General features: G+C 64.7%; 94 protein-coding genes, 4 tRNA genes and 1 other RNA gene (1 of these 99 running past the window's edge). 47 read left to right on the top strand and 52 right to left on the bottom strand.

The window, feature by feature from the left end:
• The 5 genes from ACSYDW_RS14225 to ACSYDW_RS14245 all read right to left on the bottom strand — a co-directional run.
• Positions 1-8, bottom strand: the beginning of a protein-coding gene (locus tag ACSYDW_RS14225; protein ID WP_438339387.1) for a Pls/PosA family non-ribosomal peptide synthetase. 3,094 nt of this gene lie to the left of the window's left edge; only the first 8 of its 3,102 coding nucleotides appear in the window; its start codon is at positions 6-8; its stop codon lies beyond the left edge, outside the window.
• 52 nt (positions 9-60) lie between these two features.
• Entirely contained in the window at positions 61-276 is a 216-nt protein-coding gene (locus ACSYDW_RS14230; protein ID WP_438339388.1) for a hypothetical protein, read from the bottom strand.
• A gap of 828 nt (positions 277-1,104) precedes the next feature.
• Complete coding sequence (gene lplAB, locus ACSYDW_RS14235; protein WP_438339389.1) at positions 1,105-2,172, bottom strand: lipoate-protein ligase LplAB; 1,068 nt, start codon at positions 2,170-2,172, stop codon at positions 1,105-1,107.
• 58 nt (positions 2,173-2,230) lie between these two features.
• Positions 2,231-3,418: a heparan-alpha-glucosaminide N-acetyltransferase domain-containing protein gene (locus ACSYDW_RS14240; RefSeq protein WP_438339390.1), complete on the bottom strand. Its 1,188-nt coding sequence runs from the start codon at positions 3,416-3,418 to the stop codon at positions 2,231-2,233.
• Positions 3,419-4,322: 904 nt separating this feature from the next.
• Entirely contained in the window at positions 4,323-4,580 is a 258-nt protein-coding gene (locus tag ACSYDW_RS14245) for a type B 50S ribosomal protein L31 (RefSeq protein WP_209996756.1), read from the bottom strand.
• 305 nt (positions 4,581-4,885) lie between these two features.
• Between ACSYDW_RS14245 and ACSYDW_RS14250 the strand changes: the two genes are divergently transcribed.
• Positions 4,886-5,737: a DNA/RNA non-specific endonuclease gene (locus ACSYDW_RS14250; RefSeq protein WP_438339391.1), complete on the top strand. Its 852-nt coding sequence runs from the start codon at positions 4,886-4,888 to the stop codon at positions 5,735-5,737.
• A 13-nt stretch (positions 5,738-5,750) separates the two neighbouring features.
• On the opposite strand, the gene ACSYDW_RS14255 is transcribed toward ACSYDW_RS14250, so the two are convergent.
• The 3 genes from ACSYDW_RS14255 to ACSYDW_RS14265 are packed head-to-tail and all read right to left on the bottom strand — an operon-like array spanning position 5,751 to position 8,212.
• Positions 5,751-6,608: a TrmH family RNA methyltransferase gene (locus ACSYDW_RS14255; protein WP_438339392.1), complete on the bottom strand. Its 858-nt coding sequence runs from the start codon at positions 6,606-6,608 to the stop codon at positions 5,751-5,753.
• On the bottom strand, positions 6,609-7,412 hold the full coding sequence (locus tag ACSYDW_RS14260) for a sulfite exporter TauE/SafE family protein (RefSeq protein ID WP_438339393.1): 804 nt from the start codon (positions 7,410-7,412) through the stop codon (positions 6,609-6,611).
• Between the two features lie 14 nt (positions 7,413-7,426).
• Positions 7,427-8,212, bottom strand: a complete 786-nt coding sequence (locus tag ACSYDW_RS14265) for an ABC transporter ATP-binding protein (protein WP_438339394.1) — start codon at positions 8,210-8,212, stop codon at positions 7,427-7,429.
• A 118-nt stretch (positions 8,213-8,330) separates the two neighbouring features.
• On the opposite strand from ACSYDW_RS14265, the gene serB reads away from it, so the two are divergent.
• The 3 genes from serB to ACSYDW_RS14280 all read left to right on the top strand — a co-directional run bounded on the left by serB (position 8,331) and on the right by ACSYDW_RS14280 (position 12,324).
• Positions 8,331-9,239 (top strand): phosphoserine phosphatase SerB, encoded by a 909-nt coding sequence (serB, locus tag ACSYDW_RS14270; RefSeq protein ID WP_438339395.1) that lies wholly within the window; start codon positions 8,331-8,333, stop codon positions 9,237-9,239.
• A 158-nt stretch (positions 9,240-9,397) separates the two neighbouring features.
• Positions 9,398-11,092 carry a VanW family protein gene (locus tag ACSYDW_RS14275; protein ID WP_438339396.1) on the top strand — a complete coding sequence of 565 codons (1,695 nt, stop codon included), beginning with the start codon at positions 9,398-9,400 and terminating at the stop codon, positions 11,090-11,092.
• A 170-nt stretch (positions 11,093-11,262) separates the two neighbouring features.
• The gene (locus tag ACSYDW_RS14280) at positions 11,263-12,324 is read left to right on the top strand and encodes an FUSC family protein (protein ID WP_438339397.1); all 1,062 of its coding nucleotides are present in this window, start codon (positions 11,263-11,265) and stop codon (positions 12,322-12,324) included.
• 249 nt (positions 12,325-12,573) lie between these two features.
• Here ACSYDW_RS14280 and ACSYDW_RS14285 read toward each other — a convergent pair whose 3' ends face one another.
• The 3 genes from ACSYDW_RS14285 to ACSYDW_RS14295 form a co-directional block, all read right to left on the bottom strand.
• Complete coding sequence (locus ACSYDW_RS14285) at positions 12,574-13,320, bottom strand: SDR family oxidoreductase (protein WP_438339398.1); 747 nt, start codon at positions 13,318-13,320, stop codon at positions 12,574-12,576.
• Positions 13,321-13,501: 181 nt separating this feature from the next.
• Positions 13,502-13,966, bottom strand: a complete 465-nt coding sequence (locus tag ACSYDW_RS14290) for a GatB/YqeY domain-containing protein (protein ID WP_438339399.1) — start codon at positions 13,964-13,966, stop codon at positions 13,502-13,504.
• A 912-nt stretch (positions 13,967-14,878) separates the two neighbouring features.
• Positions 14,879-15,604, bottom strand: a complete 726-nt coding sequence (locus ACSYDW_RS14295; RefSeq protein WP_438339400.1) for a beta-ketoacyl-ACP reductase — start codon at positions 15,602-15,604, stop codon at positions 14,879-14,881.
• 206 nt (positions 15,605-15,810) lie between these two features.
• On the opposite strand from ACSYDW_RS14295, the gene ACSYDW_RS14300 reads away from it, so the two are divergent.
• The 4 genes from ACSYDW_RS14300 to ACSYDW_RS14315 all read left to right on the top strand — a co-directional run bounded on the left by ACSYDW_RS14300 (position 15,811) and on the right by ACSYDW_RS14315 (position 18,058).
• A complete protein-coding gene (locus tag ACSYDW_RS14300; protein ID WP_438339401.1) occupies positions 15,811-16,353 on the top strand; it encodes a DUF3099 domain-containing protein in 543 nt (180 codons plus the stop codon).
• Positions 16,350-16,640, top strand: coding sequence for an acetone carboxylase (locus tag ACSYDW_RS14305; RefSeq protein WP_438339402.1), 291 nt, complete (start codon positions 16,350-16,352; stop codon positions 16,638-16,640). The genes ACSYDW_RS14300 and ACSYDW_RS14305 overlap by 4 nt, the downstream gene beginning before the upstream one ends.
• A gap of 5 nt (positions 16,641-16,645) precedes the next feature.
• On the top strand, positions 16,646-17,605 hold the full coding sequence (locus ACSYDW_RS14310; protein WP_438339403.1) for an SURF1 family cytochrome oxidase biogenesis protein: 960 nt from the start codon (positions 16,646-16,648) through the stop codon (positions 17,603-17,605).
• 189 nt (positions 17,606-17,794) lie between these two features.
• On the top strand, positions 17,795-18,058 hold the full coding sequence (locus ACSYDW_RS14315) for a hypothetical protein (protein ID WP_438339404.1): 264 nt from the start codon (positions 17,795-17,797) through the stop codon (positions 18,056-18,058).
• Positions 18,059-18,170: 112 nt separating this feature from the next.
• Here the strand turns inward: ACSYDW_RS14315 and ACSYDW_RS14320 are convergent, their stop codons facing one another.
• From ACSYDW_RS14320 to ACSYDW_RS14335, 4 genes are all read right to left on the bottom strand, one after another.
• Positions 18,171-19,772 (bottom strand): ABC-F family ATP-binding cassette domain-containing protein, encoded by a 1,602-nt coding sequence (locus ACSYDW_RS14320; RefSeq protein ID WP_438339405.1) that lies wholly within the window; start codon positions 19,770-19,772, stop codon positions 18,171-18,173.
• Between the two features lie 112 nt (positions 19,773-19,884).
• Complete coding sequence (locus tag ACSYDW_RS14325) at positions 19,885-21,039, bottom strand: GTP pyrophosphokinase (protein WP_438339406.1); 1,155 nt, start codon at positions 21,037-21,039, stop codon at positions 19,885-19,887.
• Positions 21,040-21,278: 239 nt separating this feature from the next.
• On the bottom strand, positions 21,279-22,103 hold the full coding sequence (locus ACSYDW_RS14330; protein WP_438339407.1) for a DUF2637 domain-containing protein: 825 nt from the start codon (positions 22,101-22,103) through the stop codon (positions 21,279-21,281).
• Positions 22,104-22,298: 195 nt separating this feature from the next.
• Complete coding sequence (locus tag ACSYDW_RS14335; RefSeq protein WP_438339408.1) at positions 22,299-23,471, bottom strand: VanZ family protein; 1,173 nt, start codon at positions 23,469-23,471, stop codon at positions 22,299-22,301.
• A 285-nt stretch (positions 23,472-23,756) separates the two neighbouring features.
• Here ACSYDW_RS14335 and ACSYDW_RS14340 point away from each other — a divergent pair, with 285 nt between their 5' ends.
• The 5 genes from ACSYDW_RS14340 to ACSYDW_RS14360 all read left to right on the top strand — a co-directional run bounded on the left by ACSYDW_RS14340 (position 23,757) and on the right by ACSYDW_RS14360 (position 28,604).
• Entirely contained in the window at positions 23,757-24,389 is a 633-nt protein-coding gene (locus ACSYDW_RS14340; protein WP_438339409.1) for a uracil-DNA glycosylase family protein, read from the top strand.
• Positions 24,390-24,461: 72 nt separating this feature from the next.
• Positions 24,462-25,928: a DUF2079 domain-containing protein gene (locus ACSYDW_RS14345; RefSeq protein ID WP_438339410.1), complete on the top strand. Its 1,467-nt coding sequence runs from the start codon at positions 24,462-24,464 to the stop codon at positions 25,926-25,928.
• 120 nt (positions 25,929-26,048) lie between these two features.
• Entirely contained in the window at positions 26,049-26,672 is a 624-nt protein-coding gene (locus ACSYDW_RS14350; RefSeq protein WP_438339411.1) for a GNAT family N-acetyltransferase, read from the top strand.
• An 83-nt stretch (positions 26,673-26,755) separates the two neighbouring features.
• Complete coding sequence (locus ACSYDW_RS14355; RefSeq protein WP_438339412.1) at positions 26,756-28,054, top strand: LssY C-terminal domain-containing protein; 1,299 nt, start codon at positions 26,756-26,758, stop codon at positions 28,052-28,054.
• A gap of 55 nt (positions 28,055-28,109) precedes the next feature.
• Positions 28,110-28,604 carry a DUF3995 domain-containing protein gene (locus ACSYDW_RS14360; protein ID WP_438339413.1) on the top strand — a complete coding sequence of 165 codons (495 nt, stop codon included), beginning with the start codon at positions 28,110-28,112 and terminating at the stop codon, positions 28,602-28,604.
• Positions 28,605-28,765: 161 nt separating this feature from the next.
• On the opposite strand, the gene ACSYDW_RS14365 is transcribed toward ACSYDW_RS14360, so the two are convergent.
• From ACSYDW_RS14365 to mptB (ACSYDW_RS14375), 3 genes are all read right to left on the bottom strand, one after another.
• Positions 28,766-30,091, bottom strand: coding sequence for a glycosyltransferase family 87 protein (locus ACSYDW_RS14365; protein WP_438339482.1), 1,326 nt, complete (start codon positions 30,089-30,091; stop codon positions 28,766-28,768).
• Positions 30,091-31,746, bottom strand: coding sequence for a polyprenol phosphomannose-dependent alpha 1,6 mannosyltransferase MptB (gene mptB, locus ACSYDW_RS14370; protein WP_438339414.1), 1,656 nt, complete (start codon positions 31,744-31,746; stop codon positions 30,091-30,093). Before mptB (ACSYDW_RS14370) ends, ACSYDW_RS14365 begins: the two co-directional genes overlap by 1 nt.
• A 71-nt stretch (positions 31,747-31,817) precedes the next feature.
• Entirely contained in the window at positions 31,818-33,605 is a 1,788-nt protein-coding gene (gene mptB / locus ACSYDW_RS14375; RefSeq protein ID WP_438339415.1) for a polyprenol phosphomannose-dependent alpha 1,6 mannosyltransferase MptB, read from the bottom strand.
• Between the two features lie 378 nt (positions 33,606-33,983).
• Here mptB (ACSYDW_RS14375) and ACSYDW_RS14380 point away from each other — a divergent pair, with 378 nt between their 5' ends.
• The 6 genes from ACSYDW_RS14380 to ACSYDW_RS14405 all read left to right on the top strand — a co-directional run bounded on the left by ACSYDW_RS14380 (position 33,984) and on the right by ACSYDW_RS14405 (position 38,175).
• The gene (locus ACSYDW_RS14380; RefSeq protein WP_438339416.1) at positions 33,984-34,190 is read left to right on the top strand and encodes a hypothetical protein; all 207 of its coding nucleotides are present in this window, start codon (positions 33,984-33,986) and stop codon (positions 34,188-34,190) included.
• Between the two features lie 236 nt (positions 34,191-34,426).
• Positions 34,427-35,044 carry an oligoribonuclease gene (orn, locus tag ACSYDW_RS14385; protein WP_438339417.1) on the top strand — a complete coding sequence of 206 codons (618 nt, stop codon included), beginning with the start codon at positions 34,427-34,429 and terminating at the stop codon, positions 35,042-35,044.
• A gap of 140 nt (positions 35,045-35,184) precedes the next feature.
• Positions 35,185-35,260, top strand: a tRNA-His gene (locus ACSYDW_RS14390).
• Between the two features lie 136 nt (positions 35,261-35,396).
• On the top strand, positions 35,397-36,557 hold the full coding sequence (locus tag ACSYDW_RS14395; RefSeq protein WP_438339418.1) for an acyl-CoA dehydrogenase family protein: 1,161 nt from the start codon (positions 35,397-35,399) through the stop codon (positions 36,555-36,557).
• 95 nt (positions 36,558-36,652) lie between these two features.
• Entirely contained in the window at positions 36,653-37,225 is a 573-nt protein-coding gene (gene def, locus ACSYDW_RS14400; protein ID WP_438339419.1) for a peptide deformylase, read from the top strand.
• Positions 37,226-37,341: 116 nt separating this feature from the next.
• Complete coding sequence (locus ACSYDW_RS14405; protein WP_438339420.1) at positions 37,342-38,175, top strand: acyltransferase domain-containing protein; 834 nt, start codon at positions 37,342-37,344, stop codon at positions 38,173-38,175.
• Positions 38,176-38,200: 25 nt separating this feature from the next.
• Here the strand turns inward: ACSYDW_RS14405 and ACSYDW_RS14410 are convergent, their stop codons facing one another.
• From ACSYDW_RS14410 to rnpB, 4 genes are all read right to left on the bottom strand, one after another.
• A complete protein-coding gene (locus tag ACSYDW_RS14410) occupies positions 38,201-38,719 on the bottom strand; it encodes a hypothetical protein (RefSeq protein ID WP_438339421.1) in 519 nt (172 codons plus the stop codon).
• Between the two features lie 109 nt (positions 38,720-38,828).
• Complete coding sequence (locus ACSYDW_RS14415; RefSeq protein WP_438339422.1) at positions 38,829-40,289, bottom strand: glyceraldehyde-3-phosphate dehydrogenase; 1,461 nt, start codon at positions 40,287-40,289, stop codon at positions 38,829-38,831.
• 370 nt (positions 40,290-40,659) lie between these two features.
• On the bottom strand, positions 40,660-40,980 hold the full coding sequence (locus ACSYDW_RS14420) for a hypothetical protein (protein ID WP_438339423.1): 321 nt from the start codon (positions 40,978-40,980) through the stop codon (positions 40,660-40,662).
• A 64-nt stretch (positions 40,981-41,044) separates the two neighbouring features.
• Positions 41,045-41,410: RNase P RNA component class A (gene rnpB / locus ACSYDW_RS14425), an RNA gene on the bottom strand.
• A gap of 125 nt (positions 41,411-41,535) precedes the next feature.
• On the opposite strand from rnpB, the gene ACSYDW_RS14430 reads away from it, so the two are divergent.
• Positions 41,536-42,321 carry a YaaA family protein gene (locus ACSYDW_RS14430; RefSeq protein ID WP_438339424.1) on the top strand — a complete coding sequence of 262 codons (786 nt, stop codon included), beginning with the start codon at positions 41,536-41,538 and terminating at the stop codon, positions 42,319-42,321.
• Between the two features lie 97 nt (positions 42,322-42,418).
• Here the strand turns inward: ACSYDW_RS14430 and ACSYDW_RS14435 are convergent, their stop codons facing one another.
• The 4 genes from ACSYDW_RS14435 to ACSYDW_RS14450 form a co-directional block, all read right to left on the bottom strand.
• Entirely contained in the window at positions 42,419-42,901 is a 483-nt protein-coding gene (locus tag ACSYDW_RS14435) for a VOC family protein (RefSeq protein ID WP_438339425.1), read from the bottom strand.
• Complete coding sequence (locus ACSYDW_RS14440; protein ID WP_438339426.1) at positions 42,898-43,638, bottom strand: zinc ribbon domain-containing protein; 741 nt, start codon at positions 43,636-43,638, stop codon at positions 42,898-42,900. The genes ACSYDW_RS14435 and ACSYDW_RS14440 overlap by 4 nt, the downstream gene beginning before the upstream one ends.
• Positions 43,639-43,797: 159 nt before the next feature.
• Entirely contained in the window at positions 43,798-45,534 is a 1,737-nt protein-coding gene (locus tag ACSYDW_RS14445) for an HNH endonuclease signature motif containing protein (protein ID WP_438339427.1), read from the bottom strand.
• 108 nt (positions 45,535-45,642) lie between these two features.
• Positions 45,643-46,749, bottom strand: coding sequence for a Nif3-like dinuclear metal center hexameric protein (locus ACSYDW_RS14450; RefSeq protein WP_438339428.1), 1,107 nt, complete (start codon positions 46,747-46,749; stop codon positions 45,643-45,645).
• A gap of 174 nt (positions 46,750-46,923) precedes the next feature.
• Here ACSYDW_RS14450 and msrA point away from each other — a divergent pair, with 174 nt between their 5' ends.
• The 3 genes from msrA to epsC all read left to right on the top strand — a co-directional run bounded on the left by msrA (position 46,924) and on the right by epsC (position 49,169).
• Positions 46,924-47,466 carry a peptide-methionine (S)-S-oxide reductase MsrA gene (msrA, locus tag ACSYDW_RS14455; RefSeq protein WP_438339483.1) on the top strand — a complete coding sequence of 181 codons (543 nt, stop codon included), beginning with the start codon at positions 46,924-46,926 and terminating at the stop codon, positions 47,464-47,466.
• Between the two features lie 93 nt (positions 47,467-47,559).
• Positions 47,560-48,495, top strand: coding sequence for a cysteine synthase A (gene cysK / locus ACSYDW_RS14460; RefSeq protein ID WP_438339484.1), 936 nt, complete (start codon positions 47,560-47,562; stop codon positions 48,493-48,495).
• 89 nt (positions 48,496-48,584) lie between these two features.
• Positions 48,585-49,169: a serine O-acetyltransferase EpsC gene (epsC, locus tag ACSYDW_RS14465; RefSeq protein WP_438339429.1), complete on the top strand. Its 585-nt coding sequence runs from the start codon at positions 48,585-48,587 to the stop codon at positions 49,167-49,169.
• A gap of 250 nt (positions 49,170-49,419) precedes the next feature.
• On the opposite strand, the gene ACSYDW_RS14470 is transcribed toward epsC, so the two are convergent.
• Positions 49,420-50,523, bottom strand: a complete 1,104-nt coding sequence (locus ACSYDW_RS14470) for an ATP-binding protein (protein WP_438339430.1) — start codon at positions 50,521-50,523, stop codon at positions 49,420-49,422.
• A gap of 672 nt (positions 50,524-51,195) precedes the next feature.
• Between ACSYDW_RS14470 and ACSYDW_RS14475 the strand changes: the two genes are divergently transcribed.
• The 5 genes from ACSYDW_RS14475 (at position 51,196) to ACSYDW_RS14495 (ending at position 55,341) form a co-directional block, all read left to right on the top strand.
• Positions 51,196-51,459 carry a helix-turn-helix transcriptional regulator gene (locus ACSYDW_RS14475; RefSeq protein ID WP_438339431.1) on the top strand — a complete coding sequence of 88 codons (264 nt, stop codon included), beginning with the start codon at positions 51,196-51,198 and terminating at the stop codon, positions 51,457-51,459.
• Positions 51,459-52,697 carry a tyrosine-type recombinase/integrase gene (locus tag ACSYDW_RS14480; protein ID WP_438339432.1) on the top strand — a complete coding sequence of 413 codons (1,239 nt, stop codon included), beginning with the start codon at positions 51,459-51,461 and terminating at the stop codon, positions 52,695-52,697. The genes ACSYDW_RS14475 and ACSYDW_RS14480 overlap by 1 nt, the downstream gene beginning before the upstream one ends.
• A 139-nt stretch (positions 52,698-52,836) precedes the next feature.
• Positions 52,837-53,115: a helix-turn-helix domain-containing protein gene (locus tag ACSYDW_RS14485; RefSeq protein ID WP_438339433.1), complete on the top strand. Its 279-nt coding sequence runs from the start codon at positions 52,837-52,839 to the stop codon at positions 53,113-53,115.
• Between the two features lie 669 nt (positions 53,116-53,784).
• Positions 53,785-54,684: a GNAT family N-acetyltransferase gene (locus ACSYDW_RS14490; protein ID WP_438339434.1), complete on the top strand. Its 900-nt coding sequence runs from the start codon at positions 53,785-53,787 to the stop codon at positions 54,682-54,684.
• 117 nt (positions 54,685-54,801) lie between these two features.
• Positions 54,802-55,341, top strand: coding sequence for a Bax inhibitor-1/YccA family membrane protein (locus tag ACSYDW_RS14495; RefSeq protein WP_438339435.1), 540 nt, complete (start codon positions 54,802-54,804; stop codon positions 55,339-55,341).
• 295 nt (positions 55,342-55,636) lie between these two features.
• On the opposite strand, the gene ACSYDW_RS14500 is transcribed toward ACSYDW_RS14495, so the two are convergent.
• The 4 genes from ACSYDW_RS14500 to ACSYDW_RS14515 form a co-directional block, all read right to left on the bottom strand.
• On the bottom strand, positions 55,637-56,524 hold the full coding sequence (locus ACSYDW_RS14500) for a GIY-YIG nuclease family protein (protein WP_438339436.1): 888 nt from the start codon (positions 56,522-56,524) through the stop codon (positions 55,637-55,639).
• Positions 56,514-57,224, bottom strand: a complete 711-nt coding sequence (locus ACSYDW_RS14505) for an 8-oxoguanine DNA glycosylase OGG fold protein (protein WP_438339437.1) — start codon at positions 57,222-57,224, stop codon at positions 56,514-56,516. The genes ACSYDW_RS14500 and ACSYDW_RS14505 overlap by 11 nt, the downstream gene beginning before the upstream one ends.
• A gap of 641 nt (positions 57,225-57,865) precedes the next feature.
• Positions 57,866-58,630 (bottom strand): phospholipase D-like domain-containing protein, encoded by a 765-nt coding sequence (locus ACSYDW_RS14510; RefSeq protein ID WP_438339438.1) that lies wholly within the window; start codon positions 58,628-58,630, stop codon positions 57,866-57,868.
• A 44-nt stretch (positions 58,631-58,674) separates the two neighbouring features.
• Positions 58,675-59,025 carry a hypothetical protein gene (locus ACSYDW_RS14515; RefSeq protein ID WP_438339439.1) on the bottom strand — a complete coding sequence of 117 codons (351 nt, stop codon included), beginning with the start codon at positions 59,023-59,025 and terminating at the stop codon, positions 58,675-58,677.
• A gap of 12 nt (positions 59,026-59,037) precedes the next feature.
• Here ACSYDW_RS14515 and ACSYDW_RS14520 point away from each other — a divergent pair, with 12 nt between their 5' ends.
• Positions 59,038-59,415, top strand: a complete 378-nt coding sequence (locus ACSYDW_RS14520) for a hypothetical protein (protein ID WP_438339440.1) — start codon at positions 59,038-59,040, stop codon at positions 59,413-59,415.
• 1,859 nt (positions 59,416-61,274) lie between these two features.
• Positions 61,275-61,952: a DUF4352 domain-containing protein gene (locus ACSYDW_RS14525; protein ID WP_438339441.1), complete on the top strand. Its 678-nt coding sequence runs from the start codon at positions 61,275-61,277 to the stop codon at positions 61,950-61,952.
• 78 nt (positions 61,953-62,030) lie between these two features.
• On the opposite strand, the gene ACSYDW_RS14530 is transcribed toward ACSYDW_RS14525, so the two are convergent.
• Positions 62,031-63,131 carry a hypothetical protein gene (locus ACSYDW_RS14530; protein WP_438339442.1) on the bottom strand — a complete coding sequence of 367 codons (1,101 nt, stop codon included), beginning with the start codon at positions 63,129-63,131 and terminating at the stop codon, positions 62,031-62,033.
• Between the two features lie 397 nt (positions 63,132-63,528).
• Positions 63,529-64,203: a DUF1800 family protein gene (locus ACSYDW_RS14535; protein ID WP_438339443.1), complete on the bottom strand. Its 675-nt coding sequence runs from the start codon at positions 64,201-64,203 to the stop codon at positions 63,529-63,531.
• Between the two features lie 98 nt (positions 64,204-64,301).
• Between ACSYDW_RS14535 and ACSYDW_RS14540 the strand changes: the two genes are divergently transcribed.
• Together ACSYDW_RS14540 and ACSYDW_RS14545 are read left to right on the top strand one after the other, a co-directional pair.
• Entirely contained in the window at positions 64,302-64,745 is a 444-nt protein-coding gene (locus ACSYDW_RS14540; protein ID WP_438339444.1) for a hypothetical protein, read from the top strand.
• Between the two features lie 1,114 nt (positions 64,746-65,859).
• Positions 65,860-67,041, top strand: coding sequence for a HipA domain-containing protein (locus tag ACSYDW_RS14545; RefSeq protein WP_438339445.1), 1,182 nt, complete (start codon positions 65,860-65,862; stop codon positions 67,039-67,041).
• Here the strand turns inward: ACSYDW_RS14545 and ACSYDW_RS14550 are convergent.
• Together ACSYDW_RS14550 and ACSYDW_RS14555 are read right to left on the bottom strand one after the other, a co-directional pair.
• Positions 67,038-67,622, bottom strand: a complete 585-nt coding sequence (locus tag ACSYDW_RS14550) for a hypothetical protein (protein WP_438339446.1) — start codon at positions 67,620-67,622, stop codon at positions 67,038-67,040. The two genes, ACSYDW_RS14545 and ACSYDW_RS14550, sit on opposite strands and share 4 nt — an antisense overlap.
• Before the next feature lie 15 nt (positions 67,623-67,637).
• A complete protein-coding gene (locus ACSYDW_RS14555; RefSeq protein ID WP_438339447.1) occupies positions 67,638-68,102 on the bottom strand; it encodes a helix-turn-helix domain-containing protein in 465 nt (154 codons plus the stop codon).
• Positions 68,103-68,452: 350 nt separating this feature from the next.
• Between ACSYDW_RS14555 and ACSYDW_RS14560 the strand changes: the two genes are divergently transcribed.
• The 9 genes from ACSYDW_RS14560 (at position 68,453) to ACSYDW_RS14600 (ending at position 76,172) form a co-directional block, all read left to right on the top strand.
• Complete coding sequence (locus ACSYDW_RS14560; RefSeq protein ID WP_438339448.1) at positions 68,453-69,181, top strand: helix-turn-helix domain-containing protein; 729 nt, start codon at positions 68,453-68,455, stop codon at positions 69,179-69,181.
• Positions 69,182-69,741: 560 nt separating this feature from the next.
• Positions 69,742-70,122 (top strand): hypothetical protein, encoded by a 381-nt coding sequence (locus ACSYDW_RS14565; protein WP_438339449.1) that lies wholly within the window; start codon positions 69,742-69,744, stop codon positions 70,120-70,122.
• 326 nt (positions 70,123-70,448) lie between these two features.
• Positions 70,449-70,592 (top strand): hypothetical protein, encoded by a 144-nt coding sequence (locus ACSYDW_RS14570; protein ID WP_438339450.1) that lies wholly within the window; start codon positions 70,449-70,451, stop codon positions 70,590-70,592.
• Positions 70,593-70,823: 231 nt separating this feature from the next.
• A complete protein-coding gene (locus tag ACSYDW_RS14575) occupies positions 70,824-71,234 on the top strand; it encodes a hypothetical protein (protein WP_438339451.1) in 411 nt (136 codons plus the stop codon).
• 328 nt (positions 71,235-71,562) lie between these two features.
• Positions 71,563-72,282, top strand: a complete 720-nt coding sequence (locus ACSYDW_RS14580; protein WP_438339452.1) for a GIY-YIG nuclease family protein — start codon at positions 71,563-71,565, stop codon at positions 72,280-72,282.
• An 85-nt stretch (positions 72,283-72,367) separates the two neighbouring features.
• Complete coding sequence (locus tag ACSYDW_RS14585; protein WP_438339453.1) at positions 72,368-73,189, top strand: PH domain-containing protein; 822 nt, start codon at positions 72,368-72,370, stop codon at positions 73,187-73,189.
• A gap of 1,273 nt (positions 73,190-74,462) precedes the next feature.
• Positions 74,463-74,873 (top strand): hypothetical protein, encoded by a 411-nt coding sequence (locus ACSYDW_RS14590; protein WP_438339454.1) that lies wholly within the window; start codon positions 74,463-74,465, stop codon positions 74,871-74,873.
• 119 nt (positions 74,874-74,992) lie between these two features.
• Entirely contained in the window at positions 74,993-75,754 is a 762-nt protein-coding gene (locus ACSYDW_RS14595; RefSeq protein ID WP_438339455.1) for a hypothetical protein, read from the top strand.
• A 40-nt stretch (positions 75,755-75,794) separates the two neighbouring features.
• Complete coding sequence (locus ACSYDW_RS14600; RefSeq protein ID WP_438339456.1) at positions 75,795-76,172, top strand: hypothetical protein; 378 nt, start codon at positions 75,795-75,797, stop codon at positions 76,170-76,172.
• Between the two features lie 715 nt (positions 76,173-76,887).
• Here ACSYDW_RS14600 and ACSYDW_RS14605 read toward each other — a convergent pair.
• Both ACSYDW_RS14605 and ACSYDW_RS14610 read right to left on the bottom strand, forming a co-directional pair.
• Complete coding sequence (locus ACSYDW_RS14605; protein ID WP_438339457.1) at positions 76,888-77,490, bottom strand: hypothetical protein; 603 nt, start codon at positions 77,488-77,490, stop codon at positions 76,888-76,890.
• A 286-nt stretch (positions 77,491-77,776) separates the two neighbouring features.
• Positions 77,777-78,016 carry a hypothetical protein gene (locus ACSYDW_RS14610; RefSeq protein ID WP_438339458.1) on the bottom strand — a complete coding sequence of 80 codons (240 nt, stop codon included), beginning with the start codon at positions 78,014-78,016 and terminating at the stop codon, positions 77,777-77,779.
• A 196-nt stretch (positions 78,017-78,212) separates the two neighbouring features.
• On the opposite strand from ACSYDW_RS14610, the gene ACSYDW_RS14615 reads away from it, so the two are divergent.
• Together ACSYDW_RS14615 and ACSYDW_RS14620 are read left to right on the top strand one after the other, a co-directional pair.
• Positions 78,213-78,950: a hypothetical protein gene (locus ACSYDW_RS14615; protein WP_438339459.1), complete on the top strand. Its 738-nt coding sequence runs from the start codon at positions 78,213-78,215 to the stop codon at positions 78,948-78,950.
• A 19-nt stretch (positions 78,951-78,969) separates the two neighbouring features.
• Positions 78,970-79,233, top strand: a complete 264-nt coding sequence (locus tag ACSYDW_RS14620; RefSeq protein ID WP_438339460.1) for a hypothetical protein — start codon at positions 78,970-78,972, stop codon at positions 79,231-79,233.
• A gap of 40 nt (positions 79,234-79,273) precedes the next feature.
• Here ACSYDW_RS14620 and ACSYDW_RS14625 read toward each other — a convergent pair whose 3' ends face one another.
• Together ACSYDW_RS14625 and ACSYDW_RS14630 are read right to left on the bottom strand one after the other, a co-directional pair.
• The gene (locus tag ACSYDW_RS14625; protein WP_438339461.1) at positions 79,274-80,188 is read right to left on the bottom strand and encodes an AcrVA2 family anti-CRISPR protein; all 915 of its coding nucleotides are present in this window, start codon (positions 80,186-80,188) and stop codon (positions 79,274-79,276) included.
• Positions 80,189-80,582: 394 nt separating this feature from the next.
• Positions 80,583-82,967 (bottom strand): AAA family ATPase, encoded by a 2,385-nt coding sequence (locus tag ACSYDW_RS14630; RefSeq protein WP_438339462.1) that lies wholly within the window; start codon positions 82,965-82,967, stop codon positions 80,583-80,585.
• 926 nt (positions 82,968-83,893) lie between these two features.
• On the opposite strand from ACSYDW_RS14630, the gene ACSYDW_RS14635 reads away from it, so the two are divergent.
• The gene (locus ACSYDW_RS14635) at positions 83,894-88,420 is read left to right on the top strand and encodes an ExeM/NucH family extracellular endonuclease (RefSeq protein ID WP_438339463.1); all 4,527 of its coding nucleotides are present in this window, start codon (positions 83,894-83,896) and stop codon (positions 88,418-88,420) included.
• A gap of 448 nt (positions 88,421-88,868) precedes the next feature.
• Positions 88,869-89,015 carry a hypothetical protein gene (locus ACSYDW_RS14640; protein WP_438339464.1) on the top strand — a complete coding sequence of 49 codons (147 nt, stop codon included), beginning with the start codon at positions 88,869-88,871 and terminating at the stop codon, positions 89,013-89,015.
• Between the two features lie 67 nt (positions 89,016-89,082).
• Here ACSYDW_RS14640 and gnd read toward each other — a convergent pair whose 3' ends face one another.
• Positions 89,083-90,522 carry an NADP-dependent phosphogluconate dehydrogenase gene (gene gnd / locus ACSYDW_RS14645; RefSeq protein ID WP_438339465.1) on the bottom strand — a complete coding sequence of 480 codons (1,440 nt, stop codon included), beginning with the start codon at positions 90,520-90,522 and terminating at the stop codon, positions 89,083-89,085.
• 213 nt (positions 90,523-90,735) lie between these two features.
• Here gnd and ACSYDW_RS14650 point away from each other — a divergent pair, with 213 nt between their 5' ends.
• Entirely contained in the window at positions 90,736-91,461 is a 726-nt protein-coding gene (locus ACSYDW_RS14650) for a FadR/GntR family transcriptional regulator (RefSeq protein WP_438339466.1), read from the top strand.
• A 142-nt stretch (positions 91,462-91,603) separates the two neighbouring features.
• On the opposite strand, the gene ACSYDW_RS14655 is transcribed toward ACSYDW_RS14650, so the two are convergent.
• The 12 genes from ACSYDW_RS14655 to ACSYDW_RS14710 all read right to left on the bottom strand — a co-directional run bounded on the left by ACSYDW_RS14655 (position 91,604) and on the right by ACSYDW_RS14710 (position 101,845).
• Positions 91,604-92,653, bottom strand: a complete 1,050-nt coding sequence (locus tag ACSYDW_RS14655) for an L-idonate 5-dehydrogenase (protein ID WP_438339467.1) — start codon at positions 92,651-92,653, stop codon at positions 91,604-91,606.
• Positions 92,643-93,416, bottom strand: a complete 774-nt coding sequence (locus tag ACSYDW_RS14660; protein ID WP_438339468.1) for an SDR family oxidoreductase — start codon at positions 93,414-93,416, stop codon at positions 92,643-92,645. Before ACSYDW_RS14660 ends, ACSYDW_RS14655 begins: the two co-directional genes overlap by 11 nt.
• Positions 93,417-93,446: 30 nt before the next feature.
• The gene (locus ACSYDW_RS14665) at positions 93,447-94,853 is read right to left on the bottom strand and encodes a GntP family permease (RefSeq protein WP_438339469.1); all 1,407 of its coding nucleotides are present in this window, start codon (positions 94,851-94,853) and stop codon (positions 93,447-93,449) included.
• A gap of 63 nt (positions 94,854-94,916) precedes the next feature.
• Positions 94,917-95,435: a gluconokinase gene (locus ACSYDW_RS14670; RefSeq protein ID WP_438339470.1), complete on the bottom strand. Its 519-nt coding sequence runs from the start codon at positions 95,433-95,435 to the stop codon at positions 94,917-94,919.
• Between the two features lie 372 nt (positions 95,436-95,807).
• Positions 95,808-95,883 (bottom strand) — tRNA-Val (locus tag ACSYDW_RS14675).
• Positions 95,884-96,157: 274 nt separating this feature from the next.
• Positions 96,158-97,528, bottom strand: a complete 1,371-nt coding sequence (locus ACSYDW_RS14680) for a sensor histidine kinase (RefSeq protein WP_438339471.1) — start codon at positions 97,526-97,528, stop codon at positions 96,158-96,160.
• Positions 97,525-98,151 carry a response regulator gene (locus ACSYDW_RS14685; protein ID WP_438339472.1) on the bottom strand — a complete coding sequence of 209 codons (627 nt, stop codon included), beginning with the start codon at positions 98,149-98,151 and terminating at the stop codon, positions 97,525-97,527. Before ACSYDW_RS14685 ends, ACSYDW_RS14680 begins: the two co-directional genes overlap by 4 nt.
• 187 nt (positions 98,152-98,338) lie before the next feature.
• Positions 98,339-99,367 (bottom strand): AfsR/SARP family transcriptional regulator, encoded by a 1,029-nt coding sequence (locus tag ACSYDW_RS14690; RefSeq protein WP_438339473.1) that lies wholly within the window; start codon positions 99,365-99,367, stop codon positions 98,339-98,341.
• Positions 99,368-100,066: 699 nt separating this feature from the next.
• A tRNA-Val gene (locus tag ACSYDW_RS14695) sits at positions 100,067-100,142 on the bottom strand.
• 641 nt (positions 100,143-100,783) lie between these two features.
• Positions 100,784-100,856: transfer RNA gene (locus ACSYDW_RS14700), tRNA-Val, on the bottom strand.
• A 118-nt stretch (positions 100,857-100,974) separates the two neighbouring features.
• Complete coding sequence (locus tag ACSYDW_RS14705; protein ID WP_438339474.1) at positions 100,975-101,466, bottom strand: redoxin domain-containing protein; 492 nt, start codon at positions 101,464-101,466, stop codon at positions 100,975-100,977.
• Positions 101,467-101,470: 4 nt separating this feature from the next.
• A complete protein-coding gene (locus ACSYDW_RS14710) occupies positions 101,471-101,845 on the bottom strand; it encodes a DUF3052 domain-containing protein (RefSeq protein WP_438339485.1) in 375 nt (124 codons plus the stop codon).
• 372 nt (positions 101,846-102,217) lie between these two features.
• On the opposite strand from ACSYDW_RS14710, the gene ACSYDW_RS14715 reads away from it, so the two are divergent.
• The coding region (locus ACSYDW_RS14715; protein WP_438339475.1) for a pyruvate dehydrogenase E1 component-related protein at positions 102,218-102,423 on the top strand (206 nt) is incomplete at its 3' end.

Raw genomic sequence — 102,423 nt, forward strand, 5'->3', positions numbered from 1 at the left:
TTGTTCATTGTGCGGCCCTCCTTAGCGAGGTATTCGGCACGGAATCCTTCATCGGTACGGCTACCGGAAATTGTGGCCCCGGTAGCGGGCCGGCCCGTGTGCCAGAGCCGTCGGCACGCCCGTATCAGCGAAGGTTTCGGCCCGGATGCCATCGAGCACCCTGGCGACGTGGCAAATGATGTCCAGGTATGGCCGAAGCAGATCGGGCGAGCTTGCCACCGCCGTGACGTCCTGGGCGTCGTGGTCGACGATCCACCCCATGGCACTGTGGACCATTCTCCCGGCGGATTAGTCGCGCAGCAGTCCGCTCGCCGGATTGCACCGCGGATCTTCCGCACACAAAGTGGTACCCGTTGTTGGCCGCGTCCATGCTCGGGGCGACATGAAGGCGACCCGACGACGAGACCCCGAGACTTGAGTTGAGACCAATCGTTTCCTCACAGTCGGCGCATTCAACCATCTCCCGAACGAGCCTGTGCCTGGTAGAACCGACGAAGATGAACCCCTCGGCTTTCGGGTAATGGCTACGGTCCGATTCCCCTTCCAGACCGTCGATTGAACTCGGCGCGTTGCATAGGTGCGGATCCCCAATGATCGACATCGTTTCCCTCGTTCTCCTGCCATGAGCTTGGTCAGGGTCGCCAGGGAACGGCGTATTGGATCAGCGAGCATCTCGTTACTCCACAAGGCCCCATGAAGCTGCACGTTTGAGACTGCCTATACATTGGACCCCGCCAAGTCTCATGTCAAGATGACGCTTGTCGCAGAGTCGTCGAACCAGGCCGCCCAACGCCCAAGTCGTTCCGATTCAGTGGGTCGTTGCCTGTGGCGTGTGAATTCCGCAGCAGCAGCAGGACCCTGTGCACCTGCTGGTGTGCATCCCGCCTTGGGCCAGAACGGGCCAGCTCTGCGGAACGACAACCCTCCCCGCATGGTTCCAACCGCTGTTGCCCGGCACACCCCGGGACCCGTACCCTGGCCCGTGCGGTCGACTGCGCCGCCAGCGGCCCTGCATCAACAAGACGCCGAGCCATGCAATCGGTTTCCCGCCGTTTCCACCACAAAATGGACTTGCAGCATGGGGACTATGGCGGAGAACCGCCGCTACGGAACGCGCGCCGTCCATTCCTCGGTGGCGAACTTCGTTTCGGCCAATTCCTTGGCGGCGGCCAGCGTCCCCTCGTCGAGGGTAGCGGGAACCGCGGCGTACTTCTTGGCGAAGGTCCGCCGCATCACCTCGATGAGATCCAGCCGGCTCATATCCGCCTGACGCTTGAGCGGATCAACGCGCTTCGCCGCGGAGGCAATACCCTTGTCGGAGATTTTCTCGCGGCCGATGCGCAGCACGCTCATCATCTTCTCAGCGTCGATGTCGTAGCTCATGGTCACGTGGTGCAAGACCACGCCACCGGCCAGCCGCTTCTGGGCGGCACCGCCGATCTTTCCGGCGTCAGTCGCGATATCGTTCAGCGGCTTGTAGTGGGCATTGACGCCGATCGAGGCCAACGCTTCCATGACCCAGACATCGAGGAACGGGTAGGAATCGGCGAAGCTCATGCCGTCGACCAACGATCCGGGCAGGTAGAGCGAGTAGGTAATGCAGTTCCCCGCTTCCATGAACATGGCACCGCCGCCGCTGATCCGACGGACCACCTGGATGCCGTGTGCCGCGGCCGCCTCGGCATCGACTTCGTTGCGCAATGACTGGAAGGATCCGATCACCACGCCCGAATCGTCCCAGTCCCAGAACCGCAGGGTCGGGCCGCGAGTTCCCGCCGCGACCTGACGGGCGATGACTTCGTCCAAGGCGACGTTTTGCGCGATAGGGAGCACCGACGGCGCGATGACCTCCCAGCGGTGGTCGGCCCAGGCTGTGGCGTGACCAAGCGCCCGGCGCACCACTCGCGCCACGGCATCGGCGTCGAAACCGAACATCACGGCCCCGGGCCGCAGCCCGTTGGCGACCGCATCGCGGATCACCGAGTGCTCGGCTGCGGCCGGCAAGCCGATGAGTGCAGAATTGAGGTCCTCGAGGGCCTCGTCCGGCTCCAGGAAGAAGTCCCCGTTGATCGAGGCGGCGGTGATGGCGCCTTCGCTGACCTGCAGGTCAGCGACCACCAGCTTGCCGCCGACAACCTTGTATTCACCGTGATGCGTGTAGCCGAGATCCATGGTTTCCATCCTATGTCCACGTGGCACCGTTCCCCGCTTTGCACCCGGCAGCCACCACCTACTGGCTTGCGAAATCGCCACCCCCAGGCTTCGTGGATCCCGGTTGGACTTTCTGGATGGCACCCTGGCGAAGCACCGCATTCCTGACCCGTGTGGACACCGCGGTGACGGCAGCCTCCAGCGGTCCGCGACCCACGAGGTTGTGCCAGAGGACGCCAAAGATCAAAGCGGTTGCCAGCTGCAGCCCGAAGGAAGCGAACGGACGCTCATCCAGGACTCCGGCGGCCACGAACAGCAAGTGACAGGAATAGAGGGTCAGGGTCATGCTGCCGGCCGGAGCCAGCACATCGATGACCTGGTGCAAGAACTTGCTGGACAGAATCAGGACTCCGAGGACGACCATGCCGGTTCCGATGGTGTGCAGAAGTTCCAGCGGCATATGGGAGTACGGCGATGCCGCCACCAGCCAGGACCATGAGTCGTGGTGAACCGGCGGGTCTTCGCCCGCCGCCAGCAGATTCGTGGACGCCTCCGGTGTCAGGTGCAGGACACCAACCATGAGCAGTCCCGAGATCGCCCAGGTCACCGCGGCAAGGCAACCGCCACCGGCCGCCAGCCAGACCGCGATCTTCCGAGAGCTCAGGTCCAGCTTTCCGATGGCCAGGCCGGCACACATATAGGCCATCCAGGGCACCGCCGGGTAGAAACCGGTGAATAGCAGTTGCCCGGCGCTCGTAAGCGGCTCCGAGAACAAAGCGCCGAACGTGAGGTTGTTGTCCTCCGCGGGGGTGGGTATTACCCCGCGCATGGCCTGCAGCAGGACCGGGCCACCAATGGCGAAGACCACCGACAGTACTGCCAGCATCCGCGAAGTCAACCCGAGCAGCGGGACGGCCAGCAGGAACATGACACCGTAATAGGCCAGAATGATCTCCACCGGAGGGGCGGCGTAGGCCAGCGCCATGCCGATCGCCATGATCACCACGGCGCGGGCTGCGACACCGGCCATTGCCGCCTTCAGCCGACGTCCTCGCAGGGGGTGTGATCCGCCGGAACTGAACGCCAGCGAGACCCCGGCCAGCAGGGCGAAGAGCGCAGCTGCCCGCCCTGCAAAGAGAACCCATGTCAACGAGGCGTCGCCATCCGCGTTCTCCTCCGGCAGGACGTGGACGCCGATCATGCCGATCAAGGCCAGGCAGCGTGCCGCATCGACGGCTGTAACGCGTTTTTTTGCAACGGGATTCACCGGCACTTCACCGGTCCCGACACGCGGGGCACTTGCGCCGTCGAACATGGTGGGCCTCTTCGATCCTCCGCCGGCGCGGGAACGACTGCGGAAGGAAAGGAACCCGGTGCCGGAGTTGCTCTCGCCATCGTACTGCCGGGCGGGTCCTGCGGCAACGCTTGCACCGGCTCACGGCAGCGTTCGCGAAGACCTCGAACCGGGGTCGTGAAACGATCCACCGGCCCGGACCGGCAGCGTGCCGCTGACCGGTTCGGCGGGCAGCGAGTGACGCCGGGCGCCCTGGCGAATTTCACCTGCAAGCCCGCCAGTCAGCCGGAGGCCCGGGACGGATCCAGATCGTTCCCATACGTCTTGCCCCCGAATCCGGAGACCTGCACTCAATCCGGCCGGGAATCGTCTCCAGGGCCGGCGCGCCATGGACAATCTGCACGGCGAAGGCCTCAGGGCCAGTCGACCGCTGCCGCCATCGGCAGGAGGTTCTAACTCGCCGGACTGGTCCGGAAGGGCGACGCAGTCCTGTGCGACGTTCACCGCGATCCGCAGGGCGCGAGCCCGTCCATGGGCACCCCGGGCAAACGACGATGCGGGTGAAGCCGCGGCGGGCTAACCCGAAACCGACAATTCCCGAGGCGAACATGCCAAAGGGGCCCGAGAATCCGACCCGCAACGCCTTCCATGCATGAGCACCAGTGCCCGGCGCCGGGCCTGGGAAGTCGCTTCGCGGTCGTCTCATCGAGTCCCCTGGCCTGCCCGTTCTCGTGTTTCGCGGGTGGCCACGGGCGTGAAGCTTCCCGATGTCCGCGATCCCGGCCACTGCATGGGTTCGAATTGGGCGGAAAACGTTGCAAAAAAGCAACGGGGCCTTCCCGAAGGAAGGCCCCGTTGCAGGCGTGAAGGCGAAGAATTACTTCTTGGCGCCGAAGCCCTTGAAGCGGGCGTTGAAGCGCTCGACGCGTCCGGCCGAGTCCATGATGCGCTGCTTGCCCGTGTAGAACGGGTGCGAAGCTGCGGAGATTTCGACGTCGATGACCGGGTAGGTGTTGCCGTCTTCCCACTCGATGGTCTTGTTGCTCTTGGCCGTCGAACGGGTCAGGAACTTCTCGCCCGATGCGAGGTCGTTGAACACCATGGTGTTGTACTGCGGGTGAATATCAGCCTTCATGCTAAAACCTTTGTTCGCGTCACTGGATTTTGCCAGCGACCAAAATTTGCGTCAAACCGGCCCGTGGGGTCACGAAGCCGACATTCCAGTATAGCGGAGCGTTGCATGAATTTTCCACCCGACCAGCCGCAACGGACATGCTCCCGAGTCCTGGCCGGTCGGGGTCGTGGCCGGCGCACGTCTCGGCCCGCGCCGACACCGGGGTACGCTTGGCGCATCAAGTGACGGACGTCATGGTGGCGATCCTGCAGGACGACCATGGAGCACGACACCGCAACGCTATCGCCGGGAAGAGCCCAGTCCCCATGCCCGAATACGCGCACGCACCAGAGAACAAGGCCCAGCGCACCGGATATGCGCCGGGTTTCCTGGGCGCGCCGATTGCGGTTCCTTCCTCGGACCCGGATCTCGAGGACGACCTGGTCCGCTGGGAAGGTGCGACGACGATCCCGTACACGCACTTTTCGCTGGCACTGAGCCGAACACGCCGGTTCGCCCGCTGGGTCGCCTGGAACATCGACGGGGGCGACCTCAAGCTGCTGAGCCGAAGCAACCTCGACTTCGCCAAGGACCCCCGGCTGCCCGCCGACACGCAGGTGGGCAACGAACTCTACGCGGGGAACCGGCTCGACCGCGGACATATCGCCCGGCGCGCGGACCTGCTCTGGGGCGGGCCGGAGGAAGCCGCGCAAGCCAACAGGGATTCGTTCTACTACAGCAACATCACCCCGCAGATGGACGACTTCAACCAGGGCAGCCGGCAGGGGGTGTGGGGCAGGCTGGAAAATGCGCTCTACGAGGATGTCGAGGTAGATCGGCTGCGGGTCAGCGTGTTCGGCGGACCGGTCCTTGGCGCGGACGACCCCACCTACCGGGGCGTCGCGCTGGCCTTGGAGTACTGGAAGGTCCTGGCGTTCCGGGACGGAGGGGTGCTCAAGGCGCGGGCGTTCCTGCTCACCCAGAACCTTGACCGGCTCGAGACGGTGCTTGCCCTTGACGAGTTCCGGGTCTACGAGGCCACCCTGGCGGAGCTCGAGGAGCGCACCCGGTTGCGCTTCCCCCGCATCCTGCACGATGCCGATCCCCTGCCTGCGCGCACGTTCGCGGCGCCCGGGCAGCGCCTGCCACTTGCCGGAACCACGGACATCCGTTGGTGAGAACCGGGCCCGGCTAACGCGAACGCAGTTCCCAGAAGGCGACGGCGGATGCTGCGGCGACGTTCAGCGAGTCGACGCCCGGGCGCATCGGGATCATCACGGTGCGGTCCGCGAACTCCAGCGCCTCGGCGCTCACGCCGGCGCCCTCGGTGCCAAGGATAAGCGCCAGCTTCTCGCTGTGCATCGCGGAGACCTCGTCGATGCCCTGCGAATGCGCGGTGAGCTCCATGGCGGCGATGTCGAAGCCTGCCGCGCGCAGGGCCGCGAGGTCGTCGGGCCAGGATTCCAGGCGCACCCAAGGCACTTGGAACACGGCACCCATGCTCACGCGGATGGAGCGGCGGTAGAGCGGATCGGCGCAGCGCGGTGTGACAAGCACCGCGTCGATACCCAGGGCCGCGGCGGAGCGGAAGATCGCGCCGAGGTTCGTGTGGTCGACGATGTCTTCGAGGATCGCCAGGCGCCGGGCACCGGGCAGCACCGCGTCGAGGGCCAGCGGCTCGGGCCTGTTCATGGCGGCCAGCGCGCCTCGGTGCAGGTGGAATCCGGTGATGGATTCGAGCACCGCGTCCTCGCCGGCGAAGATCGGCACGTCGGGGTGGGCGTCGAACACGTCCGAGAGGGATTCGAGCCACTTGTGCGCCATGAAGAATGAGCGTGGCTTGTGCCCGGCGGCCAGCGCCCGCCGCAGCACCTTGGAACTCTCGGCGATGTAACGCCCGTGCTCGGGGTCGGTGCGCTGGCGCAGGGCGGCGTCGGAAAGCGCCACGTAGTCGGAGACGCGCGGGTCCGCGGCGTCCTCCACCAGGACCAGCCTGTCCCCCAGGCGGGCGCGCAGCGCCGTCGGGTCGGTGGGCGGCTTGTTGCTCATTTACGCTCCCGCGAAAAGTTTGGCGACCATGTTGGCCAGCGCCACCAGGCCGAGGGCGACGATGACGGCGCGCAGCCAGCCCGGGGAGAGCCGCCGCCCCACCCTGGCCCCGATGAATCCGCCGACCAGCGAGCCCGCCGCGATGAGGATGACCACGGGCCAGTGGATGCGTTCGGGCGCGAAGACCAGGTAGGAGAGCGCGGCGACCAGGTTGACCACCAGGGTCAGGATGACCTTGATCGCGTTGGACTGCTGCAGCGAGGCGTGCAGGAAGACCCCCAGCACGCCCATCAGCAGGATGCCCTGCGCGGCGGTGAAGTAGCCGCCGTAGATGCCGATCAGGAACACCAGCAGGTACAGCACCGGGGGGATCCGCGTGCGGTCCGCCTCCCCCGGGTCGACCCCGACGCTTGCGGACTGCCGCCGCTTGGCCCAGGCGGAGAGCCGCGGCTGGAAGATCACCAGCAGCAACGCCACCACGATCAGCACCGGCGCCACGTAGGAGAAGACCGCTTCGGGCAGGTGCAGCAGCAGGTATGCGCCGATCACCCCACCCACCAGCGAGACAGGCATGAGACGCAGCAGCGTGCCTCCCACGCTGGCGGCCTCCCGCCGGTAGCCCCAGGCCCCGGAGAAGCCGCCGGCCACCAGGCCCATGGCGTTTGAGACAACCGCGTTCACCGGGGCGAAGCCCAGGGCCACGAGCACCGGGAAGGTGACGAGGGTGCCCGAGCCGACGATGGTGTTGATCGTCCCGGCCCACAGGCCGGCGACGAAGATGACTGCCTCACGCCAGAACTCCATCGCGGCGCAGCGTCCTAGTGCTTGGCGACGGCCGAGTAGCGGCCGTTCTCGGCACGCAGGGCCAGCGGCACGGCGAAGGCCTCGGAGAGGTTCTCCTCGGTGAGGGTCTCCGTGATCGGGCCGGCCGCGACAACCTTGCCCTCGCGCAACAGCATGGCGTGGGTGAAGCCCGGGGGGACTTCCTCGAGGTGGTGCGTGACAAGCACCATGGCCGGGGCTTCCTCGTCGTTGGCCAGCTCGCTCAGCCGGGCCACCAGGTCTTCGCGGCCGGCCAGGTCGAGCCCGGCCCCCGGCTCGTCGAGCAGCAGCAGTTCCGGGTCGGTCATCAACGCACGGGCGATCTGGACGCGCTTGCGTTCTCCCTCGGAGAGCGTGGCGAACGGCCTGTTGATCATGGTGGACATGCCCCAGTCGTGCAGCAGGCGGAACGCGCGGCGCTCATCCAGCTTTTCGTAGGCCTCGCGCCAGCGTCCGGTCATGCCGTACGACGCGGTAAGCACCACGTTGAGCACCGTCTCGTGCTCCGGGATCTGGTTGGCGAGGGCCGCGGAAGAGAGCCCGATGCGCGGGCGCAGCTCGAAGACGTCGACGGCACCCAGCACCTCGCCCAGCACGCCGGCGACGCCACGCGTGGGGTGCATGCGCGCACCGGCAACCTGCAGCAGCGTGGTCTTGCCGGCGCCGTTGGGGCCGAGCACGACCCAGCGCTCGCCCTCCTTGACCTGCCAGTTGATGTCCGTCAATAAGTCTTTGCGGCCGCGCACAACGCAGACGTCGGCCAGGCCCAGCACTTCATTCATGGGTAAAACACTAGGCCAGCGACCCTGTTTTGACCCAACCGGGGCACGGCCGTTCACGCGGTGCAACATTCGCGGCCCGGTTTTGGGCTGGATACCCGCACGCGGGAGAATGGTGTACATGCATCCCACTGCCTTCATCGTCTTCCATTCCGCAACCCCGCTCCCTGTCGAGCCGGCCCGGCTGCGCTCCACGCTGGCCGCCGCCGGGCACCAGGTGCTCAGCGAAGAGTCGTTCGAGGGTCCCGGGCGCAGCGGCGCCCGCTGGGAGGTGACCGGCAGCGTCCGGCAGTTGCGCGCCCTGGTCAACCCCCTCGACGGAAGCAACGCCCGCTCGGATGACCCGCAGCTGCGCTCCCTGAGCATCTCCGTGGTGCCGTCCGAGCTGGTGCGCGCACCGAAGATGCTGCTGGTCATGGACGTGGACTCCACCCTGATCAAGCAGGAAGTCATCGAGCTTCTCGCCGCATATGCGGGCTGCGAGGCAGAGGTCACCGAGGTCACGGAGGCCGCCATGCGCGGCGAAATCGATTTCGCCCAGTCCCTGCACGCCCGCGTGAAAACCCTGGCCGGGCTGGACGTCTCCGTGATCGAGCAGGTGCATTCGACGGTCCATCTCAGCGACGGCGCCAGCGAACTCATCGCGGCCTTCAAGGCGGCCGGCCACTACGTTGCCGTGGTATCCGGCGGATTCGCCCAGATCCTTGACCCGCTGGCCGCAGAGCTGGGCCTGGACTTCGCCTGCGCCAACGAGCTGGGCATCGAGGACGGCAAACTGACCGGCACCGTCATCGGCCAGGTGGTCGACCGCGCCTACAAAGAGACAAAGTTGCGCGCCTGGGCCGTGGAGCTCGGCATCGACATCGAACACACCATCGCCGTGGGCGACGGGGCCAACGACATGGACATGGTCGGCGCCGCGGGACTCGGCGTGGCGTTCAACGCAAAGCCGGCACTGCGCGATGCCGCAGACGCCAGGATCGACCTTCCGCGCCTCGACGTTGTTGCGAATCTGGTGGGAATCGCATAACGATTTGGCCCGAACGGCGGTTATTTACTCCGGCGATTGGAGTGCACCGGTAGGATTCATTCGGCGGCTGACCACTTTGTTGTGCCTCCGCACCCCGATATGCGGCACCAGGCCGTGCCACCGATGGAAGAGAAACAGACGTTTTGCTCAGTGAAGACATGGACACCGTGAAGCGCGGCAGCCGGCCCAAATCCCGACGCGGATGGTACATCGCCGGGGCCTCCGTCCTCCTGGCCTGCGGGTTGTACGGCGGCGCCGCGGCGTACGCCGGATCCCAGATCCCCGTCAACACCTCGGTGCACGGCATCAACGTGGGTTCGCTCTCCCCGGAGGAGGCCCACAAGGTCCTCGAGGAGCAGCTGAAGCCGATGGCCGCCGAATCCGTCGCCCTGGCCGTCGGGGACAAGACCGCAACCCTCAAGCCTTCCAAGGCGGGCCTGGGCGTCGACATCGATGCCACGCTTGCCGGCCTCACGGGTTTCAACCTGAACCCCGCAACCATCGTCAACCGGCTCACCGGCGCCCAGGCGGTGGAGCCGGTGCTGACCGTCGACGAAGCCAAGCTCCGCGCGTCGCTGGAGAAGATCGCACCGAAGTTCGCCACCGAGACCGCCGAGGGCAAGCTCGCCTTCGAGGGCGCCAAGCCCGTGCTCACCAAACCCGTGACCGGCATCCAGGTCGACGTCGACGCCGCCACCAAGACGGTTGGTGAGGGCTGGTTCGCCCCGGCCACCCCGGTGGAACTGCCCGTCACCAAGCAGGAACCCAAGGTTTCCGCCGAGGCGTTCGAGAAGCTGCTCAAGGAAACCGCCGAGCCGCTGGTCGCGGGCCCGGTCAAGCTGACCGACGGCACCTCCACCGCAAGCCTCACCCCCACCCAGCTGGCCTCCGCCGCGTCCTTCAAGAACGAGGGCGACAAGGTCACCATGTCGCTGGACACCGACAAGCTCATCGAGGCCGCGGCCGAGGGTTCCGACGGTTTCAAGTCCACGGCCAAGGACGCGCAGATCGTGCTCTCCGGCGGCTCGCCGAAGGTGATTCCGTCGCAGACCGGGAAGTCGATCGACCCCGAGGGGCTCACGGAGAAGGTCCTGGCCGCCAGCCAGGAGCCGGAACGCACGGCGAAGGTGGAGCTCGCCACCGTGGAGCCGGAGCTGACCACCGAGAAGGCCAAGGCCCTGGGCGTGAAGCAGGAAATCGTCCACTTCTCCACCCCCTACCCCGCGGCCGACACCGTGCGCACCAAGAACTTGTTGGCCGGTTCGCGCCGGGTGAGCGGCGACGTGGTGATGCCGGGCGAGATCTTCTCCCTGGAGAAGGCCCTGGGCCCTATCACCACGGCCAACGGCTACTACGGTTCCGGCGTCGTGGTCAACGGATTCTCCTCGGAGGCGGTCGGCGGCGGTCTGTCGCAGATCTCCACCCAGTTGTACAACGTCGGCTTCCTGGCCGGCTACGACGACATCACCCACAAGCCGCACAGCCGCTGGTTCGACCGCTACCCGGCCGGCCGGGAGGCAACGCTCTGGGAGGGTCAGGTGGACATGCAGTGGAAGAACAACACCCCCTACGCCGTCCTCATTGAGGCATGGGTCGGCGGGGGCCGCGTCCACACGCGCTTGTGGAGCACCCCGTACTGGACCGTCGGCTCGAAGTCGTCGCCGAAGTACAACTTCACGAACCCGACCACTGAGCACAACTCGGCCGAAAACTGCATTGCCGAAAGTGGTGGCAAGCAGGGCTTCTCCATCAACGTGACCCGCACCCGCAGCTCCGCCGAGAAGACCCTACCGGCCGAGACCAAGTCGTGGACGTACTCGCCGTGGAACAAGGTCGTCTGCGACAACAAGTAGCCGCAGCTCCACGCATCCAACGCGGTTCTCGCGAAGCGTCCCGGTCGGCCCCTTCCCCCGGGGTCGGCCGGGACGTTTTGCGTCAGACCCCCGGGTGGCGAACCATGCGCCCTCGACGTCGTCCGTCATCCGATTCACGCCGGGGACCGGCGGCGATATAAGGTTTTTTGGTGATCGGGACGAGGGCAGGGCAATTGCGCGCGGCAGCCAAGGCGCTCTTCCACGTTCCGCCCGCCAGCGGCGAGCACCGCGGGGCGTTGCGGATGTTCGTGGGCCTTGCGATACCCTCCCTTGTGCTGCTGGTTTCCGGGCACCCCGACCTGGTGATGTATGCGGTTTTCGGCTGCTTCACCGGCATGTACGGACGCGGGGAACCGCACCAGCTGAGGTTGTTCCACCAGCTTTCGGCCGCGGCCTTCCTGTGCGCCTGCGTGGTCGCGGGAATCCTGACCTCCATCGCGGAGATAGGGGTTTGGGGCTTCGTGGCCATCGAAACGCTGGTCGCGGGCATAGGTTCCGTCGTGACCGACCGCATGCACCTGCGCCCGGTGGGCCCATTCTTCGGCATCTTCGCCTTCGGGGCCTGCGCCGCAACCCCGCTGCACACCTCCCTCTGGGTGCCGGCACTCGTCGCAGTACTTTCGGCGGCATGTGCCATCACTGTCGGGTTTGCCGGTTGGTTCAGGGGCCGCGCCTGGGACCCCGGCCAGCGCCGGGCCCCGCGGCCGCACTTGCTGCCGCCGATGCCCGAGCATCTTGTCACGGCCGCGATGTACGTTACTGCCGTTGGGCTCTCCGGCGTGCTTGCCACGGCGCTGGGGTGGGGACACCCCTACTGGGCGATGGCTTCGGCTGCCATTCCGCTGTCGGCGGCCCGGCTCTCCGAGGGCATGGTCCGGGGGTTCCACCGTGTCCTGGGAACTTTCGCGGGCCTCGCCGTAGCGGCTTTGGCTCTCGGCGCCTTTACCCATCCGGTTTTCCTGGTGTTGCTGGTCATTGCGTTCCAGTTCCCAACGGAGTTGTACATCGTCCGCCACTACGGACTGTCGCTGGTGTTCTTTACGCCGCTCATCCTCTCCATGAGCTACCTCGCGAATCCCGGTTCGCTGCGATGGCTCATCCTGGACCGCGCCGCAGAAACAACGATCGGCGCAATCATCGGCATGCTGGTGCTCATTGCCTTCCTGCACCGGCCCCGCGCCAAGCCTGACGTCCCGGCACAACCGGCCTGATTCCCGCGTCCGCAGCCGAACCGCGCCGCCATCGCTCCCGGGTGAACTCATCCCGAAGCCGCAGCGTGAACCGCCGGCGGGCCATGCCGGCGCCTGCTGCACCTCGCGGACGAAGTGCCACATCCGGTCCGGAGCCAGGCTGCTCCCTACGGCCACACGGTGCCCCGGGCACGGCCCGGGAAATGCCCTTAACGTCGTGTGGGTTCCGCCTCCCCTAGGGAAACGGAACCCACACGATCGGCAGTGGCGCTACTTAGCCAGGAAGTCCCCTGCGCCGCCGACGTACTCGGTGTGCCCGGTTGCAACGTCGGAAGTGACCATGGCGGCCACCTCGGCGCCGAACTCCTCCACGGAGTACAGCTTTCCGGCCGCGGCACGGCGTGCCTCGATGGCACCCGGCTCCGCTCGGTCCAGCAGGGTGGCGGTGATGGTGCCTTCGATCATGTCTCCGGATACCACCACGAAAGTGATGCCCTTGGCTTCCAGGGCGGGGATGAATTCACGCAAGGCCAGCTCGCCGGCACGCTTGGAGCGGGCAACCGGTTCGTAGGCATCCATGGTTTCAACCTGGTCGATGAAGTGAGCCTGGTGGCTGGTCACGAAGACCACCCGGGACCCCGGAGCCATCTTTTCGGTTGCTGCCTGCAACATGGCAATCTGTGCATCGCGGTTCAGGCGGAGCGCGTAGTCCTCGCCGAGGCCGGACTCCATGCCACCGGAGGCATTGAGTACGAGGATGTCCAAGGAACCGAAGTTCTCGATGGCGGCATCGACCAACGCTGCAGGGCCCTCCGGCGAGGTCAAGTCGGCCCCGATTGCGACCGCCCGACCGCCTGCCTCGGCGATGGCCCCAACGATCTTGTTGGCGCGCGGGGCCTTCTGGCGGTAGTTGATGACCACGCCGGCACCCTGTGCCGCAAGGATCTTGGCGACTTCGGCGCCGATGCCGCGCGAGGATCCGGTAACAATGGCGCCCTTGGCTGAAAGGTCGGACAATTCTGCTCCTAAGACTGGTGAAGCGGCTTCCAGGCGCGTCGTGCGCAGGGAATTGCCGGGTCACCGAAAGTTTGGGTAGTTCTTACAAAGAAAGATTCTGCTGGTTCAATCCTGCCAGCAGCAAGGCGAACGGCGGCTTGTAGGAAACCTCCAAAGTTGCCGTGTCGCCACGGCCAGGCGATTAGGCCAGTGCGGCCTTGACCATGTCACTGACGGTCTTGCCGTCGAAACGGCCCGCCACCTCGGCGCTGACGATCTTCATGACGGAACCCATCGAACGCATGGACAGCTCGGTGCCATCGGCCCGCAACGACGCCAGCGCCGCATCGATGATGCCCTGTACCGCTGCGGCATCCAGGGGTGCCGGCAGGTACGCCTCGATGACTTCCGCCTCGGCGTTCTCCGCAGCTGCGCGGTCCAATGCACCGGCCTCGGTGTAGGTCTGCGCCGTTTCGCGCCGTCGCGCCGCTTCCTTCTGGAGCAGGGCGGTCACGGCCGCGTCATCGAGCTCCACGGGCGTCTTTCCACCTTTTTCGCGCGTGTTGATTTCGCCAAGCAGGTTCCGGACGGTTGTCAGTTCGACACGGTTGCCAGCCTTCAGGTGGTTCTTCATGTCTTCGCGCAAACGGGTCTTCAGGTTTTCCACGGTTGGTCTTCTTTCGCTGCATTTCCGACAAGTACGCGATGCGGCCGCATCTGTTCCCTGCCGGTCTCCTTCACAGCTTATTGCCTGCGCACGGCGTCCGGGGAACCGGCATCGGGTATTTGTGGGGTTTCACATGGGCGCAAAAGAACGTGATGTCACACGCCGCGTGCTAAGCCGGGGCTCCCCTTGCGGTTTTCGGCGCCGATGTCGTTGCTGTCTTTGGACGTTAGATGTTCGGCTGACTTGTGGCGGGCAAGACCGACTAAGTCAAAAATTGACCTAGATAAATAATGGTTACATAGTTGTTCACATTGGTCAGGACGCCTTGAATGATGCCGCGCGGTGCGAACGTTAGGCCGGCTCGAACCGCTTCGGACATTTCACAGGGAGTTTGTTGCCGGGAATGCGCGCTGGAATTTTGGCCGGAAGTTCTTCGGCGGAGCAGGGCGGTCGTCCTGTCGCGTCTCCCCCAGCGTTGCGCAAGGGGCGCTTCGGCACGCATGCCAGCTTCTCGCAGTGAATGCACCGGGATTGAGCGGATTGCTGCTCCCACCGGCCCGGCTCTGGACACCGGCCATTTTGGTCCCCCTCGACGAACTGGTGGGCGTCAAGGGAGTCCGTAGCAGCGCGCGGGCGCAATATGCGGAAAGCCAGGATCCCTGCATGGGAATGCCTGCGACAGGGCTTCCCTGCAAGGGCCCGGGTTCGGTACTTCCTGAGATTTCCAACAACAAGGAGCAGACCACGGCTTGTGGCCACTGCGCTCATAGGGAGGGTCCACCCTCGAAAGCGAAAGAGTTGACGCGCGGGATCCCGGACAGGTCGCGATTCGGCACGACACATTCCATGCTGGGGGCTTCGAGGGCACAGGCCCCGGAATCCCCCAACAGGGATGTTGATCAAGTGCCGGGGCTAGTGGCCCATTCCCAGGCCGCCGTCGACAGGGATCACGGCGCCGGAAATGTACGCTGCTTCGTTGCTGGCGATCCAACGCACGACGTTTGCGACTTCCTCCGGTTCGGCGAAGCGGTTTGCCGGGATCGAGGCGAGGTAGCTCTTCTGGGTGGCCTCGGGAAGCTCCGCGGTCATGTCGGTGTTGATGAATCCCGGCGCCACCACGTTCGCGGTGATGCCGCGCGAGCCGAGTTCACGTGTCAGCGAGCGGGCGATGCCCACCAGGCCTGCCTTCGAGGCGGCATAGTTGATCTGACCCGGGGAACCGTAGAGGCCAACGACGGAGGAAATCAGCACGACGCGCCCCTTGCGCAGCTTGATCATGCCTTTGGAGGCGCGCTTGATCACACGGAAGGCACCGGTGAGGTTGGTGTCGATGACCGAGGTAAAGTCATCCTCGCTCATGCGCATCAGCAGGGTGTCGCGAGTGACGCCCGCATTGGCGATCAGCACCTCGACCGGACCGTGGGCGGCCTCGACCTCGGTGAAGGCGGCGTCGATGGATGCCGCATCGGTGACGTCGGCCTTCACACCCAGCAGGCCCTCCGGGACCTCGCCGCTGCGGTACGTGATGGCAACCTTGTCGCCGTTGGCCTCGAACGCACGGGCGATGGCCAGGCCGATGCCGCGGTTGCCGCCGGTGACCAGGACGCTGCGGGCGGGAGCGGATGGGATTTCGGACATGGATCCTCCAAAAGACGTAATCAGGGGCTTGTGGTTTCTGCTGGTTCAATCCTAGCCTGCGTCGCATCGATGCCGCCCCGGGGTTTCACGGACTGCGGGGCGACCACGGAAGCAACACGCAGCGGGTTTCCCGGGCCGACGGGTCCCGATTCGTGGAGCACGACAGGTCGGTGAGACAATGGCAAGGACGGATCGACGGAAGAACCATGAGCGAGCCACACCCCACCCACCATCATCACGAGCACGGCCCCCAGGTGCATCGAATCACCGAGGCGCGCGAGTCCCACACCGTGGAACAAAATTCACGCGTGCTCAAGTACACGATCTCCATGTCTGTGCGCATGGTCTGCTTCCTTGCGGCCTTTTTCACCCATGGCTGGATCCAGTGGGTTTGCTTCGCCGGAGCCATCGTCCTGCCCTACGTCGCGGTCGTGATCGCCAACGGCGGCGCGGACCTTACCAAGCGCGAGCCTCCGGCCGAGTACTTCGCCGGTGACGAGCCGCGCTCCATCACCGCCTCCCCCGCGCCCGCAACGGCAACGGACCCGGGCAGCGCACGCTGGACCAGCGAGACCGAGCCGGCGCACTACCCGCAGGACGCCCCCGACACGATCGACGGGTCCTTCCTCGAGGAGCCGGACGACGATGCGGGCACCGCCGCGGATGACCGTGCGAACCGGGGTCCGGGATCAACCGACGAGACTGGTTCCTCCGAATCGGCCCAACCAAGGAACGAGGACGGCACGTGAACCTGCTCGACAGCCTTTCCGGCTCCGGGGTCTCCCCCGAACCCACGGGACGGGCCACGTGTTCCCGCAAGGGGTGCCGCGTCGACGCGACAACCCGGCTGCTGTGGAACAACCCCAAGATCCACACCCCCGAGCGCCGCAAGACCTGGTTGGCCTGCGACGAGCACGCCGACTGGCTGGAGAACTACCTGTCCGAACGCCTGCTGTTCAAGCAACGCCTGCCGCTTGCCCCGGACGCGCAGCACCCCGCGGCATCGCCCGACGGCACCATTTCCAAGGAGAACTAACTAGCGTGTATCGATTCCTGGCCAGCACCCGCTGGATCGGCTGGCTCCTGCTGGTCTGCCTGTTCGCCTCCGCCTTCGCCTTCCTGGGAAATTGGCAGATGGACCGCCGGGAACAGGCGCTGACCGAGATCTCCCACGTGCAGCGCAACTATGACGCGGCACCCATCCCATTCGCCCAGGCCAAGCCGCTCTTCGACCAGCTGCCCGCGGACGCCAAGTGGACCCCCGTGACGCTGCAGGGAAGCTACATCGCCGAGCAGCAGACGATCGTGCGCAACAGGATCTCCGGCTCGCGCCCCGGCTACGAAGTGGTCGTACCCTTCCGCACGACCGAGGGCACCGTCGTCATCGTGAACCGCGGATTCCTGCCGATCGGCAACGACAACGCCGGACAGCCCGACCACATCCCGGCCCCGCCTGCCGGAACGGTGACGGTTCAGGTGCGGCTGAAGGCCAGCGAGCCGAAGCTCGACCGCGGCGCGCCCGAGGGGCAGCTGGCCTCGATCGACCTGCCGGCCTTCGCCCGGAAGCTTGACTACCCGATCGCCACCGGCAGCTACGGCCTGATGTACAAGGAGGACCCGGCACCCGCCGAGTCCCCCGCCCAGCTGCAGCGTCCCGAGGAGGACGAGGGGCCGCACCTTTCCTACTCGTTCCAGTGGTTCGCCTTCGGCGTGCTGGTGTTCATCGGTTTCGGATACGCCGCCAAGCAGCAGGCCCGCATCAACCGCGAGGACAAGGAGGCGGCCGCAGAGGCGGCCCTGCGCGGCGAGGAGCCGGTGCTTCACCAGGCACACCGGATGCGCAAGCGCCCCAAGAAGCTGGTGCGCCGCGACGGCACGCCCACCGACGAGGCACAGGAGGACGCGTACCTCGACGAGCTCGAGCGCCGCGCCGCCGAGCATCAAAGCACCGTGGAGCAGAGCACCGGGCGGCAGGCCCCCGCGGGCAGCGACGCCGACTGAACCGCCACTCCTTGAAGGACACCAAGCGGTCCCGTACCTCCGGATGGATCCCCCGGAGGTGCGGGACCGCTTTCGCGTGCGCACCCGCTCCCGGAACCGCCCCCCGCACCCTTGTCCGGGGGCCCGGCGCTCCGTAGCGTGGAGGGCAGAGGGCCGGCGGAGCACCGGCCCCATCCGAAAGGACACGCCATGCCAACCGTGATAGCCCGCCACGACGTGTTGGACGTGCAGCACTGGCTGGCCTCGCGCCGGCGCGCCGATGCCCTGGGGTCCCTGGGCATCACCAACATCCGCACCTTCGTGGACCCGCTGAACCCGAACCAGGTGGCCCTGGAGATGGACGTGCCGGACATGGACGCGCTGCTGCTGGCCCTGCAGACGGAGCAGTTCGAGGAAGCCATGAAGCAGGACGGCGTGCTGCGCGAAACGCTGGTCCTGCTGGTCGAGGTGTAGCAGCGGCACCCTTCACCATGCCCCGCCACCCGCCGTTAAGCACCAAGGGGCTGCACCGTGGCGGTGCAGCCCCTTGTGCCTCGGCCCGGGTCCCGGGTCCCGGGACCCGGGATCAGGCCAGGGTGACGAGCTCCAGGTAGGAGTCGTTCCACAGGTCCTCGTCGCCGTCCGGCAGCAGCACCACGCGGTCGGGGTTCAGCGCGGAGACCGCGCCCTCGTCGTGGGAAACCATGACCACGGCACCGGTGAAGTTGGCCAGCGCGTTGAGGATCTCGGCGCGGGAGGCCGGGTCCAGGTTGTTGGTGGGCTCGTCGAGCAGCAGCACGTTGGCGCTGGAGGCCACGATGGTGGCCAGCGCCAGGCGCGTCTTCTCGCCGCCGGAGAGCACACCGGCGGGCTTGTCGACGTCGTCCCCGGAGAACATGAACGAGCCCAGGATGCCGCGCACCTCCTTGTCGCCCAGGTGGCTCGGGGCTGCCGAACGCATGTTCTCGAGCACCGAGCGGTCCACGTCCAGGGTGTCGTGCTCCTGCGCGAAGTAGCCGATCTTCAGGCCGTGGCCCGGGACCAGGTCGCCGGTGTCCGGGGTGGACACGCCCGCGAGCATGCGCAGCAGCGTGGTCTTGCCGGCGCCGTTCAGGCCCAGGATGACCACCTTGGAGCCGCGGTCGATCGCCAGCGAGACGTCGGTGAAGATCTCCAGCGAACCGTAGGACTTCGAAAGGCCCTCGGCCATCAGCGGGGTCTTGCCGCAGGGGGCCGGCTCCGGGAAGCGCAGGGCGGCGACGCGGTCCGCGACGCGCACGTCGTCCAGGCCGCTCATCAGGCGGTCGACGCGCTTGAGCATGGACTGCGCGGCGGAGGCGCCGGAGGCACGGGCCTTCATCTTGTTGGCCTGCGCCAGCAGCGTGGTGGCCTTCTTCTCGGTGTTGGCACGCTCGCGCTTGCGGGCCCGCTCGTCGGTCTCGCGCTGCTGCAGGTAGCGCTTCCAGCCGAGGTTGTAGACGTCCATCGTGGCGCGGTTCGCGTCGAGGTGGATGACCTTGTTCACGGTGGCCTCGAGCAGCGAGGTGTCGTGGGAGATCACCAGCAGGCCGCCCTGGTGGTTGGCCAGGAAGCCGCGCAGCCAGGTGATGGAGTCGGCGTCTAGGTGGTTTGTCGGTTCATCGAGCAGCAGCGTCTCGGCGTCCGCGTACAGGATGCGGGCGAGCTCCACGCGGCGGCGCTGGCCGCCGGAAAGGGTGGAGAGCGGCTGGTTGAGCAGTCGCTCGGGCAATGCCAGGTTGTTGGAGATCGCCGCGGCCTCGGATTCGGCGGCGTAGCCGCCACCGGCGATGAACTCCGCCTCGAGGCGGTCGTAGCGGCGCATGGCCTTCGCGGCCACCGCGGGGTCCTCGGAGGCCATTTCCTCCTGGCACTTCTTGAGCTTGCCGACGACGACGTCGAGCCCGCGGGCCGAGAGGATGCGGTCGCGTGCCAGCTGCTCCATGTTGGGGGTGCGCGGGTCCTGCGGCAGGTAGCCGATGGTGCCGCTGGTGGTGACGGAGCCGCCGGCGGGCAGCGATTCGCCGGCCAGCACGCGGGTCATGGTGGTCTTGCCTGCGCCGTTGCGCCCGACGAGGCCGATTTTGTCGCCCTTGTCGATGCGGAACGAGACGCCCTCCATGAGAAGGCGTGCGCCGGCGCGCAGCTCCAAATCGGCAACGGAAATCACGGTGGGCCTTTCGACGGGGGTTTTCGGCGCCCTGCTGGGCAACCTATCCAGTCTACCGGGGTCGGGGCCGGGTTTGTGCGCCGATGCGGCGAAGCTCACGCCCCCGGGCGGCTCATGACTCCTGCGGACGCTCCGCAGCCTCCGCGGGGGGACCAGAATGCGGGGCCGACTTGGGTGCATTCTTGTGCCGGTAGGCGTCCATCTGGGCCAGCCGGCGGCGCAGGGAGTCGGCCCGGTGGGCGTCTCCCCCGCTGGTCGCCTCGATGTGCCCGGAGCCGAAGTGCCAGAGCAGGACGTCGTCGAGCAGGCGGTCCGGGCCCGGGGAATAGCGGTGGTCGAGGGCCGCACGCACCGAGGTGATCACCCCGGGCTGCAGCAGCTCGGCGAACTGCCGGGTGGTGCCCAGGCCGTGGGCGGCGACGAGCTCGGCCGCCCAGCCCCAGTCGTCGTCGGACTTCCTGTCCACGTGGGGCAGCAGCGTGCGCCAGATCAGCTGGATGCGCGCGGCCGAAAGCTCCACGGCGCCCTCGCCCTCGGCGTCCCAGAAGCCGGTGACCGTCTCGAAGCGCTCGTGCAGCTCGGAGAACTGGTCCTCGGCGGCTTCCAGCATGGCCGCCGTGGCGGTGAACTGCCTGTCGATGTGCGGGCTCCAGGCGCGCGGCTCGGCGTTCTTGAAACGGATGTCGTGCTCGATCTCGCTCCACGCGTGGGAGAGGATGGTGCGGATCTGCACCTCGAAGACGAAGTTGCCGGTGATCTTGGTGTCCCCGCCGAGCACCGCCTGGAAGTCGCGCACGACCTCCTCGCCGCGGGTCTTGAGGATCAGGTGGCGGCTGGAATAGCCGTAGGTGCCCGATTCCACCGACCCGATGTCCTTCTCGCGGTCCGAGCGGCAGTCGAAGTCCGAGCGCCGGCGCTTGATCAGGTTTGCCGCGTCGCGGATCTCGTGGGGCAGCTTCACAATCACGCGCACCCCCACCAGGTCGTGGACCTCGCGCAGCGGATTGGGGAACTCGAGGGTCGGGGCGCCGCCCTCCTCCTCGGCCGCGAGCATGCGCGAGGCCTTGTCGCGGAAGGAGTCGACGGTCTTGACCCGGCTGACCACGAAGAGGGGCGCCGTGTCCGTCTCCTCGAAGAGCGCGGAGATGCGCGAGCGCATCGCCTCGGCGACGTGTTCGAGCATGGGGCGGGCCGCGGCGTAGCGTTCGACGCTGGCCGCGACCTCAGCGCGCAATGATTCATCGAGGGTTTCCCAGGGGGTGCCCACACGTGCCTCCTACATCAAGCTGCTCTCGGGGTTCCGCTTCCCACCCTATCAACCGCCGATTTGCCGCGCCGGGATGCGCCGCACGGCACGCGCCGGGAGATTCGTGCGAAGCGCACTGCGAACCCCCGCCGGAAACCGCCGGAAACCGGCCGCACCCGTTGCGGGTACGCAAAACCCCACCGGCCTGCCGCCGGGTGTGCGGCGGAAGAACGGCGGGGTTGGCCCGGGCGGGATGCCGGCTAGTTCTTGCTGTCGATCGACTGGGCGACCTCGTCGTACAACGGGGAGGCGCCGTTCTTCGCCGCGGCCATGGCCTCGACCTTGCCGTTCTTGGCTCCCTGGGCGCCGTTCGCGGAGGCCGGGGCCTGGGCGGCGGGGGCTGCGGAAGGGACCTGGGGCTTGCCGGAGGGGGTTGCGGCCCGGGCCGCTGCCTTGGAGCCCTCCAGCTTGCCCTCGATGCGGGCGCGGGCCACGTCGTCGGCCGCCTTCACCCGGGCGGCCTCCAGGCGCTCGGACTCTGCTGCCTGGGCGTCGGCCATCGCGGCCTGGAAGCCGTCGTCGTAGGCCAGGCCGTACTTCTCCGCCTCCACGGCTTCCTCGTCGTGCTCGGCGACGGCGCGCAGCTTCGCGGCCTCGGCCTTCTTCTGGTACATGTGCACCGTCAGGTGGGTGATGGCCAGCAGCACGACCGGCGGCATCGCCGCCACGAGCGCCGAGACCACCGGGGGGATGTCCGACTGCTGCGCGCTGACCGTGAGGATCGCGTGCACCGAGTTCGCGGCCGTGGAGACGATGGCGCCGAAGAAGAGCAGCGACCACGGGTAGACCATGGCGCGGCGGCTGTGCCCGTTCAGGGCGACGATGGCGACGGTGGAGGCAACGATCATGCCGTCGACGATGATCGGCCAGATCCAGGCCAGGTTCGCGTTGATGCCGGAGCGCCCCGCCAGGTCGGTCAGCGCGTCGAAGGAGAGCACGAACGCGCCCACCGCGATCAGGACCGTTGCGGCAACGGCCGTGCCCAGCACCGCCTTGTGCGGCTCGTTCGGGATCTTCTCAATCATGGTGCTGCTGCCTCAATCGTCTTCGGTGCGTGGTGGTTTCCATGCGGTGCGGGGCTTGCCGTGCGGGGCCCGCCGTGCGGGACCGCCCGGGGGCGCGCCCCGTGGCACGCCAGCGACAATTCTACGTGCCACGTGAGGCTGCCTCTCACCATGTGTCGGCTTCGACGCTCACGGGCACCTGCGGGAAGGGGGCGGCTACCGGGTGTGCAGGCTGTGGCCGCGGGCATCGGGCCCCTGCCCCGGCCCCCGGAGCCCGGCGGGTTCCGCACGCTGGTCGGCAAAGTGCAGGCCGGTGACGCGGGCGGAGAACCCGCGGCCCGAGGCATCGAGCAGGATGCCCAGCAGGCTGGCGACACCCAAGAGGAAGGCCGCGGCGCCCAGCCCGAACCCGGGGCCCGTGTCTCCGGCCAGGTCCGCCAGGCCGGCGGCGAGCGTGAAGCCACCCCCGCCCAGCAGCGTGCGCAGCGCCTGGGAACCGATCGGCGCCGGGCGCCCCGAGGCGTCGGCGGCGAAAATCCAGGTGCACCGCTGGCCGAGCGAGGCGCGGCCCGGGGCCAGCGCCGGGAGGATGACGACGAGCAGCGGCGGCAGCAGGGCCGCGGCAACCGTCAACAGGTTGGTGTCCAGCGGGTCCCCGGCCAGCTCGTTCACCAGCGCGCCGCCGGTGTCCAGGATGAACCCGAGCACACCCACCAGGGCCAGGTCGAAGACCATGCCCAGCAGGCGCCGCGCGCGGGTCACCGGGCGCGGGGCGCGGTATTCCCTGGCCGCGACTTGGTCGCTGGGCCCGGAGATCCAGGCGAACACCGGCAGGTAGGCCAGCAGTGCGCCGATCACCGCGCCGGCGGTGTTGGCGATGACGTCGTCGATGTCCGTGACCCGGTAGGCGCAGTCGTAGAGCCCGAAGACGCCGGTGTACTGGGTGGTCTCGATCAGCACGGAGGCCAGCCCGCCCAGCAGCACCGCGCCGAGGAAGCCGACGCGCGCCCAGCGCACGGCCAGCACGCCCAGCGGCAGGAAGAGCACCACGTTCAGCGCCACCTGCAGCAGCAGCGGATCGTGAAGCACGGCCCCCGGGGACTCCAGCAGCGCGTCCTTGAGCTGCGGCAGGAAGTTCAGCGGGTGCTTCTGCACCCCTCCCATGCCGCGGATGTCGCAGAAGCCCCCGCGCGTCTCGGGCAGGGGCAGCATGGTGTAGCTCATCAGCCCGAAGAGGTAGACGATCACCACCGTGCTTGCAGCACTCCGGCGCCAGGACAGGCGTCCGTGCCGGTGGTACTGCATGGCCAGCAGGAAAACCCCTGCGGCGGCGGTGAAGAGCGCGGCAAAGAGGATGGCGATCCAGCCGGGCCAAAGCATCGTGTTCATTCGGTCAAAACTACCGAACCCTGGCCCGCAGCGGGCATTTTGTGCCGATCATCACCCGGCTGCTCCCGATGCCCCGCGTGCCAAAGACCCGCCGCAGCCGGTATTGTTGATGGTGGATCTTCATCCCGTTCTTCCCGTGGCAGTCCAGCCACCGGATCGCACAAGATCCCACCCCCACCACTTACGTAGCATCGGCGTGTTTGCGACGCGCGGGATCCGTCATCCCGCGTGCCCTCTGCTCCCCCATGCCGCCCGTTCGACCCCCAGCAGGAGAAGCGCACCTCAATGACAGCAATTGCCCCGGACCACGTCGAGAACTCCCTCACGGACAGCCGCTACGAAGAACAGATCGAACCGGTCAACCGCCTGCTGGACGAGACCCGCATGCTGCGGCCCTCCAGCTCCGTGTCCTACGTGGACCCGATGCACAACGTCGAGGAAGCGCGCATCATCTCGCTGTACTCCAACATCGGCGTCGCCAACGAGAGCGGCTTCATCGACGCCGGTTCCCCGGAGGCAGCCACCCGCATGCTGGGCATGCAGTGGCAGCTGGGCCTGCGCCCCGAGTTCCTGCTGCCGTGGAACGTCTCCCCGTGGCACACCCCGGGCGAGCCGAACGGCAAGTTCACCCCGCCGGAGATCACCTCGGGCCTGAAGCCGCTGCTGCGCCTGCTCAAGGTCGTGCCGCGCGCCTCCGTGCTGATCGCCCACGGCACCGAGGCACACCGCCTCTCCGAGCAGCTGCTCAAGACCCAGAACCCGCTGCTGTGGCGCCGCGGCTTCAAGACCTACAAGGTCAAGTCGCTCGACGGCCGCGCCTTCGCCGGCTCCCCGGAACGCCAGCAGGCGCACCTGGAGGAAATCTACGCGGCCTACGCCGACGCCATGGCGCGCACCGGCCTGTCCTCGGCCAAGTAGCCTCGCCCCTCGCGACCCGCCGCGGCACTGCCGCGGCAAACCACGCCCCGACGACTGGATAAACTCGAGGTTATGCCTACCAAGACCCCCGCCGCGATGACCGGCCCGCAGAAACTCCATCTCGGGCTGGCCATGGCCCTGGCGGGGGTCTTGTACGTGGCTCACTCGTTCCTGAAGTTCCGGAACTACGAGTCCCGCGGCTACGACCTGGGCATCTTCGACCAGGCGGTGCGCCAGTACGCCATGTTCAAGGCGCCGATCGTCCCGATCAAGGGCGTCGACTTCAACCTGCTCGGCGACCACTTCCACCCGATCCTGGCGCTGCTGGCGCCGCTGTACTGGATCTGGGACGACCCGCGCATGCTCGGCATCGCCCTGGCGGCCCTGCTGGTCTCCACGGCGATCCCCGTCTACCTCTTCAGCCGCCCGCGCTTCGGGCACCTCGGGGCCCTGCTGACGGCCTCGGCACTGCTGCTGTGGTGGCCCTTCCAGGCGATAGTGAACTGGGAGTTCCACGAGGTGGCGTTCGGCGTGCCGATCATGGCGTGGATCATCTGGGCGTTCGACCGCGGCCGCTACTGGCTGGTCGTCGGGCTCGCCAGCTCGCTGCTGCTGGTGCGCGAGGACATGGGCATCACCATGGTGGCCGTCGGCATCGTGCTGCTCTTCCACAGGCAGTGGGCCAAGGCGGCGCTGACCGCGGCGATCGGCCTGGGCGGCTACGTGGTGGTGACCAGCTACCTGATCCCGCTCTTCTCCCCCGCCGGCACCTTTAGCTACTGGCAGTACACGGCCCTGGGCGCCAGCGCGGGGGCCGCCATCGCCTTCCTGCTCACGCACCCCTTCCAGTCCATCGGCATCCTCTTCAACCACCAGCTCAAGGTGCTGCTCTGGATGCTGAGCTTCCTGCCGCTCGCGCTGCTGCCGCTGGCCTCCCCGTACGTGATCCTCGGCGCCCCGCTGCTGCTCTCCCGGCTCTTCAACGACCGGCTGAACACCTGGGCACCGGTCTACCAGTACGACGCGATCATGGCCCCGATCCTCATCCTCTCCGCCGTCCACGTGCTGGGCAAGCTGATCGAGCGCCGCGGCTGGACGAAGGCCAAGGTCATCGGCCCCGCCTGGCTGCTGGCCTTCGCGCTGGTCGGCACGCTCTTCTTCCACTCGGTCTTCCCGCTGGGCCGCACGCTTACCGGCGCCACCTGGGGCACCAACGAACGTGTCGCCGCCAAGGAACGCGCCGTGGCGATGATTCCCGACGGCGTCTGCGTCGAGGCCGCCGACACGCTCGTCCCGCACCTGACGGACCGCACCTACGTGGGCATGATGGGCGACATCGGCACGGAGCTTTCCAGCTGGATGGTGATCGACTTCAACGAGCAGGAGCTCGGCGGCTGGGACCCGCTGAACCCCCCGCAGGCACTGCGCCGCGCACACGCCCTGGGCTTCGAGCAGGTCGCCCCCATCGACAACGGCATCATGGTGCTGCACCGCGACATCCCGGTGGACCCGGTCTGCACCGACTACCTCAAGCGCTGACCCCGGGTACCGCGGGCATCCCGCACCGAACACGCGCCCCAGGGGCCGCACCGCATCCGCCGGTGCGGCCCCTTCGCGTCCCGCCTGCTTCCGCCGCCATCGTTTGCTAGTCTCGGGCACATGAGAACCACCCCCACCGCAGCGGTCCCGGCACGCGGGACGCTCCTCGACACCGCCGGCTACGGCACGGCACTGCTGCGCGGCGAGCTCGTCCGGCTGCGGGCCCTGGACCCGGGAGACCTCCCCCTGCTTGAGGCGTGGTGGTCCGACCCGGCCACCGCGCTGCTGCAGTCCAACGCCATCCGCCCGCGCCCCGAAGGGTCGGCCGCGGCGCTTTTCAGCGCGTGGAGCGAGAACGCCGACCCGGGCAGCGCCGGCTTCAGCATCGAATCCCTGGCCGACGGCGAGCTGGCGGGCCACCTCACCCTCCACGGGGCGGCACTTCCCGAACGCTGCGCCACGCTGGCCATCATGATCGGGCCGCACGCCACAGGGCGGGGGCTGGGCACCGACGCGGTGAAGGCCGCGGTGCGCTTCGGGTTCGAACAGATGGGCCTGAACCGCATCGAACTGCGCGTGCTGGCGATGAACGCCCGCGCCCTGGCCGCCTACACGAAGGCGGGATTCGTGCGGGAAGGGACACGGCGCGAGGGCACCTACTTTGCCGGCGCGTTCCACGACCAGGTCCTCATGGGGATCCTGCGGCGGGATTGGGAGGAACGGGGCGGGGCCGGGCGGGACTGAACCGAACTGGAGTGAATCGGAGGGGGCCGGACCGCACAGGACGGGCCGGTCGCGCTCGGGACGACTGACGGAAGGGACACGCCATGGGCGGGAAGGCGACAGGGAAATCCACCGACGGCACGCTGGACCACGTCTTCTTCGTTCTGGGCGGCACGGCCACCATCTGGCTCGCCTACCTGCTGGTCGGCGAGAGCTTTACCCTCGGCTGGGGCCAGTTGTGGTTCCCCTTGGTGTTCTGGGCGTTCGTCGCCTACCTGCTGTTGCCACGCCTGCACCGCATCCTCACGCAGATCTACGTCCCGGGATACTTCATCGGCCGTGCCCGAACCAGCGACGGGCTGCTCGGCGACCCCGTGAACCTGGCCTTGCTGGGCACCGAGAGCCAGGTCCATGCGGCAATGCGCGGCGCCGGCTGGACCATGGCCGAACCCGTGGCCTTCGCCAGCGGCCTGCGCATCGCCAAGGCGACGATCCTTCGGCGGAGCTACCCGCAGGCACCGGTCAGCCCCTTGTACCTCTTCGGCCGCCAGCAGGACTTCGCCTACCAGCAGGAAGTGGACAGCAGCCCAGGAAAGCGGCACCACGTGCGCTTCTGGCAGTGCCCCGAGGGCTGGCTGCTGCCCGGCGGCCGCCGGGTGGACTGGCTTGCCGCCGGGACGTACGACCGCAGCGTGGGGTTCTCCCTCTTCACCCTGCAGGTCACCCACAAGATCGAGGCGAACACCGACGTCGAACGCGACCACATCGTCAGCAGCGTGGCCTCGGCCGAACCGGCCGCGGCCGTGACGGTGATCGAGGACTTCTCGACCGGCTACCACTCGCGCAACGGCGGCGGGGACTCGATTTCCACCGACGGCGACCTGCCCGTCATCGACCTCCGGAACCTCCGCACGGCTGCCGGGGCCCCACCGACCGCACCGCTGCGCGGCACCGGCATGCCGGCGCCCACGGTGGTGGGCGCCGCGTTGGTCGTGGCGCGCGCGGCCGTCGCGCTGCTGCTGGTCCCGGTGTTGCTTGCCATCTCCACGGCGCCCGCCGCTCCCACCGTCGACGGGGCGGTGGCCGGCCCGGAGGCCACGCGGACCGCACTGTTCGTCGTGGCCGGGGTGGTGCTGGCGTTCGGGCTGGGGGAACTGCTCCTGGCGTGGGGCATCCTCGCGGGCAGCAGCAGGGCGCGGGTTGCCGCCATGTGGCTGAGCACCGCGTCGATCATCATCCAGGCGGCCGATGTCGCCACGGGCGTCTCGCGGATCACCCTCACCACCGGCCTCGCGGCCCTGGCCTGCGACGTCCTGATCCTGCTGGCCCTCTCAAGCAGCCGCGCCGGAACCTACGCCCGCGGGTCGCGCCGCGGGCGGGCCCGTCCACCGCGGGCCGGGTGACCGGCTCGTGGATCCCGGCCGCCCTGCGTGGCGGGCTGTGGGTAGGCTGGTGCCCATGAACACCGGAACCAGGATCCTTGGCCGCACCCTCGGCACCACCGGGTTGGCGGCCCTTTCGGCCCTGCACGTAGTGTGGGCCGCCGGATCGCCGTGGCCCGCGCGGAGCACCGCCGAACTCGCCGAAGCAGTGTCCGGCCAGGCACTCCCGGGCCGGTCGCTCCCGGGCCACTCGGCGTCCGGCCGGGGCGCCGAGATGCCCTTAGCCGCCGCCACCGCCCTCGTGGCCGCCGGCACCGCCGGCGCGGGACTGCTGGCCTCCGGGGCACTGGGCGACGGCGGCATCCAGCGGATTGCCCTGCGAACCGTTGCTACGGCAATGCTGCTGCGTTCCGCCCTGGGAGGCGGGGCCGCCCTCGCCGCGCTGGGGCTGCCACCGGCCGGCGAGACCTTCCGCCGTCTCGACAACCGCTGGTACAGGCCCTTCGCTGCGGCGCTGGGCGTTTCCCTGTTGCTGGCCTCCGGCGCACCGCGGCGTGCCACCGGGTCCTGAGCGACGGCGGCGGCCCTCCACGCCTGCGGCCCGCACGGGTCCGCTGGCCGGATATGCGCAGGGCGGGAGGGGACCGCGTGGTCCCCTCCCGCCCTCTCAATGTGTGGCCGGCACCGTACCCGGTGCCGGCCCGCCGATTGAAGCGGCCCGGTGCGTCCCGCTCAGGCCTTGGCGCGGTCCTTTCCGCCCAGCACGAACGTGTCCCCGAGCCCCTCGATCGGCCCGGCCAGCGGGTCGTCGGTGCCGTCCGCGCGCACCACGTCGCGCTCCGGGTGGCGGATGTCCCCGATGATCTTCACGCAGATGTAGGTGAGCATGGCCATGTGGGCGGCGATGCCGATCCCGTAGAGGACCTCGATCGTCCAGCTGTCCCCGAAGTACTTCAGGCCGGAGACCCACTTCGCGCTCCAGAGCCAAACGAACACCCAGTGGAAGACCTCGATCGCCTGCCACACCAGGAATTCGCGCCACTTCGGCCTCGCCAGCACGTAGAGCGGGATCAGCCACATGACGAACTGCGGCGAGTAGACCTTGCCCAGCAGCAGGAAGGCGGCAACGATCAGGAAGGCCAGCTGGGCCATGCGCGGGCGGCGCGTGGCGGTCAGTCCCAGCCAGGCGATGCCCAGGCAGGCCAGGCCGAAGAGACCGTTGGAGATCAGCGACATCGTCGACCCGTCCATGCCCGTCCACACGAACGCCAGCCACATCGAGGAGTTGCCCGCCGGCCTGTCGCCGGAGAAGGTGTAGAAGCGGCTCCACTCGTCGAACGCGGTAAGCATGAACGGCACGTTGATCGCGAGCCAGGCCGCGGCGCCGGAGGCCAGCGACACCCAGAAATGGCGCATGCGCCCGGAGCGCAGGCAGAGCACCAGGATCGCCCCGAAGAGGAAGAACGGGTAGAGCTTCGCCGCGGCGCCCAGGCCCAGCAGCACGCCGGCCAGCACGATGTGCTTGCGGGAGAACGCGAGAAGGCCCAGCATCGCGAGCATCACGGCCCACAAGTCCCAATTCAGCTGGCTGGTCAGGATGATGCCCGGGGCCAGGGCCACCATTATCGCATCGCGGCTGCGGTGGCGTGCCGCGTAGGCCACGGCCACCACGACGACGCCCCAGCAGATGAAGGACAGTGCGGAGTTCAGGTCGAAGTAGGCGAGCTGGCGCTCGGGCGAGAAGCCGATGCCCGGGATCACCATGGCGGTGAGCCCGGCGATGATCGCCAGCAGCACCGGGTACTCGAGCGCCTGCTCGGCCGGCAGGCCCGTGTAGTACGGGAAGAGCTTGTCGGCCATGCCGCGGGTGCCGAAGAGCTGGGTGAAGTCGGAGTAGCACATGTGCAGGTGCTGCTCGGCGTCGGGCCATCCGTTGACCCGGCACCACTGCTTGGTCGCCACGGCGATGGCCGCGCCGAGCGCGGTCAGCAGCAGCAGCCCGATGATCACCGGACGGGTGGCCTCCCGGGCGTTGAACAGGTTCTTGACCGGTTGCATCACGATCCGGTTGCCTCGTTTCTTCTGGATTCTTGTCGTTTGGACGTCTGCCGCGCGGAGCCACGTCGCCTGGACGCGAACAGCGCGGAAATCTTGGGGCGCCACGGGGTTTCGCTGCGCGGGCGGCGCGGGTCCGCGCCGAACATGCCGGCGGTCTTCGGGTCGATGAAGACGATGTACGCCATGTAGGCCAGCCCGACGATGGCGGCGAGGATGCGCACCCATGTCAGGGAGATCCACTGGCCCACGGAGAGCTGGTCCACCACGCCGGCGAGCACCAGGAACAGGCACAGCACGTACAGGGCACGCTCCAGGTGCACCCGGTGCCGCCGCATCCCCAGGGAGAAGAACGGGATCAGCCACAGCAGGTACCAAGGCTGGATGATCGGGGCCAGCACCACGGCGATGCCCAGCGCGTAGCCGGAATACAGCAGCGGCTCACCGGCCGGCTTCCGGATCGCCAGCCGGAACACCACCACCAGCGAGAGCAGCGTGAAGAGCGTGAAGACGGCCCCGGCGATGGCGCGCAGGTCCCCGCCGAAGAGCGAGCCGATCCACCCGACGAACATGCCCAGCAGGCCAACGGGTGCGTACGGGAACGCGGCCCCGCCGGCGTTGGCCATCGCCGCGATCCAGCCGAACCACAGGCCGGAGGCCCAACCCAGCAGCGTCATCACTGCCGCGGCAATTCCCCCCGTGAACAGCCACACGCGCACCTTCGCGCCGAAACCGGCATCGCGGGGCAGCATGGCCAGCCCCAGGAACGGCAGCACCAGCACCACGATCGGCTTGATCGCCACCGCGAGGGCTGCAACGAGCACCCCGGCCACGCGCTTCTTGCGGTACACCAGCAGGAAGCCCAGCAGCACGCCGCCGACCATGAGCCCGTCGTTGTGCACCCCGCCGACCATGTTCAGCAGGAACAGGGGGTTCGCCACAGAGATCCACAGGGCCCAGGCCCCGTCCGCCCCGGTGAACGCTGCGAGCCGCGGGATCGCGTACATGCACAGCAGCACGCCCGCCACAGCGACAAGCCGCATCATGGCCACCCCGTATTCGGGCACCCCGCCGGAGACGTAGTAGGTGAAGCGGGCATACATCAGGAACAGCGGGCCGTAGGGCGAGGAGGACTCGGCCCACAGCGAGTCCGCTCCCTGGGCAAACCACCCCGGCAGCTGGGACACCCAGTCCTCGTAGGGCGAGCGGCCGGCATGCATGAGCCGGCCCTGGCCCAGGTAGGAGTACACGTCCTGCGAGAGGATCGGGAAGGAGAAGAGCAGCGGCACCGACCAGGTCCAGATGGCCCGGCGCAGCGCCTTGAGCGGGTTCGCGTCGTCGGCCTCGGTACGCTGGCGCAGGCGCAGCCACGCCCTGAAGAGCAGCATCGAGCCGAGGGCCAGCAGCAGCGTGCAGGCGATGACACCGAGGGTTTCCACGCGCAGCGGCAGCAGGAACTTCGAGCGGGACAGGACCGATTCCTGCGAGCTCGGGATCCAGCCGACGCCCCAGGAACCGACCATGACCATCACGGAGGCGAGCAGCCCCTGGGCGATGGCCACGTCCGGGTGGTTTTCCCCGCCGCCGGTCAGCCGGCGCAGCACCGGCACCCGCGAGCTGCGTTCGCGCGCGGTTTCCAGGGCACGGGTGGTCGCCACGAAGCGCCGCGCGGTGCCTGGCGGCGGTCCCGCGGCGGGTTGCGCTCCGAGCTGCGGAGGGTCGACGGGGCTTACGATCGGGGCACCCCGTGTTCCCCCGCGTTCCCGGCGGGATCCACTCCCGCCGGGCCCTCGTCCAAGGGGGCTGCGCCAGATGCGGCGGTGCCAAGCGTGTCGGTGCCAGGCGTGTCGGTGCCGGCACTGCCGGTGGCCGTGTCCCCGGATGAGAGGGAAGCCGCGCCCGCGGATCCGGTTTCCGCGGCGGCGGCGCCTCCCGGGACCACCGGGGCGCCGGCGGCCGCGACCTGCGTCCTGCCCGGGTGCCTGCCGCCGAAGCGCACAGGAACCAGCGACCTGAACAGCACCCTGGTCCGCGGGTCGAGGAAGCCCAGGTAGAACATCGCGGCCCAGGAAATGCCCGTGGACAGGTGCTTGACCCAGGGGTCAAGGCCCCCCAGGAACTGCCAGACGAAAATCTGGTCGGCGGCGCCGAAGGCGATGAAGAACGCGGTGGTGAAGTACACCCAGAGCATCTGCCAGTCGTCGCGGATGCCGGTGACGGCGAAGAACGGAAGCAGCCAGAGGATGTACCACGGCTGGATGATCGGCGAGAGGATGACCAGCGCGGAGAACGCCAGGGCCATGCGCTGGATCAGGTGCGTCGACTTGCCCTTGAAGATCAGCAGGAAGACGAGTCCCACGGAGGCCAGCCGGCCGATGAGCTTGAGCAGCGGCAGGATCCAGTCGACGGGCAGCCCGATGGTCGAGAGCGCCCCGGAGAGCAGTGCGTTGAGCGCCCCCAGCGGGGCGAACATCACGGCACCGGTTCCGGTTTCGAGCATGACCGAGAGCCAGCCGAAGCCGTAGCCGTTGGCCCAGCCGATCAGCGCCATGATGCCCAGCACCAGGGAAGCGGTGTAGAACCAGTAGCGGATGATCCGTGCCCAGCCGGCCCCCGGGCCCGCCCACAGCATGCCGATGAAGGGCAGCAGCACCAGGGTGATCGGCTTGATGCCGATGGACCCTGCCACCAGCACCACGCCCAGCACCCCGCGCCGCGTCGCGGCGTAGTAGGTGCCGGCCAGCGCCAGGCCCACCATGAACGAGTCGTTGTGCGCGCTGGCCACGAAGCTGATCAGGAACAGCGGGTTCGCCACGGAGATCCAGGCGGCCTTCGCGCCGGAAACCTTGTGCAGGGCGGCGATCTTCGGCACGTAGACCAGGCACAGGATGACCCCGGCGAACGCCACCAGGCGGAAGAGGAAGACGGAGAGGTCGGGGCTCGTGCCCACCAGGCGGTTCACCCAGTACTCCACGTTCAGGTACAGCGGACCGTAGGGTGTCTCGGACTCGGCCCAGGTGATGTCGGTGCCCAGCTGGAACCAGTTGTTCAGCGTGGAGATGCCATCGACGTAGGGGTCCTGGCCGGCGGCCACCAGGCGGCCCTGGCCGATGTACGCAAAGACGTCGCGGCTGAAGATCGGCAGCGCGAAGAGCATCGGGACGCTCCAGGCCCAGACGGCCTTGCGCACCGTGGACAGCGACCCCTCGGGCCAGCCGGAGAGCTGCTGGCCCATGCGCAGCCAGGCGCGAAAGAGCACCCAGCAGCCCAGGGTCATCACCACGGTGCTGGCAATCACGCCGGACTCCTCGGTCCGGATGGCGATCAGCAGCGGGTTGCGGTTCATCGGGGACGCACTGGCCAGCCAGCCGACACCCAGGGACCCGAGCATGATCATGACGGATCCGACGACGCCCTGGATCAGCGGGGAAAGGTGGATCCCGCGCGGGGCCTGCTGCCTGCCTGCGGGCTGTGGGGAAGGAACGCCGCCTGTATCCGCGGGGTGCTTCGACTCCATGTGGCCCCTCTCCTTGGTATCCGCCGTGGTACGCCGTGGACAGTCCGGGGCGCCCGGCGCAGGGCGCGCAGGATCGCACCGTCCTGCGAAAAATCAAATCCGATCCTAGCACCGCAACCCCCGAAATCCCCGGAGGCAAACGGCGGTTGCGCCACAGCTCACATCCGCATCGCACGCGCCGCGCACCGCCTCCGGGCATCGGCCTGCCCCTTCACACAGACTTGGCACCTAAACTGGGAGTTGCCGCACAGGTCACGGCGCGCTTCCCGGCGAGGTGCGCACCCCCGGACGCGGCAACCGGCAAGCACCACGGGCGGCCACCATGTACAGCGCCGCCCGTAAAGGACCAGCAAGACAGCAGAAACGGGGACCCCTTCCATGGGCCGACGAGCCAAGGCTCCAGCTTCACCCACCACCCGCAACCACGGCATGCTCGGGTGGGGCGCCTTCCTGGCGGTGCTGCTCGGCTTCTCCGCACCCCGCCTGGGGATGTCCGCAAATGCGGGAATCGCGCTGGCCGGCACCTGCCTCGTGGTGTTCTTCCTCGTCTGGTACCTCGGCTCCGCAGGCACCAAGCGCCCCTGATCCCGGGCGGGGCGCCATCGTGCACCCCACCTTTTCCCGCACTTAGGTCGCAACGCACCTTGGTGAAGCATCCCCGCTGAAGCGTGCTCCTCCCCCCGGATGCCGTCGCACTTTCCGGGCCGCCCTCCGGCCGCGCAGGGCCACGGCCAGGACCGGCTGCGCTTCCCAGGGCCGCGACTCCCCCGCGTACCCATGCGCAGCCGTGCCGAAACCAGCCCATCGGGTACATTTGGCCTGTGCCTATTTCAGCTGAAAAAATTGTATGGATCGACTGCGAGATGACGGGCCTGAGCCTGGAACACGACGCACTGATTGAAGTTGCGGTCCTGGTGACCGACGCGGAACTGAACGTCCTGGGCGACGGGGTCTCGGTGGTGATCAAGCCTTCCGACGCCGCCATGGCGCAGATGAACGACTTCGTGCGCAACATGCACGTCACCAGCGGCCTGATCGAGGAACTCGACGCCGGCCTCTCCATGGAGGAGGCCACCGCCATCGTCATGGACTACATCCGCTCCCACGCCCCCGAGGCCAACAAGGCACTGCTCGCCGGCAACTCCGTCGGAACCGACAAGACCTTCCTCGTGCGAGACATGCCAGAGGTCATCGAGCACCTGCACTACCGCATCCTCGATGTCTCGACCATCAAGGAGTTGGCCCGCCGCTGGTACCCGCGCGCCTTCTTCCAGGCACCGCCGAAGACCGGCAACCACCGCGCCCTCGGCGACATCCGGGATTCCATCGACGAACTCAAGTACTACCGCGCCGCCGTCATGGTCCCCGCGCCCGGTCCCGACTCGGCCGAGGCGAAGGCCATCGCCGAGCGCATCATTGCCGAAAAACAGGCTGATTAGGACCTGTGGCGCAGAACACACCAAAAAGGGGGCAATCCGAGTTGGCACTGCACCCCAAAGTGTGTGTAAGATAGTTCTCGTTGCCAAGCGGTTCGGACGAAAGAACGAAGCGCAGAGCAACTAGCCTCACGGCGAACTTGGTGGGTATAGCTCAGTTGGCAGAGCGTCTGGTTGTGGTCCAGAAGGTCGCGGGTTCAATCCCCGTTACTCACCCCAATGAAGCCGCTCCGGATTTATCCGGAGCGGCTTTTCCCGTACCCGGGCGGAGCACGAATGGTGCGGCCCGCGTACGGAACCAACGAAAATTGAATGTGGACGGGATCCCGGCCCACGGCAGAGAGGGTAGTCACAGATGAAACGCGCACTCTTCGAAGAAGACCACGAGCACTTCCGCGAACTCGCCACGGAGTTCAACGCCCGTGAACTCGCCCCGCACTACGCCGACTGGGATGCCGCCCACCAGATGCCGCGCAGCATGTGGACCGCCGCCGGCGAGGCCGGCCTGCTGGGTCTGGCCATTCCCGAGGAATTCGGCGGCATGGGGATCGACGACTACCGCTTCCGCACCGTGATGGACGAGGAATTCGTCGCAGCCGGCCACCTGGGCGTCGCACTGGCCTTCCACCTCCACGACGACCTGGTGCTTCCCTACCTCCTTAACTACGGATCGGCCGAGCTCAAGGCCAAGTGGCTGCCCGGCATGGCCGACGGCTCGATCGTCACCTCGTGCGCCCTGACCGAGCCCGGCTGCGGATCGGACCTGCGCGGGGTGCGCACCAAGGCGGTGCGCGACGGCGACGACTGGCTGCTCACCGGCCAGAAGACCTTCATCGGCAACGGTGTCACCGGCGACGCCTCGGTGGTGCTGGCCCGCACGGACGGAGGCACCGGGCGCGGCAACGCGGATTCGTTCTCGCTGTTCATGGTGCGCAAGACCGAGGGCTACACCGCGGGAAACCAGCTGGACAAGATGGGCGTCAAGGCCTCCGACACCGCCGAGCTATTCTTCGACGAGGTCCGCGTGCCCGGGTCCGACCTGGTCGGCGAACTCGGCGCCGGCCTGCGCTACGTGAAGGAGCAGCTGCCGCAGGCGCGCCTGGGCATCGCCGTTGCGGCCTCCGCAGTTGCCCGCGCCTCCTACACCCAGGCCCTGCAGTACGCCACGGACCGCCACGCGTTCGGCGGGAACCTGCTGCAGTTCCAGAACACCCGCTTCGTTCTGGCCGACCTGCTGACCGAGGTCGAGGTCACCGAGGGGTACGTCGACCGCGCGGTGCTCGCGTTCAACGACGGCGAACTCGATGAGGTCCAGGCCGCGCAGGTAAAATTGTGGGCATCCGAACGGGCCCAGTCGATCAGCGACAGGGCCCTGCAGGTACACGGCGGCTACGGCTACATCCTCGAATACCCGATCGCGCAGTCGTTCCTTGCCGCCCGCCTGCTGACGATCTTCGGCGGCACCAGCGAGATCATGCGCGAGAGCATCGGTTCCTCGCTGGGCACCGCGTCCTAGCCGGCGCCCGTCCCACGGACCCGCGACCCGGGTCCGCCACGCACCATCCCGGCCGCACCACCTCCCGGCCGGCACACCACCACAAGGAGCAAGTCTTGAGCATCCGCCCAGTCACCATCTACGGCGAACCCGTGCTGCACACCCGCGCGCAGGAAGTCACCGAGTTCGACGACGAGTTGCGCACACTGATCGTCGACATGTACGAGACGATGGACGCCGCAAACGCCGTCGGCCTTGCCGCCCCGCAGGTGGGTGTCGGGCTGCGCCTCTTCACCTACGAGTACGAGCACGAGGACGACGCTCCGACCCGCGGCGTCGTCGTGAACCCGCGACTGACCCTCTCCAAGGTCTCCCAGGCCAACCCGGACCCGGACGACGACGTCGAGGGCTGCCTGTCGGCCCCGGCGCTGAACTTCCCGCTCAAGCGCGCCGAGTTCGCCCGCGTCGAGGGTTTCGACGGCGACGGCAACCCGGTGTCCTTCGACGCCACCGGCTGGTTCGCGCGCATCATGCAGCACGAGTACGACCACCTGGACGGCTACCTCTACGTCGACAAGCTCAACGAGAAGTGGGCCAAGCGCTGGAAGAAGGCCAAGAAGTCCCTCGAATGGGGTGTGCCGGGGCTCACCTGGCTGCCGGGCACCGACGAGGACCCGTTCGGCCACTAGAACCCGACGGTTCCCTCCGCCGGTTTCCGCCCGCCGGGTCCGCGCACTGCCGGAACCGGTCCGGGGACAGGCAAGACCCCTCCGCGCTTGTGCACAGAACCAGGAATCCCGATCCGATGACCGTCACCCACGGCCCAGAAACGGCAGCCGCAATCCTCGACCTGTGCGCCATCCCGGACATCGACCGGCAAGCTTGCACCCGGATGTTGGGCACCCCGGCCGACCGCGGGACACAGCTGGCCCTGGAAACCCTCGACGCCCGGTGGGGCAATGCGGAGGCACCCGCGCTCAAGCAACTCGACGGCGTCGTGGAGCGCCAGTGGATCGAGGCCATCCTGCGCTTCGCCCCGGTGGCGGCCGAACGGCTCGAACGCACCGGCGTCTCCCCCGCGGTCATCGAGGCGACGCTCGCCGACATCGGCAAGCAGATGGAGCTGCACCGCAGGACGCACGGGGACTTCGGGCTGGAGACCTGGTGGTGGCTGCTGCTGCACCTGGCCGGGGTGCTCTTCCGGATCGGGCGACTGCAGCACCAACTGCACCGCGAAACGCCCGGCGGCCCGTGGTCCATCACCCTGCACATCCCCGAGGGCGGGCCGCTGGACCCGGCCTCGGTGGACGAGTCCCTGGCGTTGGCCGCTGCGTTTTTTGCACGGCACTTCCCGGACGCCCGGATAGACCACGCCTCCTGCGACTCCTGGCTGCTTGACCCCTACCTGTCCGCGTCCCTGCCGGCCTCGAACATCGCCAGGTTCGCGGCGCGCTTCTCCAACGTGGAGCCCCGCGACCAGCCCCACGACGCGCTGTACTTCACCTTCCACGTCCCCAAGGGCACCGACCCCCGGCTATTGCCGCGCGATTCCTCGCTGCAGCGCCTGGTGGCAGGTCGCATCGAAGCCGGCGGCACCTGGCAGGTCGCCAAGGGCGTGTGCCCCTGGCCCGGCGCCTGAACGGACCGCGGACCGGCGGGGGCACTCAGGGGCCGAGCGACCCTATGAGGAAGATGTCCGAATCACCCTCGCCCAGGCATGGGGCCAGTGCGCGCTTGCGTTCGTCGTCAAGCACCGCCAGTCCCCCGCCGAAGGAGACTTCTTCGCCAACCAGGTACCTGTGCCCCTCGATGTCGATGCCGGGCCGGCCCCCGGCCAGCAGCTGGGCCGTCGCGGGGAACGCCGGGACGGCCAGGCCCTTGTCGGTGGCCACGCCCAGGCAGTTCCCGCGCCCGATCCCCAGCCTCCCGGTCAACAGCGCCTTCGCCGACGACCCGCCCAGCGGGGCATCGGATCGAATGACCCGGGGGTCGCTCCCCGAGAGTGCCAGCTCCACGGAATTCAGGCTGCCCGTCCCCGCCTCGGCCGACGGGTCGCTTTCCGTGCCCGGGACCTGTCCCGCTCCAGGGCCTGCGGCGCAGGAAGCCAGCAGCAAACCCATGCACAGGGCCGACGCCGCGGCAAGGCACGTGCGCACCCGGAGGCGTCGTGGAACAGTCGTCATGCCCCAACCCTATCCGGCGGCGCCGGCCCCGGGGGCCCGAAACACGAAAGCGGGCCGCGCCCATCGAATCTAATCGAAGGACGCGGCCCGCTCGCTGCGCTGCGTGGACCTAGACGCTCAGGGCCTGGGTCGAGGCGATGGCGGGAACCGCCACCGGGTGGGTGCCGGCCATCGTTTCGATGACGCGGACCACCTGGCAGGAGTAGCCGAACTCGTTGTCGTACCAGACGTAGACAACGGCGTTCTTGCCGGTGGCGATGGTGGCCAGGCCGTCGACGATGCCGGCGCGGCGCGAGCCGACGAAGTCGGTGGAGACGACCTCGGGCGAATCGATGTAGTCGATCTGCTTGTGCAGCTCGGCACCCAGCGAGGCCTCGCGCAGGTAGTTGTTCAGCTCGTCCTTGTCCGTCGCCGTTTCCAGGTTCAGGTTCAGGATCGCCATGGAGACATCCGGGGTGGGGACGCGGATGGCGTTGCCGGTCAGCTTGCCCTCGAGTTCCGGAAGGGCCTTGGCCACTGCCTTGGCGGCACCGGTCTCGGTGATGACCATGTTCAGCGCTGCCGAACGGCCGCGGCGCTCGCCCTTGTGGAAGTTGTCGATCAGGTTCTGGTCGTTGGTGAACGAGTGGACCGTCTCGACGTGGCCGTGCACGACGCCGAAGCGGTCGTTGAGCGCCTTGAGCACCGGGGTGATGGCGTTCGTGGTGCAGGATGCGGCGGTGAGGATCTTGTCCTCGGCCGTGATGTCCGTGTGGTTGATGCCGTGGACGATGTTCTTCAGGTTGCCCTTGCCCGGTGCGGTGAGCAGGACGCGGGAAACGCCCTTGGCCTGAAGGTGCTGGGACAGGCCTGCCTCGTCGCGCCAGCGGCCGGTGTTGTCCACCACGATGGCGTTGTCGATGCCGAATTCGGTGTAGTCCACGGTGGCCGGGTCGTTCGAGTAGATGACCTGGATCAGGGTGCCGTTGGCGAGGATGGTGTTGTTTTCCTCGTCGACGGTGATCGAACCGTCGAACGGGCCGTGGACCGAGTCGCGGCGCAGCAGCGAGGCGCGCTTGACGATGTCGTCGTCCGATCCCTTGCGCACGACGATGGCGCGCAGGCGCAGGCCGTAGCCGCCGCGTTCGATGAGGATGCGGGCCAGCAGGCGGCCGATGCGGCCGAAGCCGTAGAGCACGACGTCGGTCGGTTCGGCGTCGGTGGCGCCGGCCTGGCCGACCTTCTCGCCGAGTTCCTCGGTGAGGAAGGCGACGAGGTCGGTGGAGCCGGATTCGGCGAACTTCTTGTTCATGCGGCCGAGGTCGATGGACACGGCGCCGACGTTCAGGGAGTCGATGGCCTGCAGCAGGGGCATCGTCGCCTCGATGGAGAGCTCTTCGCCCTCGATGCGGCGGACCACGCGGTGTGCCTTGAGGATGTTGATGGCCGACTGGTTGATCAGCTTGCGGCCGTAGATCGAGGTCACCACGTTGTTGTTGCGGTACAAGCGACCGATCAACGGGATCATGGCCTCGGCGAGCTCTTCGCGCCCGCTCCATTCCTGTAGGGCTGCGACGGACTGCTGGGTCACTGAAAATCCTTCCGATTCAGCCGGCTGGCGATCCTCTAGCCGGTTGCTACCGTAAAAGCACCTTTGCAGAAACGGTTGTGTGGGGTGTCAGGATCTTTCCCCGTGGGCGGTAGCCCGGTATCCATTCTAATCGGTGTGCGTCGCGCTGGGCGTAACCTTCCGGTGAGGTCGATCACAGGGCCCGCCGCCCGGGGGTTCGGGCACCGTGACACCACGGAACGCCGGGCGGCCCGTGCACGCATCCGGACGACAGGTACGCCGGGAGGGACCGGTGCAAGTGGTAGGTCTGGTGCAGATCCGCGGCGCGGGACATCCGTGGGGCACTCCCGTCCGAGGGGTGCTGCTGAGGTGGTCAAGGCCGGTTCGGGTACTAGGTGTCGGGACCGTCTTCGGGCGCGTCGGCGGGCCTGGTTTCCGGAGCCGCCGCGGACGCCTGTGGATCCCGCGGGTGGAAACCGGCGAGGGGGTCGCGGTCCTGGCCCTGGGCCGACTCGATCACCCGGCGCTTCTGCTCGTCCCGCTCGATGCGTGCGGCGGTCGAGGAAGGGCTGTAGACGTCGTTCAGGGCATCGAAAATGCCCGAGGAGGCGCTGCCGCCGGCAGGTTTGCGCGGGAACGTGAATTTCGACGCGGCCCAGAGCAGGAGCACGCACATCACCGGGACGCCGACGAGCCAGAGCAACCATTCCATGGCCCGAGTCTAGCGGCGCGCGGTCGATGGCGACCGGATTGCGGCCTTGATTTGGGGTTTTGATTGGACGGGATGGCCTGTACGCCGGGTTTTGTGCCGCGGCCGGTTACCCGAATCGCGGTGACGATCATCTATCTAGGAGCGCCGTTGCCGACACCCTCAAGCAGTCCACCCGGCTACATTGGGCGAACAACCCAGTAGCCTGTCTGACCTTGCTCCGAGTGGGGTTTACCTAGCCGCCCCAGTCACCTGGGGCGCTGGTGGTCTCTTACACCACCGTTTCACCCTTACCCGCACGAATGCGGGCGGTCTGTTCTCTGTGGCACTGGCCTGCGGGTTTCCCCGAGTGGGCGTTACCCACCACCCTGTTCTGTGGAGCCCGGACGTTCCTCGGGCCACTTGCGTGGCACGCGATCGTCCAGCCATCCCGTCCAGCGTCCAAGTCTAGTCCCTTTCGGGGCGTCCCGGGGACCGCCGTCCCGTCGGCGCGTTCCGAGGTGCGGCGTCCCGGTTCACGAAGCCGGGAATGGGCGGCCGGACGACTAGGATCGATGGGTGCTGATCTTGCTTCCGCCCTCCGAGGGCAAAAAACCCGCGTCAAGCGGCGAACCGTTCGACGCCGATGCCCTGCAGTTCCCCGAACTGAACACCCACCGCCACCACCTGCTGGATGCACTGGCCGAGGTCTCCCGCGGCGCTGACGCCCTGGAGGTGCTTGGCGTGGGAAAGTCGCTGGTTCAGGAGGTCACCCGCAACATCGAGCTGCACCGCGAGCCGGCGGCCGCGGCGCACGCCGTATACACCGGGGTGCTTTTCGAGGCGCTGGGCTACGACCGCCTGGATGCGCAGCAGCAGCGCCTGGCGGACAGCAGCATCCTGGTGATCTCCGCGCTGTGGGGCGCCGTCGGCTTCGCCGACCGGATCCCCGCCTACCGCCTGTCGATGTCGGTCAAGCTGCCGGAGATCGGGAAGCTGGCGAGCTGGTGGAAGCCGAAGCTGTCCCCGGTGCTCGACGAGCGGGCCGCCGGCGAACTGGTGGTCGACTGCCGCTCCAGCACCTACGCCGCGGCGTGGGTGCCCGCGCCCGGGCAAACGGTCGGCGTCTCCGTGTTCCAGCTGCGCGGCGGCGTGCGCAAGGTGGTTTCCCACTTTGCCAAACACACGCGCGGCGAACTGGCCGCGCACCTGCTGACCCGCGGGGCCGGGGTTTCCACGCCCGAGGAGCTGCTCGCTGCGGCCCGGGAACGCTGGGAGGCCGAACTCGTACCGGGAACCGCGCGCAAGGCGCACCAGCTGAACATCATCCTGCCCGAGGACCACGCGTTCCGGGCCGTCGGCTAGGAAACCTGCAGGCCACCGGCAGGTGCCGGGGAACGGGAAAGCGGCCGGTTCCGCGCCGCGCCTTCCCCGACCCACGGGCCGGTCGGGCCGGGCGGGGCTAGGCGTCGGCGACCAGCTCGAACTCGAAGCCGTCGGGGTCTTCCAGGTAGGCGGCGTAGTGCTGCGGGCCGCCGGCGAACGGATGTGCTTCGGCAAACAACAGGGTGAATCCACGCTCCACGGCCTGGGCGGCCAGTGCGTCGACCGCCTGCCGGGTTCCCGCGACGAAGGCCAGGTGGTTCAGCCCGGGGGCACGGCGCTGGTGGGCAACGGGCAGGACGTCGGGCCCCGATTCGAGCACGATGTAGTCGTGCGCGCCCATGTAGCTGGTGCCGCAGCCCCAGTCCTCCCCCGGCAGGTAGCCGAGTTCTCCCAGCAGCCAGCCGACGGTGTTGCGCGACGCCGCGATGTCGCGGACCCAGAGTTCGGTGTGGTGCAGGCGGCCCGTGCCGGTTGCCGGAGGACCACCCGGGCCTGCGGATGCAGGGGCTGGCACGGATGCGGGACCGGGTGCGTGGCCGGACGGGTCGGGGTGGCTCACGCTCCCCATTCGCCGCTGCGGACCAGGATGGCTCCGGAGTCGGGGCAGAAGACTACCTCGTCGGGCGCGGCCGCCTTGATCTCCGCCAGGTCTCCCGGGGCCAGGGCCATGCCGCTGGCCTCAGAGGTGCCGTGGAAGAGCCGTGCCGCACCGATGCCGGAGCGGGTGCGGATGCGTTCGTAGATGGTGTAGAGGCCCTCGTCGAAGGTGGCCGCCAGTTCCTTGCGCGTGGCCTCCACGCCGGAGAGTTCCTCCTGGAGCGCGGCGACCGCGGCATCGCGGCGGGCGGTGTGCGCGTCGAGTTCCGCGGACCGCTGGGCGTTCAGTGCCAACGCGGCGTCGTGTTCCGCCTGGATCTCCTCCAGCTCCCCCATGATCTCCAGCTCGGCGTCCTCGAGGTCGCCGCGGCGCTTGGTCAGGGACTCGACCTCGTGGGACAGTGCCATCATGTCGCTGGCGGAGCCGGCGTTGGCGTCGATCCGCTTCTGGTCCTTGTTGATGTGCGCCGTGACCTTTTCGACGGCGGCCTCCGACTCCTTCAGCGCGGCCTGCTGCGTGGCTAGGCGTGCGTGAACCTCTGCCAGCGTGTCGCCGGATTCGGAGAGCGCGGCACGGGCGGCGTCGACCTCGGCGTCGTTGGATGCGGCGGCGATGGTGCGCTTGAGCTTCGTGGTTTCCGAATCGAGCCGGGCCAGGTCCAGAAGTCGAAGTTGTTCCGCCGGTGCTGCCTTTGCCATGGTGTCCTCCGCAATACGCTCGGTGCGCCGGTGCTGCGCACGAGGCGATCGGTGATCGCTTAGCCACAACACTAGTGCTCCGCGGTGCGACGCGGGGTGCCCGGCACGCCGGTGTCGGCGCAGGTGGCGCTGGCGGTTTGCCAAGCAGCGGGGAAGAACTCAAGCGGCGGCGGGGTCCGGGTGGAAGACCCAGTTCCGCACCGGCCGCCGCAGCGGGTCCCGCGAGGCTGGCTGCACGACGTACGGGATCCCGCGGTGGAACTCGATGGCGAAATGGCCTGCATGGTGGGCTGTATGGCAGCCGACGCACAGCAGCACGCCGTTGTTCACGCGTGTCCGGCCGCCCTCCGACCAAGGGTCCACGTGGTGGGCCTCGGTCCGGTTGACCGCCATGGAGCATCCGGGGTTGATGCAGCCACGGTCCCGGGCGGCGATCGCCCGTTTCTGGCCCTTGGTGAAGAACCTTCGCTTCCGGCCCAGGTCCAGGGGCTGGCTGTTGCCTCCCATGACCAGCGGGAGGATGCCGGCGTTGCAGGCCAGCCGGCGCGCTGTGGCCGCGGCGAGGTAGTCGCCGTGCCCAGTGAGGGCGGGCGCCTCGGTGGCCCCGGTCAGTGAGTCGTAGTCGACAACGACCAGCATCTCCACGCGGGAACCCATGGGCAGTTGGGGGTCCCCGGCCCGTGCGGGATTGGTGCCGGTGCGCAGGGCGTCGAGCACTGCCTGCAGCAGCCGACGGGCCCGGACCCTGGCGTTGGCTTCGGCCGGCGACTCGCCCGGCAGCGGATCACGGTCGGAGACTGCGGCCGGCCGGCCCACGTCGGAGAAGCCCTCGATCGGGCGTTGGTCCGGCGGGAGCCCGGGGTCCACGGCCCACTCGGGGATCGGACGGGGTTCCCGGCCCACCGCGGGCCCGCTCCCGGCCGCCGCATGGGGCGTGCCTGTGCCGGCTCGGCAGGCATCGCCCGAGGCGGTGCGCGGGTTGTTCAGGTCGTCCGCCAGGGTGGTCAACAGTTCGTTGCCCTCCGCATCGCAGGTCAATTCCCAGAGGTAGCCGGTAGGCTTCCTGCCGCGGAAGCGCAGCCCGAGATACGGGCGGATGGCGTCCTCGTCTCGTTCGATGGCGCTCTCGTCGAGCCTGACGTTGGCTTCCCGGAGCATCCGGCCGACAGTTCCTGCGTCGTGCTCGGCGACAGCCTGCGCGGCAACGGCCTCAAGCTGGGCTGCGGACGCGGCAGGGTTCGGCTGGGCGGACAGGGCCGGGGCCATAGCACCGAGCTTGCTCGCCGTGTTCGCGACGAGTCGCGGGTCCGCGGAGGCATCCTCGAGGACCTTCCCGAGCCTGGGATATTCGGGTTCCACGGGTCGGCCGTCGGGTCCCCGGTGCGGCAGGAGTTTCGCGTAGCTTTCCACACGGTGTTTGGCCTGGAAGTGGGTCAGCTTCAGCATGGTTTTGAGAAGGTCGGCGGGGTCGCGGTGCAGCAGCTTCCTCCCCGCCGGAACGGTCTTGTCTGCGGGCAGGTCCACGGTGCCGGCGGCGAACGCCTCGGCATGATCGAGCAGGGCGTGCAACTCGGCCAGCGGCTCCTCGGCGCAGGTGTGCGCGTCGGCCTCCAGACATGCACCCGCAGCCAGGAGCTGGGCGTAGCCCGCCACCCGGTAGGAACGCTCGGCCAGGTGGGCAAAGGCGGCCGCCCGTACCGGGGACCCCCGGGTGCCTCGAGCGGCTCCCGCCGCCGCCCGCTCCAACACGGGGCCAAGCACGGCCAGGATGCGCAGGTCATCCACGGGATTGGTTCCGTCACCGGCATCCAAGGCGCTGCGGATGGCGGCGAGAACCGCTGAGACCGTCTGGTGTGCCTGCGCTTGTGCACCGGCTTCCGCTGTCGTTGTGGACATGGCAACCACTATGTGCCCGGCGGGGCGCAGCCGGCGCCGGCGCCCGCGGAATTGTGGACAACTTCGGCATCGGCCATCGAAGTCCCGCCGCAGCACCGTGCCTGGGCGTTACGGCGTGAGGATGAAGTCCCAGGGGTCGGAATTGATGTTCGAGACCTCGGCCTCCACCGCGTGGCCCAGGTCGTGCAGCACGTTGACCAGGGCGTCGGCCGCCGAGGGCAGCCACAGCCATTCGCTGGCGAAGTGCGAGACGTCGATCAGGTAGGGCTTGCCGTTCAGCGAGGCCTCTCGGGCCTCCGAGGCGGGGTGGTGGCGCAAGTCGGCGGTGACGTAGACGTCGGCTTCGGCAGCGCGCACGGCGTCGAACAGCGAATCGCCGGCGCCTCCGCAGACGGCGACCTTCCGGACGATGCCGGCGCGCTCCCCGGCCACGCGCACGCCCCCGGCGACCGAGGGCAGGGCGGAGAAGACGCGGCTGGCGAAGTCCTGGAGCTGCATCGGTTCGGGCAGCATGCCGACGCGGCCGATGCCCTCCTCCGGCAGTCCGTCGCTGGAGGGAGCCAGCGGCTTGGTGTCGGTGACCCCCAGCAGGTCGGCGAGCACGTCGGAGACGCCGCCCAGCGCCGAGTCGGCGTTGGTGTGCGCCGTGACAAGGGCGCAGCCGGATTCAATCAGCAGGTGGACGGCCTCGCCCTTGAAGCCCGTCGCGGCAACCGAGTTCACCGACTTCAGCAGCAGCGGGTGGTGGGTGACCAGGAGGTCGGTGCCGCGTGAGACGGCGTCGGCAATCACCTCGAGGGTGGGGTCCACGGCGAACATGATCCGCCGCACGGGGCGTTCCGGGCGCCCGACGACGGGCCCCACGGCGTCCCAGGATTCGGCAAGCGACGAGGGCCAGAGTTCCTCGATGGCCAGCATCACCTCGCCCAAGGTGGGGGTGGTCAGCACAGGCACCGGCGCAAGCTCCTGGTCGTCGACCGGGCCGTCGGCGACATCGGCGGCAGGGGTTTCGGCGGTCCCCCCGCCGTCCGGACCTGCGGCCTGCGTGGCTGCACCTGCAAGCGCGGCAGCCCCCGGCAGCGTCGTGACGTTGCCCGGCACGGCGGTCGCGGTTCCGGGGTCGGGTGCGGGCACAACTGCCGGCTCGACCCCTTCGGAGTCCGCCGGGTCGGAGACGATGCGCATGCCGTGTGGCTGTCCCTTGTTGCTTTGCATGCTTCTACCGTATCTGGATCGGCGCACCTTTGGCGCATGGCAGGGGCCGTCCCGGGCACGCATCCGGGAATGAAACGGCGCACCCAGTGCTTGAATAACCATGTGAACGATTTTTCAATATCCGGCATACCGGTCCGCTTCCCGCCGACCAGCGACGGCGGCGACGGGGCGCAGTTGCACACCTTTGTCCTAGCAGGCGGCTGTTTTTGGTGCCTGGACGCGGTGTACCAGCGGACGCGCGGTGTGCGGTCGGTGATTTCCGGCTACACCGGCGGGTCCGACCCGGCACCCACCTACAGGTCGGTCTGCTCGGGAATCACGGGACACGCGGAAGCCGTCGCCGTAACATTCGACCCGGCAGTGGTGCCCGCGGACGTCATTCTTGACATGTTCTTCACCACGCACGACCCCACCACACTGAACCGGCAGGGGTACGATGTCGGGACGCAGTACCGCTCGGCGATGTTCCCGCTGGATGCCGCGCAGGAGGAGCTCTTCCGCGAATCCGTGCGGAAGTTCGCCGGACTTTACCCCGACCCCATCGTGACCTCGTTCGAGGAGCCGGCGGACTTCTTCGTCGCCGAGGGAATCCACCAGGACTACTACAACAGGTTCCCCTCGGAGGGCTACTGCCGCGTCATTATCGACCCGAAGCTCGCAAAAGCCAGGAAATATTACGCCGCGTGGCTCGAAGAACCCGCAGAACCGCGTGGCTGACTAGGCTTGTAGACAACCACTTGACCACGGTTCAACCCTGCGGGACCGCTTGCATGTAAGGACACATCCACCATGGCTAAGGAAACATCAACCATGTCGAAGATCTACAACGACGTCACCGAAATCGTCGGCCGCACACCGTTGGTGCGCCTGAACCGCCTGGCCGAGGGCCTGCCGGGAAACATCGCCGTGAAGCTCGAGTTCTACAACCCGGCGAACTCCGTCAAGGACCGCATCGGCGTGGCCATCGTGAACGCCGCGGAGGCCTCGGGTGCGCTGAAGCCCGGCGGAACCATCGTCGAGGGCACCTCCGGCAACACCGGCATTGCCCTGGCCATGGTCGGCGCGGCACGTGGCTACCGCGTTGTCCTGACCATGCCGGAGACCATGAGCACCGAGCGCCGCGTCATGCTGCGCGCCTTCGGCGCCGAGATCGTGCTGACCCCGGGTTCCGAGGGCATGCGCGGCGCCGTCGAGAAGGCCAAGGAAATCGTTGCGACCACCGACAACGCCATCTGGGCCCAGCAGTTCGCCAACTCCGCAAACCCGAACATCCACGAGGCAACCACCGGCCCGGAGATCTGGGAGGACACCGACGGCGAGATCGACTTCCTCGTGGCGGGCATCGGCACCGGCGGCACCATCACCGGCGCCGGCCGCTTCCTGAAGTCGCAGAAGCCTGGCCTGAAGGTCATCGCCGTGGAACCGAAGGACTCGGCGATCCTCAACGGCGGCAAGCCGGGCCCGCACAAGATCCAGGGCCTGGGCGCGAACTTCATTCCCGAGGTGCTCGACACCGAGCTCTACGACGAGGTGCTTGACGCCGCGATTGACGACTCCGTCTCCGTGGCCCGCGCGCTCGGTGTGCAGGAAGGCATCCTCGGCGGCATCTCCGGCGGCGCAGCCGTCTGGGGTGCCCTGCAGGTCGCAGCACGCCCGGAGAACGAGGGCAAGCTGATCGTCGCGGTGATCCCCGACTTCGGTGAGCGCTACATCTCCACCCTGCTCTTCGACGACATCCGCGGCTAGTCCCCGGCATCGTTTTCCGGCCGCCGCGCGGAGGGCAGGGCATTGCCATGCTTCCGCGCGGCGGCCACCACCCGAACAAAGGCCACGTAGTGAGTTTCTTTTCCCGATTGCGCGAGGACCTGGTCAGCGCCAGTGCCCACGATCCCGCCGCCCGCGGCAATGCCGAGAACTTCCTCGCGTATTCCGGGCTGCATGCGATCTGGATCCACCGGCTGACGCACCGGCTCTGGCAGAATCCCTCGCTGCGCCTGCCTGCCCGCCTGCTTTCCCAGGCCGGCAGGTTCCTCACCGGGATCGAAATCCACCCCGGCGCCACGATCGGCCGGCGCTTCTTCATCGACCACGGCATGGGCGTCGTCATCGGCGAGACGGCGGAGATCGGCGACGACGTCATGATCTACCACGGGGTCACGCTCGGGGGGCGGTCGCTGGCCAAGGTCAAGCGCCACCCGACCATCGGCGACCGCGTGGTCATCGGCGCCGGCGCCAAGGTGCTGGGCCCCATCACGATCGGTGCAGACTCGGCCATCGGCGCCAACGCCGTGGTGGTCAAGGACGCACCGGAGGGCTCGATCCTCACGGGCATCCCGGCGAAGAACCGCCCGCGCACCGAGGAGGAGCGCAAGCCGGCCGTGGATCCGGCGGAGTACATCGACCCGGCCATGTGGATCTGACGGGCCGGGATTTCCCGCAGTAAACGACGCGGCGCCGAAACCGTTCCCGAGTGGGGCCGGATTCGGCGCCGTTCGTGGTTTCCGGTTCCGGCGCTGCCGTCCAGGGTTTGGGCGCGATCCCCGCGTGCCGGATCATGCCAGTCGACGCGCAGCTGCGCGGCAAGACCAGGCCCTGGCTTCAATCGCCGTCGCGCAAACACCGGGGTCATTGGGAAGGCGCTGCGAATTCCCGGCAGCCCGGAAGCGCCATTCAGGCACCGTCCGGGTACTTGGCCAGCAGGTATTCCCGCAACCCGGGGATGGCAAATCGGATGTTGCCCCGGCCCGCCGGTTCGGCGAGGCCCGCAGCGATCAGCCGCGACCGGTAGTTTCCTGAAGTATTGCGCTTGTCCCCCATGCGGGCCCCCACCTCGGCAATGGACGACGGTCCGTCGTCGACGGCCATCGCCAGCAGGAAGTCCACGTCCTTGTTGGAGGCCTCGGAGAGCGCCGCCTCGATGACCACGCGGGTGTTCCGCCGCCTGGCCACGCGCGTCGCCTTCTCCACGTCGGCCACCCCGATGGTACCGGAGCCCACCTCGGCCAGCTGCCAGAGGTGATAGCCGACGAGCTGGATCAGGAACGGGTAGCCGTCTGTCGCTTCCGCCGCCTGCCTGGCCAACGCGGGAGAGAGTTCGAAGCCCGCGGCATTGAAGGTCTCAAGGTAGGACTCCTTCACCTCGCCGACGGCCGCCGCATGCAGGTCGATCCGGTCAGCCCGGCGCAGGAAGGTGGCGACCCCCTCGTTGAGCAGATCGGAAACGGCTGCCGGCAGACCGGCAAACACCAGGGCCACCGGCAATCCGTCGCGGATGAAGTGCTGGACGCTGGCGGCCAGCTGGGCCAGCTCGTTGCGGTCGGCCGCATGGATCTCATCCACCGTGATCAGCAGGCCGGTCTGCCGGGCATCCAGGTGGCCCAGCAATTCCTCGCCCAGTTGGCGCCACCCAAGCTGCTGCTCGGGAGGCAGGCTCGTGGTGACGCTGAAACCGCCGGCGGAAATCCCGGTGATCCGGCGCCTGGCAGGCCCGTCGCCGAGCTCGTCTGCAGCATGCTCCATGGCGGTACCCAGCCTGCCGAGGAAGCCGTCGGTCGCGGTCTCCGAGATGACGACCCACCCCTTGGCGCGCGCCATGTCCTCTGCGACTCCGAGCATCACGGTCTTGCCGATGCCACGGGCCCCTGTGACGATCGAGAGGAGTCCTGGCGCCCCGGACCGGATATCGAGGCCGTACTCGAATTCATCGAGCACCCCCGTGCGGCCGATGATGTCCGGTGGTGTCGCCCCGGCGGTCGGGCGGAATGGGTTGACCATGTGCGTCTCCGGTGAATTCTCGTGTCATCTGTGAACAGTTGTGTAATCAGTGTAATTGAGTGTACGCACGATCCAGGCCGAACCTGCCGACCCACGGCAACATGCCTAAGGACATACACGAGGGGCCATGGCCAGGACACGGCCCCGGGCGGCAAGCCACTCCCCCGGCCCTTGTTCGCCGCCAATCGCCGAGACCCGGCCGGCGGGAAACGGAGCGCCTGCGACGGAGCAGCTGGCAGCCGGCGCTTGGGTTCATATAGCCGCCGCGGCGCGGGGTGTACAACCGTCGCAACGCCGAACCGGGCAGACTGCCTCGCCGGATTGGGCAACCCGACTCGGCGGGGCCGATCCAAGGAAACCCCGCAGCCAACCAGGCCCGTATGGAATTCAGGCATGCACTTGCCGAATCGATTCGACCTGGCGACCCCCTGGAAGCGAGTCCAGTATTCTGGCTCACTAGTGAGCTGCTCCCCCGCACCCCGAACACCCGGAAAATCGCATGCCCACAAGGCATGATATGGACTAGTTACACTGTTTGCGTCATTTTGGAATCTGTCTGGTTTCCAGAGTTTATGGGCCATAAATGGAACCCTGAGCCGGATAAATGGTCCCTAAATGGAACCTCCGGTAGAGACGCGGGGAGAAAACTAAAGCCCACACACTCTTATGGGCATGCATACGTTTGAAGGGCTCCAGGCCACCCCCACATCAACACCATCCGTCGCCCCTGTCGAGAGCGTCCACCGACCCTTGGGCGACAAGATCTACTCACGAGCCCAAGCAGCAGAAGCTCTGGGGATTAAACCGTCAACCCTAGCAAACCTTGCTTTGGCAGGTGGAGGCCCGAAGTTCACGCGCGTCGGCCGTATGACGATCTACTTGCGAGCGGACATCGAGGCGTACGCCGAGCAGACCATCGCCAAGGTGGCTGCATAGTGGCCCGCCCCAAGCTGAAGGCAGAAGAGAACGGCAGCATCGCCTCCTGGCAGTTGTCAACGGGACAGTGGGTGGCAAGCGCGTATTACAGGACTCTTGGTGGTGAGATGCGCCGCGTGAAGCGGACGAGATCGACCAAGGGCACAGCGATCAAAGCTGTCAAAGACAAACTGCAGCAGTTGCGCGCCGCCGGAGGCACCTCAGGAACCAACGTGGATGCGACGCTCGAACAAACCCTCGCCGCCTGGCTTGCCTCGATCGAGGTCGAAGCTCCTGAGATCAATGCTTCCGGTGAGGCACTCATCCGCCAGAGCAAGGGAATGACCGTCCAGACCTTCAGGCAGCATGTTCGCCACGCCGACTTCATCCTAAAGGGGTTGGGTGGCGTGGAAACGGCGGCCCTGACCACCGGGCAATGCGAAGCCTTCTTGCACGGCCTGGTGGACCGGAAAAACGAGAAGGGCTACTCGACCGCACGACTGGCCAAGGTAACCCTGAGCCAGGTGATGAACTACGCGGTGAGAATGGGCATCAGGCGGGAAAATCCGGTCGACAAGGTGGCCCCGCTGCCGAAGAAGGTGACGGTGCCGATGGCGCCAGGCCCGGAGTTGATCGACGACATGCGTATCTGGATCAGGGCGTACACGGAATCTGACGGTCGCTACGGCCCCAAACCCAATCGGAGAGTCTCGGATGTCTTCGAGCTGCTCCTGGCCACCGGCGCCCGCATCGGGGAGGTCATGGCACTTCGCTGGCAGGACGTCGATCTGCCAGTCGGGACTGTCACGATTTGCGGAACGCTTGTGGAACGCGGCGCACTTTACCGGCAACCCATGCCAAAATCGGAGCGGTCGAACCGCACCCTCCGGCTTACTCCTTGGGCCCTGGAATTGCTGCAGGAACTGCATACGATCCGTGACAAGGGCTCCGTATCCGGCGGGGTCTTCGTCACCAGGTCCGGACGTTTTGCCTCCATGAGCGGGGTGCGCCGCTCCATCCGTGGCGCCTTGGCTTGGAGCGACGCCGAAGGGACTGCCGGGGTAAACCCCCATGCGTTCAGGAAGGCTGTGGCCACAATCCTGGCCGAAGGGCTTGGAGAGAATGCGGCCATGCAACAGCTGGGTCATTCGTCCCCGGACGTGACTCGAAAATCCTACATACAGCGACCCGACGTGGTTCCCAACTACACGCATCTACTCGAGAGGCTCGCGCCTCGAGGTCGTGGAGAGAATTCGTAGTATTACCCACTCTTTGTATTCGTACGCAGGCATCTGGGGGCGCCACGTATTAGGGAACGCAAAGGGCTGGCTTTTGGGGATGCCAGCCCTTTGCACGCCTGCTGTTCTCGCACTGGGCGGCGATTGCTACGCTCATAGTGTGAAGAGACGTTTCCTGCCGACGGCCAATGCGGTCGCCGAAGCCGTGCGTATAGGCCGCATGGAAAAAGGCTGGACCCAGGCGCAGCTTGCCGTCAAGACGAAAGTCACGCGTCGGTTCATTCTTGAACTCGAAGAGGGCCATCTGGGGACTGACTTCAGGAAGCTTCTCGAAATCTTGAGGGCATTGGACATCCATGCCGTAGAACTTCCGTCGATCGCATCAAACGTCCGTCTGGAAGACATCGATCTGGATGAGGAGTTAGAACGGTTCAGCTAAGCCGAAGGGCAAATGAAAAGAACCCTTCCCGCCGACTCTATGTCCTTTCGCTATGTGAACATCCATTCGCCCCATGGCTTCACGGCCATGCTATCCATTCAACATCCACCGGACCCGCTCGCGTGAATTCTCGTAAGGATCCAGTAAGAAGACCCCCGGCCGGTCGCCATAAATAGCCCGAACGATTCGGGGAGGGTGGCGGTATCGTGAATCCAAGACACATAGGAGTCCATCGCCCTGTCAGAAGCACAGGAGGGCCTGAGCCCGCAGCATTTGCGTTCATAGGGGGCCGCTGAGCGGATGTTCTGCTTGGCCGAAGAAAAGTTCGTCATGCTCACCGCCAGCGAAGCGGACTTGTTGCTCGCGGCCTGAAACGCCCCGGAGTTGCGCGAATACAACCAACCCTGCGGTGTACCCGCGGCGGCCAGCGACAGACTCCATGGGTACACCCGAAGAGGTGGCGTTCGCTAAGAAGTGCAGCGACATCCTCTGCCGTTAGCAAGGGCTTAGCGTCACCACCGGCCTGCCCGTGAAGGCCTACCCGTTCTACGAACCGTTTCCCGGGAAGGTCATGAAACCTGATGCCGGTGTACAGGCTTCGCCGGTAAAGTCTCAGACATCGCGTCTGACCTGACCGAACAACAATATTGAGCGAAAGAAGGACCTCTCGTGACCGATGGTTTTGAGACAGACTACTACGTCGGCCAGCCGGCCAAGGGCGATGCGTCAGTGGGCGCAGCCATCAGTGACCCAAACCTTGTTGCTGTCTCCGAGTCGGATGTACTTGCGGCGGCCGCGAGTGCTTCGCGGCTCAAAGAACGCCGGCTTGGGTTCCGGGTCGCGAAATCGGGAAAGCAGGTGGTGGGCTTTGCTGGCTTTGGGCCGTTCACCAACAGGGAGGGTAAGACCTTCCTCCACGGTTCAACAGCTTTGCTGGCACGGCTTGTTGTCGAAGAAGCGCACCGTTCGCAGGGGCTCGGTGTCAGGCTTATTCAGGCCGCCGAAGAGGCTGCCAAGACCCTAGGGTTTGGACTGATGGTTTCGGGCATGACGGATGCCGGTGCCGCAGCTGCGAGGAAGGCCGGGTGGACCGTCCTGGATAAAACGGAACGGCTGACCTGGCTCGAGCCGGAAACACCCGAGGAAGTCGCTTTCCTTCCCGCTGGCACAAACCTCAATGCCCTGCAGAAAGTCGCCGGGATGCGTCATCTGCACACCGACTCAGCGGGGGATTACCCGAATCTCGCCTATAAGGAACTCGTCCCCCCAGGCGTGCTCAAGATCGTCGTCTACCGCTCGGACGGCTCTCCCGAATATTTGGGCGATCCCTTCGCAGAAGCGGCTTTGGCTGGATCAATGGGTCTTTCGGATTTGCCATTCTCCGGATTCGCTCGCTTCCTCCCTGATATTTTCCGGCAAGGAGGCTATGAACGAACGCTTGAGCTTTGCACGGACTGGGTCAGCTTGAACCAGGAGCAGGCCAAGTGGATTGCCGGGCTTTTCGACGTCGACCTGGATCTATTTGCGAAAAAGCTGGCCGATGACATGGAGTACGCCGCGAAGCGCTAGCCGGGGCGCCGCAATGGGACACCTAGAGGCGGCGGGGAGAAGCATCGACCCGCCGCACTCTATATAGGTAAGAGGCTCACATCCCCGTGAGCCTGACGATTCTGAAAGGTCACCGCCGTGTCCACCAACCCCACGCTCAAAAGTCTCCGCAAGTTTGAGCGTAGCCCCCTTGAGAACGCCGCAGAAGCAGTCACCGTCAAGGACATTGCCGAGAAGACCCTCCTCTGCTTCGGCCTCGTTATTATCGGCTTCGCCATCGGTCGGAACGTCCTGCTCCTGGGCCTGATTGGCTTCGTGGTTTCACTCGTCCTGGGCTTGGTCATCGGCTTCACCCGATCCACAAACCGCCGGATGATCACCACCTACGCCTTCGCCGAAGGCCTGATCCTGGGCGCGATCTCCGATGTCTTGAACACCGCTTACCCAGGCGTCGCCGTTCAGGCAGTCGTTGCGACCCTCTGCGTTGCACTGACCGTTCACGTCCTGCACGCGAACGACAAGATCCGCACCACGAAGCGCTCCAACGCCATTTTCACGACCGTACTCATCGCCTACGCTCTGTTCTCGCTGGCCAACGTCTTCCTCATGGTGCTTGGCCTGACCGAAGGCATGTTTGGCCTGCGCAACGGATGGCTCGGCGTGGTAGCCGGCCTCTAACTCAGCTTTTACTGGCGTCTGGTTTCCTTTACAGAGAACTGCAGGTTGCTAGCTTGGCACCTCGGTATATCGTCGAAGACTCAACCGCTTAGCTCCTTGTGGGCCTAACCAATCTCATAGCAGGCATGATCTGTTTCAATAATGGGTCACCCAATTTCAGAATTGGGCGGCCTGTCTCAAGATTGACTTGGCCAGTATCCAAATACGGATGCCTATATAGAAATTAGAGACGTCGTCGCATTGCACTTTCCAGCGTAGAGAAAGTCCCCCTCCCCGCTCCTGCGCACACATTGTGTCAGTTTCGGTTCAACCCAAACCGCCTGGTGAGTAGCGCGTCCTTGTAGTGTTTCTCCGCGTCATCGATGTCCGATGGAGCGGCTCCGGGGCTGAAGACCCGAAGGATGCTGAATTGGAAGTGCTGGCGATGGGTCATGTCGAGGCTGTCCAGTTCGCGCATGGCGACGTTGCCTCCGTGGCCAGTCTTCGCATAGTAACTCCAACGGCCGAGGAGCCGCTCCGCACCATCCGCCTTGCCCACGTAGAGCCGCCCGGTGCTCGTGTCGGCGATCAAATAGATGCCCTGGACGTTCCGCAGCAATTCCCGCCAGAGGCCATAGCGCGAATCCCCGATGACGTCCTCCAGCTCGCTGAAGGTCAGCAAAAGGTTGTCGAAGCCGGGGAATGGCTTCGGATTCGCGTCGGCGATTTCTGTGACCAAACATTTGGCGGCTACTTCAGCTCGTCTGGCCCAGTTGATAGCCCCCGCTCCCCAGTCGATGACCAGCCTATTGCGGAATGAAGCAAGGTGATTCGAAGGCGTCAGATTGTAGGACCGATGGGTGTCGGTCCGCTCTTCGAGAGCCTCCCCGTGGTTCTCATAGGCGCCAAGGAACCTGCATCGGGAGCCACCTGATGCGATGAAAATCAGCCAGATGCGGGGCGGCTTCTTGGGGAATTTGACGGGCTTGAGCAGCTGTTCGCGCGTATATGCCAGGATCTTCTCCGGCGTCAGGTCGGCAGGCCCGGCCAATCCACTGTCCTTGTAGGTGTGCCGAATGACCAGAACCTCGGAAGGGTCGATACCTGAAGCTGCGAGGAGGTCCCCGAAGGTCAGTTTTCCTTCCAGATGTACGGACGGGATCTCTGAGGCCGGCGCCATCAGCTCGGTGCTCTTAGTCGCCAACGTTGAACGCCCACCGTTCAACTTCGTCGAATCCAATCTTTCGTTCGGGTGTTGAGAGCTCGCGCGCCCAGCTGGCCATGACCTCGTTGGCCGCAGAGTACGTGCCGTACCCGTAGCGGGAACCGTACTTCGGGGTGAGCGGCTCGGCGGTGTAGCGGCTCAGGGTTTTCAGGACGCGCTCGTCCACGATCAGGCAGGGGTGCTCTGGATTGCCGGCGCCCGCGGCGTAGAGGAACTTCGTGAAGAAGTTCGGACCCAAGTATTTCACGAGCGGGTTGAACGGCTGCAGGGTGCGGAACGCTGCTTCCGGTTCGGTGCGCGAGAGGGTGGCAGCGCGGCGTAGCGCGGTGCCAATGCCGTGGACATCCGCCTCGACGGAGGTGATGCGCTGGGTGGTGTTGCGGTGACGGTTCCCGCTGCCCCAGGCCAGAGCGCGCCAGAGCAGGGCGTACGCGGCTTCGTTGGTGTCGTCCTCGAGGGCGGCGTCGGCCATGGCGAACATGGAACCGCGGGTGATGCGCCCCTTGTCGGTGGCCCCGTCGAGACCGCGGACCGGTGCACCGGGAAGGTGCCCGATGCGGATATTCCAGTAGAGCAGGTTCAGGTCGAAGCCGTGCTCGTCGATGGCCTGGGCGCGTGGGGTGGCTTTTGGGTACGCGCGCAGGTCATCCGGTGCTTCAGGGGTTGCGAGTGTCGTCATGGCTTCCAGATTAGTGGCCGCCGACACCCGGTTAGTTACAAGTACAGATCAGAAGGCCCCTATAGCTAAGCTGCACGGTTATAGCTGTCTCTGTATTCGTCCCAGATTTGGGAGCCGTCACCGCTATGCGAATTTGTCAGCGTTCTGTCATCTTCGCCGCGTGGTTGCCTCGTTCTCCTCGTCCTGGGGCCAGGAAACCGAGCTCCAAACCGTGTCACTCGCGTGCGAAACGGATACTTAGCCTGGCATACTTTCATTCCACTGTTGGGGTTCATCCCATAGTTTGCAAAGGCAGATCGACCGCCGTCGCCCACCCTGTATTGTAATTGCATCATTTACGATACAGGTTGGGCTTCGGCGCACTTTCGGATCACCAACAAGCAGATTTTCGGTTGGTTTGCACGGCCGATCGTCGGCAAAATAGCAAATGCTAAGGAACGCAAACATTCTTGTCCCAGACTAGTTCTGTGCTCGAGGAGGAAGATTTGACGCCCCCCGCTCAGGTAGGCGCATAGATCGAACATAGGCGCAGGGGCAAAGATCTGCCCCAGAGCCCGGGCGCCCGGGCAAACGAGCGCCCGCGCAGAGCTGGCCATGGTGATACGCGTCGGCGCAGTAGGCGGATCACCCCGCCGTGGGCGCTAGCTTCCCAGGCGGTGCTGTGGGGTTACCCAGTCCTGCTTCCAGTTCAGCGGCTCCGACAGGGCCGCGACACGCGAGAATTCGTTCAGGTACTGCTGGGCCACGTCCGCGTCGTGGATTTCCACCGCGTTTTCGAACGAGTTTCCCCCGTTCTTGGACAGGTTGAACGACCCGGTCCAGACCGCGGACGGAACGAATTCGCAGTCATCATTGAGCGTTACACGAACCAGGAACTTGTGGTGCATCCGGGGCATGGTGGCCCGCTTCTGCGAGTTGTGGTTGCCGACGCACGTCACCGGATCAACCGTCGGGTCATTCGCGTAGGACATCATCCCGTACGGGTATGGAAACATGTAGCGGGCGAAGCCGTTGGACAGGGCACCGTAGTTGCTCCGGAGCATCTGCTTCCAGGAGTTGTTCTGGTCTTGGTCGGGGCGCAGGAAATCTTCCTTCTGAACAACGATCGCTGTTTGGACTCTGGCAAGTGCCTCGAGGATGGGGGTGGATGTGAGCCACGCAACGCAGCCAACGATTGCTTCGGAGCCTCGGATGAAGTCGACGACGGGGTCGGTGAGGTCACCGAAATGGGTCGTGATGTTCCCGATCTGGGTGGACCGGATCCGTTCGCCGTTCCATTTCCCTTCCTCCAGTTTCGGGTGGGCTGTATGCAGGTCACGGTCCGCGCCGATTGGCGTGAATGTTTCCTGATGGATGAGCCACTCGTCGACTTCGCGGTCTCGTCGTTCCAGCCAGTTTTCAGTCATGCCATCCCCCAAATAGGTCTTTGCTCAGTAGGAGGCTGATTCTGTCACACTTCGGGTGGAGCGGTGGCGACGGGAAACCACCCGGTATACGGGGCGGTCACCTGCCAGAACCGGGCCAGTGCCTCCGCGAGTCGCGCGTGCATGATCTCGCTGGTCCCATGGGGAACGCTGAAGTCTTCAAAGATGCCGTCGCTCAGGCGGGCCCGGACGTTGACTTTCTCCTGGGTCAGGCGTGCCACGGCGTCACGGATGGTCAGCGAGGGCTCCCGGTAAGACTCGCCGGTGATGGGCCATATGGCGTCGAGGGAAATCATTTCGGCAACCAGGACTCCGTTGAGGTGCCGGATCTGGATGTCGGGCAGTTCCGCGCCCCACGAGACGGTGGAGATGTACATGCTCAGGGCCAGTTGTGCCTGATCGTCTGCGAACGGTTCTTCAGGGTTGTTTTTGGCGCCTTCGAAAACACTTCCTTCCGGGAAGACGGCCACGCCCTGACCGTCGAAAGCTTCCACCTCAGCGACGACAACACGGACGTCTTGCAGATCGGCTGGGTTTCCCAGGACGTCGAGGACGAATGCTACTTGCTGGACTTCAACCTCATCACCGACAAGGGCAGGATTCTGGGACCGTACGGCGGTCCAGAAGACCTGCAAACCTCCGACATGTCCCAGGTGGCCTCCAAGGACACGTGGGACGAGCAGGAGCCCCTTATGGCCCTGGGCTGGCTCAAGGAGCGCCACCGGGTGAAGGTCGCATTATCCCGAGCAGCGCAGCGCATTTCATAATCTCAATTCCATAGAGAATGCTTACAATCAGAAGAAGTTTGGAGAGGCCATGGCCGACCCGGACGCCTCGCGCTCAAACTCAATCCGCTAGCTTGAACCCAAGCACAAATTCTCGAGAAAATGCATTTCATGAAGTATCGATGCAATTATTTCCGACGAGCCGAAGAGTGGGCGTGAGGGCGCATATACGACGGCGTCCCGGGCGGAGCCAGCGCAGTCGATGACAGGCGGCCGCCTGACGTGCGGTTGCTCACACCCGTCACCGTTGCATCGTGGCGCTCGGGATTCGGCCGCACGGCGGGTCGTACCCGGCAGTGGGCGATGTGCCGCGTCGAGGCACGGATGAGCCGATGCCCAACGCCCGAGAAATTCCTCCAACCTGGGAACTCGGATCGAATTCCCAGGTTGAGCGGGTGACTTGTGGCCCAATTGACGCTTGCGTCTGGGCCAGCATAATTTCGCGCCAGCACTGGGATGCAAACCCCTTCGAAGGGTGCTGGCCCAGCTGGACCTTTCAGAAACATATACCTACATAGAGCTGGTAATACTAATAGATGGAACCGGGAGCGGAACATATATATGTCCTTGCGTACTGTATATACCTCCCTGCTGGGCCAGTAGGGCCATATATATATATATATTTAAGTGAACTGTTAACTTAAGTAGTAGTAATAGGCCCTTATTTCCGGGGTTTTCATCCAATGATCGATATTTCTCAATCACTGGCCCAGTTGCGTCATTTTCCTGGGCCAGCGGTGGTCTTTCTGGGCCAGGGCACCCCCAGCCACTTTTGCGGCACCGATTTCAGGGTCTCCCGGGGCGCCACGGCCCCTCTGGAGCCCGAGGGCGGCCTTCTGGGGGCCGGAACGTAGGGAGAGCCCTCAGATTTGCTGCAAGGCACCCTTGAGGGGCACCAGGAGCCCCGCAGCGCACTTCCCGGGGAGTACTTGTCGCCCCAGGGCGCCCCTGCCCCTTCGCGAACCAAGGCAGCACCCCCAGTGACGCCTGCATCGATCCGCGCGCCGATCACCAGTGGCATTCCCGACAGGCCGGGCTCGCACCGCAACGGAACCCCCACTTCGAAGGGCCTTCGAGCACACAACCGCGGCAACTTTCGATCCCCTAAATGACGCAGATACCCGTCCGACAATTTCACAAAGAATACCAATCATAGATTCAAGTAAAACGAATTCTTGAACACCAAAAAACACGCCAGAAACATGTCCGCGAACCCCGCCCCAGCATGTGCTACAGGCCCCCTCAGGCTCCGGGCACGGACCCACCATAAGGCGCGCGATATCGAAACGTCCATCATGTTCAGCTTCATGCAGCGCCCGCCGGTCAGGAGGTTGGCCTTGGCGAAGAAAATCCAGATGGCGCGCGCTTCACAACAAGGTCATCCCTGAACTCCTGAAACAGCGTCCAAAGAACTGAAGGTAAGTCTGTGAGGTCCAAGCCCGGCCGCCTCCCCAGAAGGCCTGAATCCCCGAGCCCATCGCACGCTGCTATGTCCCAACAAGAAGGAAATCCCAGGACCATCGCACCCATTCATGGTGCTGGACGGGGACGACAAGCTCTTGGGCAACCTCGGCCCGTGTGACCACCGTTTCCGACTCGCTCCTGGAAGGAATGACAAACCTGGAGCGATAAGTCATCGGAAAGTAGGGTTGGCTCCCTAAAGGCCTGGCGGCGGAAATTGCTGCCAAGCCTTTTGCCGTGGCGACGGAGACTGAGAAAGCGACTGAGCAGGAGACAACCTGAGCTGGATTTTGGCATGTCAATTTCCGTCCGGTTCGACATAACATGGGTGCACCAGTCGTGGCCGACAACGCCACACTCGCATACATGGAGGGGGAACCATGGAGAAAAAGACGTATGGGTGCGTCGCATTGGGGTTTGTTGCGTTGGCCACGCTGACATCATGCGCATCCGGGGGCGAATCGCCAGCACCAGCACCAGCAACCGTCACGGTCACGGCGACCGCGGCACCGGCACCGGCACCGGCTACCGTGCCGACACCCACACCGACGCCAAAGGAGGCAGAGGAGGCGGAGCAAGCGACTCCCAGCGATTCACTGATCGCCGAAGTCGGAACCGCCCTGGTGAACCACGGCATTGGCTTGACTGTCAACGAAGCGAAAATCGTCAAAACTATCCCGATCAACCACACCACCTACGACCCAGAATCGTCATACGCGATCTTCACCGATGAGAAACCGGGCTCAGGCGGCAAATACCTGCAGGTGCGCACCTCCATTGAAAACACCGGATCCTCTTCACTGGACCTCACGTGCAGTTGGCCCATCGAAATCTTCGCCCTCGATACAAGATCCCGCCAATACGACCCGATCGAGGAGCTCTACAATCTCAAGGGCAATCCGGGGTGTAGCTCCAATCTGCAACCGGGCTTCAAGGACAAGATGACATACGCATTCCTCGTGCCGAAAGACGCCGAGCTTGCCGGTTTGATTTTCCGGGACACCAGCGTGGGTGACGTTGACTTTTCCATCGTCCGATTCGATCCGACCCTCAAGTAAGATCCCAGGACAATGTCCGTCCTCCCCTTCGTAGGGAGACGTGACATTATCCTTAAGGCTGTTTGTGTACGGCTCCGACTAGGTGGTTCGGCTCCGTTTCGGGGTCGGGCCACCTTTCGTCTTGGCACTCTGTTGGGGATTCGCATTGTGGACCGGCTTCCGCAAAATTCGAACGATCGACCGCGGCGGCCGCTTCGACTTACCGAACACCTCGGCGGGCAGCGGTGACCAGTCGAACGGGTAGTTGAGCGAGGCCACCGGCGTTGCCAAGGCACCGGCAATCACCCATAGCGACCGGATGATGCTGATGCCCACCCCAACGATGGCTAGGTTGGTTGCCGGGTCGGAATTGTCCGTCCGCAAGCGAATGCCTGGCTCGAGTCCCTTGACCTTGATGAGCTCCATATAGGAGATCGAGGGGCCATTGATGATCGGGGTCGCGGCCGCCCATTCCTCAAGGGTCAACGATTCCCGTGGTGCCACACCAGTGAGCAGCGAATACTCGATGTCTGCCCGCGGGGCCACGGCTGCCCCGTGCTTGAGTTGGTTGTTCCCCTGGGCGCCACCGAAATGGTCATCGGAATAGAACCGTGCAAAATGCTGCAGCCACTCGACGAGGAACCGGTAGTGGCGGTCCATCTCGTCGGGGTCCGCGGGTTCATCGGCGGGCTGGAGCTGTGGTGGGAAGATCGTGGCCTTGACGGTGTCCAGGACTTCGTCGCGCAGGAGTTCCTTGATCGGCTGCCGGAGCTGGTCTGCCGAGCGCATGTTCAGCAGCGCCTGCATGGGGCTGGCGCCGACCTTCCGGCTTTTCGCAGCCACGTACAGCCGCAATGTGGTCTCGATGACGTGCTGCATCAGAGCGTATGACTCGATCGCGGCCATCGTCGTGGGATCCAGCGTGTTTCCCGGAGGGTTCTCCAGGTCGAATTTCTTGTCGATCAGGGAGGCATACTGGCTGAACAGGCTTCCGGGGTCCTCGTCGTACCATTCGCGCACATCCTGTTTGGCGGTGTCTGCGGTCTTGATGATCTCCCAGAGCCGACGCTCGAAATACTCGGCGGGGCTGACCCGAAAATAGTGATCGCTCAGCTCTTTCTCCAGGGCCGCCGCGTCGTCCTCCTCGACCGGCGTCAGGGGGAGCGCGGTGCCAATAGTGTAGGGCTGGTTCGGTTCCATACAGCCAACCTACCGTTTCCGCCCCACGGCATGGCCGAGCACCTCCTCCCAGCACCGGGCAGAGAAGCTCTAGTCCGTGGGCTTTCAGAAGTCGAAGCGCCGAGAAGCGGTCACTGTGCCGGCCGCGTTCTGGGCTCAACACAGCGCTCAGACGCTCTCGCACGACCATCATGAGAGCACTTGCGGCTCACTCGCCGGGCGGTTCCAAGTTAGTTGTCCTTTTTCCAAGATAGTTGGCCAAATTCCAATCAACATGGCCATTTTGCAAAAACATGGCCACACCTGTCGCCAACCAAGATGTTGAGAACCCTTGTCAGCTCACGTATGCGAATGCGAAGTGGACTGGCACACCGTGATTCCTGGCCGCCGCCGACCCATTCCTGGGAAAACTGGCCAACTAGTTTGGAAAACTCCGGCGCCGATGTCGATCCGGTGGCCGAACTGAACGGGGGCAAGAGCCCCTCCTCCCGGCCGCAGGAAGAGGGGCTCGATGCCGGGGGTATCGGATGAAAATGCGCGGGGAGGCGAACACCATGCGGACCGTGTCTTTGAGCCGCGCCGAGTTCAGCACGGCGTCTCCGATTCCGACGTGCGCCGGAGCGTTCTTCCGGGCGTCCCCCGTCATCAGATGCGCGGCGATCGACAACCGGTCGTCCTCGGGCAGGACGTGCCCGTAGATGAACATGGTGATCCGGTCGACCGCCTTGAGGGCAGTCATTTTCGGATCCAACCCGAACACTTCACGCCACGGCTTGAAGGTGGCGTAATTGAGCGGCTGGTTGGCAATCTGTTCGGTTAAGTTCCAGGTGTTCAGCATAATGTTCGGCGTCATCAAGTGGGAGGCCACGTGCGGGGACCCGTTGGGGGTGCGCCACTCCTGGAACTTCTGGCCGCACTTGGACATCCAGCTGGCCTGCGGGGCTAACACTTGGGTGTAGCCGCTCACCCAGTTCCCCTGCAGGTTGATGTCGGTGATCGTGGCCGTGCGGAGCATGGTGGCTACGACCTCGGCCGGCCGTCTCCACTTGGCAACTTTCGTCAGATCGGTTTGCTTCCCCAATATCTTGGACATGCGATCCTTTCCACCAAGGTCCATCAGACCGACAGATCATTTTGAATTCACTCAGATGAGTTGCGATAAAGTTGAAGAAAATCTAGGAGGACTGAGTCGTGGGACGACAGGTTCAAGCTTTGGAGCGGTTGGTGACCATTAGCGCCGAAACCCAAGCTAATCGCTTCGATGCATTACTCACGCTTCAAGAACAAAACGGCGGGCCGCTGACGTTTCAGGATGCAGTCGGTTTGATGGCCAAGCGCGACGTGGTTCTCTCTAGATCAACGTGGCACAAACTTCGAGACCCCAAGTACCTGATCAAGAACTTCAACGTGCTGGCCGCTTTCGCAGATGTGTTCGGCGTGGACGGTGAGTACCTCATCAATGAGGATGCAGTAGTCCCCGAGGCAATCGCTTCCCAGCTTCAAACGCTGGCTGCTGTGCGCACTGCTTCGGTCATGAAGTTTGCCGCTCGCAGGTTCGGTTCGGCACAGTTCTCCACGGAAGACCATAGGATCTTGCAGGACATACTAATGAAGTACATGGCGCTGGTGGTCTAGGCCCGCGCAATCTTCAAAAAGACCCGGATCATGTGCAACCGGGTCTTTTGTGTCCCAAACGAATTGTCTCTGCTAGCACCCCACGCAAAGACACCGTCGCTTGGGCTCTAAGAATCTTTTTGCTAAAAAGGCAATAAATGACCCTAGCTGTAACACCAAGGTTGGGTCGCCTGCTGCGAAATTGGTTGTAGGCCCACCAGTTCCATATTTGGCAATTGGGGCCACCCGCGTATTTAGAAATACGTTGCTGTGGTCTTCCCCGTAGCCCCAAGTGAGGAACAGACCATCGGCTACCTGAAAGCAACCCGGGTGCTGGATCTTTTGCTAGAAGGTGAGGTGCGTGGTGATGGGCAAGCATCCATCCAGGTTCGCCATGTCACCCAATGTTGAAATACGCAATAAGCGCAGTTTGCGCCAGTTCCAATTAGGGTACTGGCGGGCAATGAAAGGTCGTTCGGATGCCGCTTCATCCAATGTGGGCATTGACTCGGCGAAATCGTGTCGATAAGCGACAGCCGTGGCTGAACAGCATCTGATGCTCGTGCCTCCGGCACCTCCACGGTATGCGGGGCATCACCTGAAAGCGCTGGCCGCATGTGGATCCTGGGCCATTGTGCGGTCGGTGTGGATGAAGAAAGTTGGGGTCGAGGTGTGAAGGCGGATGGTTCTTGCTTGACCGGAGAAATCCAAATCTTGTTGCTTATCTGGAAATAAGCCCGACGGCATTCGCTTGACACTTCTATGTCATATCAAGTCACGTTCTGGACTTTTTTGGCCTGAGCCACGGCAGCCAGAATATTGAACACATGACGGGCTGGATACCGGGTTTGACCCGGTTGATGCCGCCGCTGATGCATCCCGGGCCGACCGGCAAATGGTGCTTTCAAAAAGTGGATCCCCTGCAAATGTCGAAATTGCAGATACTGTCCTACCCGTCAAGGACTGTCTTTGCCTCGAATCGAAGGATTTATCCAGCCTATACAGACCACCAACGATTGTTGCAGCAGCGCGACTACGGGTTGCAGTGCAGTCGTCATAATGGGAGCATCCTATGTTCCGAGGTGCCATCAGCAACGCAACGAAATACCGTAATCCAGCGATGGAGGAAGCCGACATGGACGAGCTGCACGCATTCATCGGAGGCGCGCTGGCCGGAATATTCCACCAGCGGGAAGGCTGCGCCTACTTCGAGTACGACCCTGGTTATGCGGGCATTCCGCTGTCTTTGTCGCTGCCACCCGATCGTGACCACTCCCCCGCTGCTGCCCTGGCATTCCTGGACAACCTATTGCCGGATAACGAGAATGTCCGACTGCGCTGGGTGCGGGCCGGTTCGCTGCCGGCGGCAAGTCCGTTCACCTTGCTGGCCGCGTGTGGGGAGGACGTTGCGGGCGCCGTCTCACTCTCCGCGGATCCAGGCCTGCCCAACCGGACACCGGCACCGCTACTCGAAGCCACCGAGGAGGATATCGCCCGGCGCATCACCGCGCTCCGCACAGATGCCGCGGCCTGGACCGATCCGGAGATGATGCCGCGGGCCTCGATCGCCGGGATGCAAGGCAAGTTCTCGTTGGCTAGGGTGGACGGCCGCTGGTTCTGGCCGACCTATGAGACTCCCTCGACGCACATCTTCAAGCCGCCGGCCAAACAGCTGCGCTCCATTGAGTGTTTCGAGCACCTGAGTCTGGAGCTGGCCCGGACCGTGGGCGTCGAAGCGTCACGCTCATCGGTCATGGAGTTCGGTGGCCAACCGGTGTTCGCGGTGGAACGCTGGGACCGTGCCCGGGGTGTGCGCCTTCCGGCCGAAGACATGAACCAGGCCCTCGGCCTGCCTACGGACGGCAAGTACGACGTTGAGGCGCCGCAGGTGGCACGGCTGCTTGGCAATCACGGGTTGGGCCTGCAGTTCGTGCGCCAGCTTGCCTTCAACGTTTCCTTGGGAAACACCGATGCACACGTCAAAAACTACTCACTGCTGCACGCCAGCGGCCGAACGCAGCTGGCACCGCTCTACGACACCGTCCCGGTCCACCTGTGGCCGCACTACGACACCAGGTACGCCATGGCGGTGGGCACGGCCCGTCTTCCGGCGCAACTCACCGAGGCCAACTGGCGTCGCTTCGCCGCGGCATCGGGGCTGGATCCGGACCTGGTGTGCCAGGAAGCGTTCGCAGTCATGCGTCGGGTGGTCGAGTGCTACCAAGAGGTGTTCGCTGCCGGTGGCGTCGATCAGGCCCGCATGTCGATGATCGCCAGACACACCAACAAACTCCGCCGGGTGCTTCCGGCGAGTTAGATGATCCGGCCCAGAGAAGCGGCGAACTCGACGACTGGCGCTGCGTCGGCACCTGATTCGAGCCATTCCTTCGGGGAGACGGGAACACCGGCGAGCACCAGGTCTGAATTTGGCGACAGGAAGAACCCCTCGACTGACTGCGGGTGCAATCCCGCGGGCATCGCCTCCAGGACGTCCTTCATGGACGGGATGATGCCGTGGGAGCCAAACTGCCAGCGCGGGAAATGCGGCCGGCCCAGCACGCTGAACGAGTACAGCTTGCCGCTGGCACGATAGCTCCGGACCGTCGACTCGGCGATTCCCAGGCGGGCCGCTGCTTCGCTGCTGGGGAGGGCACTGCTGACACTAATTGACAAGGCGACTGCGTTGGTGGCTAAGGCTTCTTCCGGCGTGCTGCGGGGAGTCCCGGCGTGCCGGTCCCAAAAATCCTGTGCCTCCTGCGGGAGCGCGACGATTCCCGGCTTGCGGAGTTGAAGCCTCAGGGCCTCGGCGAACGCCTCCAGATCGAAGCTCAGGCCGCTGCTTTCGAACAGTTCGGCAATGCGCCTGCCGGCGTCTTGGTGCTCTGCCCTTGCGCTCATGGTGGCCTCCCGTGATCATTCTATGGCGGCAGGCCCGGCTGGTGGGCGTCTCAGGGCATGCCTCAATTCATCGAATTCCTCCTGTTCGAGCAGGCCCTTGGCGAAAAAGTTCACTACCTGATCCCAAGTCCCGGGCAGGTGACCTTCGTGCGGGCAGGGTGCGTCTTCCCCAAATGTGTAGGTCATGTCCTTGAGGACCCGGAGCAGGTCTTCACGGCTGGTGTCGTAGGCGAAGGCGCGCAGGATCAGTTCTTCCGGGTCCACTTCTACGCTTCCGTTTCGGCGTTCAAGGGCCTTCAGCAGGCGATGGACCTTTGGTTGGTTCGTATGCAGAAGCTCGGCGATTTGCCGCTGGGTCAGTCCACGGTCAGATGCGTACTTTGCAGCACGGAGCTCATCCAGTTGATCCACGAGCAGCCGCGCTTGGCGTTGACGTGCTTGATGGCGGATGGTGTGGAGATCCGCTTCCATGGCGACCATTTCGCGTTGCTCCTTGGTTGCGTTCTTCGTCTGGGACTCAAAGCCTAGTCCTGTGATTCATCGTGACTCAAGAGCTTAAGCCGCTGGCACATCGGCCCGATGCGCCTCAACGCAGCGTGTCGGATCATCGCCAAACGACGGCCTCATTTGCGACCACCTCTGTAGAGCTTCGAGCGGATAAACGTGTTGCCCTGGCATTTCTGCGATCGCGACACCAGCGAGTGCTCACGCACTGGCCAACTGTGCGACTCCCGGATTTTTGGGCTCGGGGCTGTCAATTGCCCAGCCAGAAAAAGAGCGACTATCAGCAAATCGTTGCGCATGCGCAACGCCAGAGGATATCTTTGCGTATGCGCAACGCACTGATCGATCTAATCAATTCGTCCGCACATTCGAAAAGTGCTCTGGCCCGCCGCGCAGGGCTGTCGCCATCCACAGTCACGCGCATCACCGACGGCACTTTGGATCCCACGACGTCCACGATCAATGCCCTGGCGCAAGCGCTCGGCCACCAACTCCCACAGGAACTTCCGGTCCTGTGCGACATTGAAGCAGTCCACACGGCGCGGGCCATGCTTTCTGGCGAAATGCCAGCTAACCTATGGCGTGAAATCTTGGAGCGGTGGGCCGGCACCAACGGCACGCCTCGCGACCTGGCTCGGGAAGCCGGCCGAGCAGCACCCTTGCATTTGCGCCCCGAGGTCGCCACCATTCGCACCAACTGGAACGTCCTGCGCATCGTCGGGGCCGTGGAGACCGCTGCCGGAAGATACGCACTCAGCGGCTGGCCGGCCGCCGCGGCGTTGGGTGCTCCTGAAACCCCGGAGCACCCGGTGCTCGTGTATGCAGACGGCGGAGCAGACGCCCTCGGGTTAGCGTTACCGGACGACCAGTATGGGTCCACCGTCGTCCGCATCCTGCCGTTCGACGGAAATTCGGAGCAAGGTACCCAATCTGCATCCGAAATCGCATGGGCCGACCCCCTCCAAGTGTGCCTCGACCTGTATGCGGACCCGGCCACCGAATACCTCGGAGATGCACTCCTCGACATCCTCGAAAGTGAAAACTCTAGCGACTGAAACACGACGGATCGATGACGGCCTCAAGCAATACAAGAGAACACCGGCAAATCACCGTAAAGTGACCTCGCTTCCAGCCCCTGTTTTTTGCTGGATGGGACCGGGCAAGATAGGTCACCACCTGGCGGTCCACGGAGTGGTATGGATTTACCGGCTCCGAAAGAACTTGCGGAAAAGTTTCCGACTTAGTCAGGCACGCCGCCGAGCGCTGAGCCACGGCGCTACTCCGATGGCAACCAAGATCGTTCAGTTCGGGCTATGGGGGGCACCTGACCCAGGAGAACCACCAGGACATCTAAGGCGTTTGGAAGTGGTTGTTGCTTCGGCGCAAGCATCCGCCGGGATTCGACTGACCCAAAACGGCCGTAAGCCGGTCATTTCCTTGTTGAGGTGGCCGGCCTTTTGGGTGCCCAACCAGATGAGCTCACTCACCTCAGTGGCGGCTACATGGATTCGGAAAGCAGCGATCGTGGACAGGGCGTTTGCTTGCGTCGTTTTCTACGTTGCTTTTGTGATGTTTTTATGTCCCTAGACCCGAGCATTTGTGCAAAGATCAAGCCATGGAAGCATCAACCAGGAACTTGATCCATGTGGATTCAACGCGGATGAACATCCACGACATCGTGCGACAGCTGAACGAAAATCTCGGCACCACCATCGTTCAGACCATGGCCGGCGTCAAAAACCGAACCTCGCCATCCCAATGGGCCAAGCCAGATGGTCCCGAGCCACGACCAGAGGTAGAAACCAGGCTTCGGCTCGGCTACCGAGTATGGACGACCCTGGAACAGACTGAGGGCCGAAGCCTTGCCCTGGCCTGGTTGATGGGCGCCAACCCCCGTTTGAACGAGGAGCTGCCGATTCTCTGCGTTCAGCGGAATCTGGCCAGAGACGTCATTGGAGCCGCCGAGGCCTTCGTCGACGACAGCTTCGCGGCTTGAACCCCATGGACGGCGCGCGTACCTGCGCAGCCTCAGGACTGAGACTCGTACCGGCGGCCGGCGAGGTCTCGATCCGAGTGACCAAGGATCGCTACGGTGCACTGTAGGTGCGGGAGAACACCTTTGTCGGGCCTCGCCCATTCGGGAGCGGTCCCTCACACTTGAACCCGCCGCTTGGCACACGTCCGGGCACGCAAAACGGCACCGCCCGCAATGGACGATGCCGCTTTACTGAACACCCAAGGCGACACCTCCCCGGTTGGAGGATCTACTTGGTTGCTGTGGCGTACTTTGCCTTCGCAGCCTGGTAGTTGGAGTAGGTAGACTTGTATGTTTTCGGAAAAGTTGCCGACTTCGTCAGACACGCCGCCGAGCACGACGCCACCCCGGTGGAAGCCGAGATCGTCCGGATCGGGCTGTGGAGGGGTGTCTTCGGGAACGTGACCTGGCTGCAGGGCAAACGCACCTGACCCAGGAGAGCCAGCAAGACTTCGCGGGCGTCCAGAACCGGTTGTCGCTTCCGCGCAAGAATCCGCTGCCTCTCGGTTGACCCGGGGCTGCAGCAGGCCGGTCACTTCCTTCGCGGAGGTGGCCGGCCTTTTGGCGTGCTCGACCAGGCTGGCTCTCCGTGGTCTGAACGCGTCGCCACTCCTGGTTACGATTGACCGCGCACACTCGCGCCGCCGAACCCTGGAGGATTCTTGAAACGCTCACTCGCCCTACTCGCGTTGCTGGCTCTACCGCTGACCGGATGCGCATCCACGGATACCCCGGAGCAACCTGCGACCACCGCCGCCGCAACCACGAGCAGCAAGGCCGCGGCCGACGAAGGTAAGGACGTGACCAAACAGGTCAAGGCCGCCGCCGGCGCCCAGGCCAAGCACATCGACGTGGCCACCGAGACGGAGCCGGGCCGCATCGTCGTTGAAACCAGCCTGGTGGATCCGCGTGGGGACGCCGGCAGCCCGGCCGCCAAGAACGCCATCGCCATCTGCGAGGCCGCGGCCAAGCTCAAGGGCGCCGAGCACGTCAGCGTGATGGAGGCCGACGGCACCAGCTGGATCCTGTTCGGGCACCCGATGGCCACCGAAGGCGAATGCACCGAGGTCTAACACGCCGCCAGTTGCGACAGAAGGCCGGTCACCAAACCAAGTGGCGACCGACCTTCCTAGTGCGGTCCGTTCAAGTGCCGCACGGCTCCCATCGTACAGATTGCATCTAGTCAGCTGCGAATGCCGACATTCGGGCCGCAGTCGAGTCCGGCGCGAGGCACTCCCCCGCAACGCTCGGTCCGCGCGTCATCCTGGCGTGATCTTCCGGTCACCCGGGTGTGGTGCCCCCGAATCGGCGGCGGTGCTGGCTACCCTGAAGGCTGCAGGGTTACCGCGTGAAGACAGGGGGTGTGGCATGGAGGCCTTCGATCCACCGGTGGAATACACCGTGGACCATTTTGGTGAGCCGTTGCGGCCGGGCAAGTACGGGCACCGACTCGTGCGGGAACGGTATGCCATCATCAACAAGCTCTCCTCGTTCTACCCCGACCGCCGCTACTACTCCGACAAGCTTTGGGAGGCTGTCAGCTGGCGCTACGAGGATGAGAACCATCGCATCCTCAGCGACAAGTTCTGCGAACGACTCCGGGAAGCTGCGCTCGAGAACTTCGACCTCAACATGGCCTTCTTCAAGCAGCTGGACCCCGCCGAGTTCGAGCAGGCCCTTCAGGAGATCCTCGCCAAGTACAAGAAGCTGCGCCCGGTCACCGACCTGCGTACCCTCAACGGCGTGCCGGGGGTCTACGTGATGGTCCTCGACGAGCACCAGCAAGCCTACGTCGGCGAAGCCAGCGATATGCGCAAGCGCATCCGGGGCCACTGGTCCGGGACCAAACAGTTCGACCGACTCATCTTCGGCTCGCCGCAGGAATCGGTACTCTCCATCGATTCGTTCCGCGGCCTGGACACGACTCGCATCTTCGCGATGCCCACGGCTCACGGCTACGAGTTCGAAACCAAGATCGTCGATGCGTTCCCGTCTGACTACTTGCTCAACCGCATGGGCGGCGGCGAGGTCACCGGGCTCCGCGGCGCGTTCCTCTACGCCGAGGCCAAGCGCCGGAAGCTCCTTCCCACGGAGACGGACGAGCCACCCACGGCACCATGAGCCCACCGGATGCAGCCGTACTCATGAGGCCTGCATCCGCACCAAAGCCAGCACCATCCATCCCAACCCCGAAGAGGAAGCAACCATGGCAACTATTTCGCGCTCAGTCAGCTGGACGATGTTTAGCGACATCGACGCGGCCCTCGCCTGGATCAACAAAGCTGTCGGCCAGACCGACTTCACCGTGACGCATGCGGATGCCAGCGCCATCAACATCGACGTCCCGCGCGCGATGCTGAAGAACCGGTGGGGCGCCAAGATCAACGGCGTCGTCACCCCCGTATCCCAGGGCACCGAAGTGCTTTGGACCGTGGAGGGGTTGGGCGACAAACACTACGAGCACCTGGCAACGATCGCCGAGCAACTGCCCGAGGGTCTGCTCTTTGACCACGGCATCCCCGAGGCAGCCTCCAAGCTCGCCAACCGCGTCTTCGGCCGCAAGGAAATCGGCCACTTGGGGAACCTGCTGGACCGCGGGGAGCTCGTGCATGCAATGGGTGTCGGGCAGTTCGCCGGCAAGACGGGCGCCGCCGCCATCACCGACAAACGGCTGCTGTTCCTGGAGAAGAGCATGTTCGGTTCCGAGGCCTTGACGGACTTCTCCCTGAACTCCGTCGGCGCGCTGTCGATCGGCAAAAAGATGGGCGGGGAAACCTTGACGATCACCCACTCGGGCACCACCGCGGTCATCAGCGGCATGGGCCACGGGCAGGCCGATGCGATCGCTCGCGTGTTCCGACAGCTCAAGGAACGGGCCGAAACTCCCGCCGCTCCGGCAGCAGCACCCGCTGCCGCCCCGGTGGATCCGATGGCTCAGCTGGAACGCCTGGCCGAACTGCGCGACAAGGGAATCTTGACGGACGAAGAGTTCCAGGCGCAGAAGACCCAGATCCTCAGCCGCATGTAGCCGCGCGGGCCCCGGCCCACTTCAGCAGCCCCTCGATGCTGCGGCCGTCAGGCCCAGCCCGCGCCACCGAAGGTGGCCCCGGCCGGCAGGCCCCACCGATTTCCGGTGTGCGAAATTTGCGAAACCCGGCCACGAACCAGGGGCCGGTCAGAATCGAATCCGGTCGGGTCGAGGGTCAGCCCATATTAAGAGGGAAGCTCGCGCATCAATGGTCCTCCTGGTTCTTCGTTCCGGCTCTCGGCTCATGGGCTGCGGGACTCTCTCATCAGGACGGCTCCTTGTCTCTGTGGGGGCTTGGTGCTTCCGGGTGACTGGTGCTGGTGGTGGGGTGTGGGCGGCGGCCACCCCTGTGGGGTGGGCGCACGCCCACGGTGGCTCCTGCGGCGGCGGGGTTCCCGGTGCGGGGATCGGGGAGCGATCCTTCACGGGAACGATTCGTTGACCTGGTCCGAGCTGCGCTCGTCCCCTTGCGGGGCTCCTGCTTGCGCGGTTCCTTGCAGGAAACGATGCGGGCTCTGGGGGCCTGCGGCCCCTGCGGCTTCCTCCTGCCGGGGGCGGCTCTTCGTGTGGGTGGTGGCTGTGCTTGTCCGGCTGCCAGTGGGTGGGAGCTTGCCTCGAAGGGGTGGTGGCCAGCGATGGCGGGTGGACGTAAAGAAAGCTCCGAGGGGACTGCAAGCAAACCGTTTCGTTGACCCGTGCCCCGCTGCGCGGAACCACACCAGCCCCGACGCAACCTCCAGCCGCAATGCATCCTCTCCACCTCGAAGCCCAACCACCTCCACGACTGCTAGACGGCCATCTGACCGAACCCCGCACCCAAAGAGCCGGCCCCCAGCCACAGGCTCCTGCTCCCACCGGAGCTGCACACCGAAAAAGCCAGCCACCCCCAAGCGGACATGGGCCCACCCTCGACACCGTTCCACGAGCCGGACTCAGCAACCAATACGGGAGCCGGCAAGAGCAACGCCAAGAGAACCAGGGCCCAAGGCCGCGCACACAACACGCCAAACACACCCCACCAGCCACCCAAGGAGGCGGGCCAGCTGCCAGCGGCAACTGTGGGGGGGTCAGCAGCACCCTTGGCTGCGGTTTGTGGGTGATTGTGGCTCCCCGGAGGGGTCCTGCTCAGAAGTGAGTGGGAGCTTTTTCGCCTCTGGCACTGGCACTGGGGGGTTTAGGGGCATTTCATTTCGGAATCCGAAATGAGATCGGGCTACTTCCCCAGTGCCGTGCATGCCGGCCCAGAAGGGCCGTTCTGCGCATGGTTTGGGGTATGACGAGCCGCGTTTTCCAATTCAACCGCCAGCAGGGCAGCGACCCGAACCCGACCCAGTTTTTCCAACGGGTCAACGCTTTCGCCGCAGGCTTCAAGCCCGACCAGCCGGCCTCCCTACTGATGGTTCACCACGGAACCTCGATCGGCAATTACCTGATTCTGCATTCGGACAAGATCCAGGAATCCGCGGCGCTGCCGCTCGCCCACGCAGTCGCCGCGCACCTGGAACTCGGCGCCCAAGACGTCTTTGATGCCCGCGCCATCCTCACCAACGCCAAGGTGCTGGGACATGTGCCGTACTGGATGCGTGCGGGGAACAGACCGCGATCCTGGGAACGCCAATACAGCGGGCGGGCGCGAAACCACCGGTGCTGCCGCACGTGCGACCGGACAAGGAGGCCTGGGTGATTCGCCGTGGCGGCGCCGATAAGCGTGGCTGGGTTGCATCGTTGCCAGAGCGTCTGCGGATTTTCTAGGTCCTGCGTGCCGCCGGACGTTTCGTGGTGACCTGCCCCTAGGCTGGGGCGGTGACCAACTACGACTCGCTGCCTGACATGAACCCCGAACTCGCCGAAGAGATGCGGCTGTTCGGCAGACCGGAAAGAGAACACATCCTCGGGTACATGCGTTTGGAGGAGATCTACATTCCATTCAAGGAAGCTGCAGGCAGGGTCATCGAAGCAGGAGAGCCCGACGGGGTGACCAATTACAACATGAGGTTCCCGAATCAACCGGGCGTCATCCCGGCGATTGCCGCAGTGTTCCCCGAGGGCACCCCGGACAACGCAAGGATGCGAGTGTACTTGAGCCAGCCGGACGCCGACGGGAGCCCGCCTACACGCCCGGTCTGGAGCGAAGGGTCTAGGTTCCGACAGCGCGCGGAGATCGAGTGGGGCACCTGGGACGAGGAAGTCTGGGAGAACCGTGTCGACCTCGAACCGGTCTCGGTCAACGATTCCCCCGCCGAGCCGGGATCCAGGAACGCGGCATACCTCGCCGAACGCGGCATCGAGCTTCAGGGGACGATCGATGTGGATCATGCGACCGGCGCTGTCAGCGCCGCCATCACCGCGGCCCTGGGCGCCGACGCCAAGCAGTCACTCATCCAGCAGGCCATCGATTCGCTCGGCGATCGGACTGGCGAGGATCCGCACGGGATCGCCTGGCACCTGCTGCTGGCCGGACGCGAGCGCGGCATCGAGGTTGAGACTCCTACCCTGCTGAAGATCGCAGAGATGATGGCCCGCGGCGACGAGGTGAAAGTCGATATGATTCCCGACGCGCCCTAAAATCCCCCAAAGCGTCCGGTGTCCTCACTAGCGTTGAAGCATGACTGATTTTGATACGCTCCCTGAGCTAACGCCACGACAATTCCAGCTCGCCCGACTTCACAAGCACACGGGCCTCGTCCAGGCAGACGACTTCGACCTCGAGCAAGCCGTCAAAGACCTGGAGGCCTATCAACCTCTCGCGGATCGTATTCACCAAGCTGCGATGGAGGCTGGCCTGGATGTTGGCAAGCTCATGAACTCGAACTCGTACGAGGCCCTCCACGCGGTCGCGTTACTCCTGCCCGATGGGACGCCCGACAGCAAAAGGATGCGTCGTTTCTTCCATGTCAGGAACGTGGATCAGCCGACCCCGACCTACTTGACCGAGGAGGAAATGGAGGCGAATGCGGTTGCGTTCGCCAAGATGCGCACCTAAGCGGACACGACACTGGCCCGGCTACCTTTCGGTGGCTCGGGCCAGTACTCTGTCTATCGGGGGCTAGACGCTTCGGCGCTTGAGGACCTCTTCATTCGTTTCGTCGTGAACGGTCAGCCGCTCCTCGGTTCCGGGACGAAGGCGCAACAGCACGTAGTCCATCGGCCTTCCTGTGCCCAGCTGTTCCGTCGCCCAAAAGCTGGCGGCGCTGGAGCTGGGGGGTGCACCATCATCCGGTAGCCGCGGGTTTCGATGGACATGATGATCAGCGCGGAGCAGCGTGACCAACTCTCTCATGATTACGTTGCCGGCATCGCGAGGAGAGCTCGCTGCGGTTCCATCCAGGCAACATCACAATACTCTGGGTCGTCTGCCAATCAAGCGTACCTTGATGGTGCTTCTTCACAATGGCGAACACCCAGTTGTGCAGAGGCCGGACTTCAGCTCAAGATCGCCCACCCGGCACATACGACGACGGACTGCGCAAACTTCGGTGCGAAAACCAAGCACTGCCTCCTGTTGGGGCATCGAAGATATGCCTGCCGAGCGTCCCCTGGACAAGAACACCGCGGCCGTTATGGTCGCTAGTGCCGGTTTCGTCCGAGGTACTCCTTGGGGGTGCGAATGTGGTGACACCCATAACGAGTGCGGCTCCCGGCGGAGACGGGTGTCCGTCGATGCCGGGAGCCGCACTCACCGGTTCGCTCCCTAGGCATTAGCCGAGCTGGGATGGCTTGTCGTTGTAGGTCTTGCACCCGTCCAACTTAAACTCGAAATCCCGCAGGCTTTTGAGTGTGCTGACTTTCTCCAAGACGTCCACTTGGCCGGCGATACCTTGCATGTACTCTGCGACCAGCTTGTGCGTCGGTGAAACCGAGCCAACCACCGTCGAGCCGGCGTTGAGGGTCATTTCGACAGCCTTGAGATTTCCAAGGTTCTCGGCGTTCTCGGTCACAAGCTCCAGCAGAACGGAGCGTGAGCACATAGCCGACGCCTCGACCACCAAGCTCCTGAGATCAAGGAGTCGAGATACGAGCATGGCACGTTTCGTCTGGTCCCCCTTCGTCGAGACAACGGTTGCTTCGACCACCGCGTGCAAGCCGGCGCGGACAACCACCTCTCCCCCGTTCTCCGTGAAGATGGCCACCTGCCGGTACAGGTCACGCGCATCGCAATCGTAGGACCAAAGTTCGCGGGCGCAACCGGGTTCACCTGCCTGCGCCGGGTCCACGCCTTCGGAGGGCCTGACGAAAAGTAGATTCGCCAGGGCGGCAGACACGATTCCGACGACGATGCAAAGGGCAATGAACTTTTTCATGAGGTTTCCAATCTCGAGGGTCGATCAGGAGGACGGCTTCCTCCTGACCTTCGTGACATTCCATGCGCAGAAAATTTGGGCAGTGGTGCGCTGCTCGTTGATGGGCGGAAATGGCAGCGTATCGAGGAATTGGGAATCCTGCTTGAAAGATCGTTGATTGGGAAGCGGAACCAGGCACCAGCCCCTAGGGGAGACCGGTGCCGGGTCTGTATAGTGTGCAGTTATTGGTGGTCAGAACTGCGTTCAAACATCGTCGATGCTGCCCTACTCACCGGGATTTCGGCGGTTAGTCTCCGGCCAGTTTCTTGCCGGTCATGCTGCCCCAGTGCCGGTTCAGCTCGCTACCGTCGGCCCACTGCTTCACCAGGTCGGTGGCGTCGGCGGTCACGATGAACTTGGTGCGGATGCCCTGGCCGCCGGCTCCCTGGGCGTGGACCTCTTTCAAGCGCCCGTCGGCCTTGGATGTCTGCAGGATCGAGCCGCCCGGCGCTTGGTCTTTCAGGGGGACGCGGACCCAAAGCTTCACCGCGCCATCAGGTTGGATCCGGTCGAAGATTTCCGAAGCGGTCAGTAGTGCTTGGTTGGCCAGAGAAAAGTCATCGGATCAGCTCTGGAGTGGATCATCTGACGGCAAGAAGCCCCTGACACTTCCGGCGCCAGCAGTGAAGACAGACCCTACGCATGGTTCCAAGTAAGCAGCCCGCATTACCCAGGAGATCCCAATGCTTAATCCGGCCCACACCCCCACTGCCGTGGTCTTCGATCTCGCCCATTTGGCGCGACCGATCACGCCAACCATGAGTGCTAGGTTATTCTCCCACCAACGAGCTCTCATCAGCCTTTCGCGCGGCCGCATGGCATTCCTGCTGAGCCTGGCTCAGGAATTGACACCTACCGGCAGCGGCGATGGCGTCAGCAGCAAGGTCATAGCGAACGAGGGCTGCGCTATTTCCACAGACGCCCTCGAGCTGTTCGACGATTTCAATGCTTGGGTGTACCGCGAGGCAGCCCATCTGGAGCACGACGGTCGAGTGTCTAGCGCACTCACAGCGCTGTCCCAGTCCATCGTGTCCGGTGGTTCAGACGTGGCTATTGCACAGCTTGCCGTGGAACTCGCCGCGTGGCGGGTGGGTATCGAACAGCTGCTAGGAGGAAGCAAGGTGTCTATCCCGCTGGCATGGCCCTGCCCAGGGTGCAGCGGTAACACGGCGAGCATGCCTCTGGCCGAAACTACGGTCTTCGTCCTTTGGGGGCTGGCTATATGTTCCAACTGTGCTGGGTTCTGGGAGGACGTAGAGATTATCTGGTGGGCCTCGCTCTGCCACGATCGCATGCTTGAAGGGGAAGTCCTTGCATCAGCATTCTCCTCACCCCACAAGGAGTACACAGAAAATGAACCAAGTATGCTCTCACAACGAGGTGCACCGACCGCAACTGCCAAGCTACGTAGCGTTGTTTAGCACCCACCACGACGCGATCGTGAGCAACGGCGCAGACGACCAGATGCTGATACTTTTGAGCTTGGCGGCGGCAGTCGATGACACCCTGACCGGTGCCCACGATGTCCTGGCCAGTGAGGCCCGAGGTGATATCAATCGGTGGGCCTTCAATGCGCCAGTTCACAAGCAGCCAGCACTAGGCAACGCGCTGGCAACATTTACGGCCTCGATCTTGGCCGCTCTGGCCACCGAAGGCTATGAGTTCATTGCCGAGTTCGCTCAGGTACTGGCCCCGCCCGTCTAGAGCGCCACCACGGTGACAGAGTATGACGGCCGGGGATTCTCTACCGGGTCCACGCCCAGACGCGCTCGGTCTCTCTTAGCGGCAACCCTTGGGGGCCCTTCACATAGGACGGGATCCACTGGGTACGTCGCTGCTTACTTTCGATTCCATAGGGCTGCTGGCGCCAGTGCCCACGGACAAGCCATCGGTGAGTATAGGTTCGTCCGGCTGCGTCCTGAGCCTCGGTAGAAACGTATTTAGGCGAGTTGAGAGTAACCACGGTGACGTTTGTCGAGTGGTTCTTTTTGGCGGCCTTGCGGGTCGCCTTTGTCTTAGGTTCTGACTGCTCCTTGGAAGCAACACCCGGTGTGGACATGAGGATGGCGGACGCCGCCAGGAAGCTCACGAGGCGAGCCGCGCTCTCCCCAAGCTCGGGATCGGAGAAATCCTGGTAGGCGTGTGAGTTACTAGAGAAGTATTGGACAGGCTCAAAAAAGTTGCCACCATAGATCGTGGATTCCACCCGCTCAGATCGGCAGAATGACTCAATTTTTGTTTCGCCGTCCACTGTGGTCCAAGCCAGGCTATCGACCTCCAATGACACTTCAGTGCGCTCGTGGTCGGGGGAAATAACCCAGGCTTCTAGGGGCGGCAGGGGCTTTTCGAGCACCATGAAACCATTTGGGATTGGAAGGTCCGTGCTCATGGTTGCCCCAGGGATGTCTGAAGCTGCGTCCAAGGCAACGGCAACCATGTCAGCCGATACCCAAAACATTTCACCGGCTGCAATGTTTCGCGCAAACCTATGGGATTTGGGGACTTCCCTGCGCCGGGTTTCCTCCATCTCTCTCATTGCAATCGCATCAAGGTCGGCAGGCAATTTACGAAGCAGCTGCTGCATTTCGGCCAGTCGCTCAGCGACCAAGATGGCACGAAGCTCGGGAACGGATGTGGGTCGCCAGTCGATAGTTCGCACTCATAACTCGTTTCTCTTCAGCGGCACATACGATGTCCGATTATCGTAGCTACCATGTGCAACAATTTCCCGTTATCGAGGAACAATGGAGGCATAGAAATCATGTCTCGATCCCGGAGCACATCGGCTCACGGGGTGATGCGAGGCCCTTCATCCGTGGCTTTGCGGATTTGTATAACTGTGTGACCACCAGCAATCCGGGATCGGGCTCCGGACCCCGCCCAACGTGTACTACGGCTGAGGCCGACGGGGTCACGCAGAAGCGCGCCCAAGATCCTGTCCTTGCCCGGGCCGGTTTAGATCAACCAACCAGCAGAACCACCAAAATGAGTCAGCCTTACTCACTTTGGAACCGCTTGACTTGAAAATTCTGGACGCCGAAGTTGCTCAGTGGTTATAGGGAGGGGTCTCCCAGCACAACCCGCAGCGCGCGCTGAGCGAAAGCTCTGACCTCATCGGCGTCAGGTTCCGGCAGGTCTGTATCCGACTCTGTGTCGTGGTGGTAACGCATGCCGAACTCGTTGATCTCTGTCAGCTCCGGAACCAGGTTCTTGGCGTAAGACAAAACATCGGTCGACGACACAGCGTTGATACGAAGAATGACTGTGCCCAGGGTCTTGTTCGCTGGAGGTATGAGACCAGGGAATCGCCGGTGAAGGTAGGACTCGACCAACGGCCGAATGGCCTGGCCAGCGGTGGTGTGACTGACCATAACGCCGTCTATTTCTTCTTCACCCACGAATGCGCGAATTTGGCGGTGGTTACGGAAGTACTTGCTCTCGCATTCTCGATCAAGGTCGTGCTTGCGGAGAGACGTATCCCCACTGCTGTTGCGATACAACTCCAGCTCAGTGGACGGCCGCGGGTCGCCATGGTCATCGTGTTCTTTCCGTCCAAACTTCTCACGGACCTCGCGGAGATAGGTCGCGTCATGGGCCAAAATAATTACCTGAGCGCCTCGCCTGGAAAAATCGTTGAGCGTGTTGGTCGTGTGCGTTCGACGGTGCTTATCCAAGCTGGTGACGGGGTCGTCAACGACAATGACTTGCCCACGCAGGTCCTGCTCTGTCAGCACTGTTGCGCAAAAGAAGGCAAATGCCAGGGCCCTCTTATCTCCCTCGCTGAGCGCAATGCGGAAGGGTGGTTTTCCGCCGGAAATGTCAATCGACGCTTCCCGCAGCTTTAAGCCGTAGTTTGCTCGGCTCGTTCCGCCCGTATATGTGGGGAGGACTTCTTCAATGCGGAATTGAGCTTGCATCTTTTCCAGGTGACCATTGATGGAGTCCTCAAAAGCGGCAAGGGTCGCGTTCATGGCGGCTTTACTGGCGTTCCTCGCCGCGGTCGCCTCTGACTCTTTCTTTGAGACCTCTCTTTTCGCTTCTGTCCATGCAGCGAAAAGCTCCTGGACATCAGGATTTCCTCTTAATTGTGCCAACCGAGCGGCAACAAGCTTTGTTTCGAGCTCAGGTACACTCGACACCGATAGCGTGCTTTTGTATGCGTTGATGTCACTAAATGCTTGCCGAATGGTCGCATTCACTTCATCAACCAAAACGGACAGGGCAAGCGTGAATGCCTCAAGCGCAGATCGGTCGGTTCCTGCGTTGACAGATTTCTCGAAACGCTCCATCTTCTGAGCGAGAAGAGCATCAAAGATCTTGCCGAAATCTGTCAGTCTTTCCGTGACCGGTTCCAACTTGGGCAACTCGGGTACGTCCACATGGGTTTTCCACGCGGCCGTAAACGTAGAGGCACGCTCATATTCATTGGCCAATCGGGTCTGAAGAAGATCCCGTGCTGCGTTCCCAAGACGATCATTCAACCGATCGAGCCGGTCGCGAAGATCATCGTATGCGGAGTCAAAGAACTCGGCGTACATGTCGACAAGATCGATACCCGTCGTGCTCTGCCCGCAGAACGGACATTCAGCGTCAGGAGCAAGTCCAACTCCCGCGCTCAACCACGCTTCGACGTTGCTCTTTGAGGACTCATCGCCCAGGTGACCGATATGTTCCGCCACCCGAAGCCGGGCCTCACCATGGAGGTCAGACAATGCCTCGCCTAGCGTCTCGAATAAGTCAGAAAGGTCTAGATTGAGGGGTTTCAACTCGGCCGGCAGCGGGAGGGCAAAGATTCCCGATACATTTTTACCGTCATTAAGTGAGGTTTCAGCCTGGCTTACTAGCAAGCCGGCCGCCGCAGGGACTTGTAGCTGTTGGAACGTTGAGAATGAGCAGGACCGGTCCACCGCATGGGCCATTGCGAGAAGTTCGGCCTCAATACGCGCTTTCTCGGTTTTTGCCGTAGCAACCAGCTCCTGAGCGGCCTCCAGCTTCTCCTGCTGTTCAACGGCCGTGGCTCCGATGGCTATGGCGAGTAGACCCTGCCGGTGTGAGGGACTGACTTCACCACCAGTATGGACATTCTGATCCACAAACTGGGTGTCAAATACACGAGTTCGGAGGGAGCCACCCGCCCACACTCCATTGTTCAGCACTAGCTTAGACGTTCCAAAGGGCTGCAACCTGACATGCGCAGCACCGGTTGTACCCAGCGACTGACGCTCACTAAGAGACTCCGCATCTCCAGACCCAGCGGCCGCGAGCACAGCAGAGAGCGTCGATTTGCCCCTCCCATTTCCCGCGTAAATCAGAGACAGTCTGGTTAGAGGATGCGCTGAGCCATCGAAACCATTCAGGACTCCTACGCGATCAATCTTCTCGATAACCTGAATCATTGCTCTCCCAGTCTCGTGCGCCGAGTCACGCCCCAGCACCATAGTGGCCTAGAACGCGATACTTCCCCAGCCGACGCGCAGCCGGGCGAATATATGTTCGTTAGCACTGTCCGATAGACGGTCCCGGCGGTGCAAGCGCGAACGAAATTCTTCGGACCAGAAATCCGCGCGTTTCCCCTCCCGCCGGATTCCCGTATGACCCGCCCGCAAAAAATCCCGGTGCTTGCGCGGCCCTACTACGGGACAGGAAATGAAGACGTCCAGGCATGCTCGAGTCGTGTTCCGGTGCTCCATGTTTAGTGAGACAGATTATCCGGACGATCCATGTGTGGTGAGATTGGTCCACTTTAGATGAGACGGGACACCTGCTGTTTACCGGAGTCCTTTGAGAAGGATGTTCCAGCGGAGAGGCCGGCTGTTTTATTGCACTCTTGCGGCTGCATTTTGGGCCCAATAAGATCTTGGCCGAAAATCAAAGTGGGCCATTTGTGGAACCTTTGCCCCTGATATTGGGCTAGGCAGCACCTCATTTGCTCATAGAGAAAGCCGCTGTATCCCTTTGTTCATAGGGATACAGCGGCTTTCTAAATGGAGCCTCCTACCGGATTCGAACCGGTGACCCCCTGGCTCCGCGTGGCATCCAACGACACCTCGGCCCAGGTCTCGAATCCACCCGACGCCACCGTCGTTCGTGGCGAAAAATCACCCTTAACGTGTGCAGTTAAACGGATAATGCTATGTGACGCAAGCCATTTCGTCCAGAAATGGCCTTTTCGGGACGCAGAAAGGGCGATTTGCTTGACCGTCCTCGGGGGTTAATGAATGATTCACTTCTGTGTGGTTGGCTCGGAGACGTGAAAGCCTTGCTGGCTAAATCACACGGCTCCCTCGACTACAGGTCAGCCACCCAAGCGCAGGTATTCATCACTCACGGCACACCTCGTGCCACATTCTTGAGAGTTGGGAAAATGACGAGCAGTACGTTCACCAGAGCCGGGGTGGGGGCCGTTCTGGCCTTCGGCCTGGCCGTGGCCCCGCTGGCGATTCCGCCGGCCATGGCAACCGAGGAAACACCCCCGGCCGAGGCCAGCGCTTCCGCGCATACCCAGGCCCCCGCAGCCCCCGCGGATCCCGCACCGCTGGACGCGGCCCATGTGGTCATCAACGAGGCATACCTCAACGGCGGCAGTGCAAACGCGACCTACAAGAACAAGTTCGTGGAGCTGTACAACCCGTCGGACGCCGACATCGACCTTTCCGGATGGTCGCTGCAGTACCGCTCGGCAACGGGGCAGGCTGCACCAACCGGGCTTGCCCAGCTGTCCGGCACCATCAAGGCCAAGGACTACTACCTGGTCAAGGGCAACTCCAACGGGGCCGTAGGCAAGGACCTGCCGGCCAGCGATGCAGATGCCAGCGGCTTCTCCTTCGCCGGAGGGGGCGGAACGCTGATCCTCTCCAACCAGGGCACCAGGCTGCCGGCGGACCTTGCCTCGGGCTCCCTGGTGGGAGCCGCGGACATCGTCGACCTGCTCGGCTACGGTTCCTCGAACACCTTTGAGGTGAAGGCTTCCTCAGCGGCAAACGCCTCCTCGTCGTTGAACCGCACGGCCTTCGCCGACACCGACAGCAACGCCGCCGACTTCTCCACCGCCACGCCGTCGCCCGTGGGCACCGGCGGCGGTGACGGACCGGGCACGCCGCCGGTCGATTCAGGCGTCAAGTCGATTGCCGAGATCCAGGGCACCGGCGCCGCGAGTCCGTTGGTGGGCACGACCGTGACGACGCGTGGCAAGGTCACCGCGGCCTACCCCACCGGCGGCTTCAACGGCTACTACATCCAGACCCCCGGCACCGGCGGCGACCTCGACATGGGGACCCACCAGGCCTCCGACGGCGTCTTCGTGTATTCCCCGGCGACCGTCGCCGGCGTCAAGATCGGCGACCACGTCGAGGTCTCCGGCCTCGTCAAGGAATTCGGCGGGGCATCAAACACCGCCACCACCACGGAGATCGATGTTGCAGCCGGAGGGCTGACCCAGCTCTCCGAGCCCGCCACCGAGGTCAAGCCCGCCGCCATCGCCGTCCCCAGCTCCGTGGCGCAGCGTGAAACCCTTGAAGGGATGCTTGTCGCCCCGGAGGGCGACTTCACCATCACCGACAACTACTCGCTGAACAACTACGGCGAGATCGGCCTGGCCACGGGAACCACTCCCCTCATCCAGCCCACCGCGGTGGCACCCTACGGCTCCGACAAGTACACCGCCACGGTGTCGGAGAACGCCGCCCGCGCCATCAAGCTCGACGACGGCGCCAGCACCAACTTCCTGAGCACGGCCGGTTCCACGGTGCAACTGCCGTGGCTGGGGCAGGCAACGCCGATGCGCGTCGGATCGACGGCCAGGTTCACTGCCCCCGTCATTTTCGACAACCGCAACAACACCTACAAGTTCCAGCCGTTGGAAGCGCTCACCCCGGCCAATGCCGGAACCGTGCAGCCCGTCACCTTCGGAAACACCCGCCACGGGGCCCCCAAGCCCGTGGGCGGCAACCTGAAGGTCGCCTCGTTCAACGTGCAGAACTACTTCACCGAGACCGGCGACAAGAACGTCTCCTGCGAGTTCTACACCGACTACAGCGGCAACAAGATCAGCGTCAAGGGCGGTTGCCCGCAGCGCGGCGCCGCCGACGCGGCAAACCTGCAGCGCCAGCAGGACAAGATCGTGGCAGGCATCATCGCCACGGACGCCGACGTGCTTTCGCTGGAGGAAGTGGAGAACTCCGCAAAGTTCGGCAAGGACCGCGACAGCGCCCTGGCCACGCTCGTCGAGGCCCTCAACGCCGAGGCACCGGGGGTCTGGGACTACGTCCGCTCCCCGGCTGCCGACCAGCGCCCCGCCGTCGGGATCGAGGACGCGATCCGCACCGCCTTCATCTACAAGAAGGCCAGCGCCGAACCGGTGGGCGGCTCGACGATCCTGGACCACCAGGCATTCACCGGCATCGCCCGGCAGCCGCTGGCCCAGTCGTTCAAGCCGGCCGGCAGCGACGACTCGGCACAGGTGCTGCTGATCGTGAACCACTTCAAGTCCAAGGGGTCGGCGATCGGCGGCGACACCGACCAGGGCCAGGGGAACTCAAACCTGGCACGCACGGCCCAGGCCGAGGCGCTCGTGGAGTTCTCCACCCGGCTGCAGGCCTCGCAGGGCACCGACAAGGTGCTCCTGATGGGCGACTTCAACGCCTACGGCTTCGAGGACCCCATCCGGGTCATGACCGACGCCGGCTACGTGGACCAGGACCCCAAGACCGGCAAGCACTCCTACAGCTTCGGCGGCATGGTCGGTTCGCTCGACCACGTCCTGGCATCGCCGGCCGCCGAGGCCGCAGTCACCGGGGCCGACATCTGGAACATCAACTCCGCGGAGTCGGTGGCCATGGGCTACAGCCGCTACGGCTACAACGCCACAAACTTCTACGATGCTTCCCCCTTCGCCGCCTCTGACCACGACCCCGTCGTCGTCGGCCTGCAGCTCGGCGAGGCATCCTCGGCCACCAAGGAAGTCAACCTCCTGAACATCAACGACTTCCACGGGCGCATCGACGCCAACACCGTGAAGTTCGCGGGAACCGTGGAGCAGCTGCGCGCCGAATCGGGCGAGGGAAGCACCGCGTTCCTCTCGGCGGGCGACAACATCGGCGCCAGCCTCTTCGCCTCGGCCTCGCAGGACGACTTGCCGACCATCGACGTCCTCAACGCGCTGGACCTGCGGGCCTCGGCCCTCGGAAACCACGAGTTCGACAAGGGCTACCAGGACCTCGTCGGCCGCGTCTCCGACGCCGCCGACTGGGACTACCTGGGCGCCAACGTGTACGCGAAGGGCACCAAGACCCCGGTGATGGACGAGTACAAGGTCATCACGCTCAACGGCGTGAAGGTCGCCGTCATCGGTGCCATCACGCAGGAAACGCCCACCCTGGTGACCCCGTCGGGCATTTCCTCCCTGGACTTCGGCGACCCCGTCGAGGCCGTGAACCGCGTCGCGCAGCAGATCACCGACGGCGACCTTGCCGACGTCATCGTCGCCGAGTACCACGACGGTGCCGGCTCGGGTACTCCCGACGGCGCAACCATGGAGGATGAGATCGCCGCCGAGGGGACCTTCCGGGAGATCGCGACAAAGACCAGTGCCGAGGTCGATGCCATCTTCACCGGCCACACCCACAAGCAGTACGCGTGGGACGCACCGATCCCCGGTGTCTCCGCCGATGCCGCCCTGAAGACCCGCCCCGTCCTCCAGACCGGAAGCTACGGCGAGTTCATCGGCCGGATCACCCTGAAGGTGGACACCGCCTCCGACGAGGTCCTCTCCTACGAGCAGGGCAACGTGCCGCGCACCAAGGCCGACGACGCCTCGCTGGTAGCCAAGTACCCGCGCGTCGCCGCGGTCAAGACCATCACGGACAAGGCACTGGCCGACGCCAAGGTCGCCGGCAGCGTACCGGTCGGGAAGATCTCCGCGGACATCACCACCGCTCAGACCTTCGACCCGGCCACCGGCAAGTACACCCGTGACGACCGCGCCAACGAATCCACGCTGGGCAACCTGGTGGGCAACGCCCTGCTGGAGACGCTCAAGTCGGAGCAGGCCGGCGGGGCGGAGATCGCCGTGGTCAACCCCGGCGGCCTCCGGGCGGACCTGCTCCACAAGAACGCCGGGGTCGCCGACGGCGTTGTCACCTACGCCAACGCCAACGCGGTGCTGCCGTTCGTGAACAACTTGTGGACCACGTCGCTGACCGGTGCCCAGGTGAAGACCATGCTGGAACAGCAGTGGCAGACGAACGCCGATGGCTCCACCCCGAGCCGCCCGTTCCTGAACCTGGGGCTGTCCTCCAACATGGACTACACCTATGATTCGACCCGCGCCAAGGGCGACCGCATCACCTCGGTCACCGTCAACGGGCAGGCGCTTGACCCGAAGCGCTCCTACCGCGTGGGAACGTTCAGCTTCCTGGCCACCGGCGGCGACAACTTCCGCGTCTTCACCGAGGGCACCAACACCAAGGACTCCGGCCTCATCGACCGCGATGCCTGGATCAAGTACCTCGGCCAGCGCTCCGAAACCGGCCCGATCGCCCCGGACTTCGCCCGCCGCGGCGTCGAGGTCGTCGGCAACCCGGCCCGGGTCGACGCCAAGGGCAGTGTCGCCTTCCAGCTCAACAAGCTGGACCTGACCTCCCTGGGCAGCCCAAAGAACACCGCCGTCACGGTGGAGTTCACCGACAACAAGGGCAAGCGCACCGTGGTCGACACGGTGGGCGTGCGGGACGGCTCGGCGAAGGTCTCCTTCAGGTTGCCCGCCGATGCCCGCACCAGCGGCACCATCACCGTCAAGGCCGCACCCAGCGGCACCACGGTGAAGCTCCCGCTGCTCATCACCAATCCGAACGAGAAGTGCAAGCCGAAGCAGGACGCGAAGGCCTGCGCCTGATCCATCGGGCGTTGAACAGCGACGGTGCCCCTTCCTCCCGGTCCGGGAGGAAGGGGCACCGTCGTCTGTGGCCAACGGTCATCGCGGACGGTTCGAGCACGCAGAACGCACGAGGCGGACATTGGGAACGTGAACTCGCTGGACCGTCATGCTGCATTTCCCTGGCCCCGCAACCATCAACACGGAACGAGCTCCCCACACACTGCGACTCGTCCCGAATTCGCGGTTCACCAGAAAGAAGCTTCGGTTCCTGCCCCGCGGGCCGGCGAACATTGGCTCGTGCGAGACGTATCCGCGGGCCAACCGGGGCGACGCGGCCGGATAGTAGCTGGATTGCCTGGCAGGCCTGCGCCCCGACGAATCGAGACGGGACCCCTGGCTGCTCGGTTCTCCCTGTGGCGATACGGGCTGTGGCGGGCTGACGGTGCGGATCACACGAACGGAAGGCATGGTTCTGTGGCCGGACTTTGCCTACTCATGGTGCTTCGGGGACGACGACTACTGCGGGTACTACATGCCGCTGGCAGGCGGGTTCATGTTCGACGAGGCCCAGTACGACGCGTTAATCGCCGATGCCCGGGACCGGCTGCCGTAGGGGCCGAAACGCCATGAGGTGGTGCCCCGTAGCGGGGCACCACCTCATGGGGTCAAGCGAGTGAAGACTAGTGGGTGTCTTCGGCTTCGATCTCGGTCTTGTCGCCGCTCCACTGGGTGTGGAACGAGCCCTCGACGTCAACGCGGTTGTAGGTGTGCGCACCGAAGAGGTCGCGCAGGCCCTGGGTCAGCGCGGCCGGCAGGCGCTTGCGGCGCAGGCCGTCGTAGTAGGCCAGCGAGGAGGAGAAGACCGGAACCGGCACGCCCAGCTGGACGGCGGTGGCAACCACGCGGCGCCAGGCCGGAAGGGCCGCGGCGATGGCCTCGGAGAACGCCGGGGCGAAGAGCAGGTTGGCCGGCTTCTCGTCGGCGGCGTAGGCCTTGGTGATGTCGGCAAGCAGCGCGGCGCGGATGATGCAGCCTTCGCGCCACAGCGAGGCGATCTCGTCGAGCTTCAGGTCCCAGTTGTATTCCTTGCCGGCGGAGGTGAGCATGTCCAGGCCCTGCGCGTAGGAAACCAGCTTGGAGGCGAAAAGCGCCTGGCGCACGTCCTCGACGAAGTTCTCGCCCAGTTCAACGGCGATCTCGTGGCCGGCCAGGACTTCCTGGCCGATGGCACGCTGGTCGCGCTGCGAGGACAGGCCTCGGGCGAACACCGATTCTGCGATGGCCGAGGTCGGGGAACCCAGGTCCAGCGCGGACTGCACGGTCCAGCGGCCGGTGCCCTTCTGGCCGGCGGAGTCGACGATGACATCGACAAGCGGCTTGCCGGTCTTGGCGTCGACGTGGGCCAGCACCTCGGCGGTGATCTCGATGAGGAAGGAGGCGAGTTCGCCCTTGTTCCATTCCTCGAAGATCTCGGCCTGGGCGGCGGGCTCGAGGCCGGCGCCGGTGCGCAACAGGTCGTAGGCCTCGCCGATGACCTGCATGTCGGCGTACTCGATGCCGTTGTGGACCATCTTCACGAAGTGGCCGGCACCGTCGGTGGAGATCCAGGCGCAGCACGGTGCACCGTCGATGGCCTTGGCGGAGATCTTTTCGAGCATCGGGCCCAGGGCGTCGTAGGACTGGCGGGATCCGCCGGGCATGATCGAGGGGCCGAGCAGAGCGCCCTCCTCGCCGCCGGACACGCCGACGCCGACGAAGTGCAGGCCCTTGGTGGCCAGGTCGGCCTCGCGGCGGCGGGTGTCGACGAAGTTCGAGTTGCCGCCGTCGATGATGATGTCGCCCTCGTCGAGGAGGGGTACCAGGGAGTCGATGACGGAGTCGACGGGGCCGCCGGCCTTGACCATGATCAGGACACGGCGCGGGGTTTCGAGGTTCTCGACGAGTTCGGCAAGGGTCTCGGTGCGGATGAAGTCGCCTTCATCGCCGTGTGCGGCCAACAGGGCGTCGGTCTTGGCAACCGAGCGGTTGTGCAGGGCAACGGTGTAGCCGTTGCGGGCGAAGTTACGGGCAAGGTTTGCGCCCATGACGGCTAGGCCGGTGACGCCGATCTGTGCAGGCATGAAGTCTCCATCGTTTGCGAATATCGAAGCCGGGCAAGATACCGGCACGACATGCGCCGGGCACGGCTTCGTGACTACCCACCAGTTTAGTTTGTCCGGCGCATCCAAGGCCAGACGAACACGCCTTGGCTCCCCATTGTTGCCGCATGGATCCGCGTCATTCAGCGGGTTCGACCGTCCGGTTGTGCTCGAGGTAACCTATAAGGTTAAGTCATGCCCAATAGCCTGCACCACCGCGCGGTGGAACACGTCGGAAGCCGCATCGTCGACGGATCCATCGCCACCGGGGAAGTGATCCTGGCCTCTGAGATCGAAACCGAGCTCGGGGTCTCCCGGTCAGTGGTCCGGGAGGCCGTGCGCGTTCTGGCCTCGGCGGGACTGGTGGTTTCCACCAAGCGCGTCGGCATCCGGGTGCTGCCGCCCGAGGACTGGAACCCCTTCGATCCCCTGGTGATCAGGTGGCGGTTGGCCAGCGGCGGCCTTGGCGCGCAGTTGCGTTCACTCACCGAACTCCGCGTCGCCGTCGAACCCATGGCGGCGGAGCTTGCTGCCGAACACGCCCCCGAGGAATTCTGCGGCGAGCTGCTGAACCTCGCCGCGAGGATGCGCCACGCCGGACGATCCGGGGACCTGACCACGTTCCTGGAGCTGGACATCCGCTTCCACGCGCTGGTGCTGGCAGCCTCCGGCAACGAGATGTTCGCGAACCTGGCCCACCCGATCGGCGAGACGCTGCGCGGGCGCACCGAGCTCGGCCTCATGCCCGAACGGCCGCACGAAGAGGCACTCACTTGGCACCAGGACGTCGCCGATGCGATCTCCGCGCACGTGCCCCAGGACGCGCGCGAATCGATGGAAAAGATCATGCGGCGCACCAACCAGGAAATCTGCGGGGTCTGGGCGGACAATCCGCGACTGTTCCCGAAACCGCGGATCTAGCCGACAGGGCTGCGGCCCGCCTAGTTCCCCGTTAAGCAGCGAAACACCCGCCCGATCTCGAACGGGAGACCGGGATGGTGTTTCGCCTTTGCGTTGCAACAGTTTGAGGTGTTGCGAGTGTGGCCGGATGCGGGCCCCGCCGTCAGAATTTCAGCAGGACCTTTCCCGATTCCGCGGAGTTCCTCGCCGTCTCGAATGCCCCCAAGGCATCGTCGACGCCGAATTCGTGAGTGACGATGGCCGCGGTGTCCAGCGTGCCGTCGGCCAAGGCTTCAAGAACCTCGTCAATCTCGTCGTTGAACCGGAAGGAGCCAACCAGTTCAAGCTCGCGCGTGATAGCCAGGGAAACCAGGGCTGGCTGCTCTCCCGAGGGAAGCAGGCCAACCATGACAACCCGACCGCCTCGAACGCTACCACGCACGGCGGATGCGAGTCCACGCGGGTTGCCGCTGGCCTCGATGACCACGTCGGCCTCGACAGCGGCAATGGCCTGGGCGTCCGTGGCCTTCAAGGTGGCCGTCGCCCCGGCGGAAACCGCGATCTCCAGGGGCTTGTCGAACATGTCGACCGCGATGATCTCCGCGGCACCTGCCCGCTTGAGGACCGCAACCGCCAGGGCGCCGATCGGTCCGGCCCCGATGACCATCACACGCTTCCCGGCCACCTCGCCGGCCCGGGCAACCGCGTGCCAGGCCACTGCGGCAGGCTCCGCCAGCGCGGCTTCCCGCAGCGAAAGACCCTCCGGCAGGATGCGCAACATCCGCGAGGGAAGGTTCACGATGCTCGCGAACGCCCCCTCGGTGTGCGGGAAGCGCGCCGCGGATCCCAGGTAGGTGCAGCCCGGGGACAGGTTGGGCCGGTCCTCCGGGTAACGTGCCCCGTCGCCGCCCGGGGTGGCGGGGTGCACGGCGACGCGGGTTCCGGCGGCAGGTCCCGTGCCGTCGGCCGCGGCGGCGACGACGGTGCCCACGATCTCGTGGCCAAGGACCATCGGCGCCTTGAGGATCGACTCCCCCGCAGCGCCGTGGCTCCAGTAGTGCAGGTCGGAGCCGCAGATGCCGCCGTAGGCGATGGCGATCCGCGCCTCGTGGGCCGCGGGTGCCGGGACCTCGATGGACTCGACGCGCAGGTCGCCTGCCGCGTGGGCGACGACCGCGGTGGCGGTGGTGCTGGTGCTGGTGCTATACGACAACTGTCATCCCCCCGTCTATGAAGATGGTCTGCCCGTTGACGTAGTTGGACCCGTCGGAGGCCAGCCAGACGGCCGGCCCGGCGAGGTCCGCGACGGTGCCCCAGCGCCCGGCCGGCGTGCGGCCGAGGATCCAGGAGTTGAAGTCGGGGTCGTCGACGAGCTTCTGCGTCATCTCAGTGTGGATGTAGCCCGGGGCGATGCCGTTGACCTGCAGCCCGGAGGCCGCCCATTCGGCGGTCATCGCCCGGGTCAGGTTCCGCAGCCCGCCCTTGGCCGCGGTGTACGCGGAGATGGTGGGGCGCGCAAGGTCCGTCTGCACGGAGCAGATGTTGATGATCTTGCCCTCGCCGCGGGCAACCATGCCCCTGGCGGCCTCGCGGCCCACCAGGAATGCGCTGGTCAGGTTGGTGTCCAGCACGCGCTGCCAGTCCTGCACCTCGAGCTCAAGCAACGGCACGCGGTGCTGGATCCCGGCGTTGTTCACCAGGATCCGCAGCGGGCCGACCTCGGACTCGATCGCCGCGATGTTCCGGGCCACAGCCTCGGCGTCGGTGACGTCGAAGGCGCGGGAGAAGACCCGCCCCGCCCCGTAGCGCGCAGTGAACTCCGCAGCGGTTTCGGCAAGGCGTGCCTCGTCGCGGCCGTGCAGCACCACTGTGGCACCGGCGTCGGCCAAGGCCGCGGCCAGTTCGCGGCCGATGCCGCGCGAGGATCCGGTGACAAGCGCGATGCGCCCCGTCAGGTCGAAGAGATTGCTCCCCATGGTTGTGCTCCCGTGTTCTCGGTGGTCAGGTTAGGCCACTGCGCCGGCGACGGCGAAGATGCCCAGCGCGATGACGAAGCCGCAGACGCCGACCAGGGCCTGGCCCACGGTCCACACCTTCAGCGTGGTCTTGACGTCCATGCCGAAGAAGCGCGAGACAAGCCAGAAGCCGGAGTCGTTGACGTGGCCCGCGAACACCGAGCCGGCGGCCAGGGCCAGCACGATGGCCACGACCTCGACGGCGTTGAAGTCGGCGTTGCCGACGACCACGGGCTGGACGATCGCCGCGGCGGTGGTCAGGGCGACGGTTGCCGAACCCTGGGCCACGCGGACGACGGCCGCGATGATGAAGCCTGCAACGATGATCGGCAGGCCGACGGCGTCGAGGGAGCTCGCCACGGCGTCACCGATGCCGCTGGCCCGCAGCACGGCACCGAACATGCCGCCGGCGCCGGTGATCAGGATGATCGAGCACACCGGGCCGAGCGCGGAGTCGGTGACGGTCTCGATGAGCGTCTTGTCCTTGTTCTGCTTGTAGCCCAGCAGGTACATGGCGAGCAGGACGGTGATCAACAGCGCGATCGGGGTTTCGCCCAGCAGGCGCAGGATCTGCACCCAGGTGTCGGTCTTGTCCACGACGCCGGCGGTGGCCAGGGCGTTCAGGCCGGTGTTCATGAAGATCAGGACCAGCGGCAGCAGCAGCAGCGTCACCACGGTGCCCAGCGACGGCTTGGAGGCGAAGTCGTGCTGTTCCTTTTCGCTGCCGGCCAGGATGTCCGGAAGGGCGATGTTGTACTTGCGCCCGACGTACTTGCCGAAGAGGTGGCCGACGAAGTACCAGGTCGGGATGGCGACGACGAGGCCCAGCAGCAGGACCAGGCCGACGTTTGCCTCGAGCAGGCCGGAGGCCGCGACAGGTCCCGGGTGCGGCGGGACGAAGATGTGCATGACGGAGAACGCGGTGGCCGCCGGGAAGGCGTAGCCCAGGAACGATCCGCCCAGGCGGCGGGCCACGGTGTAGATGATCGGCAGCATGACCACCAGGCCGGCGTCGAAGAAGATCGGGAAGCCGAAGAGCAGCGAGGCGACCGAGAGCGCCAGCGGTGCGCGCTTCTCGCCGAACTTGCTGATGAGGGCGTTGGTGAGGATCTCGGCGCCGCCGCTGGTCTCAAGCATGCGGCCGAGCATTGCACCCAGGCCCACGAGCAGTGCAACGGTGGCGAGGGTTCCGCCGAACCCGGCGGTGAGCGTCGGGACGATCGAGGCGACAGGGATGCCGGTGGCAACCGCGGTCAGCAGGGAAATGACAACCAGGGCCACGAAGGCATGGATCCGCCATTTGATGATCAGCAGCAGGAGCAGCAGGATTGCGCCCGCGGCAATGGTCAGGAGCGCTGGTGCGCCCAGCGTCCAGTTCATGACTAACTCGTCGGTCATCGTTGTCCTCATGAGATGTGATGTGGGGGTGTTCGGGCGGGAGTGCCCTTGGAAGGAATCGGGTTACAGGGAGCCCAGGTGGTGCGCCACGACGGCGACGATTTCATCCGGCGTCAGCGTGACGTCGACTTCGACGGCCGCCTCGTCTGGCGCAATCGCCTCGAGGGTGTTGAGCTGGGAAGCCAAGAGCGTCGGCGGCATGTATTCGTGGCTGCGCTCGTCCAGGCGGTTCTGGATCAGCTCGGGAGATCCGCTCAGGTGGACGAAGACGGTCCCCGGTTCAAGCGACCGCAAGAGATCGCGGTAGCTGCGCTTGAGCGCCGAGCAGGCTATGACGGCAGGGGTTCCTGCCTCGACGCTGGCAGCCAGGGCTTCACCAATCGTCTCGAGCCAGGGACGGCGGTCGTCGTCGTTGAGTGGCTGTCCTGCAGCCATCTTGTCCTTGTTGGACTTCGGGTGCAGGTCGTCGCCGTCGATGAATCCCAAGCCGAGGCGGGACGCAAGCTTTTGTCCGACCGTCGACTTTCCGCAACCGGAAACACCCATAACGATCATGGGTGGGTAGGCAGGGTTGATCATCATCACTCCATCGTGGCTCTCAAAGTAATATCTGACATAAATCACGGTGGTGATGGATAAATCAGATTTAAACAGCCTAGGACTCGATGGGTGAGGTGTCAACCACACTTTGCGGCACCGGCGGACCGACACCGGTTGGCCGTTGCTGGGAGAATCTTGACGGTCCGCCCCGACAGAGGTCAGGGGCCGGTCTCCCACGAACCGCGGCGGAAGGTTTCGGTTTCGGTTTCGGGGAGCATCGCCTTGCAGGCCGTCTACCCGCCCCTGTACCGGCATGGGTGGCCGAACAAACAGGAACCCGACGGCCGGACCATCCGCACATAACAAAGAAGCTCCGTCACCCAGACTTTCGTCTGTGTAACGGAGCTTCATTCGTGGTGGGCCCTACCGGGATCGAACCGATGACATTCACGGTGTAAACGTGACGCTCTACCAGCTGAGCTAAAGGCCCCGACGCAATTTGTATCCGAAAGTTTCGGATCACTTCGTTGCGACAAATAGATAACTTAGTACATGCCGTGTTGACTTGGCAAATCGACAGCCCATCGGCAGCCCTTCGACGGGTCATCGAAGGGTTGACCAGTCGGATACTACCGTCCCTCGCGCTTCCCGGGCCCGCCTTGGCGTTCTCTCCGCCCTGGTCTGCAGAGCCATTCCTAGTGCCGGCGGTTTGAAGCTTTCCGCGGCGGAGCCGGAAGCGTGCCTGGAATCCACCTGTGACATTGTCAGGGATTGGCTGCCGCGGTGGTGAAGTCGTCGGTATGCCTTCCACGCCCCTTTGGGACTTGGTGCATATCCCCCGTAACGACGGATAGCCTGGTGCCGCCACCAGGTGTACTGACGAGTGTCAGTCTGGCGCCGACCATCTCCGCTGCGTCCGACATCATGCGAAGACCGAAGTGCTGCTCGTCGCCGGCGGCCAGAAGGTCGAATCCCTTGCCGTCGTCGACGATGCTCATGGTCCAATGCCCCCCGCTTGGCGTGAGGCTCAACAGCACGCTCTTTGCCTCTGAGTGCTTGATGATGTTGACCAAGGCTTCACGGCCGACCCTGTAGAGCATTGTTGACTGCTGCACGTCCAAGTTGAGCGGTTCCGTCATTTCGACTTTTGTCCGAATACCCTTGCTTCGGGTGCGCTCCACGAGCGTGGACAGTGCCATCGGCAGCTCGGCCGCGCTGACCGGCGTGGAGTAGAGGTCACTGGTTACCTCGCGGAGCTTGCGGATTCCTTCCTGCAGGATTTCACTTGACGCCGGACCGCCGCTGTCGGGACAGGACTCCAGTGCATAGGCCAACCCGGCAAGGTCTTGGATGATGTCGTCGTGCAGGTCACGGGCCAGCCTGGCGCGTTCCTGTTCCCCCGCCTGGATTGCCTGCTGCAGCAGCGCGCGGCGTGCCCTCTGGTATCTCTGTACCCGCTTGGCGAGATTGATGCCAGGAATCAGTTGCGCGGCCTGAAGGACACCCAAAGCCACAACGAAGACCGGGATCATGCCTACAAGCATCAGCCGTTCGGGCTGCCGCACAACATCGGCGTGGAAGTACATTTCAAAAAGCAGAGGTTCATTCGTCCCGGCACCGGCCAACACGTATGCCTCAACAAGGTCTTCGCTTCCCGCCTCGAAAATGTTCTCGCCCTCGTCCTGCGGGCCGAGGGTGACGACGCCAGGACCCCCGGCAAGCATGTCCTCCGCCCATTCTTCAAGCGGGAACGTCTCGCCGATGAGTTCACTGACATCGGAGTACACTACTTTTCCGTTGGCATCCCAGACCTTGATGCGCAGAATCATTTCATCCGACATCCACGGCGTCATCCGGGCATCAATTTGCTCAACGGCCGACTTGTTTCCTGCTGCAAGGTCAGTGCTGAGCACCGGACCAATGGCGTAGTCCGCGAGCTTCTGCGTGAGTTCAAGCACTTCTTGTTTGGCCAGGCTTTGAGCCACACTTCGCATCCAGAACGTTGCCGGAATGGACACTGTCAACAACACGACCAAGCCGGTCAGCAGGAACTTGAGAATCGCCGAACGTACCGCCGAACCTTCTTCACGCAGCAACGCCGTATGCGGACCGGAAGGCCGCTGTGATCCACTCATTTGTCGGCTGCGCCCACGAGTCCCAGTCTGTTGGCGGTCGCCACCGCCTCAAGTTGGGAATGCGCGTCAAGTTTGCTCAAGATCGACTTCACGTAGCCACGACAGGTGTGCGCACTGATTCCCAACGTCCGGGCATTTGCAATGACATCAAACCCTTGGTTCATGAGCCGCAGGACCTCCAGCTCCCTTGCGGTCAGGCCAGGATTCATGGCTGCGGCAGGATGCCGGGGCTTGAGTAGTTCCGAAATCAGGGCCGGCCCCACGATGAATTCACCCTGTCGAGCGGTACGCAATACGTCCAAGAGAATAGACAGCGCCCCGTCCTTCGGCAGGAATCCGCACACCCCGAGCGCGGCTGCCCGTTGCATCGCCTGCGAAGTAGGATCCCCAGTAAGCATCACGATTCGCGCGGCAGGCAGCGCCTTGATAATGCGCTCGGATCCCTGCAGGCCATCCCCGTCAGGCAGACGGTAGTCGATGACGACCAAATCCGGTTCTTCGGCGATGCAAAGCGCTACGCCGTCGTCAAGGGTGTGTGCCGTTCCAATACACAGCAAGTCGCCCTCTCGATTCAGTGCACCCGAAAGCAAGTCAGCGAATGTTGCATGGTCGTCAATGACCACGATTCGGGACACCTTTGTTGCATTGCCCTCAGCCACCGAATTCATGTTCCCCCACCATCGCTTCCCCCAGAAGACTTACCCAATCGATGGGTGCCGGCGTCGGCACTTAGGGTTAGTATTCCGATCTTCCCGACCCTTGGCAAGGTAGCAATCACGACGATTCACTGGCTACTCCGAACTGCAAGCTCTAGACCGCCACTCCCGTCATCATGCGCTCGACATAACCCCGGACGATCGAGCCCGCCTCGATCAAGGTGATTTCTCCGTCCGAACCCAGGACCGAGCGGTTGGCTGGGGGAAATTCCATCGTCCCGTTGTTTGCATTCTCAAGTGCCAACAGCGCCCTGATTACCAGTGAAAAGTCATCATTGGACGACGACGTTTCATTCAACATCCGTCGTTGGGCTTGTTGCAGCAAGTCACCGGGCTGGCAGCCCAGCTCCCTATCCATGACCCTGCGGCATTGTTCGAATGCCTGCAGTCCGCGAAGCGGCTGCTTCACTCGCTCCATCGCCAGGATCATCACGGACCATGCCGGTTCGTTCAGCGGATCGAGGTCGACCACCTGTTGCGCCAGGCTTATCGCTTCACCGAACGCCCCCATTTCCAGAGCATTCTCAGCAGCGCGAACCCTCGCGGCAGTGACCCTGGCGGCATGTAGGTTTCGTTCGGCCTCTGCCCATTCCGGCAGTAGTTCGTTTCCCAGCAGCGGCTCGTCGGACATCGCCAGCGCCTCCCGAAGGAGGTCGGCTGCACTCTGTCCAGTGCACTGCTCGGCGCGGATCAACAGCGAGTCGAAACGTGCCAAATCCAGGTCAATCAGATCAGCATCGAGTAGGTACCCTCCGGTAGCGGTTTTAAGCACGCCGCGCTTGCCCTGCCCTGGCTGCAGGCATCGCCTCAACACCGAGACGTAGGACTCAAGAGTCGAAACCGCAGTCGAAGGTGCCGATTCCATCCACAACATGTCGATGAGGGTTCCTTTGGAAACCGCGGAACCCAGGTGAAGCAACAGGATTTCAAGGATCTGCCGGGACTTCGGGCCTCCCAATTGCTGGGCGCTGAGTACCTCGGTCCCACGCTTGATTTGCAGTGTTCCAATTACCTTGGCGCTAACACGCCCGCTGAGGCAGTCTTCTACCCCGATTTCATCAGTGTTGTCATTCACTTTACTGCTCCCCAAGTGCATTTTCCCCAAAATACTGACAAACCACATGATTCATTGTTTGCGCCGCCGACAAAAGCCTTGTCCTGGGGGGTCGAGAGACCCCCAAAACAGGGGGTGCCGGCTACGAAGCGATCACGGTTCCTCTGGAAGTCGAAATCTTCGGCATGTCGTTGCACGGCCGAGATCCCGCCGCTATCTCGTTGGGCACCGCCCGAAAATTCGGGATTCTGCGGCGATGCCGGTCGAATCCGGCATCGCCGCAGAATGCATCGAGGGCCCGGCCTGGGGGAAGCGGGACCCTCGACGGCACCGCATCAAGAGTGCGATGCAGGCTCGAAGAATCTGTTGGGACAACGGATTCGTCAAGCGCGCGGCTCGCCTCGAAGCCTGATGGACGTCTACACAGGCCTTTGACCGTGGCTAAGCCGTACGTAGATCATGCGCCCCAAAGCTTGTAAAAAGCTTTGGCTATTCTGGAGTTCATCATGCAGCAGGACTTATCACCGGAGCGAAATTGGACCCGTCTCTGGCAAGCCACCCTGGACCAGACCAGAGCGCCAGCAATTGATGCCAACGAACTCCGGTTGCTCGACCCGCATAAGGCATCCTGCCCTGCGTCCATGGGCACACTCACGTCCCTGGGCTCGCCCTCATCGGAGCGCGGCGGATGCTGTTCCGGGCCAGCTTCGGAAAACGAAGAGACCCGCAGTACCCATCGTTTTTCCGTGGGTACTGCGGGTCCCTTGCTGGTGGGCCCTACCGGGATCGAACCGATGACATTCACGGTGTAAACGTGACGCTCTACCAGCTGAGCTAAAGGCCCTGAAACTGAGGCGTGAGACCGATTTTTATCGTCCACGCGACTTGCAACAAGAGAACAATCTAGTACATCCGTGCGCAAATTGGCAAATCAGCACCTGTGGATGAGAGCAGACCTCGAGCCGCGTTTCAGTGATCCAGCCTAGTTGCGCACAGACACGCAGTCCTGGCCAAAAGCCAGAATCATTGGAATTCTCTGCTCCGTTCCCCACGCAAACAACCAAAGCCGCTGGCAACTGCCCGAGATGATTTCCACGAGAGTTCAACACCGTCCCACGGAATGCACTCATGCCAGGGCTCCTGCGCGGCGGTTCCGAGCGGGCTGCCCGGCTGGAGAACGCCCTGGACCAACCCGGGCGATCCATGGGGAGAAACGACGCTCCAAGGCGGGATGCGCTCGAAGGTCCGACTCGGGCCGTGGCAGAACGCCGGCCGGGCAGGGAGGCATTCTCAGATTTGCCGCTGCTTTCGCTTCCGGCAACCGCTCGCTGCTGCGTGTCGGCCCGCGTTGCACTCATCGCCGTACAGGTCGACTAGAGTGCGGAGGCGCCGTCGAAAACAATGGGTTGCGGTCCTTGAGTGGCCCAGGACAAGGGCGCCCTCCCTGAGAGGTCGACTCTGACGGGGTCAAGCCAGGTATATGAGTGGGCCCTACCGGGTTCGAACCGATGACATTCACGGTGTAAACGTGACGCTCTACCAGCTGAGCTAAAGGCCCCTGGCACTACTGAATTCGTTGGGTTGCTATTCCGTCGGAAGCGTTCGTGACAAGATTTTGAATGTAGGGATGTACCGCCCATGCTGTCGAATAGACGCGTAGAGTTCTTCGACAACAGTTAGGAGAGCAGGTCCATCGCCTCTCGATAGCGCGCGATGGCGCGCGCTTGATGGATGGGTGAACTAAAGGAATCAATCACACGTTCACCACAAATGAGGAACGTATGGCGCGTTGCCGCGCCTGACTCAAAATCAAAGGCTCCGTAGCTTGTTGCAACGGCGCCGTGTGGCCAAAAATCGGCCAGCAGGTCAAATCCGATATGCGATTGATCTGCATAGGTTCGCAAAGCGAACTTGTGGTCCACGGAAATACCCTTGATGTGGGTGTTCCGTGAACTGAATTCGGGCCTTGCCCTTTCGAGCTCGTTAAGCTCGGAACCGCAAACCGCCGAAAACGCGAAGGGGTAGAAGACCAAGAAATAGGCCTGCTCCCCCAGCGCTTGGGAGTCAATGCTCTCCCCATGCTGATTGGGCAACACAAAACGAGGGGCCGCAGTACCGACCCTGGGCACCGGGACGTCAATCCCGGAAACTGGTTGTGATGTTTCCAACACCCTAGTTCTTGCGGCGCGCCACTAGACGGGTTGCCGACCAGTCATCGGAAACACCCTCGGTGCTCGTCACGTGAAGGCCCGCAGTTGGTGCATCCTCCTGGATGGATGCCGGTGTCACATAGCCGTCGCGCCCTGATTTGGGGGTCAATAGCCACACAACTCCCTTTTCGTCCAGGCTGACCAGTGAATCGACAAGGGCATCGACAAGATCCCCGTCGTCTGCACGCCACCAGTAGATGATTCCGTCCACTACTTCGTGGTCTTCTTCAGTAAGTAGCTCGGAGCCCACCGTTTCCTCAAGGGAATCGCGGAGATCAAAGTCCACATCGTCGTCGTACCCGAGTTCCTGAATCAGGTCCCCGTCTTTGAAGCCCATTTTCTGTGCGGCTTCGTGCTTTGCCGGTGCGGCGTCGCTCACGTCACTCCTCCTGCTGATGTTCAAGCGTCTGGTACAACCAAACACCCTTTTTGCGCTCCCATCAAGCGCAGAGCCTCCAACACGCCGAAATAGTGACGACTTCGACTCACTTTGGAGACCAAGTACGTAGCTGAGCACTGCATTTGACGTTGACGGGACAACGGCAGGTACAGGTTGGGCACCGTCGAGCACTAGAGTGTAATTGGCGGTCCGCGACCAACCACCCTTGGGGAACGGACCAGAACCTTTGGCGTTAGCAACGCCACTGTGTGTTGAACACGAAAATCGGTTCGGCGCGCAGCCCCCGCTGTACCCCATAACGAGGAGAAGATGGACGTGGCTGTAGAGGAACATATCTCTCACATCCGTAGCGGCTTGACTAGCCAGTTGCCCGACCGGGATCCGGAGGAGACCGCCGAATGGCTTGAGTCCTTCGACGATCTGGTTGAGACGCAGGGCACCGAACGCGCCCAGTATATTGTTCGTTCGCTGCTCCAGCGTGCCGGCGCAAAGTCCGTAGGCGTTCCCATGGTCAC

Source organism: Paeniglutamicibacter selenitireducens (assembly GCF_051550675.1).
GTDB lineage: Bacteria > Actinomycetota > Actinomycetes > Actinomycetales > Micrococcaceae > Paeniglutamicibacter.

Bases quoted from the DNA above. Each gene is read 5' to 3' on its own strand.
- ACSYDW_RS14230 (WP_438339388.1), bottom strand. From the start codon at position 276: ATGGTCCACAGTGCCATGGGGTGGATCGTCGACCACGACGCCCAGGAC.
- lplAB (WP_438339389.1), bottom strand. From the start codon at position 2,172: ATGGATCTCGGCTACACGCATCACGGTGAATACAAGGTTGTCGGCGGC.
- ACSYDW_RS14245 (WP_209996756.1), bottom strand. From the start codon at position 4,580: ATGAAGGCTGATATTCACCCGCAGTACAACACCATGGTGTTCAACGAC.
- ACSYDW_RS14250 (WP_438339391.1), top strand. From the start codon at position 4,886: ATGCCCGAATACGCGCACGCACCAGAGAACAAGGCCCAGCGCACCGGA.
- ACSYDW_RS14255 (WP_438339392.1), bottom strand. From the start codon at position 6,608: ATGAGCAACAAGCCGCCCACCGACCCGACGGCGCTGCGCGCCCGCCTG.
- ACSYDW_RS14260 (WP_438339393.1), bottom strand. From the start codon at position 7,412: ATGGAGTTCTGGCGTGAGGCAGTCATCTTCGTCGCCGGCCTGTGGGCC.
- ACSYDW_RS14265 (WP_438339394.1), bottom strand. From the start codon at position 8,212: ATGAATGAAGTGCTGGGCCTGGCCGACGTCTGCGTTGTGCGCGGCCGC.
- serB (WP_438339395.1), top strand. From the start codon at position 8,331: ATGCATCCCACTGCCTTCATCGTCTTCCATTCCGCAACCCCGCTCCCT.
- ACSYDW_RS14275 (WP_438339396.1), top strand. From the start codon at position 9,398: ATGGACACCGTGAAGCGCGGCAGCCGGCCCAAATCCCGACGCGGATGG.
- ACSYDW_RS14295 (WP_438339400.1), bottom strand. From the start codon at position 15,604: ATGTCCGAAATCCCATCCGCTCCCGCCCGCAGCGTCCTGGTCACCGGC.
- ACSYDW_RS14300 (WP_438339401.1), top strand. From the start codon at position 15,811: ATGAGCGAGCCACACCCCACCCACCATCATCACGAGCACGGCCCCCAG.
- ACSYDW_RS14315 (WP_438339404.1), top strand. From the start codon at position 17,795: ATGCCAACCGTGATAGCCCGCCACGACGTGTTGGACGTGCAGCACTGG.
- ACSYDW_RS14330 (WP_438339407.1), bottom strand. From the start codon at position 22,103: ATGATTGAGAAGATCCCGAACGAGCCGCACAAGGCGGTGCTGGGCACG.
- ACSYDW_RS14335 (WP_438339408.1), bottom strand. From the start codon at position 23,471: ATGAACACGATGCTTTGGCCCGGCTGGATCGCCATCCTCTTTGCCGCG.
- ACSYDW_RS14340 (WP_438339409.1), top strand. From the start codon at position 23,757: ATGACAGCAATTGCCCCGGACCACGTCGAGAACTCCCTCACGGACAGC.
- ACSYDW_RS14345 (WP_438339410.1), top strand. From the start codon at position 24,462: ATGCCTACCAAGACCCCCGCCGCGATGACCGGCCCGCAGAAACTCCAT.
- ACSYDW_RS14350 (WP_438339411.1), top strand. From the start codon at position 26,049: ATGAGAACCACCCCCACCGCAGCGGTCCCGGCACGCGGGACGCTCCTC.
- ACSYDW_RS14355 (WP_438339412.1), top strand. From the start codon at position 26,756: ATGGGCGGGAAGGCGACAGGGAAATCCACCGACGGCACGCTGGACCAC.
- ACSYDW_RS14360 (WP_438339413.1), top strand. From the start codon at position 28,110: ATGAACACCGGAACCAGGATCCTTGGCCGCACCCTCGGCACCACCGGG.
- ACSYDW_RS14365 (WP_438339482.1), bottom strand. From the start codon at position 30,091: ATGCAACCGGTCAAGAACCTGTTCAACGCCCGGGAGGCCACCCGTCCG.
- mptB (WP_438339415.1), bottom strand. From the start codon at position 33,605: ATGGAGTCGAAGCACCCCGCGGATACAGGCGGCGTTCCTTCCCCACAG.
- ACSYDW_RS14380 (WP_438339416.1), top strand. From the start codon at position 33,984: ATGGGCCGACGAGCCAAGGCTCCAGCTTCACCCACCACCCGCAACCAC.
- ACSYDW_RS14395 (WP_438339418.1), top strand. From the start codon at position 35,397: ATGAAACGCGCACTCTTCGAAGAAGACCACGAGCACTTCCGCGAACTC.
- ACSYDW_RS14405 (WP_438339420.1), top strand. From the start codon at position 37,342: ATGACCGTCACCCACGGCCCAGAAACGGCAGCCGCAATCCTCGACCTG.
- ACSYDW_RS14410 (WP_438339421.1), bottom strand. From the start codon at position 38,719: ATGACGACTGTTCCACGACGCCTCCGGGTGCGCACGTGCCTTGCCGCG.
- ACSYDW_RS14420 (WP_438339423.1), bottom strand. From the start codon at position 40,980: ATGGAATGGTTGCTCTGGCTCGTCGGCGTCCCGGTGATGTGCGTGCTC.
- ACSYDW_RS14440 (WP_438339426.1), bottom strand. From the start codon at position 43,638: ATGGCAAAGGCAGCACCGGCGGAACAACTTCGACTTCTGGACCTGGCC.
- ACSYDW_RS14445 (WP_438339427.1), bottom strand. From the start codon at position 45,534: ATGTCCACAACGACAGCGGAAGCCGGTGCACAAGCGCAGGCACACCAG.
- ACSYDW_RS14450 (WP_438339428.1), bottom strand. From the start codon at position 46,749: ATGCAAAGCAACAAGGGACAGCCACACGGCATGCGCATCGTCTCCGAC.
- cysK (WP_438339484.1), top strand. From the start codon at position 47,560: ATGTCGAAGATCTACAACGACGTCACCGAAATCGTCGGCCGCACACCG.
- ACSYDW_RS14470 (WP_438339430.1), bottom strand. From the start codon at position 50,523: ATGGTCAACCCATTCCGCCCGACCGCCGGGGCGACACCACCGGACATC.
- ACSYDW_RS14475 (WP_438339431.1), top strand. From the start codon at position 51,196: ATGCATACGTTTGAAGGGCTCCAGGCCACCCCCACATCAACACCATCC.
- ACSYDW_RS14505 (WP_438339437.1), bottom strand. From the start codon at position 57,224: ATGACGACACTCGCAACCCCTGAAGCACCGGATGACCTGCGCGCGTAC.
- ACSYDW_RS14510 (WP_438339438.1), bottom strand. From the start codon at position 58,630: ATGACTGAAAACTGGCTGGAACGACGAGACCGCGAAGTCGACGAGTGG.
- ACSYDW_RS14515 (WP_438339439.1), bottom strand. From the start codon at position 59,025: ATGTACATCTCCACCGTCTCGTGGGGCGCGGAACTGCCCGACATCCAG.
- ACSYDW_RS14525 (WP_438339441.1), top strand. From the start codon at position 61,275: ATGGAGAAAAAGACGTATGGGTGCGTCGCATTGGGGTTTGTTGCGTTG.
- ACSYDW_RS14530 (WP_438339442.1), bottom strand. From the start codon at position 63,131: ATGGAACCGAACCAGCCCTACACTATTGGCACCGCGCTCCCCCTGACG.
- ACSYDW_RS14535 (WP_438339443.1), bottom strand. From the start codon at position 64,203: ATGTCCAAGATATTGGGGAAGCAAACCGATCTGACGAAAGTTGCCAAG.
- ACSYDW_RS14545 (WP_438339445.1), top strand. From the start codon at position 65,860: ATGGACGAGCTGCACGCATTCATCGGAGGCGCGCTGGCCGGAATATTC.
- ACSYDW_RS14550 (WP_438339446.1), bottom strand. From the start codon at position 67,622: ATGAGCGCAAGGGCAGAGCACCAAGACGCCGGCAGGCGCATTGCCGAA.
- ACSYDW_RS14555 (WP_438339447.1), bottom strand. From the start codon at position 68,102: ATGGTCGCCATGGAAGCGGATCTCCACACCATCCGCCATCAAGCACGT.
- ACSYDW_RS14560 (WP_438339448.1), top strand. From the start codon at position 68,453: ATGCGCAACGCACTGATCGATCTAATCAATTCGTCCGCACATTCGAAA.
- ACSYDW_RS14565 (WP_438339449.1), top strand. From the start codon at position 69,742: ATGGAAGCATCAACCAGGAACTTGATCCATGTGGATTCAACGCGGATG.
- ACSYDW_RS14585 (WP_438339453.1), top strand. From the start codon at position 72,368: ATGGCAACTATTTCGCGCTCAGTCAGCTGGACGATGTTTAGCGACATC.
- ACSYDW_RS14590 (WP_438339454.1), top strand. From the start codon at position 74,463: ATGACGAGCCGCGTTTTCCAATTCAACCGCCAGCAGGGCAGCGACCCG.
- ACSYDW_RS14600 (WP_438339456.1), top strand. From the start codon at position 75,795: ATGACTGATTTTGATACGCTCCCTGAGCTAACGCCACGACAATTCCAG.
- ACSYDW_RS14605 (WP_438339457.1), bottom strand. From the start codon at position 77,490: ATGAAAAAGTTCATTGCCCTTTGCATCGTCGTCGGAATCGTGTCTGCC.
- ACSYDW_RS14615 (WP_438339459.1), top strand. From the start codon at position 78,213: ATGCTTAATCCGGCCCACACCCCCACTGCCGTGGTCTTCGATCTCGCC.
- ACSYDW_RS14630 (WP_438339462.1), bottom strand. From the start codon at position 82,967: ATGGTGCTGGGGCGTGACTCGGCGCACGAGACTGGGAGAGCAATGATT.
- ACSYDW_RS14635 (WP_438339463.1), top strand. From the start codon at position 83,894: ATGACGAGCAGTACGTTCACCAGAGCCGGGGTGGGGGCCGTTCTGGCC.
- ACSYDW_RS14640 (WP_438339464.1), top strand. From the start codon at position 88,869: ATGGTTCTGTGGCCGGACTTTGCCTACTCATGGTGCTTCGGGGACGAC.
- gnd (WP_438339465.1), bottom strand. From the start codon at position 90,522: ATGCCTGCACAGATCGGCGTCACCGGCCTAGCCGTCATGGGCGCAAAC.
- ACSYDW_RS14650 (WP_438339466.1), top strand. From the start codon at position 90,736: ATGCCCAATAGCCTGCACCACCGCGCGGTGGAACACGTCGGAAGCCGC.
- ACSYDW_RS14660 (WP_438339468.1), bottom strand. From the start codon at position 93,416: ATGGGGAGCAATCTCTTCGACCTGACGGGGCGCATCGCGCTTGTCACC.
- ACSYDW_RS14665 (WP_438339469.1), bottom strand. From the start codon at position 94,853: ATGACCGACGAGTTAGTCATGAACTGGACGCTGGGCGCACCAGCGCTC.
- ACSYDW_RS14670 (WP_438339470.1), bottom strand. From the start codon at position 95,435: ATGATGATCAACCCTGCCTACCCACCCATGATCGTTATGGGTGTTTCC.
- ACSYDW_RS14680 (WP_438339471.1), bottom strand. From the start codon at position 97,528: ATGAGTGGATCACAGCGGCCTTCCGGTCCGCATACGGCGTTGCTGCGT.
- ACSYDW_RS14690 (WP_438339473.1), bottom strand. From the start codon at position 99,367: ATGTGGTTTGTCAGTATTTTGGGGAAAATGCACTTGGGGAGCAGTAAA.
- ACSYDW_RS14710 (WP_438339485.1), bottom strand. From the start codon at position 101,845: ATGGGCTTCAAAGACGGGGACCTGATTCAGGAACTCGGGTACGACGAC.